General features: G+C 61.4%; 86 protein-coding genes and 3 pseudogenes (1 of these 89 cut by a window edge). 43 read left to right on the top strand and 46 right to left on the bottom strand.

The genetic code is table 11. From position 1 onward, the window contains the following. Positions 1-166 (top strand): annotated as a pseudogene (locus TU75_RS01600) (L-arabinose ABC transporter permease AraH); the annotation flags it as partial. Between the two features lie 54 nt (positions 167-220). Here the strand turns inward: TU75_RS01600 and TU75_RS01595 are convergent. Then, a complete protein-coding gene (locus tag TU75_RS01595; protein WP_060548029.1) occupies positions 221-1369 on the bottom strand; it encodes an aldose epimerase family protein in 1149 nt (382 codons plus the stop codon). A 137-nt stretch (positions 1370-1506) separates the two neighbouring features. Here TU75_RS01595 and TU75_RS01590 point away from each other — a divergent pair, with 137 nt between their 5' ends. The 3 genes from TU75_RS01590 (at position 1507) to TU75_RS01580 (ending at position 5301) form a co-directional block, all read left to right on the top strand. Continuing rightward, positions 1507-2274, top strand: coding sequence for an SDR family NAD(P)-dependent oxidoreductase (locus tag TU75_RS01590; RefSeq protein WP_003238108.1), 768 nt, complete (start codon positions 1507-1509; stop codon positions 2272-2274). Positions 2275-2364: 90 nt separating this feature from the next. Next, a complete protein-coding gene (yghU, locus tag TU75_RS01585; protein WP_060548028.1) occupies positions 2365-3198 on the top strand; it encodes a glutathione-dependent disulfide-bond oxidoreductase in 834 nt (277 codons plus the stop codon). Positions 3199-3735: 537 nt separating this feature from the next. After that, a complete protein-coding gene (locus TU75_RS01580) occupies positions 3736-5301 on the top strand; it encodes a TerC family protein (RefSeq protein WP_060548027.1) in 1566 nt (521 codons plus the stop codon). On the opposite strand, the gene TU75_RS01575 is transcribed toward TU75_RS01580, so the two are convergent. Together TU75_RS01575 and TU75_RS01570 are read right to left on the bottom strand one after the other, a co-directional pair. Next, on the bottom strand, positions 5261-5614 hold the full coding sequence (locus tag TU75_RS01575; RefSeq protein WP_003238115.1) for a thioredoxin family protein: 354 nt from the start codon (positions 5612-5614) through the stop codon (positions 5261-5263). The genes TU75_RS01580 and TU75_RS01575 overlap by 41 nt on opposite strands. 90 nt (positions 5615-5704) lie before the next feature. After that, positions 5705-5953, bottom strand: a complete 249-nt coding sequence (locus TU75_RS01570; protein WP_003238117.1) for a hypothetical protein — start codon at positions 5951-5953, stop codon at positions 5705-5707. A 320-nt stretch (positions 5954-6273) separates the two neighbouring features. Between TU75_RS01570 and TU75_RS01565 the strand changes: the two genes are divergently transcribed. From TU75_RS01565 to TU75_RS01530, 8 genes are all read left to right on the top strand, one after another. Continuing rightward, the gene (locus tag TU75_RS01565) at positions 6274-7122 is read left to right on the top strand and encodes a transporter substrate-binding protein (RefSeq protein ID WP_015372302.1); all 849 of its coding nucleotides are present in this window, start codon (positions 6274-6276) and stop codon (positions 7120-7122) included. Between the two features lie 52 nt (positions 7123-7174). Further along, complete coding sequence (locus TU75_RS01560) at positions 7175-7837, top strand: amino acid ABC transporter permease (RefSeq protein WP_015372301.1); 663 nt, start codon at positions 7175-7177, stop codon at positions 7835-7837. Positions 7838-7848: 11 nt separating this feature from the next. Beyond that, positions 7849-8511 carry an amino acid ABC transporter permease gene (locus TU75_RS01555; RefSeq protein WP_003238123.1) on the top strand — a complete coding sequence of 221 codons (663 nt, stop codon included), beginning with the start codon at positions 7849-7851 and terminating at the stop codon, positions 8509-8511. Further along, on the top strand, positions 8508-9290 hold the full coding sequence (locus tag TU75_RS01550; protein ID WP_003238125.1) for an amino acid ABC transporter ATP-binding protein: 783 nt from the start codon (positions 8508-8510) through the stop codon (positions 9288-9290). Before TU75_RS01555 ends, TU75_RS01550 begins: the two co-directional genes overlap by 4 nt. Before the next feature lie 16 nt (positions 9291-9306). Further along, positions 9307-9696, top strand: a complete 390-nt coding sequence (locus tag TU75_RS01545; protein WP_003238127.1) for a RidA family protein — start codon at positions 9307-9309, stop codon at positions 9694-9696. A 5-nt stretch (positions 9697-9701) separates the two neighbouring features. Beyond that, positions 9702-10466, top strand: coding sequence for an IclR family transcriptional regulator (locus TU75_RS01540; protein ID WP_060548026.1), 765 nt, complete (start codon positions 9702-9704; stop codon positions 10464-10466). A 10-nt stretch (positions 10467-10476) separates the two neighbouring features. After that, the gene (locus TU75_RS01535; protein ID WP_060548025.1) at positions 10477-11685 is read left to right on the top strand and encodes an amino acid deaminase; all 1209 of its coding nucleotides are present in this window, start codon (positions 10477-10479) and stop codon (positions 11683-11685) included. A 117-nt stretch (positions 11686-11802) separates the two neighbouring features. Next, positions 11803-12711, top strand: coding sequence for a sugar kinase (locus tag TU75_RS01530; RefSeq protein ID WP_060548024.1), 909 nt, complete (start codon positions 11803-11805; stop codon positions 12709-12711). Positions 12712-12819: 108 nt separating this feature from the next. Here TU75_RS01530 and TU75_RS01525 read toward each other — a convergent pair whose 3' ends face one another. Continuing rightward, positions 12820-13095 (bottom strand): peptidylprolyl isomerase, encoded by a 276-nt coding sequence (locus tag TU75_RS01525; protein ID WP_003174397.1) that lies wholly within the window; start codon positions 13093-13095, stop codon positions 12820-12822. 43 nt (positions 13096-13138) lie between these two features. After that, complete coding sequence (locus TU75_RS01520) at positions 13139-15676, bottom strand: PAS domain-containing hybrid sensor histidine kinase/response regulator (protein WP_060548023.1); 2538 nt, start codon at positions 15674-15676, stop codon at positions 13139-13141. A gap of 214 nt (positions 15677-15890) precedes the next feature. Here TU75_RS01520 and TU75_RS01515 point away from each other — a divergent pair, with 214 nt between their 5' ends. After that, positions 15891-20552 carry a hypothetical protein gene (locus tag TU75_RS01515; RefSeq protein ID WP_141719231.1) on the top strand — a complete coding sequence of 1554 codons (4662 nt, stop codon included), beginning with the start codon at positions 15891-15893 and terminating at the stop codon, positions 20550-20552. Between the two features lie 37 nt (positions 20553-20589). On the opposite strand, the gene TU75_RS01510 is transcribed toward TU75_RS01515, so the two are convergent. From TU75_RS01510 to TU75_RS01470, 9 genes are all read right to left on the bottom strand, one after another. After that, positions 20590-21363 carry a 3-hydroxybutyrate dehydrogenase gene (locus TU75_RS01510; protein WP_060548021.1) on the bottom strand — a complete coding sequence of 258 codons (774 nt, stop codon included), beginning with the start codon at positions 21361-21363 and terminating at the stop codon, positions 20590-20592. A gap of 227 nt (positions 21364-21590) precedes the next feature. After that, positions 21591-23162, bottom strand: a complete 1572-nt coding sequence (locus TU75_RS01505; protein WP_060548020.1) for an ABC transporter ATP-binding protein — start codon at positions 23160-23162, stop codon at positions 21591-21593. Between the two features lie 10 nt (positions 23163-23172). Next, a complete protein-coding gene (locus TU75_RS01500) occupies positions 23173-24195 on the bottom strand; it encodes an ABC transporter permease (RefSeq protein ID WP_060548019.1) in 1023 nt (340 codons plus the stop codon). Further along, positions 24195-25253, bottom strand: coding sequence for a microcin C ABC transporter permease YejB (locus TU75_RS01495; protein ID WP_060548018.1), 1059 nt, complete (start codon positions 25251-25253; stop codon positions 24195-24197). Before TU75_RS01495 ends, TU75_RS01500 begins: the two co-directional genes overlap by 1 nt. Next, a complete protein-coding gene (locus TU75_RS01490; protein ID WP_060548017.1) occupies positions 25253-27112 on the bottom strand; it encodes an extracellular solute-binding protein in 1860 nt (619 codons plus the stop codon). The genes TU75_RS01495 and TU75_RS01490 overlap by 1 nt, the downstream gene beginning before the upstream one ends. Positions 27113-27238: 126 nt before the next feature. Beyond that, entirely contained in the window at positions 27239-27520 is a 282-nt protein-coding gene (locus TU75_RS01485) for a peptidylprolyl isomerase (protein ID WP_003238149.1), read from the bottom strand. A gap of 160 nt (positions 27521-27680) precedes the next feature. Next, positions 27681-28529: a metal-dependent hydrolase gene (locus TU75_RS01480; RefSeq protein WP_060548016.1), complete on the bottom strand. Its 849-nt coding sequence runs from the start codon at positions 28527-28529 to the stop codon at positions 27681-27683. 15 nt (positions 28530-28544) lie between these two features. Further along, positions 28545-29435: an SDR family NAD(P)-dependent oxidoreductase gene (locus TU75_RS01475; RefSeq protein ID WP_060548015.1), complete on the bottom strand. Its 891-nt coding sequence runs from the start codon at positions 29433-29435 to the stop codon at positions 28545-28547. Continuing rightward, positions 29432-30970, bottom strand: coding sequence for a flavin-containing monooxygenase (locus TU75_RS01470; RefSeq protein WP_060548014.1), 1539 nt, complete (start codon positions 30968-30970; stop codon positions 29432-29434). Before TU75_RS01470 ends, TU75_RS01475 begins: the two co-directional genes overlap by 4 nt. Positions 30971-31170: 200 nt before the next feature. Here TU75_RS01470 and TU75_RS01465 point away from each other — a divergent pair, with 200 nt between their 5' ends. The 10 genes from TU75_RS01465 (at position 31171) to TU75_RS01420 (ending at position 44619) form a co-directional block, all read left to right on the top strand. Then, positions 31171-32211: an alpha/beta fold hydrolase gene (locus TU75_RS01465; protein ID WP_060548013.1), complete on the top strand. Its 1041-nt coding sequence runs from the start codon at positions 31171-31173 to the stop codon at positions 32209-32211. 183 nt (positions 32212-32394) lie between these two features. Continuing rightward, positions 32395-33675 (top strand): alkane 1-monooxygenase, encoded by a 1281-nt coding sequence (locus TU75_RS01460; protein WP_015372291.1) that lies wholly within the window; start codon positions 32395-32397, stop codon positions 33673-33675. 58 nt (positions 33676-33733) lie between these two features. Then, the gene (gene praA, locus TU75_RS01455; protein WP_003238160.1) at positions 33734-34228 is read left to right on the top strand and encodes an alkane oxidation protein activator PraA; all 495 of its coding nucleotides are present in this window, start codon (positions 33734-33736) and stop codon (positions 34226-34228) included. Positions 34229-34361: 133 nt separating this feature from the next. Beyond that, a complete protein-coding gene (praB, locus tag TU75_RS01450; protein ID WP_032871525.1) occupies positions 34362-34865 on the top strand; it encodes an alkane oxidation protein activator PraB in 504 nt (167 codons plus the stop codon). 123 nt (positions 34866-34988) lie between these two features. Continuing rightward, complete coding sequence (locus TU75_RS01445) at positions 34989-36398, top strand: outer membrane protein transport protein (RefSeq protein ID WP_003238166.1); 1410 nt, start codon at positions 34989-34991, stop codon at positions 36396-36398. A 154-nt stretch (positions 36399-36552) separates the two neighbouring features. Next, on the top strand, positions 36553-39105 hold the full coding sequence (locus tag TU75_RS01440) for an acyl-CoA dehydrogenase (protein WP_060548012.1): 2553 nt from the start codon (positions 36553-36555) through the stop codon (positions 39103-39105). Positions 39106-39351: 246 nt separating this feature from the next. Further along, positions 39352-40695 (top strand): 3-oxoacyl-ACP reductase, encoded by a 1344-nt coding sequence (locus TU75_RS01435; RefSeq protein WP_060548011.1) that lies wholly within the window; start codon positions 39352-39354, stop codon positions 40693-40695. A gap of 3 nt (positions 40696-40698) precedes the next feature. Next, positions 40699-41589 carry a MaoC/PaaZ C-terminal domain-containing protein gene (locus tag TU75_RS01430; protein WP_060548010.1) on the top strand — a complete coding sequence of 297 codons (891 nt, stop codon included), beginning with the start codon at positions 40699-40701 and terminating at the stop codon, positions 41587-41589. Continuing rightward, positions 41586-42884: an acetyl-CoA C-acetyltransferase gene (locus TU75_RS01425; RefSeq protein WP_060548009.1), complete on the top strand. Its 1299-nt coding sequence runs from the start codon at positions 41586-41588 to the stop codon at positions 42882-42884. Before TU75_RS01430 ends, TU75_RS01425 begins: the two co-directional genes overlap by 4 nt. Positions 42885-42915: 31 nt before the next feature. Next, positions 42916-44619: an AMP-binding protein gene (locus TU75_RS01420; protein WP_060548008.1), complete on the top strand. Its 1704-nt coding sequence runs from the start codon at positions 42916-42918 to the stop codon at positions 44617-44619. Positions 44620-45289: 670 nt separating this feature from the next. Here TU75_RS01420 and TU75_RS01415 read toward each other — a convergent pair. From TU75_RS01415 to TU75_RS01395, 5 genes are all read right to left on the bottom strand, one after another. After that, positions 45290-46267 carry a 2-hydroxyacid dehydrogenase gene (locus TU75_RS01415; RefSeq protein ID WP_060548007.1) on the bottom strand — a complete coding sequence of 326 codons (978 nt, stop codon included), beginning with the start codon at positions 46265-46267 and terminating at the stop codon, positions 45290-45292. Continuing rightward, positions 46264-47556, bottom strand: coding sequence for an MFS transporter (locus TU75_RS01410; RefSeq protein ID WP_060548006.1), 1293 nt, complete (start codon positions 47554-47556; stop codon positions 46264-46266). Before TU75_RS01410 ends, TU75_RS01415 begins: the two co-directional genes overlap by 4 nt. Positions 47557-47601: 45 nt before the next feature. Further along, entirely contained in the window at positions 47602-48543 is a 942-nt protein-coding gene (locus tag TU75_RS01405; RefSeq protein WP_060548005.1) for a sugar kinase, read from the bottom strand. Continuing rightward, a complete protein-coding gene (locus tag TU75_RS01400) occupies positions 48536-49318 on the bottom strand; it encodes a sugar phosphate isomerase/epimerase family protein (protein ID WP_060548004.1) in 783 nt (260 codons plus the stop codon). The genes TU75_RS01405 and TU75_RS01400 overlap by 8 nt, the downstream gene beginning before the upstream one ends. Before the next feature lie 88 nt (positions 49319-49406). Further along, on the bottom strand, positions 49407-50465 hold the full coding sequence (locus TU75_RS01395; protein WP_060548037.1) for a LacI family DNA-binding transcriptional regulator: 1059 nt from the start codon (positions 50463-50465) through the stop codon (positions 49407-49409). A 318-nt stretch (positions 50466-50783) separates the two neighbouring features. On the opposite strand from TU75_RS01395, the gene TU75_RS01390 reads away from it, so the two are divergent. The 3 genes from TU75_RS01390 (at position 50784) to TU75_RS01380 (ending at position 57472) form a co-directional block, all read left to right on the top strand. Continuing rightward, positions 50784-52676, top strand: a complete 1893-nt coding sequence (locus tag TU75_RS01390; RefSeq protein ID WP_231981955.1) for a hypothetical protein — start codon at positions 50784-50786, stop codon at positions 52674-52676. A 149-nt stretch (positions 52677-52825) separates the two neighbouring features. Then, positions 52826-54946 carry a hypothetical protein gene (locus tag TU75_RS01385; protein ID WP_231981956.1) on the top strand — a complete coding sequence of 707 codons (2121 nt, stop codon included), beginning with the start codon at positions 52826-52828 and terminating at the stop codon, positions 54944-54946. Between the two features lie 768 nt (positions 54947-55714). Then, positions 55715-57472 (top strand): autotransporter outer membrane beta-barrel domain-containing protein, encoded by a 1758-nt coding sequence (locus tag TU75_RS01380; RefSeq protein WP_060548002.1) that lies wholly within the window; start codon positions 55715-55717, stop codon positions 57470-57472. Positions 57473-57522: 50 nt separating this feature from the next. Here the strand turns inward: TU75_RS01380 and TU75_RS01375 are convergent, their stop codons facing one another. From TU75_RS01375 to TU75_RS01365, 3 genes are all read right to left on the bottom strand, one after another. After that, entirely contained in the window at positions 57523-58164 is a 642-nt protein-coding gene (locus TU75_RS01375) for a DUF1345 domain-containing protein (RefSeq protein ID WP_003232997.1), read from the bottom strand. Between the two features lie 88 nt (positions 58165-58252). Then, positions 58253-61351, bottom strand: coding sequence for an efflux RND transporter permease subunit (locus TU75_RS01370; RefSeq protein ID WP_060548001.1), 3099 nt, complete (start codon positions 61349-61351; stop codon positions 58253-58255). A 6-nt stretch (positions 61352-61357) separates the two neighbouring features. Continuing rightward, positions 61358-62500, bottom strand: a complete 1143-nt coding sequence (locus tag TU75_RS01365; protein WP_060548000.1) for an efflux RND transporter periplasmic adaptor subunit — start codon at positions 62498-62500, stop codon at positions 61358-61360. Positions 62501-62664: 164 nt separating this feature from the next. On the opposite strand from TU75_RS01365, the gene TU75_RS01360 reads away from it, so the two are divergent. Both TU75_RS01360 and TU75_RS01355 read left to right on the top strand, forming a co-directional pair. Beyond that, positions 62665-63366 (top strand): response regulator transcription factor, encoded by a 702-nt coding sequence (locus tag TU75_RS01360; RefSeq protein ID WP_003233001.1) that lies wholly within the window; start codon positions 62665-62667, stop codon positions 63364-63366. Between the two features lie 3 nt (positions 63367-63369). After that, on the top strand, positions 63370-64671 hold the full coding sequence (locus TU75_RS01355) for an ATP-binding protein (protein WP_060547999.1): 1302 nt from the start codon (positions 63370-63372) through the stop codon (positions 64669-64671). Here TU75_RS01355 and TU75_RS01350 read toward each other — a convergent pair whose 3' ends face one another. From TU75_RS01350 to TU75_RS01340, 3 genes are all read right to left on the bottom strand, one after another. Beyond that, complete coding sequence (locus TU75_RS01350) at positions 64672-65340, bottom strand: anti-sigma factor (RefSeq protein WP_060547998.1); 669 nt, start codon at positions 65338-65340, stop codon at positions 64672-64674. Beyond that, positions 65337-65855 carry a sigma-70 family RNA polymerase sigma factor gene (locus TU75_RS01345; RefSeq protein WP_003233004.1) on the bottom strand — a complete coding sequence of 173 codons (519 nt, stop codon included), beginning with the start codon at positions 65853-65855 and terminating at the stop codon, positions 65337-65339. Before TU75_RS01345 ends, TU75_RS01350 begins: the two co-directional genes overlap by 4 nt. Positions 65856-65950: 95 nt before the next feature. Beyond that, positions 65951-66472 (bottom strand): DUF3455 domain-containing protein, encoded by a 522-nt coding sequence (locus tag TU75_RS01340; protein ID WP_060547997.1) that lies wholly within the window; start codon positions 66470-66472, stop codon positions 65951-65953. A gap of 136 nt (positions 66473-66608) precedes the next feature. Between TU75_RS01340 and TU75_RS01335 the strand changes: the two genes are divergently transcribed. Both TU75_RS01335 and TU75_RS01330 read left to right on the top strand, forming a co-directional pair. Beyond that, a complete protein-coding gene (locus TU75_RS01335; protein ID WP_060547996.1) occupies positions 66609-67388 on the top strand; it encodes a class I SAM-dependent methyltransferase in 780 nt (259 codons plus the stop codon). 82 nt (positions 67389-67470) lie between these two features. Continuing rightward, a complete protein-coding gene (locus tag TU75_RS01330; protein WP_060547995.1) occupies positions 67471-68256 on the top strand; it encodes a sulfite exporter TauE/SafE family protein in 786 nt (261 codons plus the stop codon). A gap of 297 nt (positions 68257-68553) precedes the next feature. Here the strand turns inward: TU75_RS01330 and TU75_RS01325 are convergent, their stop codons facing one another. Next, positions 68554-69792, bottom strand: a complete 1239-nt coding sequence (locus TU75_RS01325; RefSeq protein ID WP_060547994.1) for an acyl-CoA dehydrogenase family protein — start codon at positions 69790-69792, stop codon at positions 68554-68556. A gap of 265 nt (positions 69793-70057) precedes the next feature. On the opposite strand from TU75_RS01325, the gene sfnG reads away from it, so the two are divergent. Further along, complete coding sequence (sfnG, locus tag TU75_RS01320) at positions 70058-71143, top strand: dimethylsulfone monooxygenase SfnG (protein WP_060547993.1); 1086 nt, start codon at positions 70058-70060, stop codon at positions 71141-71143. Positions 71144-71156: 13 nt separating this feature from the next. Here sfnG and map read toward each other — a convergent pair whose 3' ends face one another. Together map and TU75_RS01310 are read right to left on the bottom strand one after the other, a co-directional pair. Next, positions 71157-71912 (bottom strand): type I methionyl aminopeptidase, encoded by a 756-nt coding sequence (map, locus tag TU75_RS01315; protein WP_060547992.1) that lies wholly within the window; start codon positions 71910-71912, stop codon positions 71157-71159. Continuing rightward, complete coding sequence (locus TU75_RS01310) at positions 71912-72112, bottom strand: ParD-like family protein (RefSeq protein ID WP_003233017.1); 201 nt, start codon at positions 72110-72112, stop codon at positions 71912-71914. Before TU75_RS01310 ends, map begins: the two co-directional genes overlap by 1 nt. Before the next feature lie 272 nt (positions 72113-72384). Between TU75_RS01310 and ilvA the strand changes: the two genes are divergently transcribed. Then, a complete protein-coding gene (gene ilvA / locus TU75_RS01305) occupies positions 72385-73419 on the top strand; it encodes a threonine ammonia-lyase, biosynthetic (RefSeq protein ID WP_082630263.1) in 1035 nt (344 codons plus the stop codon). Between the two features lie 218 nt (positions 73420-73637). Further along, positions 73638-73907, top strand: coding sequence for a DUF1652 domain-containing protein (locus tag TU75_RS01300; protein WP_060547991.1), 270 nt, complete (start codon positions 73638-73640; stop codon positions 73905-73907). On the opposite strand, the gene TU75_RS01295 is transcribed toward TU75_RS01300, so the two are convergent. From TU75_RS01295 to TU75_RS01245, 12 genes and pseudogenes are all read right to left on the bottom strand, one after another. Further along, complete coding sequence (locus tag TU75_RS01295; RefSeq protein WP_060547990.1) at positions 73904-74302, bottom strand: hypothetical protein; 399 nt, start codon at positions 74300-74302, stop codon at positions 73904-73906. The two genes, TU75_RS01300 and TU75_RS01295, sit on opposite strands and share 4 nt — an antisense overlap. A gap of 79 nt (positions 74303-74381) precedes the next feature. Then, positions 74382-74462: pseudogene (locus TU75_RS27955) on the bottom strand (DUF2790 domain-containing protein); the annotation flags it as partial. A gap of 15 nt (positions 74463-74477) precedes the next feature. Further along, entirely contained in the window at positions 74478-75416 is a 939-nt protein-coding gene (locus TU75_RS01290; RefSeq protein ID WP_060547989.1) for a carbohydrate kinase family protein, read from the bottom strand. A 12-nt stretch (positions 75417-75428) separates the two neighbouring features. After that, positions 75429-76910, bottom strand: coding sequence for a xylulokinase (gene xylB, locus TU75_RS01285; protein WP_060547988.1), 1482 nt, complete (start codon positions 76908-76910; stop codon positions 75429-75431). A 141-nt stretch (positions 76911-77051) separates the two neighbouring features. Continuing rightward, positions 77052-78533: a mannitol dehydrogenase family protein gene (locus TU75_RS01280; protein WP_060547987.1), complete on the bottom strand. Its 1482-nt coding sequence runs from the start codon at positions 78531-78533 to the stop codon at positions 77052-77054. 18 nt (positions 78534-78551) lie between these two features. Then, positions 78552-79655 (bottom strand): ABC transporter ATP-binding protein, encoded by a 1104-nt coding sequence (locus TU75_RS01275; protein ID WP_003233031.1) that lies wholly within the window; start codon positions 79653-79655, stop codon positions 78552-78554. Positions 79656-79679: 24 nt separating this feature from the next. Beyond that, the gene (locus tag TU75_RS01270; protein WP_003233033.1) at positions 79680-80510 is read right to left on the bottom strand and encodes a carbohydrate ABC transporter permease; all 831 of its coding nucleotides are present in this window, start codon (positions 80508-80510) and stop codon (positions 79680-79682) included. A gap of 10 nt (positions 80511-80520) precedes the next feature. Next, a complete protein-coding gene (locus tag TU75_RS01265; protein ID WP_003233036.1) occupies positions 80521-81411 on the bottom strand; it encodes a carbohydrate ABC transporter permease in 891 nt (296 codons plus the stop codon). Positions 81412-81510: 99 nt separating this feature from the next. Next, a complete protein-coding gene (locus TU75_RS01260; RefSeq protein ID WP_370671340.1) occupies positions 81511-82794 on the bottom strand; it encodes an ABC transporter substrate-binding protein in 1284 nt (427 codons plus the stop codon). A 283-nt stretch (positions 82795-83077) separates the two neighbouring features. Next, the gene (locus TU75_RS01255; protein ID WP_231981960.1) at positions 83078-89134 is read right to left on the bottom strand and encodes a hypothetical protein; all 6057 of its coding nucleotides are present in this window, start codon (positions 89132-89134) and stop codon (positions 83078-83080) included. A 155-nt stretch (positions 89135-89289) separates the two neighbouring features. After that, positions 89290-90195: an AraC family transcriptional regulator gene (locus tag TU75_RS01250; protein ID WP_060547986.1), complete on the bottom strand. Its 906-nt coding sequence runs from the start codon at positions 90193-90195 to the stop codon at positions 89290-89292. A 71-nt stretch (positions 90196-90266) separates the two neighbouring features. Next, complete coding sequence (locus TU75_RS01245) at positions 90267-91556, bottom strand: glycosyltransferase (RefSeq protein ID WP_060548034.1); 1290 nt, start codon at positions 91554-91556, stop codon at positions 90267-90269. 158 nt (positions 91557-91714) lie between these two features. On the opposite strand from TU75_RS01245, the gene tpx reads away from it, so the two are divergent. The 5 genes from tpx to TU75_RS01220 all read left to right on the top strand — a co-directional run bounded on the left by tpx (position 91715) and on the right by TU75_RS01220 (position 101410). After that, the gene (tpx, locus tag TU75_RS01240; RefSeq protein WP_003233046.1) at positions 91715-92215 is read left to right on the top strand and encodes a thiol peroxidase; all 501 of its coding nucleotides are present in this window, start codon (positions 91715-91717) and stop codon (positions 92213-92215) included. Between the two features lie 231 nt (positions 92216-92446). After that, entirely contained in the window at positions 92447-93745 is a 1299-nt protein-coding gene (locus TU75_RS01235) for an MdtA/MuxA family multidrug efflux RND transporter periplasmic adaptor subunit (protein ID WP_060547985.1), read from the top strand. Next, the gene (locus TU75_RS01230; protein ID WP_060547984.1) at positions 93742-96843 is read left to right on the top strand and encodes an MdtB/MuxB family multidrug efflux RND transporter permease subunit; all 3102 of its coding nucleotides are present in this window, start codon (positions 93742-93744) and stop codon (positions 96841-96843) included. The genes TU75_RS01235 and TU75_RS01230 overlap by 4 nt, the downstream gene beginning before the upstream one ends. Then, positions 96840-99947 (top strand): efflux RND transporter permease subunit, encoded by a 3108-nt coding sequence (locus TU75_RS01225; protein ID WP_015372262.1) that lies wholly within the window; start codon positions 96840-96842, stop codon positions 99945-99947. The genes TU75_RS01230 and TU75_RS01225 overlap by 4 nt, the downstream gene beginning before the upstream one ends. Continuing rightward, complete coding sequence (locus TU75_RS01220; RefSeq protein ID WP_015372261.1) at positions 99944-101410, top strand: efflux transporter outer membrane subunit; 1467 nt, start codon at positions 99944-99946, stop codon at positions 101408-101410. The genes TU75_RS01225 and TU75_RS01220 overlap by 4 nt, the downstream gene beginning before the upstream one ends. Before the next feature lie 40 nt (positions 101411-101450). Here the strand turns inward: TU75_RS01220 and TU75_RS01215 are convergent, their stop codons facing one another. From TU75_RS01215 to TU75_RS01205, 3 genes are all read right to left on the bottom strand, one after another. Then, positions 101451-101840: a hypothetical protein gene (locus TU75_RS01215; protein ID WP_003233055.1), complete on the bottom strand. Its 390-nt coding sequence runs from the start codon at positions 101838-101840 to the stop codon at positions 101451-101453. Positions 101841-101872: 32 nt separating this feature from the next. Next, on the bottom strand, positions 101873-103129 hold the full coding sequence (aroA, locus tag TU75_RS01210; protein ID WP_060547983.1) for a 3-phosphoshikimate 1-carboxyvinyltransferase: 1257 nt from the start codon (positions 103127-103129) through the stop codon (positions 101873-101875). 90 nt (positions 103130-103219) lie between these two features. Beyond that, positions 103220-103774: a UPF0149 family protein gene (locus TU75_RS01205; protein ID WP_060547982.1), complete on the bottom strand. Its 555-nt coding sequence runs from the start codon at positions 103772-103774 to the stop codon at positions 103220-103222. A 204-nt stretch (positions 103775-103978) separates the two neighbouring features. Here TU75_RS01205 and TU75_RS01200 point away from each other — a divergent pair, with 204 nt between their 5' ends. After that, positions 103979-104791 (top strand): crotonase/enoyl-CoA hydratase family protein, encoded by an 813-nt coding sequence (locus TU75_RS01200; RefSeq protein WP_015372259.1) that lies wholly within the window; start codon positions 103979-103981, stop codon positions 104789-104791. Between the two features lie 5 nt (positions 104792-104796). After that, positions 104797-105630: an NAD(+) diphosphatase gene (nudC, locus tag TU75_RS01195; RefSeq protein ID WP_015372258.1), complete on the top strand. Its 834-nt coding sequence runs from the start codon at positions 104797-104799 to the stop codon at positions 105628-105630. On the opposite strand, the gene TU75_RS01190 is transcribed toward nudC, so the two are convergent. After that, positions 105598-106377 carry a TSUP family transporter gene (locus TU75_RS01190; protein WP_003233065.1) on the bottom strand — a complete coding sequence of 260 codons (780 nt, stop codon included), beginning with the start codon at positions 106375-106377 and terminating at the stop codon, positions 105598-105600. The genes nudC and TU75_RS01190 overlap by 33 nt on opposite strands. Positions 106378-106522: 145 nt before the next feature. Here TU75_RS01190 and TU75_RS01185 point away from each other — a divergent pair, with 145 nt between their 5' ends. Together TU75_RS01185 and TU75_RS01180 are read left to right on the top strand one after the other, a co-directional pair. After that, positions 106523-107185 carry an isochorismatase family protein gene (locus TU75_RS01185; RefSeq protein WP_060547981.1) on the top strand — a complete coding sequence of 221 codons (663 nt, stop codon included), beginning with the start codon at positions 106523-106525 and terminating at the stop codon, positions 107183-107185. 250 nt (positions 107186-107435) lie between these two features. After that, entirely contained in the window at positions 107436-107906 is a 471-nt protein-coding gene (locus tag TU75_RS01180; RefSeq protein WP_060547980.1) for a hypothetical protein, read from the top strand. Between the two features lie 34 nt (positions 107907-107940). On the opposite strand, the gene TU75_RS28435 is transcribed toward TU75_RS01180, so the two are convergent. Together TU75_RS28435 and TU75_RS28430 are read right to left on the bottom strand one after the other, a co-directional pair. Beyond that, complete coding sequence (locus TU75_RS28435) at positions 107941-108654, bottom strand: methyl-accepting chemotaxis protein (protein ID WP_420875626.1); 714 nt, start codon at positions 108652-108654, stop codon at positions 107941-107943. A 426-nt stretch (positions 108655-109080) separates the two neighbouring features. Continuing rightward, a pseudogene (locus TU75_RS28430) lies at positions 109081-109563 on the bottom strand (MCP four helix bundle domain-containing protein); the annotation flags it as partial. A 219-nt stretch (positions 109564-109782) separates the two neighbouring features. On the opposite strand from TU75_RS28430, the gene TU75_RS01170 reads away from it, so the two are divergent. Then, a protein-coding gene (locus TU75_RS01170) for an MATE family efflux transporter (protein ID WP_060547979.1) crosses the window boundary here: on the top strand, positions 109783-110682 show its 5' portion. 456 nt of this gene lie beyond the right edge of the window; only the first 900 of its 1356 coding nucleotides appear in the window; the start codon lies at positions 109783-109785; the stop codon falls past the right edge of the window.

Raw genomic sequence — 110682 nt, 5'->3', positions numbered from 1 at the left:
GAGCGGCGGCATCGGCATGATCCGCCATGTGATTGCCGGGGTGCTGATTTTGGCGATCATCGAAAACGCGATGAACCTGAAGAACATCGACACGTTTTACCAATACGTGATCCGCGGCTCGATCCTGTTGCTGGCGGTGGTGATAGACCGCATGAAGCAACGCTGACCTCAAGCTCTGCGAGGAATCAATGTGGGAGGGGGCAAGCCCCCTCCCACAGTTTTAGTCAGCGGAGAACTTGAAAATCGTGTTCTGGGTGTAGGTCTGCCCCGGGTTCAGGCGGGTCGAGGCAAAGTTGGGCTGGTTGGGTGCATCCGGAAAGTGCTGGGTTTCCAGGGTAAACCCGCTCCAGTGCAGATACGTCTTGCCGGCCTTGCCCTTCACCGAACCATCGAGGAAGTTGCTGGTGTAGAACTGCACTCCCGGCTCGCTGGTGTAAAGCTGCAGGCGGCGGCCCGACTCAGGGTCATGCACCTCGGCAGCGAGTTGCTTGACGTCGCCCTTGGTATCCAGCGCCCAGTTGAAGTCGAACCCGCCTTGCTTGGGTTCGGCGAACTTGAGTTGCGGATGATCGTCCTTGATGTGCTGGCCGATAGGCGTGGGTTTGAGAAAATCCATCGGCGTGCCGGCCACCGGTGCCAGTTCGCCGGTCGGAATCAGCGTGGCGTTCACCGGCGTGTAATGGCTGGCGTGCAGGGTGGCGACCTGCTTGAGGATGTCGCCATTACCGGCGCCGGCCAGGTTGAAGTAGCTGTGGTTGGTGAGGTTGAGCACCGTCGGTTTGTCGGTGGTCGCCTTGTAGTCGATGTGCAGTTCGTTTTTGTCGTTGAGGCGGTAGGTGACTTCGGTCTTCAGGTTACCGGGGAAGCCCATTTCGCCGTCTTTGGACAGGTAGGTGAGGGTGACGCCCACCGAGTCCTTGTCCTTGACCTGCGCCGCTTTCCACACGTGCTTGTCGAAGCCCTGGGCGCCGCCATGCAGCGAGTTGGGGCCATCGTTGAGCGGTACCTGGAAGCGCTTGCCGTCGAGTTCAAAGGCGCCGCCGGCCAGGCGGTTGCCGAAACGGCCGATGGTCGCGCCAAAGAACGCGGTGCCGGCCTGGTAGCCTTGCACGTCGTCAAACCCGAGCACCACATCGTCGACCTTGCCGTGCTTGTCCGGCACCTTCAGCGACTGCAACACGCCGCCGTAGGTGATAACCGTGGCTTGCATGCCGTGGCTGTTGCGCAGGATGTACTGTTCGACGGGTGTGCCGTCATTGGTCTTGCCGAACGGCTTGTGCTCACTGCTCAGGCCTGTTGCCTGGGCGCCGCCACTGGCAACCAGCATGGACAGGGCGAGGCCGGAGAGCAGGTATCGAGGGTGCTTCATGGTCGAACTTCCTTTTGTTGTTTTGAGTGGAATAGTTCTACTAATAGCGATATTTTGTCGGTGTGACAGCGAATTTATAGCCTTTAACGCCGATTTCGTAAAATAAAATAAGACTAATTGATCGAGGCAACCGTTATATGAGTATTGCGCAGGCTGTGTATCCCGACCTCAAGGGCAAAACCGTGCTGGTGTCCGGCGGTGCCTCGGGCATTGGTGAGTTCATGGTGCGTGCCTTTGCCGCGCAGGGCGCCAAGGTCGCGTTTGTGGACCGCGCGCAGAGCCAGGGCGAACGCCTGGCGGCGCTGTTGAGTTCGCAGGGGCATACCGTCGAGTTCGTGTGCTGCGACATCACCGACGAGATCGGCTATCGCGCCGCCATCGGCCGCTTCGAGCAGTCGCTGGGGCCGATCACGGTGCTGGTGAACAATGCCGCCAATGATGTACGCCACACCTTGGAGGAGGTCGATTCGCAGACCTTCGACCGCTTGATCGCGGTCAACCTCAAGCACGCCTTCTTTGCCGCCAAGGCGGTGGTGCCGGGCATGAAAGAGGCGGGCGGCGGTTCGATCATCAACCTGGGCTCCGTCGGCTGGATGATGGCGTCGGCCGGCTACCCGGTGTACGCCGCCAGCAAGGCGGCGGCCCATGGCATGACCCGTGCCCTGGCGCGTGAGCTGGGGCCCAGCCATATCCGCGTGAACACGCTGGTGCCGGGCTGGGTAATGACCGAGAAGCAACTGGCAATGTGGGTGGACGATGCGGCCAGGGACTTGATCGCGCGCAGCCAGTGCCTGCCGGGCAGCGTGCTGCCGGAGCATATCGCCAACATGGCGTTGTTCCTGGCGTCGGATGCGGCAGCGATGTGTTCGGCGCAGAACTTCATCGTCGACGGGGGCTGGGTGTAGGCACGCGGATTGGTGCTGGATGGAACGTCGGCCGGCTGGCAGTATCGAAATGTTTCCAACCTACTGTTGCAACCCAAGGGAGAACCGAGCATGACTGACTACCAGCCGCCGAAAGTCTGGACCTGGGACGCTGAAAATGGCGGCACCTTTGCCAGCACCAACCGGCCCATTGCCGGTGCCACCCATGACAAGGCGCTGCCGGTGGGCAAGCATCCGTTGCAGCTGTATTCCCTGGCCACGCCCAATGGGCAGAAGGTCACGATCCTGCTGGAAGAACTCCTGGCGCTGGGGCACAGCGGCGCCGAATACGACGCGTGGCTGATCAAGATCGGTGACGGCGACCAGTTCGGCAGCGGGTTTGTGGCGGTGAACCCGAACTCGAAGATCCCCGCGCTGATGGACCACAGCGGCCCCACGCCGATTCGCATATTTGAATCCGGCGCGATCCTGCAATACCTGGCCGAAAAGTTCGGCGCGTTGCTGCCCACCGCGCCGGCGGCGCGGGCGGAGTGCCTATCGTGGCTGTTCTGGCAGATGGGCAGTGCGCCTTACCTGGGCGGCGGCTTCGGACATTTTTATGCCTATGCGCCGAGCAAGATGGAGTACCCGATCAACCGCTTCGCCATGGAGGCCAAGCGTCAGCTGGATGTACTGGACAAGCGACTTGCCGAAAGTGAGTACATAGCCGGGGATGAGTACAGCATTGCCGATATTGCGATCTGGCCCTGGTACGGCGGGTTGGTGTTGGGACGCTTGTATGACGCGGCAACCTTTCTCTCGGTGCATGAGTACACCCACGTGATGCGCTGGGCCAAGGCGATCGATGCACGACCGGCGGTCAAGCGCGGGCGTCGGGTCAACCGGGTGTTTGGCGAGGTGTCCGAGCAACTGGCGGAGCGGCATGAGGCTGCGGACCTGGATTGATTTCATCGGCTTTGGCTACCGGGTTCGTTGTGGCGATTGGAATTATTGTGGTGAATGGATGTGTTATGGCGAGCGGGCTTGCCCCAATGCCGTTCAGTTAAGCGCAGATTCCTTGTGGCGAGCAGGCTTGTCCTGCGTTGGGCTGCGCAGCAGCCCCAAAACCAGGCGCTGAGCCGTATCAGGTACACCGCGTTTTGCTGGATTGGGGGGTGCTTCGCACCCCAACGCGGGGCAAGCCCGCTCGCCACAGAAGCCCGCTCCCTACAGCGGGCCCCGTTGCCACAGCGGTTTACAGATCTTGTAATAGTTTTGCGTTGTGGGAAATTTATGTTTCGGCTGTAGGATTCAAGTCCTTTTCCCATCGCAGGACTTGCATGAACACCCTCTCGGAGCCTCCCAGTCGTCTTTCCTCAAGACACCCACCGTCGCTGTTCCCGCTCAAACACCCCGTATTCCGACTGATAGCCTTGTCCCGGTCCACTGATCGCGCATTGCCGTGCCCGGCCTCCTGAAAACTGAACACAGAGACTTATAGAAATGGAATGGTTAGCGGACCCTACGGCCTGGCTTGGCCTGGCGACCCTGATTGTGCTGGAACTGGTGCTGGGCATCGACAACCTGGTGTTTATCGCGATCCTGGCGGACAAGCTGCCGCCGGAGCAGCGCGACCGTGCGCGGTTGATCGGCTTGTCCCTGGCGCTGCTGATGCGCCTGGGCCTGCTGGCGAGTATTTCCTGGCTGGTCACCCTCACTCAGCCGTTGTTCGAGGTGTTCGACAAGAGCTTCTCCGGCCGTGACCTGATCATGCTGTTTGGCGGTGTGTTCCTGCTGTTCAAGGCCACCATGGAGTTGCACGAGCGCCTTGAAGGCCATGTGGCCCAGCGCAGCGGCAATGTGACCTATGCGATGTTCTGGCCGATCGTGGCGCAGATCGTGGTGCTCGACGCGGTGTTCTCCCTCGACGCGGTGATTACCGCCGTGGGCATGGTCGATGAGCTGGCGGTGATGATGATCGCGGTGATCGTCTCCATCGGTCTGATGATCGTGGCCAGCAAGCCGCTGACCCGCTTCGTCAACGCACACCCCACGGTGATCATGCTATGCCTGGGCTTTTTGATGATGATCGGCTTCGCGCTGACCGCCGAAGGCCTGGGGTTCCATATTCCCAAGGGCTACCTGTACGCCGCGATTGGTTTCTCGATCCTGATCGAGGTGTTCAACCAGATCGCGCGAGCACGTCGCAAGAAGTCGGCGCAGGGCGTGTTGCCGGTGCGTGAGCGGACCGCTCATGCGGTGATGCGCCTGCTGGGTGGCCGCGGCCTGGCGGTGGAAGAGGTGGGTGATGACGTCGCCGACCTGCTGGGTGAAGCCGATGCTGCCCAGGGCCCGCTGTTCGACCGACGCGAACGGGTGATGATCAGCGGCGTGCTGCAACTGGCCGAGCGGCCGATCCGTACCCTGATGACGCCACGGGCCAAGGTCGACTGCATCGATCTGGCGGACGACGCCGAGACGATTCGTCGAACACTCATGCATTCGTCCTATTCGCGCCTGCCGCTGATCCGCAACGGCGCGGTGGATGAACCGCTGGGCTTTGTGCACAAGAAGGAACTGCTCAAGGAATACCTGGCCGGCAACGAGCCGAATCTGGAACACCTCGCACGTCGAGCGATCAACCTGCTGGACAGTTTTTCGATCCTCAATGCCCTGGAGCAGATGCGCCAGGAGTCCACTCACATCGCCTTCGTGATCAACGAGTTCGGCGATTTCATGGGGGTGTTGAGCATGACCGACATTCTCGAGTCCATTGCCGGCGAGTTGCCGGACGCCAGTGAAATCGAAGGGCCGGATATTGTCGAGGAGGGCGCGGGCTTTCGCGCCAATGGTGCGTTGAACCTGAACCAGGTGCGTCAGCGCACCGGTTTCACAGCGGCCGCGACCGAGGACTATCAGACCCTGGCCGGGCTGGTGATGAGCCTGCTCGACCGCCTGCCGGTGCTGGGCGATAGCCTGGAGCATGAGGGCTGGCACCTGACGGTGGCGGCGGTGGAAGAGCGGCGGGTCACACAGGTGTTGCTGGTGCCGTTGCAACCCACTCCTTGAATACGGCTTCGAGGATTTTTTCCTGATCCTGCGGTTCACCAATGCCCTTGAGGTTTTTGACCTCCAGGGCATTTTTGTACACCACCAGCGTTGGCGTGCCGTCCACGCCTTCGATGTACGGGGTCTGCGTCGTGTCCAGCACCATGGTCTTGGTGCCGTGGCCGTATTTTTCGGCAACCCGCTCAAAGCGTTGGCAGGCGCCCATGCAGGCCGGGCAATAGGGTGAGGTGAACAACGCGATGACTAGAGAATGTTCTTTCAGAATGCTCTCGTATTCCTTGAGGTCATTGATCACCGTATTTGCAACGCCCATGACGATCTCCTTGCGTACGCGGCCTGAAAAGCCATTGCCGGTACGCTAAATCGGCCGATCATCAACGTCTACTGTCAACCTTTACAGGTATCAAGCGTCACGGTCACGCTCTATGCGTTCGCGCGCCTTGCGCGCCTGGCCGGCGCATTTGCGGTACTCCTCATTGTCACGGGACGCCTTCGCCTCGCGGTAGCCGTGGTGGTTCTGGCTGGTGTAGTCGACGTTGAACGCCTCCTTGAGTTTCTGCAGCTCTTCCTTGCATTCGCGACGGTCGTTGCTGGCCCAGGCGCTGCCGGCTGCCAGCAGGGTGAGCAATACCAGGGTGAGACGAAGCTTCATCGGGGTGCATTCCTTGTCGTCGGAGGTGTGCCAAAGGCTAGTCCAGCGCCGGGATTTTTCCAGACGGCGCTGCGCGCGGTAACGGGGCGGTGACGCACTGGCTTGGCGCCGTCATCTCTGTATGGGGCCATGGGTAGCACTGCTACTGGCAATGCCGACGCGCTGCCGCGTTCCGTCTTCTGATTCATCTGCTTGATTAACAACAGTTTTATTCCTGTCATATTTTTCTGTTACCGCCAGTGGCACACTTTCTGCTGTTTATTCCGTTGTTACATACCAAGTTCCGTTATAGCGGACTAAACAGCCCTGGAGTGCTCGCCATGCATCACCGACCTTTCGTGTTCAAAGCGTGTGTTTTTCTTTTTGCCGCCTCGGCGTCCCTTGCCAGCCTCGCGCAAGCGGCGGACAGCAAGCTCGATGCCGTGCTCAAGCGCGGGCACCTGATCGTGGGCACCGGCAGCACCAATGCGCCGTGGCACTTCCAGGGCGCTGATGGCAAGTTGCAGGGGTTCGATATCGATATCGGCCGTATGGTCGCCAAAGGGCTGTTCAACGACCCGAGCAAGGTCGAGTTCGTGGTGCAGTCATCGGATGCGCGCATTCCCAACCTGCTCACCGACAAGGTCGACATGACGTGTCAGTTCATCACCGTCACCGCCAGCCGTGCGCAACAGGTGGCCTTCACCCTGCCGTACTACCGCGAAGGCGTGGGCCTGCTGCTGCCCAACAACAGCAAATATAAAGAGATCGAAGACCTGCAGGCCGCAGGCGACAGCGTCACTGTCGCCGTGTTGCAGAACGTGTACGCCGAAGAGTTGGTGCACCAGGCGCTGCCCAAGGCCAAAGTTGACCAGTACGACAGCGTCGACCTGATGTACCAGGCGGTGAACTCAGGGCGCGCCGATGCCGCCGCCACCGACCAGTCCTCGGTCAAGTACCTGATGGTGCAGAACCCTGGCCGTTACCGCAGCCCGACCTACGCCTGGAGCCCGCAGACCTACGCGTGCGCGGTCAAGCGTGGCGATCAGGACTGGCTGAACTTCGTCAACACCGCCCTGCATGAAGCCATGACCGGTGTGGAGTTTCCCACCTACAAGGCCTCGTTCAAGCAGTGGTTCGGCGTGGACCTGCCGGAACCCGCCATCGGCTTCCCGGTCGAGTTCAAGTAAATCGTAAACCCTGGGGTGTCGCCGACGACGCCCCGAGCAGGTGCTGCCAACCATGAACTATCAGTTGAACTTTGCCGCCGTGTGGCGCGACTTCGACACCTTGCTGGCGGGGCTCGGCCTGGGCCTGACGCTGGCGTTGATCTCGATCGCCATCGGCTGTGTGATCGGCCTGTTGATGGCCTTCGCCATGCTGTCTCGGCACCGCGCCCTGCGCATCCTCGCCTCGGTGTACGTGACGGTGGTGCGCAATACGCCGATCCTGGTGCTGATCCTGTTGATCTACTTTGCCTTGCCGAGCCTGGGCATCCGCCTGGACAAGATACCCTCGTTCATCATCACGCTGTCGCTTTACGCCGGTGCCTACCTCACCGAAGTGTTCCGCGCCGGGTTGTTGAATATCCCCAAGGGCCTGCGCGAAGCCGGGCTGGCCATCGGCCTGGGCGAGTGGCGCATTCGTGCCTACATCAGCGTGCCGGTGATGCTGCGCAACGTGCTGCCGGCGCTGTCGAACAACTTTATATCGCTGTTCAAGGACACCTCGCTGGCAGCCGCCATCGCGGTGCCTGAACTGACTTATTACGCCCGTAAGATCAATGTCGAAAGCTACCGGGTGATCGAAACCTGGCTGGTCACGACGGCGCTCTACGTGGCTGCCTGTTACCTCATCGCCATGCTGCTCCGCTACCTGGAACAGCGTCTGGCGATCCGTCGTTAGGAGCCGCCTCCATGTATCAATCCCCCAGTTGGCTGCAGGAATTGTGGATCGCCCGTGACACGCTGTGGGCCGGCTTCCAGGCCAGCGTCTACGTGTCGGCCCTGGCAATACTTTTCGGCACCCTGATCGGCATTGTCGCCGGCTTGATCCTCACCTACGGCAGGTTCTGGATGCGCGCGCCGTTTCGTCTGTATGTCGACCTGATCCGCGGCACGCCGGTGTTCGTGCTGGTGCTGGCGTGTTTCTACATGCTGCCGGCGCTCGGCTGGCAGATCAGCGCGTTCCAGGCCGGTGCGGTCGGGCTCACGCTGTTCTGCGGCTCCCATGTGGCGGAAATCGTGCGCGGCGCCTTGCAGGCCATTCCCCGTGGGCAACTGGAGGCGGGCCGGGCGATTGGTCTGACGTTCTACCAGTCTCTGGGCTATGTGCTGTTGCCCCAGGCGCTGCGCCAGATCCTGCCGACCTGGGTCAACTCGTCCACGGAAATCGTCAAGGCCTCGACGCTGCTCTCGGTGATCGGCGTGGCCGAGTTGCTGCTCAGCACCCAGCAAGTGATCGCGCGCACCTTCATGACCCTGGAGTTCTACCTGTTCGCAGGCTTTCTGTTCTTTGTCATCAACTACGCCATTGAATTATTCGGGCGCTACATTGAAAAACGGGTGGCCTTGCCATGAACCAGCCTCAAACAACCCAACCGCTGTTGGACATTCGCGGCCTGCACAAACACTACGGCGCGCTCGAAGTGCTCAAGGGCGTCGACCTGAGCCTGCAACGCGGTAACGTGGTCACGCTGATCGGCTCCAGCGGCTCGGGCAAGACCACGCTGCTGCGCTGCGTCAACCTGCTCGAAGAATTCCAGGGCGGGCAGATCACCCTGGAGGGTGAGTCCATCGGTTACAGCGAAGCCAGCGGCAAGCGCGTGCGCCACCCGGAGCGTATGATCGCCCGGCACCGCGCGATGACCGGCATGGCGTTCCAGCAGTTCAACCTGTTCCCCCATCTGACGGCGTTGCAGAACGTCACGCTGGGCCTGTTGAAAGTCAAGAAGATGCCCAGGGACGAAGCGGTGGCACTGGCCGAGAAATGGCTGGACCGCGTGGGGCTGCTGGAGCGGCGCAATCACTTTCCCGGCCAGTTGTCCGGCGGTCAGCAGCAGCGGGTGGCGATTGCCCGGGCCATTGCGATGAACCCCAGCCTGATGCTGTTCGACGAAGTCACCTCGGCCCTCGACCCGGAGCTGGTGGGCGAGGTGCTCAGTGTGATCAAGGGCCTGGCCGAGGAGGGCATGACCATGTTGCTGGTCACCCATGAGATGCGCTTTGCCTACGAAGTCTCGGACAAAATCGTGTTTATGAACCAGGGCCGCATTGAAGAGCAGGGCAGCGCGAAAGACGTGTTCGAGCGCCCGCAATCGCCGCGCCTGGCAGAATTTTTAAAGAACATTCGTTTTTAATCAGGAGCCTGTTTTTATGAGCATTACTCGTTACGGAGCCGGCAGCACCGCCGGAGGTGGTCAGCCTCGTCCTTTTGCCCGCGCCGTGGAAGCCGACGGTTGGCTCTATGTGTCGGGCCAGGTACCTGCGGTGGACGGTGAAATCATCACCGGCGGGATCATCGAGCAAACCCGGCAGACTATGCGCAATGTGGTGGCGATCCTCGAAGAGGCCGGTTACGAATTGAAAGACGTGGTACGTGTCGGCGTCTGGCTGGAAGACCCGCGCGACTTCTGGAGTTTCAACAAGGTCTTCGGCGAATACTTCACCCCGGAACACGCCCCGGCACGGGCCTGTGTGCAGGCCAGCATGATGGTGGATTGCAAGGTGGAGATCGATTGCGTGGCCTACAGGAAAAAGGGCTGACTGCCATGACCGAAGACCCCATCAAACGCCGCGCCAAGGGCCTGGATCGCGCATTCGATATCCTCGATTTTCTCAAGGAGGTCGGTCAGCCCCTGCGCCCGAATGATATTGCCAGCGGCATCGGCAGCCCCAAATCCACGGTCTACGAACTGGTCGCCTCGCTGCTGGAGCGGCGCATTCTGGAGACCGTGGGCAAGGACGGCCACGTCTATCTGGGTCGCCAGCTGTACTTCCTCGGCCAGGCGCACCTGCGCCATTTCGACCTGACCCGCGAGGCCGACCACGCCTTGCAGGCAATCGTCAGCCAGACCCGTGAAACCGCGCAGATGTGCCTGCTCAACGGGCGCAAATACACGGTGGCGCTGATGCGCGAGGGCGAGCGGCATTTCCGTATTTCCTCGGACATCGGTGAAAACGCGCCGATCCCGTGGACCGCCTCCGGGCGCCTGCTGCTCGGGCACCTGAGCGACCAGCAGATCGTCGAGCTGATCGACCCCGACGACTTCATCCTGCCAGACGGCCAGCGCCTGGCGCTGGACACCTTCCTGGCGCAGATTCGCCAGGCCACCCTCGACGGCTTCTTTTCCTTCGACAGCGTGGCCGACACCTTCACCCATTGCTTCGCCGCGCCGGTACGGGACGCCCAGGGGGTGAGCATTGCCACCCTGTGCATCGTCGCGCCACGGGCCGATGCAATCACCCACTACAACGACTACCGCCGGGTGTTGATCGACAGCGCCAACCAGTTGGCCCGGCGCATCAACGAATAGGAGTTTTTGCATGTCCGCCCTCAACGCCGTTGCAAAAGGCGCCGCCGCCGTCGGCGCCCATCTGGTCCGTGACGTCAGCCTGCCGGCCCTGGTCCTGCACCGCGATGCCCTGGAGCACAACATTCGCTGGATGCAGGATTTCGTCGGCAACAGCGGCGCCGAACTTGCGCCCCACGGCAAGACCAGCATGATGCCGGCGCTGTTTCAGCGTCAGCTCGCCGCCGGTGCCTGGGGCATCACCCTGGCCAATGCGGTGCAGACCCGCGCCGCCTACGCCGGTGGCGTGCGCCGCGTGTTGATGGCCAACCAACTGGTAGGCGCGCCGAACATGGCGCTGATCGCCGAGTTGCTGGAGGACCCGCAGTTCGACTTCCATTGCATGGTCGACCACCCGGACAACGTCGCCGACCTGGGCCTGTTCTTCGCCGCGCGCGGCCTGCGCCTGAACGTGATGATCGAATACGGCGTGGTCGGTGGCCGCTGCGGTTGCCGCAGTGAGCAGCAGGTGCGCGAGCTGGCTACCGCGATCAAGGCGCAGTCGGCCCTGGCCCTCACCGGGATCGAAGGCTACGAAGGTGTGATCCACGGCGAGCACGCCATCAGCGGTATCCGCGACTTCGCCGCGAGCCTGGTGCGGCTGGCGGTGGACCTGCAGGACAACGGCGCATTCGACCTGGCCAAGCCCATCGTCACCGCCTCGGGCTCGGCGTGGTATGACCTGATCGCCGAGTCCTTCGAACAGCAGAACGCCGCCGGGCGTTTCCTCAGCGTGTTGCGCCCCGGCAGCTACGTGGCCCATGACCATGGCATCTACAAGGACGCGCAATGCTGCGTACTCGACCGGCGCAACGACCTCGACGAAGGGCTGCGACCGGCCATGGAAGTCTGGGCCCACGTGCAGTCGCTGCCCGAGCCCGGCTTTGCGGTGATTGCCCTGGGCAAGCGCGACGTGGCTTATGACGCCGGCCTGCCGGTGCCGCTCAAGCGCTATCGGGCCGGCATCGTGCCGGCCGAGGGCGATGACGTGAGTGCGTGCCAGGTCACTGCGGTGATGGACCAGCATGCGTTCATGACCGTGGCGCCGCAGGTTGAGCTGCGCATTGGCGACATCATTTCGTTCGGCACGTCACACCCTTGCCTGACCTTCGACAAGTGGCAGGTGGGGTGCCTGGTGGATGACGAGTTGCGCGTGATCGAGTCCCTGCAGACCTGTTTCTAGACCGAGTCGCCTTCAGCGCAGACAAGCCAGCTCCCACATTTTGAATTGTGAATACCTTCAGCTGTGGGAGCTGGCTTGCCTGCGATGAGGCCTTTCGCCACACCGGAGAGCATCGCCATGACCATCCAACCGCGCATCGCCCTGATCGGCGAATGCATGATCGAACTGCAACAACGCGCCGACGGCAGCCTGCACCAGAGCTTCGGCGGTGACACCCTGAACACGGCGGTGTACCTGCGCCGCGAGCTGGGAGCGGTGGGCACGGTCGACTACGTCACCGCCCTGGGCGATGACAGTTTCAGCGATGCCATGTGCCAGCAATGGGCCGACGAGGGCTTGGGGCTGGGCAGGGTCCAGCGTCTGCCGGGGCGCCTGCCGGGTTTGTATTGCATCCAGACCGACGCCAATGGCGAACGCAAATTTCTCTACTGGCGCAACGAGGCAGCCGTGCGCGACTGTTTCACCACGCCCGCGGCCGAGCCGATCCTGGCGGCGTTGCCGGGCTATGACCTGGTGTATTTCAGCGGCATCACCCTGGCGGTATTGGGTGAGATCGGCCGCGAGCGTTTGTTGCAGGCGCTGGCCGCAACCCGGCGCAGGGGCGGCAAGGTGGTGTTCGACAACAACTACCGGCCACGCCTGTGGACCGGTGTCGAGGCGGCGCGGGAGGCGTATCGCAAGGTCATGGCCGAGGTGGACATCGCCTTGCTCACCGAAGATGACGAGCAGGCGTTGTTTGGTTATACCGACAGCGAGCAGGTGTTCGCGGCGTACCCGGCGATTACCGAGGTGGTGCTCAAGCGCGGCGCGGATGAGTGTCGGATTCGCTGCGAGGGCGTGCGCGTTGCCGTGCCGGCGTTGAAGGTCGAAAAGGTGGTGGACACGACAGCGGCGGGGGATTCGTTCAGCGCGGCGTACCTTGCCTCCCGGCTCAAGGGCGGTTCGCCGCAGGAGGCTGCGTTGGCGGGGCATCGGTTGGCGAGCCGCGTGATTCAGGTGCCGGGTGCGCTGATACCCAGAGAGTGAATGGCCGCCTGTGGCGGATCGGGAGCAAGCCCCCTCCCACCATTTGAATGGTGAACACCTTCAAGTGTGGGAGGGGCTTGCCCCCGATAGCGGTGTAAAGCCAACCCCTCAGTCGCGGTAAAACACCTGCACCAGGTGATACCCGAACTTGCTCTTGATCGGCCCGTGCACCACCTTTACGGGCTTCTTGAAGATCACCGCGTCAATCGCCCCCACCATTTGCCCAGGTCGCACTTCACCCAAATCACCGCCGCGCTTGCCCGATGGGCAGGTGGAATACTTCTTGGCCAGCACATCGAAGGCTTCGCCCTTGGCGATGCGCTGCTTGAGTTGTTCGGCTTCTTCGCTGGTTTTCACCAGAATATGACGGGCTTGGGCTTTCATCGTGTTCTACCAGGTGGGCGACGGCGCGCGATTATGCCTGAACTCAGTCGGCCACGCCGAGCATGCTGCGGATTTTGGTGGCCAGCAGGTCGATGGAAAACGGCTTGGCCACCATGTCCATACCGTCCTCCAGAAAGCCCTGGCGCTCGGCGGCTTTCTCGGCGTAACCGGTCATGAACAACACGCGCAGACCGGGGCGATGCTGGCGTGCTATTTCCGCCAGTTGCCGGCCGTTCATGCCTGGCAGGCCGACGTCGGTCACCAACAGGTCGACGCGCAAGTCCGACTCCAGCAACGGCAGCGCCGCACGGGCATCCGCCGCCTGGTGCGCGGTGTAGCCGAGTTCGTCGAGCACATTGACCACCAGCATGCGCACCGCCGCGTCGTCCTCGACCACCACCACCGCTTCACCGGCCAGGGCCACCGGCGCTTCGCTCAAGTGCGCCGGCAAACTGTTTTCCAGCGCGGTGCCGTGCAGGCGCGGCAAGTACAGGCGCACGCAGGTGCCCTGGCCCGGTTCGCTGTGGATGGTGACGTGGCCGCCGGACTGCTGGGCAAACCCGTAGATCATCGACAAACCCAGGCCGGTGCCCTGGCCGATAGGCTTGGTGGTGAAGAACGGATCGAACGCCTTGGCGAGGATTTTCGGCGCCATGCCGCTGCCGTTGTCGCTCACGCCCAGCATCACGTAGTCGCCGGCCTTGACCGGTTCGAGGGTAGTGATATCGGTGCCGTCCAGGTAGCTGTTGGCGGTTTCGATCAGCAGTTCGCCGCCATCGGGCATCGCATCGCGGGCATTGATCACCAGGTTGAGCAGGGCATTTTCCAGCTGGCTGGCGTCGGTATTGACCGGCCAGATGTCCTGGCCCAGTTGCACCTTGAGCGAGATGTGCGCGCCTTTGGTACGTTGGAAAAGATCCTCCAGCGACGCCACCAGCTGGTTGGGGTCGGTGGGCTGACGGTCGAGCGATTGGCGCCGCGAGAACGCCAGCAGCCGGTGGGTGAGGGCGGCCGCGCGGTGGGCGGAGGACACGGCAGCATCGGCAAAGCGGCCGATCTCTTCGCTGCGCCCGCCGGCGATGTAGCGCTGCATCAGGTCGAGGCTGCCGATGATGCCGGTGAGCATGTTGTTGAAGTCATGGGCGATGCCGCCGGTGAGCTGGCCCACCGCTTCCATTTTTTGCGCGTGGCGCAGTGCGTCTTCGGCGCGCTCGCGTTCGTACATCTCGTTCTGCAGGCGCTGGTTGGCCTCGGCCAGCGCCTGGGTGCGCTGGGCCACACGTTCTTCGAGGTTCTCGTTGAGGTGGCGCAGGGCTTCTTCGGTGAGCTTGCGTTCGGTCTCGTCGATCACAAAGATATAAAAGCCATTGACCGAACCGTCGTTACTGAAGCGCGGCAGGTACTTCATCAGCGCATGCCGTGGCCGCCCGTCGCGGTGGGGCGTGAGGGTCATGAAGCTGCAGGCCTTGCCGCGCAGGGCTGCGGCGATCTTGTCCTGGCGCCCGGCATACACCTCGTCGCCGAGCACTTCGCGGATGGTCTTGCCGTACAGCTCCTGGGGCGTCATGCCGTACCACTCAAGGTAGGCGCTGTTGTTCAGGCGAAACCGTTGTTCATGATCGACGTAGCCGATCAGCACCGGCATCGCGTTGATGATCAGTTGCAGCTCGGTCTGGCTTTGGCGCAGGGCTTGTTCGGTGTGCTTGCGTTCGGTGAGGTCCAGCGCGGCGCCGAGGAAGCGCGCCGGTCGGCCCTGAGGGTCCTTGTAGCAACGCCCCCGGGCGAACACCCAGCGCACTTCGCCGTCGGCCTGCATCAGGCGGTATTCCTCGGCGTATTCGGTACCGAAGGTGATGCAATGCTTGATGCTGCGCGTGACCATGCCCCGGTCTTCGGGGTGCACGCCCAGCAGGTAATCGCTGATCGGCAGCAGGCTGGCCTGATCGGGGTCGACGCCGTGCAGGAAGGCGAAATGCGCGTCGGCGATAAAGCGGTCTTCGCCGATGTCCCAGTCCCAGGTGCCCACCGCGTCGGTCGCCGCCAGTGCCAGTTGCAGACGTTGCTCGGTGTTGTGCTGGGCCTTGAGGCTGTCTTCGGAGCGCTGTTGCAGCTTGATGGCCTTGAGGCGGCGCTCGTTGGTCTCGATGGCGGTGACCAGGATGCCGGCGACCTGGCGGCTTTCATCGCGCACCGGGCTGTAAGTGAGGTCGAGCCAGATCTCGGTGTCGCGCCCTTCGCGTTGCAGCACAAAGCGCTGGTCGCTGAAGGTACGCACCTGGCCGCCGAGTACGGCGTCGTAGATCGGTGCGGTGAAGTCCTGCAGTTCCGGCCAGGTGAGGTGCGCCGGCTGCCCCAATGCGTGCGGGTGCTTGTTGCCGACCAATTGTGCGAAGCCATCGTTATACAGCTGGATGAGGTGGTGGCCCCACAGCAGGAGCATCGGCATCGGCGAGTGCACGACAATATCCACCGCTGTACGCAGGCTTTGCGGCCACTCATTGGCCTCACCGAGGGGGCTTCGTGCCCAGTCCAGCCGCGCAATCAATGCGCCGGCTTCGCTACCGGTGGATGTTCCATTCATGAAAAAAGCCCTGAGCCTGACGCTTTGAAAAATGACAACACCCATTATCGCGTGGGAAACGGCCGGGTGACTACCCACGGAAAATAGCATGCCCTGAAGATTTTTCTGCAAAACCCCGCCTTTGGGCTGAAACCTTTCATCTTCTGGCCAGTTCGACGCAGTACGCCAACCGCGATCTGATCGCAGGTCCCGGCGTGAGAAAAGTTACATACTTTTGTACTACTGGTCGGCAACCTGTTTTGGATTTTTTACCAATCAAGCGTACGTCAACTATCCGAGTACGGTTCTGATGCTGATCTCCAACACAGGTTTTTCGAATACTTATCCCGCCGACGAGCACCGATTTCCTGATGTACAGCGCCAAGGGGGCGTGGTGGCCTCAGCCTCGCGCGTCGCCCGCTCCACAACATCCGGCGCGCCACCTGCGGCGCAGTTGGCGACTTCGCTCGACGCTTCGGACCGGCAACTGGCTGCCAATTACATCCAGGCGCTGTCGTCCGCGCGATGGACCAACCAAAGCGGCTATCTAGACACTGAGCTTGCGGATATCCCGGCCAGATCAACCTTCGGCAAATGGTGGCAACAGTATCGCGATGCCATGAACAACCCCAACTTCGTGCAGTGGGCCAAGACACGCGGGCTCGACGTTTCCAGCATCCTGCTGGAGCCCCACGCCGGCTTCCTTTCGGCTTTCTTCAACGGTAAAAGAGAGTTTCTGCGACCCGAAACGGATGCGGGATGGAAAGAGGTTTCGGGCCCCATCCTCAGCGTGGCGAGAGTACTCGCGCCTTCACGCAGTGGCACTCGCGTCGTTCTTGGGCCGCCGACTGCCCCCGCGCATCTTGAAGCCATTGGTAATTTTTACGGTGAACCCAACACCGAAAATCCAACCCGGGAACAGGCTCGGGCAAGGGCCGTCCAGATGAGCGCGACCGGTGTCTTCGCGGCCATTCCTGCCAGCGATCCAGAGCGCTCGCAAACCATGCGTGGCCCGCAGGCGCTTGGGGCGCAGCAGCAAGTGCTGGCAGATATCGATGACCACTACAGCGTTGTCATGGGTGAGCCGGATAAGTCCTCTCGTGCCAAGGCAGACAAGGCATTGGCTGCTCAATACGTCGCAGCCCTGCGCAATGCTTCATGGAGCGGCCACCTCACCGAGAGCACGCGCCTGGACGACATCCCCATGCGGTCGACGCTGGGCCACTGGTGGCAACTTTACTGTGATGCCTTTAATAACCCGCAATTCCAGCATTGGGTAAAGGAGAGTGGCCTTGACCTGTCAACGATGGTCATTTCTCCGATTACCAAGGAGGTGTCCGGCGCTTTCAACGACGAGTTCGAAGTCAGAAGCCTGGACAGCGACGCGGGTTGGGCGAGGGTGGCGGCTCCGATCCTGAATGCCGCGGGTGTTGTGTTCGGTCGGCACGACAATTTGATCAAGCCACCTTCCGGCTATCCTGACAACTCGCCCCCGTTGAGGGTGGTGGGCAATTTTCTGGGTCAAGACGCCCAGAACTTCACCAAAGAACAGGCCGCTTCTGCGGCGGACCGGATCGCTGGCACGCCCAGCTTGACCCTGGGGCCCCGCCAGCGCGGCGAACGATATTCACTGGAGGCGCTCGGCACTCAGCAACTGGCATTGGCCAATGCTCGCGACCGCTACAACCTGATCCAGGGCCTTACCAGGGTTGTCACGTCACTGCCGCCTCAAGCGGCGAGCAATTTGAATGGCCTGCTCGATAGCACAACGTTTGACGTGCATCCACATTCATCATTCGGGCAGTCCCACAGCGTCCAGCCGGGTCCTACGGTCAGCCTCAGACAGTTTCTTCAGGGCAGTGGCTTGAGCGTCCCAGGCAACCGTGAGCAGGTGGCGAACCTTCTCACCGTGCTGGCTTCGCCGCTGCCCAAACCGTCAGCGCGGGATAATTATTGGCGGTTGTTAAGCCCATTTACCTTTAGCCGCGAGCCAAGAGCACTGATTCAGACCTGGAGCACTCAGGCGCTTGACTCCGCCCTGTACAAGCGGGTCTTTGAGGAAACTGACCAAACCCGTGAGCACTATCCGACTGCTCAGAGACTCAAACAGCTGGTGTCCAGCCCGCAGGCCAATGCGCTGGGCGAATCGTTGCGGGTCACGCTGCAAGGTAAAACCGATGCGACGGGCGGCGCGGAGTGGGCGGCGGCAGCAATCGTACTCAGTCTGGATCCGCTGGCCGGCACGCAACGTAACAGGGTGGCCGGCTACGATCTGGCCGGGCAGGGCAATTGGGGCAAGACGCCGGCAGCCATTGTCGACGATCTGACCAGGCATCTGGTCGTTGAAGGCAGCGTCAGCCAGTCAATGGCGCCTGTCGCGACCCGATTGCTGCTGGCCGGAACCGCCCCTGAGCTTCTGGTTGCGGATGTGCCCGCCGACCTGGTCTATGGCTCTCACACATGGGCCAGCTTCAGCATCGCCGTGGCGCGTATCGAAAAAATATTCCCTGGCGCGTCACAATCCATGACCTTCAAGCAGATCATGACGTTCGGCAGCACTCAGCCGATTTCGCCCAGTGAGCACGTCATGCAGGCTGAAGCGCAACGCAATGCGATGGTGGATTGGGGTGTCGTCAATGGAATGATTGCGAAACGCTCGGACGATACCTATTCGAACGCAGAGATCGAACTGGCGCGAAGCCGATTCAACCAACAACTCTCCCAACTGATCGCGGCCAGTAATGCCCAGCAGGCGGCCGTGCCCTCACGCAGGGATATGGCGCTGGCGCAATTGAAAGCCACGTTCGGTGACACCATCGACTACGAAAAACGGTCGATCAGGCACGCGCCCTCTCTGACCCGGCCAGAGCTGCTTGGCATCCAGATGAGCCTGATATTCCAGTTGGAGGATGTGTGGGCCGAGCATTTTTCAATCCTGGAGCTCTACATGGCGGGCGTGTTGGATAATCCAGACGCCAAGTGGGTACCCGATGATGAGAAAATTCCGTTTGATCGTATAAAAAATGCCGCCAGCACGCTGCCGGTTATCGGACAACGTTTTGATGAAAGTATGGATCGCTACAGTGAAAAGCTGAAAAGCTCTGTGGCCGTGAATATCCAGAACATGATTGCCCGTTTGCCGCTGAAGGATCGCAGAAACTTTGAATTTGGCACCCCCACGTTATATTCGGCTCGCGAAGGGTTTTTCGTTAACTCGCGCGAGGACTATGCCGATCAGGCTGCCTCACATAAAGGGCATTACGGCTTGATCATCCGTACTCGAAGAACATCACCGCCAACAGACTACGAACTGTTTCCGGGCAAGGGCATATTGCAGAAAAAAACCGGCTTGCCGGACCCGCTCCCGTTGGGCCCGAGCAACGCCAATGAGGCCCCCATGGTGTTCAGCGGCGGGGTGACGCAGGGCGAGGAAGCTGGCCAGCCTTTTGCACTTGACTTCAAGGCTTACCAGGAGGGGACAAGCCCCAGGACGCGTTCGGTATATACAAATATTATTCTTGACGAGGTTCGCGTTTCGGCCAAAGAGGACGCACAGTCGCTATCCAGTGATGAACCCGCCGATACCGACAGTGTTCCGAGAAGTTTTTTCACCCGCAACACGAAAAAACTGGCGCAAAGCGCCGCTGATTTTTTTCTTTTCAACCTTGAAACGCTCAAGAACGAAGCGAAAGGCGTCACCCACTATGAGCGCGTGGAGAAGTCTGAAAAAGACATCAAAGATACCCTCTTCAGGATGATTCCGTTCGTGGCAGCCGCGCAGGCAGCGAAAGAGGGCAACTATGTCGAGGCCTTTGCAGACGCGGGGCTCGATGTGTTCGGGTTTCTGGTCCCCGAATACAAACTCGCCGAAGAAGGTGAGGGGCTTTTAGTGAAAGCCGGCAGCAAGCTTGTCGGGTCGTTGAGTGAGGCAGGCGCCGAGACGAAAATCGCATCAAAGGTGGCGCTGATCGACAACATTGGCGAATTGTCGGCGGGTGGCTATGACATCAACCGTCAGCGTCGCTTGAGCCCTTTGCAGTTGAATGAGCTTGCACAGCGACCGGATATTGCCATGGGATCCGTGGGGGCAGGCGGTGAACCCATCTCCGTTGTCGCGCAATTCGATGACGCCTCGCAAAAATGGTATGCCTATGATGCACAGACGGCTCAGGCCTATGGCCCGCCGCTGAGTGATTTCACCCCCGAGACCTCTGCGCCACTGACCGCCGAACCCGCGCTGACGCCCGGTGCCGCCACCTTGCTGGATCGCGGTTTGGCACAGGACAACCTCATACAGATGGGAGGCGCGATGAAAGACCTGAAATTCATTGGCAGCGAAGTCCACACCTTCACCGACGTTTATAAAGGGCGTAAACGTCTTAACATCGTGGCCCACGGCACTCGACGCGATTGGGTCGACAAGCTGTTGCGCAATGGCTCCGAGGTAGTGATCGATGGAAAAGCCTATAACGCCAATCAGATGGTAGATCTGCTGAAAAACAAAGGCGTTGACCCTGCTGATTTTGACAATGTGCGGCTGTTGATCTGTCACTCGGCAGAAGGCAAGGGACACTCGTTCGCAAGCCAGTTTCAAAAAGCAATCAACCGACCGGTGAAAGCGTTCGAGGGGACGGTGGCGATTCACAACGGGTCGACGTCCATCACGTCCTCCCGTAACCAATTGCTGAGCCACTATGCCAACCAGTACCCGGGCCTGACGGACGTTGCCGCGCAACAGCTCGCTGACAGCCAGTTGAAGCGTGATTTTGTCAACAAAGTCACGCAGCACGTGGAAAAGAGGCACGGTGATTTGATCTTGATCAACACGGCGGGCGTGGGTCAGCCGCCCAAACATGCCCTGCAGAAAATCAACTACGTACCGCGTCACTTTTCATAAGGCTGACCTTGGCCCCCGCCTCTTGCAGGTCGGGGGTTCATTGCGCCAGCCAGCCACCGTCAATATTCCACGCGGCGCCGCGTACCTGGCTACCGGCGTCGCTGCACAAGAACAGCACCAGCTCACCCAACTGCGGCGGCGTGACGAACTCAAGCGACGGCTGTTTTTCGGCGAGCAAGTCATGCTGCGCCTGCTGCGGGTCGGCGCCCTTGGCGATGCGATCATCGATCTGCTTTTGTACCAGCGGGGTCAACACCCAGCCCGGGCAGATCGCATTGCAGGTGACGTTGCTGGCAGCCGTCTCCAGGCCCACCACCTTGGTCAGGCCGATCACGCCGTGCTTGGCCGCCACATACGCGGCCTTGCCCACCGAACCGACCTGACCATGCACCGACGCGATATTGACGATGCGCCCCCAGCCTTTGGCCTTCATGCCCGGCAGGCTCAGGCGCGTGGTGTGGAACACCGAGGACAGGTTGATTGCGATGATCGAATCCCAGCGCTCCACCGGGAAATCCTCCACCGCCGCCATGTGTTGGATGCCGGCATTGTTGACCAGAATATCCACCCCGCCGAATTCGCGCTCAGCGTAGGCGAACAGGTCGGCCAGTTGCGCGGGGTCACTGACGTCGGCCGGGTGATGCCCCGCCTTGCCGCCGAACGCCTGCACCTGGGCGATCACTGCGGCGGCGTCGCCGAAGCCGTTGAGAATCAAGTCGGCACCGGCCTCGGCCAGGCTCAGCGCGATCCCCAGGCCGATGCCGCTGGTGGAGCCGGTGACCAGGGCGGTCCTGCCATGCAAATTCGTCATAAAAACCTCACATAATTGCGTGGTGGCGAGCGGGCTTGTCCTACTGCCGTTGAGTTAAGCGCAGATTCCCTGTGGCGAGCAGGCTTGTCCTGCGTTGGGCTGCACAGCAGCCCCAAAACCAGGTGCTGAGCCGGATCAGGTACACCGCGTTTTGCTGGAATGGGGGCGCTTCGCACCCCAACGCGGGGCAAGCCCGCTCGCCACAAGTGGTGGGTATCCTGTCTTTCTTACTGCGCAATGTGCGCGGCGGCCAGGAGTTCACGGGTGTAAGGGTGCTGCGGCGCGTCGAACACCTGACGGCTGGGCCCGCGTTCCACCACCTTGCCGTCCTTGACCACGATCATGTCGTGGGCCATGGCGCGTACCACCGCCAGGTCATGGCTGATAAACAGATACGTCAGGCCGTATTTTTCCTGAAGCTCGCGCAGTAGCGCCACCACCTGTTTCTGCACTGTGCGGTCCAGCGCCGAGGTGGGCTCGTCCAGCAGCATCAGCGCCGGCTTGAGCACCAGCGCGCGGGCGATGGCGATGCGTTGGCGCTGGCCGCCGGAGAATTCGTGGGGGTAGCGATGCCGGCTGGCCGGGTCCAGGCCCACGTCCTTGAGCACCTGGATCACTTGCGCGTCGCGTTCGGCCAGGCTGCACGGTGCGTGCACTTCCAGCCCTTCGCTGATGATCTGCTGCACCGACAGGCGCGGGCTGAGGCTGCCATAAGGGTCCTGGAACACCACCTGCATCTGTTTGCGCCACGGGCGCATCTGCTGATGGCTGAGGGGATCGAGGGCTTCGCCCTGGAAGCGAATGCTGCCGGTGGAATCGAGCAAGCGCAGAATCGCCTGGCCCAGGGTGGATTTGCCCGATCCCGATTCGCCGACGATGCCCAGGGTCTTGCCGCGTTGCACGCTGAGGCTGATGGCGTCCACCGCCTGCAGGTACGTCTTGCGGCGAAACAGCCCTGCGCCCAAGGCAAATTTCACGCTCAGGTCGTCCACCTGCAACACGGTTTCGCGGGTGTCGCTGCCCAAGGCTTCACCCGAGGGCTCGGCGTCGAGCAGCAACCGGCTGTAAGGGTGCTGCGGCGCGGTGAACAAGGTTTCGCAGTCGGCCTGCTCGACAATCTCGCCGGCCCGCATCACGCACACGCGCTGGGCAATGCTGCGCACCAGGTTGAGGTCGTGACTGATCAGCAGCAGCGACATGCCCAGGCGCTGCTGCAGCGACTTGAGCAGCAGCAGGATCTTGCGCTGCACGGTCACGTCCAGCGCGGTGGTGGGTTCGTCGGCGATCAGCAGTTGTGGCTCGCAGGCCAGGGCCATGGCGATCATCACCCGCTGGCGCTGGCCGCCGGACAGTTGGTGCGGGTAGGCCTTGAGGCGCTCCCGGGGTTTTTGAATGCCCACCAGTTCGAGCAGTTCGAGGATGCGCGCCTGCGCCGCCTTGCCGCCCAGGCCCTTGTGCAACAGCAGGGTTTCGCCGATCTGCTTTTCGATGCTGTGCAGCGGGTTGAGCGAGGTCATCGGCTCCTGGAAGATCATTGCAATGCGGTTGCCGCGCAGTTTCTGCAAGGTGGCCGGCGCTGCGCCGATCAATTGCTGGTCACGGTATTTCACCGAGCCGGTGGTGTGGGTGCCGGCTTCGGGCAGCAGTTGCAGGATCGAGTGGGCGGTCACCGATTTGCCCGAACCCGACTCGCCCACTAGCGCCAGGCATTCGCCCTCGCGCACGTCCAGGCTGAGGTTGTGCACCACGGTCTGGCCGTTGAACGCGACGCACAGGTCGCGGATTTCGATGAGGTTCATAGGCAGTCACTCATGAGCGGGGGTCGAAGGCATCCCGTAGGGCCTCGCCGATAAACACCAGCAACGACAGGATCAGCGCCAGGGTAAAAAACGCCGTCAGGCCCAGCCACGGCGCCTGCAGGTTCTGCTTGCCCTGGGCGATCAGCTCGCCCAGCGACGCGCTGCCGGCGGGCATGCCGAAACCGAGGAAATCCAGCGCGCTCAAGGTGGAAATCGCGCCGGTGAGGATAAACGGCAGGTAGCTCAAGGTGGCGGTCATCGCATTGGGCAGAATATGCCGCCTGATGATCTTGCCGTCGCCCAGCCCCAGGGCGCGCGCGGCCTTGACGTATTCCAGGTTGCGCCCGCGCAGGAACTCGGCGCGCACCACGTCTACCAGGGCCAGCCAGGAAAACAGCGCCATGATCCCCAGCAGCCACCAGAAGTTGGGCTCCACAAACCCCGACAGGATGATCAGCAGGTACAGCACCGGCAGCCCCGACCACACTTCAAGGATGCGTTGCCCGAGCAGGTCCACCCAGCCGCCGTAGTAACCCTGCAAGGCCCCGGCGGCAATGCCGATGGCCGCGCTGATGGCGGTGAGCGCCAACGCAAACAGGATCGATACGCGCGCGCCGAAGATCACCCGCGCCAGCACATCGCGGGACTGGTCATCGGTGCCCAGCCAGTTCACCGCCGAGGGCGGGCTGGGGGCAGGGCGGGTCAGTTCGTAGTTGGGCGTGTCGTCGCTGAACGGGATCGGCGGGAACAGCATCCAGCCGTCGTTCTGCTTGATCAGTGTTTGCACGTAGTCACTGCGGTAGTCGGCCTGGAACGGCAACTGCCCGCCGAACTGCTGCTCGGTGTAACGCTTGAACACCGGAAAATACAGCTCGTTCTTGAAACTCAGCACCAGTGGTTTGTCGTTGGCGATCAGCTCGCCGCCGAGGGTGAGGATGAACAGGCCGATGAACAGCCACAGCGACCACCAGCCCCGGCGGTTTTTCTTGAAACGCTCGAAGCGCCGGCGTGCCACGGGAGACAGATTGAGCATCAGGCGTTCCTCGCGGCGAAGTCGATACGCGGGTCCACCAGGGTGTAGCAGAGGTCACCGATGAGTTTTATCAGCAGGCCGAACAGGGTGAAGATGAACAACGAGCCGAACACCACCGGGTAGTCCCGCGATACCGCCGCTTCGTAGCTCATGCGGCCCAGGCCGTCGAGGGAGAAAATCACCTCGATCAGCAGGGAACCGGCGAAGAACACGCTGATGAACGCCTGGGGAATGCCCGAAATCACCAGCAGCATCGCGTTGCGAAACACGTGGCCGTAGAGCACCCGGCGTTCGCTCAGGCCCTTGGCGCGGGCCGTCACCACGTATTGGCGGGTGAATTCATTAAGAAACGAGTTCTTGGTGAGGATAGTCAGCGTGGCGAACCCGCCGATCACCAGCGCGGTGACCGGCAGCACCAGGTGCCAGAAGTAATCGGCCACCTTGCCCACGGTGCTCAGTTCGTCGAAGTTGTCCGAAACAAGGCCGCGCACCGGGAACCAGTTCAGCGAGGTGCCGCCGGCGAACACGACGATCAGGAACATCGCGAACAGAAATGCCGGCATTGCGTAGCCGATCACGATGGCGGTGCTGCTCCACACATCGAAGCTGCTGCCGTGGCGCACCGCCTTGCGGATGCCCAGGGGAATCGACACCAGATAGGTGATCAAGGTGGCCCACAGGCCGAGGGAAAGGGTTACCGGCATCTTCTCCAGGATCAGCTCGATCACGGTTTTGCCGCGAAAGAAGCTGTTGCCGAAGTCCAGTTGGGCGTAGTTCCTGAGCATCAGCCACAGACGCTCCGGGGCGGATTTGTCGAAGCCGTACTGCTTTTCGATGTCTTTGATCAGCTTGGGGTCCAGGCCGCGGCTGGCCCGCGAGGCGCCGACGCTTTCACCGGCGCCTGCCCCCACGCCGCCGCCGCCGATCCCCTGCAGGTGGGCGATGGCTTGTTCCACCGGCCCGCCGGGCGCGGCCTGTACGATCACGAAATTCACCAGCAGGATGATCACCAGGGTCGGGATGATCAGCAGCAGGCGCCGCACGATATAGGCAAACATCAGTGGGCACCTGCGCGTTTTTTCAGTTCGGCGGTCATTTGTTCATGGGTCAGCGGCGTGGGACTGATTTCCCACCAGGTTTCCAGGGCTTCGTCATTTTTGGCCTCGATGGCCGGCCGGCCAAAGCGGTTCCACCACGCGGCGGATGTGCCGGGCGGGTAGTAATTGGGGATCCACAGGTAGTTCCATTGCAGCACCCGGTCCAGGGCGTGGGCGTAGGTGAGCATCTGCGCCTGGGTGTCGGCCTTGACCAGGCCTTTGATCAGGCTGTCGACGGCCGGGTCCTTGAGCACCATGTAGTTGTTGGCGCCGGGGTCATGGGCGGCGGCCGAGCCGAAGAAGTTGTACAGCTCCATCCCGGGCGATGTCGTGACTGGAAAACCTGTGACGATCATGTCGTAGTCCCGCGCCATCACGCGGTTGACGTACTGCGAGGAATCGATGCGGCGAATGTTCAGGGTGATGCCGATCTGCGCCAGGTTGCGCTTGTAGGGCAACAGCAGGCGTTCCATGCCGGCCTGGGTGTTGAGAAAGGTGAACTCCAGCGGTTCGCCCTGGGCGTTCACCAGCTTGTCGCCCTCGGGTTTCCAACCGGCTTCTTCCAACAGGGCCAGGGCTTGCAACTGCTTGTCGCGGATCACGCCGCTGCCGTCGGTGACCGGTGCCTTGAACACCTGGGTGAACACTTCGTCGGGCACCTGGCCGCGCAGCGGTTCGAGAATCGCCAGTTCTTCTTTGGTGGGTAACTGGGTGGCGGCCAACGGGCTGTTGGAGAAGTAGCTCTGCTGGCGAATGTAGAGGTTGTGCATCATCTGCCGGTTGGCCCACTCGAAGTCCCACAGCATCGCCAACGCTTTGCGCACGCGGCGGTCCTTGAACAGCGGATTTTGCACATTGAACACGTAGCCCTGGGCCGGTTGCGGCATCTCTTTGGCCAGGTGCGCGCGTTGCAGGCGGCCATCGTCCAGTGCCGGGCCGTTGTAGCCGATGGAATAGCCGGTGGCGGAGAACTCACGGTTGAAATCGTAGGCGCCGCCGCGCAGCACCTGGCGTGCCACTTCGGTGTCGCCGAAGTATTCCAGGCTCAGGTGATCGAAGTTGTACAGGCCACGGCTGACCGGCAGGTCCTTGCCCCACCAGTCAGGGTCGCGGGTAAAGGTGATGGTGCTGCCCGAATCGATCTTGCTGACCTTGTACGGGCCGCTGCCCAATGGCGCTTCATAGCCGCCGCCGTTGGCGAAGTCGCGGGTTTTCCACCAGTGTTCGGGCAGCACCGGCAGGGTGGCCAGATCCAGGGGCAGGGTGCGGTTTTCGTTGCTGGAAAAGTCGAAGCGCACCTGACGCTCGCCTTCGACCTCGACCTGTTTGACGTCGGCGAACAGCGTGCGAAACCGCAGGCTGCCCTGGGTCATCAGCAGGTCGTAGCTGTAGCGCACGTCTTCGGCGGTGATCGGCGTACCGTCGGCAAACCGCGCCTTGGGGTTGAGGTAGAAACGCAATGACAGGCCATCGTCGGCGCGTTCCATTTTTTCTGCGACCAGGCCATAGACCGTATAGGGCTCATCCAGCGAGCGCTGGGCCAGCGGCGAGTAGAGCCAGCCGTCGACCTGGGACACGCCGATGCCTTTGTCGATATAGGGCAGCACGTGGTCGAAGCGGCCGATCTCCAACGCCGAGCGGCGCAGCGTACCGCCCTTGGGCGCATCTGGGTTGGCGTAGTCGAAGTGGCTGAAACCGGCGGGGTACTTGGGCGTCTCGCCGTAGACCGTAAGGTAGGGCTGCGGTGCCGCGTTCACGGCGGTGCTGGTCAGCAGCAGGGCCAGGAGGGAGCCGAGCAGTGGGGTAAAAGCCAATCGCATGGTCAGCCTTGAGCGCCGGGTAAGGAATGAGGGCTGTACGTTAGCGGCTTACGGGGCGTGCGTCACCCCATGCACAACGGCCCACCAGAAGGTGGGCCGTTGTTTGGTGCATCAGCGCTGGCAGGATCAGTCCTGGCGGCTGGTGACTTCCAGCAGGTGGTAGCCGAACTGGGTTTTCACCGGGCCTTGCACGGTGTTGACCGGGGCGCTGAATACCACGCTGTCGAATTCCTTGACCATCTGGCCCGGACCGAACGAACCCAGGTCACCGCCCTGACGGCTGGATGGGCAGCTGGAGTTGGCTTTGGCGACTTCTGCGAAATCGGCGCCGCCTTCGATTTGGGATTTCAGTTCGTTGCACTTTTCTTCAGTGGAAACGAGGATGTGGCGGGCGGTAGCTTTGGCCATTTGAGATAACTCCTTGATGTAAAAAGGGTGAGCGTACTGGATTCAGGTGGTTATTTGTTGGCAAAGTTCCACGGGGTTTCCAATTGGGCGGACGAGCGCGCGCCGGCCCTGTGGCGCATCCGCTCGCCACAGGAATGTTCAACGCGGTATTTGAGGGGTTTTACAGGCTGGCGGATTCGTAGGTGTTGCGCGTCTGTTCGATCTCTTCGACCAGCCCGTCGATGCCCGCCAGGCGGGCGCGGTTGTCATGGTCCCAGGGGTGAAAGCCGGGTTTGAAGTAGTGCAGCCACGGCACCAGCATCCGCGGGAATACCCCTTTGGGGCCGTAGAGGAATTTGCACATGCGCCAGAAACCCTTCAAATGACCGCCGGCCTTGCGGTCGGCAAACAGCAGGCGCACGTGGAAGTCCAGCACTACCAGCCAGAAGAACAGGGTCGTGAACAGCATGGTGCCGGTGCGCAGCAGGTAGCGCTTGGGGCCGGGCGTGATGACGCGGTTCCAGACGTCGAATGCGACGGCCTTGTGCTCGGTTTCTTCGAGGGCGTGCCAGTACCACATCTGCTGGTAGCCCTTGAGTGAATCGCCGAAGCGCGAAGGGTCGCTGAGGAGGATTTCCGCGAGCATCGCGGTGTAGTGCTCAAGGGCGATGGTCACCGCCAGGTTGAAGGACGGCGGCAGGTGTTTTTTCTGCAGGTCGAGGATCACCTTGAGGCGGCGGTCCAGTTTATGCGCCGGCAATCCCGCCGCCTCCAGCAGGTTGTTGTAGGCCACATGTTCGCGACTGTGCATGGCCTCCTGGCCGATAAACCCCTGGATTTCCTTTTTCAGCGCGGGATCGTCGATGCGCGAGCGGTAGTGGCGCACGCTGTCCATGAAAAACAGCTCGCCCTGGGGAAACAGCAGCGACAGCGCATTGAAGAAATGCGTGACGAACGGGCCCTGTTCATGCCAGTTCTTGATGCGCTCGGCAGGCAAGGCAAAACGGATATCGCGACGGATAGGCAGCATGGTGCGTGCTCCTTTTCAGAGACGGGGCTCGTCATTGGGTTCAAATACGGGCCTGCGCGGCTTGGGCGCCATGCGTTTGCTGGCGAACACCACCAGCGCCTGGTAGGCGGCCGGCAGGCAGCGGGCGAGCAGGTCGAGGAAATACGCGTCGCGGCCGATCAGCACGCGGCGCTTGTTTTTGCGTACGCCTTGCAGGATCACCCTGGCGGCCTGGTCAGCGTCGGTGATGAAGAGTTTTTCGAAGTCGGCGCGGGCCTGTTGCTCGCTGTGGATCAGAAAGCCGGTCATGTTCGCGTCGATGCGGCTGCTGCGGCAGATGTCGGTGCGGATGCCGCCGGGGTGCACGCAGGTGGCGGACACGCCGCAGCGTTGCAGATCCAGCTCCTGACGCAGCGCTTCGGTGAAACCGCGCACGGCAAATTTGCTGGCGTTGTAGCCGCTCATGCCAGGCTGGGCGAACAGGCCGAACACGCTGGAGGTGTTGATGACATGCCCGTCGCCGCTGGCCTTGAGGTGCGGCAGGAATGCCTTGGTGCCGTGCACCACGCCCCAGAAGTTGATGCCGAGGATCCATTCCAGGTCGCTGTAGCTCACGCCTTCGACGGTGCTCGACAACGCCACGCCGGCATTGTTGAACACCAGGTTGACGGCGCCATGCTCCGCTGCGCAGCGCGCGGCCCATGCGTCCACTGCCTGGCGGTCGGACACATCCAGCACTTCAGTGGTGACCCGCACCGGCGACAGCGTCGAGGACCGGATCAGCGTCACGGTGTGTTTCAGGCCCTCGCGATTCACGTCCGCCAGCGCCAGGTGGCAACCTTCTCGCGCCAGCGCCAGGGCCAATGCGCGGCCCATGCCGGACGCCGCGCCGGTGATCGCCGCCACGCGGCCGTTGAATGACTTCATGACAGGCTGCCTTCTGCAGTGGGATGGGGCGCGGGCGTTGCGCGCGTGGACGCCGGGACGGGCGCCAGATCGATGCCATAGTCCTTGAGCGCAAAGTGCCGGGTGAGCTGCCTGAAGCGCCAGGTGGAGCCCGGCCACAACGTGGTGTTCTTGCCGGTGCGCGGGTCGAGGTACCAGCTCTGGCAGCCGCCGGTGTTCCAGATGGTGCGCTTGAGCCTGTCCTGCAACTGGCTGTTCCAGGCCTGTTCCACGGCAGGCTTGACGTCCACCGTGGCGATGCGCTCGCGCTGCATCTGGCGCAGCGCGTCGAGGATGTAGGCGACCTGGGCCTCGATCATCAGAATCATCGAGTTATGCCCCAGCCCGGTATTGGGCCCGACGATCAAAAACAGGTTCGGATAGCCCGGTACCGTGGTGCCTTTATAGGCGTGTGCGCCCTCGCGCCAGGCGTCCATCAGGTCGATGCCGTGGCGGCCGATGATGCAGTCGCGGGGCAGGGGATCGCTGGCCTGGAAACCGGTGCCGAAGATCAGGCAGTCGGCCGGGTGCTTGATGCCGTCGGCGGTGATCACGCCGTCGGCTTCGATGCGCAACACCGGGTCGGTCACCACCTCGACATTGCTGCGCGACAGCGCCGGGTAGTAGTCGTTGGAGATCAGCACGCGCTTGCAGCCGATGGTGTAGTCCGGCGTGAGGGTCTTGCGCAGGGATGGTCGCGCAACTTGCCTGCGCAAGTGACGCAGGGCGATTTTCTGCACCATTTTCATCAGACGTGGATGCAGGGCAAAGCCCACCACGCGGCCTTCTAGCGCCCAGTAAAAGGCGCTGCGCACCAGGCGCTGGGTGAAGGGCAGGTGCTTGAACAGCCAGCGTTCGGTGGGTGAGATCGGTCGGTCGGGCTTGGGCATGATCCACGGCGGGGTGCGCTGGAACAGGTCCAGGTGCGCCACCTGCGGCGCAATCTGCGGCACGAACTGGATGGCGCTGGCCCCGGTGCCGATCACCGCGACACGCTTGCCCTTCAGGGAATAGTCGTGATCCCACTGCTGGGAGTGGAAGCGCTTGCCCTTGAAGCTCTCCAGACCCGGGATGTCCGGCAGTGCCGGGCGCGACAGCCCGCCCATGCCCGACACCAGCACCCGCGCGCTCACCTGACGGCCATCGCTGAAGCTCAGTTGCCAGCGCTGCTGGTGTTCATCAAACACCGCGCGTTGCAGGCCCATGCCGAATCGCAGGTAGGGCGCCAGCGCAAAGCGCTGCGCGCACTGCTCAAGATAGGCGCGGATCTCGGCCTGCGGCGCAAATTGCCGCGACCAGTGCGGGTTGGGCGCGAACGAAAACGAGTACACGTGGGACTGCACATCGCAGGCGCAGCCGGGGTAGTGGTTGTCGCGCCAGGTGCCGCCGAGCGTCTCGGCCTGCTCGGCAACGAAAAAGTCAGTGAAGCCGGCCTGCTTGAGTTGGATAGCCATGCACAGGCCGGCAAAGCCTGAGCCGATGATGGCAATGTCGATCGATTCACGCTGGGTATTCATGGGCAGTCCCTCGTAGGCATCGGGTGTGCTCCTGTCGCTGGATGAAACACCATTGCAAAGTAATTTTGAATTACATATTTTAAAAAAGATTTTAAATAATCTACCTGAAAAATTCGCCCACGCCAGGACCTTGTTTGGTATGTGCGCCTCGTCCGACGGACGCGCACGCCATGAATGACGCCCGGCAGCAGGCAAGGACGATGGCTGAGGCCTCGATCAATACCGGTCGGGTCGCCAGCCCCAGGGAAGCGGAGGACGAAGCGATGGCTGTCGAATGGAGTGTGGCTGCGGCGGTGTTTGCCGGCGCCAGCGCGGTGTTGTGGGGCTTGAGTGCCTGGATGACGCGGCGCATAGAAGCGGCCGTGCCGCGCAACGGGCGGGTGGTGGAGGTCAATGGCGAGCGCTTTCATTACGTTGAGGAGGGCAGCGGACCGCCGCTGGTAATGATTCACGGGCTGATGGGCAGCAGTCGCAACCTCACCTACGCCTTGTCCGGCCGGTTGAGTGCGCATTTTCGCGTGATCAGCGTCGACCGCCCGGGCTCCGGCTATTCCACCCGAGGTAAAGGCACGGCGGCGAACCTGCCGGCCCAGGCGCGGCAGATCGGCGACTTTATAAACACATTGGGCCTGGATAAACCGCTGGTGCTGGGCCATTCCCTTGGCGGCGCGATTGCCCTGGCGCTGGCCCTTGACCATCCCGAGACGGTGTCCGGCCTCATTCTGGTAGCGCCGTTGACGCACCCCCAGCGCCTGTTGCCGCCGGTATTCCTGTCCCTGGCCGTGCGCCCGGCGTGGTTGCGCCGCTGGGTGTCGCACACGCTGACCCTGCCCATCGGCCTGTTGACGCAACGCTCGGTGGTCGGGGGCGTGTTCGCGCCTGATGCCGCACCGGCCGATTTCGCCACCCGAGGCGGCGGCTTGCTGGGCATGCGTGCGGACAATTTCTACGCGGCCTCCACCGAGATCAACCAGGTCAACAAGGACCTGCCGCACATGGTGGCGCGCTATGCGCAACTGACCCTGCCGATCGGGCTGATCTATGGCGCGCAGGACAAGGTGCTCGACTTGCGCAAACACGGCCAGGCCCTGGCCAGCAAGGTGCCCGGGCTCAAACTGCAGGTGGTGGAGGGGTGTGGGCACATGCTGCCGATCACGGCCAGCGAACGCGTGGCGGCATTGGTGGAGCAGGTCGCGAGACGACTCCCCGGTCACGCAAAAAGGGTTCAAGAAACTGGTTGACGACCTAACGGTTCCGCGCTATTTATTTAAAAAAATTATTTCAATGTGTAATTTGAAACAGTTTTTGCAATGCCTAAGAGCGAATAAAATAATGAAAAAAACGCCTTTTATCGCATGGCCGACCGCAGTAGATCGTCGGTGCTTCCTGAACCCGCTTGCCGCTCAGCGTGCGCGGAGGTTGCCATGAATCAGACCTTGGCAGCGCCCGGCGTGTGGACCGACGGCAAGCGCCTCCTGTGGTGGCTGGGCATCATGCCGCTGGCCACGCCCTTGCTCTCCGGTGCCCTGGCCATCGCCACCGGCGTGCAATCGTTGTGGTGGGTGGGTGTGCTGGTGATCTTCGGTCTGATCCCCCTCATCGACGGTCTGCTCGGCGAAGACATCAGCAACCCGCCCGAATCCGCCGTCAGTCACCTAGAAAGCCAAAGCTACTATCGCTGGATCGTCTACATCGGTGTGCTGTTCGTGATCGCTTCGGTGGTGGTCACCGGTTGGCTCGCGGCCGGCGGCATCGACTGGATCATCAACGGCGGCCTGCTACGGGCCACCGCGACGCTGGATCCCGCGAGCGGGTTGGCAAAAGCCGCCGCCTTTATTACCGCGCGCACCGAGTTGCACGGCGCGATCAGCTGGTTCACCTACCTGGGCATGGCGATGTCCACCGGCGCGGCCACCGGCATTGCCATCAATACGGCCCATGAGCTGGGCCACAAGCCCCGCCCGCTCGAGGTGTTTTTAGCCAAAGTGACCCTGGCGCCGACCTTCTACGGGCACTTTTACACCGAACACAACCGTGGCCATCACGTACGGGTTGCCACCCCGGAAGACCCTGCCAGTTCCCGGCTGGGCGAAAGTTTCTGGGCCTTCCTGCCGCGTTCGGTGTGGTTCAGCGCCCGCTCGGCGTGGAACCTGGAGCGTGAACGCTTGCGCAAACTCGGCCTGCCAGCCTGGCACTGGAAAAACGCCGTGTTGAGCGCGTGGATGTACAGCGTGGTGTTGTGGGGCGCGATGATTGCTTGGCTGGGGGCTGCGGTGATTCCGTTCCTGATCATTCAGGGCGTGTACGGCTTGTCGCTGCTGGAGGTGGTCAACTATGTCGAGCACTACGGCCTCAAGCGCCAGAAGTTGCCCAATGGCCGTTACGAACGTTGCTCGCCGCGCCATTCGTGGAACAGCAATCGCATCGTCACCAATATCTTTCTGTTCCAGTTGCAGCGGCATTCGGACCATCACGCCAATCCCACCCGCAGTTACCAGTCGCTGCGTCACTTCGATGAGTCGCCGCAACTGCCCTACGGCTACGCCAGCATGATCGTCTGGGCCTATGTGCCGTACCTGTGGCGCCGCCGCATGGACCACCGCGTGCTCAAGCATTACGCCGGTGATATTTCCCTGACCAATCTTCAGCCGTCACAGCGCGCGAAGTATCTGCACAAGTACGGTCGAAGCGCTGCGCCCCTGTGAGGTCGCAACAACCTTGTATGACCCGAACAACAATAATTTCAAGGGAAGGACATCCACCATGCAAACACCTGCCAGGTTCATCACCCACACCGTTCTGGCCGCGTTGGGCCTGATCGTCTATCACCAGGCGCAGGCCGCGCGCATCGAGCCCGCCGGCAGTGCCTTCACGGCCCAGGGCCCAATCAGTTTTTCCAAGGGCAAGCTGATCAGCGCCGACTGCACCATCAAGGTCGCCGGCAAGGTCGCGGCTGATGGCTCCTCCGTGAATGTCGACAAGGTCGAGTTCGACGGCGGCCTCAAGTGCAGCCGCGTCGAGGCTATCAACCTGCCGTGGGTGCTGGTCGCCAGGGACACGCAAAGCGGCGCCATGTCCAGAATCAGCGTCGACGTGCACGCCTTCGGTCTGGGCGGCAAGTGCGGCCCATCGACCGCCGAGGGCACCTGGGACAACGCCACCGGCAAGCTGGAAGCCCGCGATGTGCCGATTGGCGAAGACTGCAGGATCAAGTCCGTGTCGATCAAGATGCCGCCCACCTTCAAAGTGGTCGATTGAGTACTCCGATTTGTTAAGCGGTAAATGCATTGAAATTTGGCTGGAAAGGGAAGTTCTGCAGTTTCACCGTGACCTCTCGTTCATGGCCATTACCCCTGGCGAAATGATTCGCCATAACATGTGAGGAAAAACAATGAAAAGCTTGAAAACCCTCGTTTGTGCAACTTCGTTTGCCCTGTGCTTTAGCGCGGCGTCGATGGCGAATGCGGCAACGATCGCGCCTGCCGGTGCCGGCTTCTCGACAGCAGGCTCCATCACGGTGACGTCGCCTGCCTCGTTGAACCTGCCGGTCACGTGCAACATCACCTTCACCGGGACCGTCGCCGCCAACGGTGCGAGTGCCGCGATCACCGGCGCCTCGGTCAGTGGCTCCAACTCCCTGTGCAGTGTGCCGGTGCTGCAAGGCCTGCCCTGGACGCTGAGCGTCGCCAGCGGTGGCCCGGACGCCTTTACCGGCACGGTTGCCGGGGTGAACTTCAAGATCCTCAACGACTGCTCCTCTGCGCCAGTCACCATCAGTGTGAACTGGAGCAACTCCACCAACACCCTGAGCGTGCCGAGCGCCCAGACCGTGGGCCGCTGCAAGATCACTGCGCTGACCGCCGTGCCTAACCCTGCGTTCACCGTGACGCCCTGAGGGCCCGGAGCGCTTGACGTGATGATCACACGTTGAAACACGCAAGTGCCTCGCAAGAGGCACTTGCTGCGGCAGGCCAGGTCGGGACAGCCGAGCCTGGAGGATAAAAATAAGGAGTGGAGCATGAATAACAAGAAACGGCAGGCCCGCACATTGTTGAGCCTGGCAGTCCTCGGCGGCCTTATCGGTGCGACAGGGCAGACGCAAGCCGGCGGTTTTGCAACGCCGACCTTCGGCGCTCCCGGATGGGGGCGTGCCTTTGGTGGCGGCTCGCTGTTCCAGAACGATCCTTCGGCGGCCTATAACAACCCGGCGGCCATGGCCTTTATCGATCGTAATATTTCGCAGTTCACCGTTGATTACGCGCGCATCAACGTCAAATACAAGGGCACGGCCAAGGACTATGCCGGCAATGAGCCGGCGAGCGTCGACCCCACGGACTTCAGTTCCACGCCCCGCACCGGCGATGGTGGTCAGGGCGGTTTTACCGCGTGGCTGCCAACCGGCTTCATGGTGATGCCGATCAACGATCGCTTTGCCTTCGGCTTGAGCCAAGTGGTGCCCATGGGCGCGCGTACCACGTGGGACCAGGATTGGATCGGCCGCGACTTTGCCGTCGACACCCGCATTGAAACGGTCGGTGTCACCGGCTCCCTGTCGTTCAAGGTCAACGATCAGTTCTCGGTGGGTGGCGGCGCCATCGTCCAGCACACCAAGGGCTTCGTGAGCCAGAACCTCGACCTGTATTCGGCCGCGGCCCTGTCGCCGAACATCGGTCTGCCGTTTCCCTCCGGCGTCGGCTCCGCGTTGATGCGCGTGAAGGTGGATAACACCTCGGTGGGCTGGTTCGCCGGTGTGGTCTGGAAACCGACCGAGTTCGACACCCTGGGCCTGAATTACCACGCCAAAATCAAGAACAAGCTGGAGGGCAAATACAACATCTACGCCGACGAGGCCAACAGGACGCTGATCGAAAGCGGCCTGCCGTCGCTGGCCTATCCCGGGCTGAACCTCAATGCCAACGGCGCCAATGCCTCGGCGCAACTGGACGTACCGGCCAACGCCTCCGTCGACTGGGTCCACCAGTTCAATGACCGCCTGACATTGGGCGCCAGCGTCACCTGGACCCAGTGGTCGTCGTTCAAGGCGCTGACATTGAAGTCCGACGGCGAACAGATCGTGTCCATTCCCTACAACTACAAGGACGCCTGGATGGTGTCGCTGGGCGGTGACTACAAATTCACCGACGACTTCACCTTCCGCGCCGGCGTGGCCACCGACCAGACGCCCACGCGCAACTCCACGCGCGACCCGCGTATCCCCGACGGGGACCGGATTTTTGCGTCCCTGGGCTTTGGCTACAACATCCGCGCCATTCCCGGTTTGAGCATCGACGGTGCCTACTCGCGGCAATTCGTCGAGAAAGCCAAACTCAGGACGCAAAACCAGGATCGTCTCGGTGGGGCCACGTTGGACGGCAAGGCCGATGCGAAGGGCGAAGTGGTCAGCTTGTCGGCGACCTACGCGTTCTGATCCTGTCGCCATGGCGCGCGCAGGCGATCCATGGCGTGTCAATTGAGTGAAAGGCGGCTGACAGGGTCGGCTGCTTTTTTTGGTCCAGTCATTAAATAAAAATTTCAAAGTTTAATTTGAATTTGCTCCATCCTGAAATCGAGAGAGGTCTCCCATGGTTATCTGGTTATTGGTGGGTTTCGCCGCCGCGATTGTCCTGGCGTATCGACAAGCCGCCGCCGCGCTGTGGCTCGGCATCAGCCTGGCATGGCTGGCGATGGGTTACCTGTTCAACGTGGTGGCGGGCGTGGGCATCACCCTTGCGGTGCTGCTGGTGGTGGTGCCCGCGTTACTGCTGGCGATCAAACCCCTGCGCCGTGCGCTGTTGACCGGCAAGGCGCTGGCGCTGTTTCGCACGATCATGCCGGCCATGTCCGACACCGAGCGTGCGGCCATCGAGTCCGGCACCGTGTGGTGGGACGCCCAACTGTTCAGCGGCAAGCCCGACTGGCAACGCCTCTTGAAAGCTGCGCCGGCCAGCCTGAGTGCCGAAGAGCAGGCCTTTCTCGACAACGAAGTCGAAACCCTGTGCGACATGGCCAACGACTGGGAAACCACCCAGGTGTGGCAGGACATGTCCCCCCAAGCCTGGCAGTACACCAAGGATGCCGGGTTCCTCGGCATGATCATTCCCCGGCAGTACGGCGGCAAAGGCTTCTCGCACTATGCCCATTCGCAGGTGGTGATGAAGCTGTCCACCCGCTGCTCGGCGGCGGCGATTTCAGTGATGGTGCCTAACTCACTGGGCCCGGCCGAACTGCTGCTGCATTACGGCACCGATGCCCAGCGCAACTATTACCTGCCGCGCCTGGCGCGGGGCGAAGACATCCCGTGCTTTGCGCTGACCAGCCCGTATGCCGGCTCCGATGCCGGCGCGATTCCTGACCTGGGCATCGTCTGCAAAGGCCTGCACGAGGGCCAGGAAACCCTCGGTTTCAAAGTGACCTGGGACAAGCGCTACATCACCCTGGGCCCCATCGCCACGGTGCTTGGCCTGGCGTTTCGCGCCGAAGACCCGCAGGGCCTGCTCGGCGCGCCGGGTGCGCTGGGCATCACCTGCGCGCTGATTCCCACCTCGCACCCCGGGGTGAACAGCGGCCGTCGCCACTGGCCGTTGAACGCGGTGTTCCAGAACGGCCCCACCACCGGCAAGGATGTGTTCATTCCACTGGAATGGGTGATCGGCGGTCGCGAACAGGTCGGCAATGGCTGGCGCATGTTGATGGAGTGCCTGGCGGCGGGGCGCGCGATTTCGCTGCCATCGGCCAACGTCGGCCTGGCCAAGGTCGCGGTGCGCGGGACCACGGCGTACGCGGCGATGCGCAAGCAGTTCGGCCTGCCCATCGGCAAGTTCGAAGGGGTGCAGGCACCGCTGGCGCGCATGGCCGGGCATCTGTATGCCTGCGACGCGGTGCGCAAGGTGTCGGTGGCGTCGCTGGATGCCGGGGAGAAACCCTCGGTGATCTCGGCCATCGCCAAGTACCACGTCACCGAGCGTGCGCGGATGATCGTCAACGACGGCATGGACATCGTCGCGGGCAAGGGCATCTGCATGGGGCCCAACAATTTCCTGGCCCGTGCCTATCAGCAAAGCCCCATCGCCATCACGGTGGAAGGCGCGAATATCATGACCCGCTGCCTGATCATCTATGGCCAGGGCCTGATTCGTTGTCATCCCTACGTATTTCGCGAAATGGAAGCCGCGCGCAACCCGGACCGGCGCAAGGCACTGGAAGCGTTCGACAGCGCGATGTTTGGCCATATCAGCTTTGTGCTGGCCAACACCGTACGCGCGGCGGTGCATGGGCTGAGCGGTGGCCGGCTGATTGCCGCACCTGCGCGCACCGAGCCTGCGCTGGCGTGCTACTACCGCCAGGCCAATCGTCTGTCGGTGGTGTTGGCGCTGGTGTCGGACGTTTCCATGGGCGTGCTGGGCGGTGCCCTCAAGCGCAAGGAAAGCATCACCGGGCGCCTGGGCGATGTGTTGTCGCAGTTGTACATAGTGTCCTGTGTGCTCAAGCGTTTTGAAGACGACGGTCGGCCCCGGGCGGACTTGCCGCTGGTGCATTGGTCGGCTCGGGACGCGTTGCTGCGCGCCCACGAAGCGCTGGACGAAGTGCTCGACAACTATCCTTCCAAAGCGGCGGCAGCGGTGCTGCGTGGCTTGAGTTTTCCGTTGGGCATTCCCCGGCGCAAACCGTCCGATCGCCTGCTGGCCGAGGTCGCCGATCTGGTGCAGACGCCCTGCGAAACCCGAGAGCGTTTGCTCGCCGATTCCTATATTCCTCGCCCGGAAATCGACAAGCTGGCTTACGGCGAATTGGGGTTCCGGTTGTTGCCTCAACTGGAGTTGATCGAGGCGCGGCTCAAACCTGCGATCAAGCAGGGCCTGCTCGAACCGATGCCGATTTGCGCCACGGCCTTTACCGCCTGGCGCGTCAAGGCACGGGCGCTGGACCTGATCAGCGGCGAGGAAGACACCTTGCTCGGGCGCTATGTGGAATACGCCGACCACGCCATTCAGGTGGACGACTTCCCGCAGGACTTCGGTCTGCTGGAGGCACTGCAGCAGCGCAAACAGACGCTGGAGCCGGCCTCTGTGGCGAGCGAGCTTGCCCCGCGTTGGGCTGCGAAGCAGCCCCAAAACCAGCCCACGCGGAGTGCCTGATACCACGCATTCGTCTTGCGCGGGGCAAGCCCTAATGCCGTTCAGTTAAGGAAAGTGTGTGGGTTTATTGTGGCGAGCGGGCTTGCCCCGCGCTGGGGTGCGAAGCGCCCCCACTCCAGCAAAACGCGGTGTACCTGATACGGCTCAGCGCCTGGTTTTGGGGCTGCTGCGCAGCCCAACGCAGGGCAAGCCTGCTCGCCACAGAGTCATGTAGCCGTTTTCGAATAGTGTGCAAGGAATGTATTTATGAGTGACCGCTACCTTTCGTTCGTCAATTCCCCCTGGGGACGCCGCATGGCCCAGGCCGCCGGCCTGCCGCAACCCGTGCCTTTGCTGCGCTATCGCAGCGATGTGGCCACGTTGGTCAATCCGGTGATCGTCGCCGGGGCAGGGCGTCTGGCCGAGCCTGTGCAACGCCTTTTTGCGGCCACCGACACGGTCGCTGCCACTCCGGCGACGCTCAACGCGCCGTCCACGGTGAAGGTGCAGGGCGCCGTGTTCGACGCCACCGACGTGGCCGACGTGCAGCAGCTCGACGCGCTCTACGCGTTCTTCCACGCCAACGCCCGGCGTCTTGGGCCGCAGTCACGGGTGGTGGTGCTCGGCACTGCGCCGGAACACTGCCAGGCCCCGCCGCAGTCCATCGCCCAACGCGCCCTCGAGGGCCTGGTGCGCTCGCTGGCCAAGGAGCTGCGCCGGGCGATCACCGTGCAGTTGATCTACGTGGCGCCGGGCGCCGAAGGTGCGCTCGACAGCAGCCTGCGGTTTTTCCTGTCGCGCCGCTCAGCATATGTCTCGGGGCAAGTGGTGCGCCTGGAGAAACCGGTGGACGGCCAGGTCGCGGTCGACTGGGACGCGCCTCTCGCTGGTCGCCGCGCGCTGGTGACTGGCGCCTGCCGGGGCATCGGCCTGGCCATCGCCCAGGTACTGGCCCGGGACGGCGCCCACGTGGTGTGCGTGGATGTGCCTCAGGCCCGGGATGCACTGCAACAGGCGGCGAGCAGCGTGGGCGGTTCGGCCCTGGCGCTGGACATTACCGCCGCGGATGCCGCCGCAGCGTTGCAGGACCACATCAGCCAGCACGGCGCCTTTGATGTGGTGGTGCATAACGCTGGGATCACACGCGACAAGACCATCGCCAAAATGAGCGAGGACGCCTGGCGCAGCGTGCTCGCGGTCAACCTGCAAGCGCCGTTGCAATTGAGCCAGGCGCTGCTCGACCAGCAGGGCCTGAACCCCGGCGGGCGCATCGTCTGCGTGTCGTCGATTTCCGGCATCGCCGGCAACCTGGGGCAGAGCAATTACGCGACCTCCAAGGCCGGTGTGATCGGGCTGGTGCAGGCGTTGGCACCCCGGGCGGCGGCGCAGCAGGTGACGGTGAATGCGGTGGCGCCCGGGTTTATCGAAACCCGGATGACCGCGAAGATTCCGCTGATGATCCGCGAAGCGGGGCGGCGCATGAATTCGCTGTCCCAGGGCGGTCAACCCATCGACGTGGCCGAGACGATCGCCTGGCTGGCCCATCCTGCTTCGGGCGGGGTCAATGGCCAGGTGGTGCGGGTGTGCGGCCAAAGCCTGCTGGGAGCCTGAGCCATGGATTACGTGACGCAGATCATCGACCCGCCACCGTCGCGCAGCCGGCTGCTGCTGGACGGGGTGCGCGCCCTGCGCAAGCCGGCGCTCGACGGTGCGCCGCCGTTGCCCACTCAGCGCCTGGTGCGTTCGGCAGTGGAACTGTCGCCTGTCGGCATCGGCGCCTATGGCCGTGCCTGTGGTTTCCGACGCGAGCAGGGCGTGCCGCTGTCCTATCCCCACGTACTGGCGTTTCCCTTGCACCTGATGCTGCTGACCCGGCCGAGTTTTCCGTACCCGGCCAGCGGCATGGTGCACCTGGCCAACCGCATCCGTCAGCATCAGCGTTTGCACGAAGGCCAGGCCTTGCGCCTGGAAGTGTATTGCGAACGTTGGGTGGCCCACCCCAAGGGCCAGGCGCTGAGCATCGCCACTCGCGCCTACGGCGCAGACGCCCTGGTGTGGGAAAGCGACAGCCTTTACTTGCGCCGCGAGGTGGCAAACCCCGTCGGCGAGCCGTGGGACGACGCGCTGCCCTTGCCGGAAGAAGGCCTGTTACGCACCCAGCGCTGGGTATTGCCCGCCGATCTGGGGCGCCGTTTTGCCAGGGTGTCGGGGGACTTCAATCCGATTCATACCTCGCTGATCGGCGCGAAGCTCTTTGGTTTTCGCCGCGCCATTGCCCACGGCATGTGGACCCTGGGCCGGGCACTGGCCGCCGGGCAACCACCGGGCGGGCTGGCGGCGGCCGAGGCCCATTGCGACTTCAAGTTGCCGATCTTTCTGCCCGGCCAGGTCGCGTTATGGAGCCATCCGGCGAGCGGCCCGCGCCGGGCATTCGAAGTGCGCAACGTCGCGGGCGACAAGCCGCACATGCGCGGGCTGTTTATCTGGAAAGAGAACCTGGCATGAGTGACTACAGCTTCAACCCGGCGCCGACCCGCCGCGTGGCTATCATCGGCGGCAACCGCATCCCGTTCGCCCGCTCCAACACGGTGTATGCCTTCGAGAGCAATCAGGATTTGCTGGTGGCCGCGCTGCAAGGCCTGGTGGATCGCTACAACCTGCACGGCCAGCGCCTCGGCGAGTTTGCCGCAGGCGCGGTGATCAAGCATTCGCGGGACTTCAACCTGGCGCGCGAGTCGTTGCTGTCGACCACGCTGTCCCCTGAAACGCCTGCCTACGATGTGCAGCAGGCCTGCGGCACGGGGCTTGAAGCGGCGTTGCTGGTGGCGAATAAAATCGCCCTCGGCCAGATCGAGGTGGGCATAGCCGGCGGCGCCGACACCACCTCCGACGCGCCCATCGGCATCAACGAATCCCTGCGCCATGTGTTGCTGGCGGCCAATCGCGGCAGAGGCCTGGGCGACAAGCTGAAGGCGCTGCGCAAGGTGCGCCCGGCGATGCTGTTCAAGCCATTGCTGCCACGCAACGGCGAGCCGCGCACCGGGTTGTCCATGGGCGAGCATTGCGAAGAAATGGCCAGGCGCTGGCAGATCAAGCGCCTGGCCCAGGACGAATTGACCCTCACCAGTCATCAGCGTCTCGATGCCGCCTACGCGCGTGGTTTTTTCGACGACCTGATCAGCCCCCATCGCGGCCTGACCCGCGACAACAACCTGCGCGCCGATACCAGCCTGGAAAAGCTCGCCGGCCTGGCGCCGGCCTATGACCGCGAGCATGGCACTCTCACCGCCGGCAACTCCACGCCGCTCACCGACGGCGCCTCGGTGGTGCTGCTGGCCAGCGAAGCCTGGGCCGCCGCCAATGGCTGGCCGGTACTGGCCTACCTGCGTACCGGCGAGACCGCGGCAGTGAATTTCGTCGACGGCAGCGAAGGCCTGCTGATGGCCCCGGCCTACGCCGTACCGCGCATGCTCAAGCGTGAAGGGCTGGGCTTTACCGATTTCGACTTCTTCGAGATCCACGAAGCATTTGCCGCCCAGGTGCTGTGCACGCTCAAGGCCTGGGAAGACCCCGACTATTGCCGCGAACGACTGGGCCTGGAGGCTCCGTTGGGCGCCATCGACCGCGCGAAGATGAACGTCAACGGCGGCTCGCTGGGCTGCGGTCACCCCTTCGCCGCCACTGGAGGCCGGCAACTCGCCGCGCTGGCCAAGGCCATCGATGAACGCGGCGGCGGGCGCGGCCTGATCTCGATCTGCGCAGCGGGCGGCCTGGGTATCACCGCCATCGTTGAAAAGTAGCGCTACCCATAACAACAACAGGGAAACTGCCATGAACGCTATCAGCCTGGAACAGACCGAACGCATCTGGTTGAACGCTTACCTGCCCGGGGTTCCGGCAGACATTGAGGCCGGTATCGAGGCCTACCCGTCGTTGCGCGAAGTGTTCCTTGAACACCTGGAAAAATTCAGCGAGCGCGTGGCCTACGTCAGCATCGGCACCGAGATGACTTATGCCGACTGGCAGGCGCAGGGCATTGCGTTTGCTGCCTGGCTACAGGGCCAGGGGGTGAAAAAGGGCGACCGCGTGGCACTGATGATGCCCAATTGCTTGCAGTACCCGATCTGCCTGTTAGGCACGATCCTGGCCGGTGCGGTGGTGGTCAACGTCAACCCGTTGTACACCTCCCATGAACTCAGGCACCTGCTCAAGGACAGCGGCGCCGAGACCGTGGTGATCTTCGAAAACTTCGCCCACACCCTGGAAAAAGTCATGCAGGGCAGCAGTGTCAAACGCGTGGTGGTGGCGGCCATCGGTGATCTGCTCGGCACCTTCAAGGGCGCGGCGATGAACTTCATCCTGCGCCGTGTGCAACAGCAGGTGCCGGCGTTCAACCTGCGGGGTTCGGTGCGTTTCAACCAGGTGCTGAAACAGGGACGGGCGCTCAATCTCCTGCCGGTGCCCACGCAGCGGGATGACCTGGCCGTCCTGCAATACACCGGCGGCACCACGGGCGATGCCAAGGGCGTGATGCTCAGCCACCGCAATATCATCGCCAACCTGTTGCAGGCCAAGGCCTGGGTCGGCGATCAACTGGACCAGGAGCAGCAGCAAAGCAACGTGACCCTGTTGCCGCTGTACCACATCTTTTCGCTGACGGTGAACTGCCTGATGTTCATGTGCCTGGGCGGGCGCAATATCCTGATCGCCAATCCTCGGGACGTGAAGCGTGTGCAGATGATCCTGCGCAAGGAACGCTTCAACGGGATAGCCGGGGTGAACACGCTGTTCAACGGTTTGCTGGAAAACAAGGATTTCTGTGCGCGGGATTTTTCTGCCTTGCGCCTGGTGATCGCCGGCGGCATGGCCACTCACACAGCGGTGGCCAGGCGCTGGAAAGAAGTCACCGGGCTGCCGATCATCGAGGGGTACGGCCTCACCGAATGTTCGCCGGTGGTGAGCATCAGCCCCATCGATATTTCGCGCATGCGCGAGATGGAATTCACCGGCAGCATCGGCGTGCCGCTGCCGTCGACCTGGGTGCGGTTCGTGCGCGCAGACGGCGAGATTGCCGAGATTGGCGAGCAGGGCGAACTACAAGTGCGCGGCCCGCAGGTGATGCAGGGATACTGGAAACGGCCCAGGGAAACGGCAGAGGTACTGGACGCGCAGGGGTGGCTGTCGACCGGAGATATCGGGGTGATGGATGAGCGTGGGTATATCCGTCTGGTGGATCGCAAGAAGGACATGATTCTGGTCTCGGGTTTCAATGTGTATCCCAACGAGATCGAAGACGTGGTAGCGATGCATCCCGGGGTGGCTGAAGTGGCGGCCATTGGGGTGGAGGACGGGGTTATCGGGGAGAGGGTCAAGATTATTGTGGTGCGCAAGGATCCCAGCCTGAGCCAGGCGCAGATTCTTGCGCATTGTCGGGAGTATTTGACGGGGTACAAGGTGCCCAGGTATGTGGAGTTTCGGAGTACGGAGTTGCCCAAGACTACGGTGGGGAAGGTGTTGCGCAGGGCTTTGCGGTGAGATTTTTGGCTGGTTTTTTACGGGTACATATCCGTTATTTGAGTAGCGGCTGATTATGGTTCCGCCCTTACGGCGGGTCACTTTTGGAAGGACCCAAAAGTAACCAAAAGGTCCACGCCCCAACACTCGGAGCCTCGCCCACGTTCCAAAGCCTGCGTTCGGCCAGCGTGTTTGACGGGGCGCGCCAGATCAAGGTAGAGCCGACCGGGATTGTCTGCCGTACGCTGTAAATGTGGGAGCTGGCTTGCCTGCGAAGGCATCGATCGGGTTTTCCTGATAGATTGAGGTGTTTGCATCGCAGGCAAGCCAGCTCCCACAGAGAAGCGGATGATCGGCATATCCTGCTTTTGATCTGCTTTGCTTTGGCTTTTGATTTTGATTTTGGGCGCCCCGTCAACCACGCTGGCCGCATGCAGGCTTGAATCCGTGGGTAACCCGGCAGGACGCCGGGTTAGCCGCACTGGGCCAGGGATGGCCCAGTGCGGCGGCCCACGGATTCAAGCCTGCGTGCGGGCACACCGAGCCTAAGCGAGGTGCCGAGTGGTGGGGCAAGAGCCCTTTTGGTTACTTTTGGGGCTCTTTTCCAAAAGTGACCCGCCGTAAGGGCGGAACCATAATCAGCCGTTACCTAAATAACGGATATACACCCATAAACCCCACCCAAAAAAGCTCACCCCACAAAAGCCCCCGGATTCACCAAATTCAAAGGCTGCCGCCCCCCCAGCGCCGCCAGCAGATTATCAACCGCACACCTGGCCATCGCCTCCCGCGTCTCATGCGTCGCCGACCCAATATGCGGCGTCGCCACCACATTATTCAACCGCAACAACGGCGACGCATGCTCCAGCGGCTCGCGTTCAAACACATCCAGCCCTGCCGCGCGAATCGTGCGTTGTTGCAGCGCATCCACCAGCGCCGCCTCATCCACCACCTTGCCCCGCGAGATATTGATAAAGATCGTCTCCGGCCCCATCAGCGCAAACTCGCGCGCGCCGATCAGCTTTTCCGTTTCTGCCGTCAGCGGCAATGTAAGGCAGACGAAGTCAGCCTGTTGCAACAGGTCATCAAGGCTGCGGTACTGCGCACCAAAACGCGCGTCCACCTCGGGTTTTGGCGAATGGCTGTGATAGATCACCGGCATGCCAAAGCCGAAATGCCCGCGCTGGGCCAGGGCTTCGCCGATGCGGCCCATGCCGATGATGCCCAGGGTCTTGCCGTGCACGTCGCTGCCAAAATGCGCGGGGCCGATGTTTTTGTGCCATTGGCCGGCGCGCACCATGTCGGCCAGTTCCACCACCCGGCGGGCGGTGGCCAGGATCAGCGCAAACCCGGTGTCGGCGGTGGTTTCGGTGAGCACGTCCGGGGTATTGCTGAGCAGGATGCGGCGTCGGGTCAGGTAATCGATGTCGTAGTTATCGACGCCTACCGACACGCTGGCCACGGCCTCGAGCCTGGGAGCAAGGTCGAGCAGTTCGGCGTCCAGGCGCAGGCTGGCGCCGAGCAGGCCGTGGGCGCCGGGCAGGGCGTCGCGCAGTTTGGCCAGGCCGGCTTCGTCGAGGGCATCGATCAGGGTCACGTCTGCGTGTTCGTGCAAGCGTGCCATCAGCGGCGCGGAGAGTTTCTTGTACAGCACAACGGATTTTTTCATGAGGTCTTTACCTTCAGCTCCAGAATAGGTGAGGGCGCGCGGTCGCTGGCGCCGGGCTTGAGGAAAATGGTCAGCACCACTGACAGCATCAACGCGCCGCTCATTAGCAGGTAGGAAGTGCCGGGCGAACCGGTGCTGCTATTGAGGTAGCCCACCAGGTAGGAGCCACCGAACGAGCCGAGGGCGCCCATGCTGTTGATCAGTGCCATGGCGCCGCCGGCAACGTTGGCCGGGAGGATTTCCGGCACGATGGCAAAAAACGGTCCATAGGGCGCATACATGCAGGCCCCGGCAATCACCAGCAGGGTGTAGGACCACCAGAAATGCTCGGCGCCCAGGGCGTAGGACGCATAGAAGGCGATGGAGGCAATCAGCAGCGGCGGCCACACGAAGCGTTTGCGTTTTTGCAGTTTGTCCGAGCCCCACGACACCACCAGCATGGCGATCACCGCCGCCAGGTAAGGCAGCGCTGACAGCCAGCCGGCCTCGACCATGTCCATCTGCAGGCCTTTCTTGAGGATGGACGGCAACCACAGCACAAAGCCGTACACGCCGATGCTCCAGCAGAAGAACTGCAGCGCAAGGATGATCACTTTGGGCGAGCGAAACGCTTCGGCGTAGTTTTTAACAGCCTTGATGCCCACCTGTTCGGCGGCGAGGGCGCTTTCCAGGCTGTGTTTTTCGCTGTCGCTGAGCCATTTGGCGTCCTTGGGGCGTTCGTCGGCGAGTTTCCACCAGATAAACGCCCACAGCACCGCTGGCAGGCCTTCGATGATGAACATCCAGCGCCAGCTGAAATGCTGCACCAGGTAGCCTGACACCACTGACATCCACAGCATGGTCACCGGATTACCGAGGATCAGGAAGGTATTGGCCCGCGAGCGTTCGGCCCGGGTGAACCAGTGGCACAGGTACACCAGCATCGCCGGCATCACGGCGGCCTCGACCACGCCGAGCATGAAGCGAATCACGATCAGCATGTAGGCGTTGGACACCACACCGGTGAGGGTGGCGAGGCCGCCCCAGAGGATCAGGCTGACGAAAATCAGTTTTTTGACGCTGCGTTTCTGCGCGTAGATCGCCCCGGGCACCTGGAAGAAAAAGTAGCCAAGGAAAAACAGCGCGCCCAGCAGCGATGACATGCCCGGCGTGATCATCAGGTCTTCAGCCATCCCGGAGGCGGCGGCAAAGCCGTAGTTGGCGCGGTCCAGGTAGGCCAGGCTGTAGGTGATGAACACAATGGGCATGATGTACCACCAGCGGCGGGTGGCGAGTTTCACGGTTTCCATGAGGTTGCTCCTGAGCTTGTTGTAGTTGTGGCAACAGGGAATGGGTCAGGCGACGGATCGGGTGGTCAATTCAGCACGGGTCGGCAGGCCCTCCATGTCGCCGCGACTTTGCACGGCGCGGCTGCCGATCCAGTTGCCGCGCTGCACCGCCTCGGGGAAGCTCAGGTTTTCCAGCAGGGCGCTGATCATGCCGACCGCGAAGCCGTCGCCGGCGCCGACGGTGTCGACCACCTTGTCCACCGGGACGGCGGCGATAAATCCCTGGTCCATCTGGGTGCGAAAATAGGCGCCGTCCGCGCCGAGCTTGATGGCCACGGCTTCGGCGCCCTGATCCAGGTAAAACGCGGCGATATCGGCCGGGTCATCCAACCCGGTAAGCAGGCGCCCTTCGTTCAGGCCCGGCAGTACCCAGTGGGCGAGGGCGGCGAGGGCGTTGATTTCACGGATCATCTGTTGCTGACTGGCCCATAAGGCCGGGCGAAGGTTGGGGTCGAACGACACACTGCGTCCGGCCTTGCGCATCTGCGTCATCAACTCGAAGGACAGCGCGCGCGTACCCTCGGACAACGCCGGCACAATACCGGTGGCATGCAGGTGGCGCGCCTGCAGCAGCGCGGGGCTCAAGGCGTCGACGGACAAGTGGCTGGCCGCCGACCCCTTGCGGAAGTACTCCACCTGGGGATCGTTGCCTGTCTCTTCGCGGGACTTGAATTGAAAGCCGGTAGGGTGCAGCGGGTCGACCGCCACGTGTCGGCAGTCCAGGCCTTCGTTTTGCAAGGTGTCGACCACAAAGCGGCCAAGGGAGTCGTTGCCCACGCGACTCAGCCAGGCGACCTTGAAACCCAGGCGCGACAAGCCGATGGCGACGTTGCTGTCGGCTCCGGCAATGCGCTTGTGAAATTGCATGACCTGGGCCAGATCACCGGTCTGCTCGGCGACCAGCATCGCCATGGTTTCGCCGAACGAAAGGATATCGATCTCAGACATGGGCACTCTCCGCGCGAGGTTGGCCAAGGCAGGCGAGGGCGGCGACCTGGCGGGCGGTGACCTCGACCAAATCATCGCCCTGCAACGGAAACTCCACCGCCCGGGTAATACCTTGGTTCATGTGTTTGAGTAATTGTTCCCACAAGTGCAGGTCGGTGGCGCTGGGCGGCAGTGCGACCAGCTTGCCGTCCGCACGCCGGGCCACGGCCTTGCAATGCAGGTAATCCACGTGCCGACCCAGCAGGCGCGCGGCGGTGAGGGACGACTGGTCCTGCCAGTGCCAGTTGCCGATATCGAAGGTCATCTTCACCGGCAGCCCAAGGCGCTCGACCTCGCTGAAAAAACGCTGCATCGGCTCGATCCGTCCGCCATGCAGGGTCTGGTCGTTTTCCACCAGCAACTGCACCGGATGCCGGTTAAGCAGGGCGTGCAGGCTTTGCAGATCGTTGGTGTCGGTGAAGTAGCCGAGGGAGACTTTCAGCCAGTGCGCGCCAAAGGCCTGGGCGCGGTCCAGGGTGGCGGCGAGCTCCGGGTTCGGTTGGGCGCGGCCGGCCACCCACAGTTCCAGCGGTGAAGAAAACACCGCTTCCAGGCCATGGCTGGCAGCCGCCTGGGCCAGCTCGGCGGGTTGCTCGGTGGTCAGCAATTCTTCCCGCCACTCAATACGTTGCGCGCCAGCAGACGCCAGCAACTGGACGAAACTTAATTGGCCCTGCTGGCGAACCAGATCGGCGCCGTAGCTGGAGAGGCTGATGGAAACGGGGTACTTGTGCATTGTTGTTTACCTCTGAAACCGGTTTCATTTTTATACGCAAAAACAAATGTGGGCGCTGGCTTGCCTGCGATAGCGGGGTGTCAGTGGGCTACTGCTTCGTCTGATATACCGCTATCGCAGGCAAGCCAGCGCCCACGGGTAATTGGGTAGAGCCGCGGATGATGAGTTGTGGCAGGAAATCCAGGCGGCGGGTGGGGGCTGTATCACCGCGCAGGCGTTTGAGCAGGCAGTCGAACGCGCTGGCGCCAATCGCTTCGGTCGGTTGGGCGAGGGCGGTGATGCCGTTGCCCACCAGCGGATACCATTCCAGGTCATCCAGGGCAATCAGGCCCACGTCGTCAAACAGGGTGCAACCCAAGGCCTTGAGCGCGCTGGCGCAGGCCAATGCAGCGACGCCATTGGCGCAGAAAACTGCCTTGGGGCCGGGTTTTTCGAGAAACGTTTGTAAATGGCTGTGCAAGTCAGCGTCCAGTTCCAGCACCTTACCGGTCAATGCCGGGCGCTGTGCGATCTCGGCATGGAAACTGTCCAGGCGCTCCAGGCGTGAACTGGTGCCATCGACGGCTTCGCTCACCAGCAACACATCGCGATAACCCTGCTGTTGCAAATGCTCGACGGCCATGCGCACGGCTGCGGGGTTATCCAGTCCGACCAGGTCACTGTGCAGCGGCTCAACCTTGCGGTCGACCAGCACCAGCGGCATTTCCGCCTGCAGCTCGAGCAATTGATCAAGGTGATGGCCGAGGGTATTCACGATCAACCCTTCGATGTTGTACGAGCGCAGCGCGGCTAGGTGCAGACGCTCTTGCTCGTCACAACGGTCGGTGTTGCATACCACCAGGCTGTAGCCGTGCTGGCGGCAGGCGGTCTCGACGCCGTGCATCACGGCAATGGAATAGGGGTTACGGATATCGGCCACCAGCATGCCGATCAGCCGCGTGCGGCCGCGCTTCAAGCCGCGCGCCATCTGGTTGGGGCGGTAGCCGAGTTCGCTGATGGCCTGTTCGATGCGCTGGGCAATGGCATCGGATAGCAGGGCGCGGTCGTCACCGATAAAGCGTGACACGCTGGCTTTGGAAACGCCGGCAAGTTCGGCGACGTCGAGCATGGTCACGCGGCTGCGCTGGGCGGCGGAAAATGGGGTCACGGTAGACGGGCCTTTCTTATTGGAAGTGTGGTTGCACCGCTCGCACAGGCCGGCTGAAACCGGTTTCATAAAATGCCAGACAACCTGTTTCGTCAAGCACTATTTAGAAAACACCCGGTGTACCAGACTTGGAGAACCCGACGAATGGATAGGGCCACCTGTTAGTTATGACAGTATCCGGCCATTGGCTTTAAGCGTTTAATTTTTCCCAGGGCAGACAGGAAGCATGGCGTTCCTGATTCGCTGAAACGAAATTAACCCTGAGGCCGGAACATGACAACTACTCCAAAACCCCATTCCCGTCGTTCCGGAATAACCATGAGGTCCGCCCCGATTGCAGGTGGATTGGATCCGTTAACGGTGCCAGGGGTCAATACGGCGGACGGCAGAGGTGTAGTTGCGCAGGACTTGTTGCTGGCGCCACTGAAATTGCAGATTCCCTCCTGGCAACCCGAGCCGAGCGAGCCTACTGACAAAGAGCATACTTGCGAAATCTGGTGGGATAGCGCCGATGGCCCCAGGCTGCTCGACACTTTTTCCGTGGGGGTGCCACCACCGGCTGTGCCTCAGTTTTACGAGCGTGAAATCGCCATGTCCGACCTGCGCGACGGCTCGCGAGTCGCGCACCTTTACTACAACGTTCGCAGCGAGGGTGGCCAGAGTTTCAGCGATCCCAAAGTAACGATCACCATTGATCTTGAGCGTCCGATGCTGTTGCGGCCAAACGACCCGCTGGCGTTTCAGGTGCCTCCCGCACCGGTACTGGATGATCAATACAGGCTCGATCACCAACCTACGGTCTTTGAACTCCCGACTTATAACATCGAGGCGCCGGGTGACCGGGTCGAGATCTATCTATCCAATTCGCCACTCCCTCCCAATACCCCGGCGGATGGGGAGTCACCGGTGGATTTCAGTACTGCCCCTCGTACGGTTACGCTGGATTCCGACGCTTTTCGTCGTCTGAACGGTGGCCCTGCGTATGTGTTTTTCCGGATTTTCGACGCGACCGGCAATTACAGCGATTTGAGCGCAGGCCTGCCCTTTATCATGGGTGGAGGTTTGCCGGCTCCGAGCATTCGTCCTCCGGCCTACGACGATCAGTTGATCAAGCGTGATGATGCGCGTGCGGGCGTGTTCGTGCGTATTGACTATCCCGGTTGGTCAGCAACCGCGGGGCATCAAGTGATTGTGTACTGGGATGGTCGTCCGACCACTGTCCAGGCGGTGACACGGATGCCATTGGAGGTTGAAATTCCCTGGCTTGTCCTGCGGGGTAATAACGCGGTTTTGGCTGCACAGACCGTGCAGGTCAGTTACGAATTGATGGGCCTCAACCCTTCGCCGACGATGTCCGCGCCTCTGGCGGTCAATATCGACCTGACGATTGCCGGGCAGGACCATCTCAACGCTCCCGCGCTGCTGAATTCGACATTGGCTCCAGTGGAAGTCGAGGGGAGCACCGGCACCAACCTGCTGGTTGATAAAGACCGCGGCAATCCCATTCGAGTGCGCGTGCGGTTGTTCGCTACGCCGCAGCCAGGTGACGTGTTGCACCTGTTCTGGAATAGCCAAGGCCCGGTAGCCACTTATACGGTGAAGGCGGGTGATGCCGCTGGTACCTGGGTGAACTTTCCCGATGTGCCAGCGACAGTGCTCGATGGCGTCGCACTGACGGCCCATATGCTGCATTACATCACCAGCAACGGCGTTAACGAACAGCGTTCCCCCGTGACAACGCTCAACACCAAGTTCTTGCCGCTGCCTGCCCCGGTGATACAACACACCCTCACCAATGGTTATTTGACGTGCCGTTCGCAAACCAAACCGGTGAATGGCGTGGAGTGGTCAATGTTGGTGGATGGCGTGCGCTGGTTTATAGCGGCGAATACCAATATCCGTGTGGATGACATCGTGAAGTTCAAGTGGCAGGGGTTCAACGAGAACAACTGGGGTACTCGAAATCAGAATGTTGTCTTTGAACAGTCGCTGCCATGGGAGGCTGCCAATACAACGGCAGGGGCTACAGTGGTAATGAATGCATTCGACGCCGCATTACATCCATTGCGTCAATTCAAATCCGCTACCGGCAGTTATGAAGTATGGCGTGGTGGCGTGAAGGTGGGCGAGTCCTCGCCAGCATACGTGCGGATCGATCTGACGTATTCAACGGGTTGTTATTGCACACCGCGTGGCGTGGTGTGTAGCTGAGTGGTTCGTTATTGGTTCGTCTGTCGTTGTTTCAGTCGAAGTGGTGTGTGCGTTGCATGTAAACGTTAAAAAAAGTGATTGATAAAGGCTGTTCTATTAATCAGCGGTGTATGTCGTGATGTTCAGTCATCAACTGTCGGAGCAAAATAATGGACGCTACAAACAGAGAAATCATAGATAAGTTCAAACCAAGACTTACTACCGATTACAAACCTGAGCGATATGATGTGGGGGAGTTTGAAGATCAGGTACCTGGTTACGTGGGGTTGTTGACGCGTAGGGGCGCAAAGAGGCTGCTTACCAACTTGAATGTGCCACAGTACGAAGACGCCAGTGTAGATGTAAATAAGCCTGATAAAGTCGACGTCGAAATCGTCCCTTACATCGATCTGGACACGTTGGTAGCAGAGCCCCTCAGTACTCTCCCCAATGCCCCTTATACGCCCCAAACAGCCGAAGAACTCGAAGATGACTACTTTGCTACTTATGCTTTCAAGTTTCAACTTCGTCTGGTGAATCAGCCTGACCCTGTTCCGCTGCCGATACCACAAGGTTTTCGCTCTCCTGGGCTGTATCTGGTCAGGTACAAAGTGAGACTCGGGCAGACGGGCAACACAAACCTTTCGGTCGCGCAACTATTGGTGGTTGACCTGACGGCAGCCTACGACGGCCCCCAAGTCAAGCCTCCTGCGCCAGAGCTACCTGTGGGTATGACGGGGCCTCTGGACCGCGATTATATTGCCAACCAGCCAAACGAGACGGCGTATCTGCCGATCGAGTACGACTTAGCGAAAGGCTTGGCGCCGGGCGATACTGTTGAAATGTCCTTTGGCTCTTCCGATCAACCTTACGTATTTGATCCTCCTCCCAGCACGGAAACCAGATATCGATTGGATCCAGCCAAGCCGGCTTCCATTCCATTGCCATTGTGGGTGGTCCAGGCTGAAAAAAAGGGGAATTACAACCTCCGCTACACAATATTCGATGTTGCCGAGAATAGCTCCTTTGAGTCCCGCGCTCTGGAACTTGCAGACTTGGCGCAGGATCCTCTGCCACAAGACTTCTATGCGCCACTGATTGAGCTTGCTGTTCCCGGTGATGGTCTGATTGATATCAAGGATGTGGCAGATATCAACGGTTTGATGGTGTCGATTCCGGCCTATCTGAATGCCCTGCGCGGCACGGATGAGATTGAAATCGAACTGGAGTCGCCTGCCGGCATAATCACGAAGACCATGCCCTTGGGCAATAATAATCTTCCGCTGTCGATTAAGTTCAGTGTCGCTGAGGTGGAGCAGCTTTACGGGCCTCGAACCCCGCCAAGAGGCAGGCTGGTAGTGAAAGCGTCCTATAGCATAAAGCGTGGGACGAATACTTATCCAGCAACGAAGTTAAGCACGCCATTCGATCTGGACTTGTCTGTTGTCGGCCCTGACATCACGCCGCCCGGTACTATCAATACTCACCTCAAGCCGCCCGTGATCAATGCAATACGCGAGAATGGCCTATTCGGGCCTGACAATCACCTGGAGGTAGATGATGCTAATAAACCTGCCAGAGTACTTATTGAATTGTGGGACGTGCCTGTCTTGCCACAAGACTCGCTGCCTTTCACGATTACGTTGAATTATGGTGGTGTTTTATATCCGCAGGAGGTGAAAGTCCTTCCTCCAAGTGGGTTGGTCGAGTTCACGATTCCTTTTGCTGCTATCAGGACGGCGGGTGGCCCTGTGCAGGTGGTGTCGTATACCGTCACGTCGCCTAAGAGTGAAAATCCGCAGTATTCGCAAGAGGCAATTGTTCAGGTTGAGTCCGTTATTCTGCAAATGGCTGCGCCGATTGTTCTCAACAATAACGGTACACTCACCTGTGATAGCCTGAGACCGATTAACACCGGCAGCCTGATAATACATATTCCTGGATCCGATTATCTGGCGGGAGGGCAGATGGTCGAAGTGACGTATATGGGGTTCCAAAATAACACCAATCCTCCGTCCGCAGTGGTCAATGAAACTCGAATATTCACAGTGCCTGATGATATTGCGGCTCGTAATGGGTTTGATGTGAACTTTAATGTGGGGCCTGATCTCTTGTATAACCCGATCAACGCTAATACATCGCTGAAGGCGCTGGGTTCGGCAACCGTGACTGTCAGCACGCAGTATTTGGGCACAATGGTGCCTTCTCTCCCCGCTAATTATGCAGTCAAAGGCTTCAGAAGTGCCACTCGCAGCACCAGCTATTGTGCTGGTGGATATATGCCTGTTTAGGGTTAAGTGCCCATGAAAACACCAAAGAAGGCATCCCCTTCTTTGGTTGTTCCATTTGCAGTGTTGATGATGCCTCAGCTAGGTGAGAACGCTGCTCCCTACGTCACAGGTTGCCTATTGATGTAGTTTATTCGGAACTATCCTACAGCTTTTAGGTTTGCGCTGTTCAATTATTGCACCGCTTGATGGGTTGGGTTTCACGCATTTTAGAATCCGCCCTATCGTTTCGCGCAGGAACTAGAGGTCCATTATATGTCGGCAGTATTTAACTTCGAACGCACACCCTTGAGCATTGCGTTGACGGCCCCAGCCATTGCTTTATTGCTAATGGCTGCGCCCAATGCCCGCGCGCAAGTTGCAGTCACACTCCCTGGTACTTCGATATCGAGCGGTACGCGGCTGGATAGTTATGTGCTGAGTCCAGGTTCGAGCTTGACTGCCCATGGCGCTGCCACCAATCAGATTGTAATGAATGGTGCAGGGCTGATTGTAGAGGCAGGCAGCACGACACAGGATATCACTGCAAACCTGCAATCGACTGTCCTGATTGATGGCTCGCAGGTCACTGGCCGCCCCTTGGCTAGTCAAGCCATTATGGTGAACAGTAACAGCAGTCTATTGGTGATCAATAACAGTACGGTGACAAACTACACTGGCTGGGGTGTGTCTTCCAACCGAACCTCAGGCGGAACAGATGGTTCATCGATAACGATAAAAGACAGCACTGTCTTTGGAGTGACTCGTGGTATTTCGTCCGCAGGCTACGGTGTGGTTAACCTGGACAATGCGCGTGTCGAAGCCGTGCACGCGACGGGCGTCGGCATGGTGCTGTTCAACTCTGAAGCCACGGTAAGGAACAACACCCGTATCATTGGCGGCGTCAATGGCATCAACATGCTCAACGACGCCTCACTGACCCGCACCGGCTCCTTGATACTCGATAACTCTGTGGTCCAGGGTAAAACCGGCGCCGCCATCCTGGTGAACCCGGCCGTTGGCAATAGCACCCATGCCGATATTCAAGTGCTTAACGGCTCGAACCTGCTCAGTGGTAATGGTGACCTGCTTCAGGTAGTGAATAACGGCACCGCAAACATGAGCGTCGACAACAGCAGCCTGTTCGGTGATGTGCGCATTGGCGCAGGCAGCACGGGCACTGTGCAACTCAGCAACAATGCGTCGCTGACCGGCCAGCTGTTCAACGTCAAGCAACTGGATGTCAACAGCAATGCCCAGTGGGTGCTGGTGGGTAATAGCGAGGTCGGTGCGCTGAAAATGGGCGGCGGTAATGTGGTGTTTGGCGCCCCGGGGCAATACGTTCAGTTGAACACCAACAGCTTGACCGGTAACGGCACCTTCAAGATGCACACCAACTTCAACACCGGCGACACCGACCTGTTGAACGTCAACGGCAATGCCGAAGGTAATCACCAACTGCTGGTGGGCGCCAGCGGCTCGGAATTGGCCACCGGCGACGCGATCAAGGTGGTGCATACCGAAAGCGGTGGTGCCAGGTTTGGCCTGGTGGGCGATACCGTCGATGTCGGTGCATACGAATACGGGCTTAAGCAGGAGGGCACCGACTGGTTCCTGGACCCCGAGAAGAGGGGCACCAGTACCAGCGCCAAGGCAGTGTTGGCCCTCGCCAACGCGGCGCCGGTGGTACTGCGCGGCGAGGAGAGCATCCTGCGTACACGCATGGGTGAAGTCCGCTTCGGCGAAGGCAAGAGCCAGGGCCTGTGGATGCGCGGTTACGGTAACAAGATTGACGTGGCGGCCAACAGCAACGGCGTCGGCTACTCCCAGAATCAGGCGGGCCTGAGCCTGGGTGCGGACTGGGCGATGGATGAGCTGTGGACATTGGGTGTGATGGGCGGTTACAGCAACTCAAACCTGGGCTTGAGTCGCGGCAGCAGCGGCATGGTCAACAGCTACTACGCCGGTCTTTACGGTATTTTTCGTGATGACGAGAGCGGGGTGTATGTGGACCTGACGGCCAAGGTCAACCGACTCAACGGCCAGAGCCAGGTCAACATGAGTGACGGCCAGCGCGCCAAAGGCAAATACTCGCAGGATGCGGTCAGTGCCTCGGTTGAAGTCGGCAAACACATCAAGCTCGATGACGACGGTGTGTATCTTGAGCCGTTTGCCCAGTTGTCCGTTGCCGCCATTGGAGGTTCGAACTACACCATGGACAACGGTCTGAAGGCCAAGAGCGAGCGTGCCACTTCGGCGATCGGCAAGGTGGGCATGACCGCCGGTAAAAACATCCAGCTCGAAAGCGGCGGCATTCTGCAGCCCTACCTGCGTGCGGCGGTAGCACGTGACTTCAGCCCGGACAACAAGGTCTACATCAACGACCAGGCCTTTAAGAACAACCTGTCGGGCGCCAGTTACGAGGTCGCAGGCGGCATGGCAGTTTCTTTGTCGCCAAGCCTGAGCGTGCATGCTGAAGCCACGCACATGAAAGGCAAGGCCTATGATCAGCCGTGGGGCGCCACGGTAGGTTTGCAGTACGCCTTCTAAGGTACTCACGCACGCAAAAAGGGGAAGCTCAGGCTTCCCCTTTTTGCGTCTTAACCGAACAACCCTGCGGCAATATTGATCGAAAAACCCAGAATCGCCGTATTGAACAGAAAGCCGATCAGCGATTGCCCCAGCACCACCTTGCGCAGGCTACGCGTGGCCACGCCCACATCGGAGGTCTGCACCGCCACGCCGATGGTGAACGAAAAATACAGGAAGTCCCAGTAATTGGGCGTACGCAGCCCTTCGGCAAAGCGCAGCGCCGGCTCGTCGCCCTCCCAGGTGTAAAAGAGGCGGGCGTAATGCACGCTGAAAATCACCCCGATCAATAGCCACGAACCGATCACCGTCATCCCGGTAAAACCGTAATGCAGCAAGCGTGCGGTGCTGTCCAGATCCTTGATGCCCACCAGATTCAGGGTAATGGTGGCAAGGCTGGCAATCGCCGCGATGCACACCATGAACAGCACCAGGCCGGCGTTCTCATCTTCGATTTCGGCGATGCGTTTTACGTCGTCGGCGCGCGAGCGGCTGGTCAGCCACAGCATCAACAGCAGATAGGTCCAGACCCCAGCGTTCCAGCCGATCAGGATTTTGCTGATCAGCGTATCGGCCGGGGCCAGGATGCCGACGGCGATGCCCAGGACGGCGGCGCTGGAGAGGCGAGGGTGGGTGCGGGCAAGGAAGGCCATGGGTGCTCACAACAGGGTAGTTGAGAGCACCATAGCGTATTCGGTTGCACTTGATCATGAACTTGACAAGTGAACACTGCGGTGTCGATCAGTCGGACGTGTGCCGTTTGCGCACCAACTTCATCACCACCACAAAGAACACCGGCACGAACACCACCGCCAGTGTGGCCGTGATCATCCCGCCGATCACACCGGTACCAATCGCTTGCTGGCTTGCCGAACTGGCGCCGGAGGCAATCGCAAGCGGCACCACGCCGAGGATGAACGCCAGCGAAGTCATGATGATCGGCCGCAACCTCAGCCGCGCTGCCTTGAGGGTGGCGCTGATCAGGTCTTCGCCCTGGTCATACAGGTCCTTGGCGAACTCGATGATCAAAATCGCGTTCTTTGCCGACAGGCCGATGATGGTGATCAGGCCAACCTTGAAGAACACATCGTTGGGCATGCCGCGCAGGGTCACCGCCAGCACCGCGCCGAGCACGCCCAGCGGCACCACCAGCAGCACCGATGTGGGAATCGACCAACTTTCATACAAGGCTGCCAGGCACAGGAACACGATCAGCAGCGAAAGGCCCAGCAGGATGGGGGCCTGGGAGCCGGACAAGCGCTCCTGCAACGACAGGCCGGTCCATTCCTGGCCCAGGCCGGCGGGCAACTGGCTGACCAGGCGCTGGATCTCCGCCATCGCCTCGCCGGTGCTGTGCCCCGGTGCGGCTTCGCCGGTGATCGCGATAGCCGGGTAGCCGTTGTAGCGGGTCAACTGCGCCGGTCCCTGGGTCCATCGGGCTTCGACAAACGCCGACAACGGCACCATTTTTCCGTCCTTGTTGCGCACGTTGATTTTCATCAAGTCCGCCACCTGGCTGCGCTGATCGCCTTCGGCCTGCACCACCACCCGCTGCATGCGGCCCTGGTTGGGGAAGTCGTTGACGTAGGCCGAGCCGATGGCCGACGACAACACATTGCCCACATCGGCAAACGACACCCCCAGCGCGTTGGCCTGCTTGCGGTCCACTTCCAGCTGCACCTGCGGCGCCTCGGCCAGGGCGCTTTCACGCACGTTGGCCAGGATCGGGCTTTTTGCTGCCGCATTGAGCAAGTCGGTACGGGCCGCCATCAACGCTGCGTGGCCGACGCCGCCACGGTCCTGCAGACGAAACTCGAAGCCGCTGGAGGTGCCCAGGCCGTCAACCGGCGGCGGCAGCACGGCGTAGGCAATGGCGTCCTTGAGCCCGCCAAAAGCCGCGTTGGCACGGTTGGCAATCGACGCTGCGGAGGCGTCGGCGCCACGGTCCGACCAATCCTTGAGCGTGGTAAACGCCAACGCTGCGTTCTGCCCTGAACCGGAGAAGCTGAAACCCAGGATCATGGTGGTATCGCCCACTCCGGCCTCGGTGGCGTTATGCGCCTCGATCTGCGCGACTACCTGCTCGGTGCGGTTCTTGCTCGCGCCCGGTGGCAGCTGGATATCGGTGATGGTGTAGCCCTGGTCTTCCACCGGCAGGAACGAGGAGGGCAGGCGCGTGAACATCCAGCCCAGGCCCACCAGCAACACCAGGTAGATCAGCAGGTACCGCCCGCTGCGCTTGATTGCATAGGTCACCCAGCCTTCGTAGCGGTCGGTAAGTTGTTCAAAACGCCTGTTGAACCAGCCGAAGAAACCGCCCTTGTCATGGTGCTCGCCTTTGGCGATCGGTTTGAGCAAGGTGGCGCAGAGGGCCGGGGTCAGGGTCAGGGCCAGGAACGCCGAGAACAGAATCGAGGTGGCCATCGACAGCGAGAACTGCTGGTAAATCACCCCCACAGAGCCCTTCATGAAGGCCATCGGCAGGAACACCGCCACCAGCACCAGCGTAATGCCAATGATGGCGCCGGTGATCTGGCCCATGGCTTTTTTCGTCGCGTCCTTGGGTGACAGGCCTTCGGTGACCATGATGCGCTCGACGTTCTCCACCACCACAATCGCATCGTCCACCAGGATGCCAATCGCCAGCACCATGCCGAACATGGTCAGCACGTTGATCGAGAAGCCGAGCACCAGCATGGTGGCGAAGGTGCCCATCAAGGCAATCGGCACCACCAGGGTGGGGATCAGCGTGTAGCGCACGTTCTGCAGGAACACAAACATCACCGCAAACACCAGGGCCATGGCTTCGAGCAGGGTGTACACCACTTTGGTGATCGAGACCTTGACGAACGGCGAGGTGTCGTAAGGGATCTTGTATTCCACATTGGCCGGGAAGTAGCGTGACAGCTCGTCCATCTTCGCGCGCACCAGGGTCGCGGTGTTCAGCGAGTTGGCGCCCGGCGACAGTTGCACGCTCACGGCGGTGGACGGCTTGCCGTTCAGACGCGTGGAGAACTGATATTCCTGGCTGCCGACTTCCACCCGCGCCACGTCGCCGACACGCACGGTGGAGCCGTCCGGGTTGGCCTTGAGTACGATGTCGGCGAATTCCTGCGGTGTCGACAACTGGCCCTTGACCAGAATCGCTGCGGTGATTTCCTGGGTGTTGGTGCCCGGCAGGTCGCCGATGCTGCCAGGAGCAACCTGGGCGTTCTGCGCGGCAATCGCGGCGTTGACGTCGGCCGGCGTGAGGTTGAAGCCGATCAGTTTCTGCGGGTCGATCCAGATACGCATCGCGCGTTCCGAGCCATACAGCTGCGCCTTGCCCACGCCGTCCAGGCGCTTGAGCTCGTTCATCACGTTGCGCGCCAGGTAATCGCTGAGCGCGGTGTCATCGAGCTTGCCGTCATTGGAGGTCAGGGTCACCAGCAGCAGGAAACCGGCGGAGACTTTCTGCACCTGCAGGCCTTGCTGGGTGACGGCCTGGGGCAGGCGCGGCTCCACCGCTTTGAGGCGGTTCTGCACATCCACCTGAGCCATCTCCGGGTTAGTGCCCGGCTGAAAGGTGGCGGTAATGGTGGCCGAACCCAGGCTGCTCTGGGATTCGAAATACAGCAGGTGGTCGGTGCCGTTGAGCTCCTGCTCGATCAGGCTGACCACGCTCTGGTCCAGGGTCTGCGCCGAGGCACCCGGATACACCGCGTAGATCTCGATTTTCGGCGGCGCGACATCAGGGTACTGCGCCACCGGCAACTGCGGGATGGCCAGCGCACCGGCCAGCAGGATAAACAGGGCCACCACCCAGGCGAACACCGGGCGGTCGATAAAGAACTGCGGCATGGCGGGTTATTCCTTCACGAGCGGGCTGGCGTCCACTTCAACGGTTTCACCGGGACGCGCGTGTTGCAGGCCTTCGACGACGATACGGTCGCCCGGCTTGAGGCCGCTGCTGACGATCCAGCGATCACCGATCACCGAGCCCAGTTCCACCGGCTGCTGACTGACTTTCTGCTCGCCGTCCAGCAGCAGCACCATCGGGATACCGGCACTGTCGCGAGTAATGGCGCGTTGCGGCACGCTGATGCCCTGGCGGTCGAAGGCCTGTTCCAGGCGCACCCGCACAAAGCTGCCGGGCAACAGGTCAAGGTCCGGGTTGGGGAACTCGCTGCGCAGGATGATCTGCCCGGTACCCGGATCGACGCTGATATCGGCGAACAGCAATTTGCCCGGCAGCGGGTACAGGCTGCCATCGTCCAGGATCAAGGTGGCCCTGGCCTGGTCCTGACCGACCTGCTTGAGGCTGCCGGCACGGAAGGCACGGCGCAGGTCGTTGAGCTCGCGGGTGGACTGGGTGAGGTCGGCGTGAATCGGGTCCAGTTGCTGGATGGTCGCCAGCGGCGTGGCTTCGTTCTGGCCGACCAGCGCGCCTTCAGTGACCAGCGCACGGCCGATGCGCCCGGAAATCGGCGCGGTGACGGTGGCGTAGCTCAGGTTCAAACGGGCGCGGTCGACGGCGGCTTTCTGCGCGGCGACCTCGGCAGTGGTCTGGCGTACGGCGGCGCGGGCGTTGTCGTAGTCCTGGCCGCTGATCGCGTTGCCTTCCACCAATTGGCTGTAGCGCTGGGCTTGCAGACGCGCCTGGAAGGCGTTGGCCTCGGCCTTGCTCAGGTTGGCCTGGGCGCTGTCGAGGTCGGCCTTGAACGGCGCGGGGTCGATGCGAAACAGCACGTCGCCCTGTTTCACGTCATGGCCTTCCTTGAACACACGCTGCAGCACCACACCGGCCACTCGAGCACGCACTTCGGCAATGCGCGGCGCGGCGATGCGCCCGCTCAACTCGTTGGTGATGGACAGCGGTTTGGCCTGCAGGGTTTCTATGCGCACTTTGGCCAGAGGCATTTGCGGCGCCTTGGCCGTGGACTTGTCACACGCGCTCAGCGCCAATGTGAGTGCCAACAGGCAGAATGGCGCAAACAGATTCTTCGACATGCTCTTATCCCAATATTGACTGGCGCATCCTAAGGTCACCGGCGCCGTGGTGCTGTAAAGCTGTGTAGGTCGTGTGTGAAGAAATGTAAGGTGCAGCCCACTGTGGGCCGAGGGCGTATATCCTTGCACAATCCTGCAAAGTCGTACTATTTGGAAACATCTTGATGCCGAACATCCTGCTGGTGGAAGACGACGCCGCGCTCTCCGAGCTGATTGCCAGCTATCTGGAACGCAACGGCTATCAAGTCAGTGTGCTCTGCCGGGGCGACCAGGTGCGTGAACGCGCGCGCCTGAACCCGCCGGACCTGGTGATTCTCGACCTCATGCTGCCCGGCCTCGACGGCCTGCAAGTGTGCCGCCTGCTGCGCGCCGACTCCGCCGGCCTGCCGATCCTGATGCTCACCGCCCGCGACGATAGCCACGACCAGGTGCTGGGTCTGGAGATGGGCGCCGACGACTACGTGACCAAACCCTGCGAACCGCGCGTGCTGCTGGCGCGGGTGCGCACCCTGTTGCGGCGCAGCAGTTTATCCGAACCCCAGGCGGCCAACGACCAGATCATCATGGGCAACCTGTGCATCGACTTGTCGGAACGCACCGTTTGCTGGCGCCAACAGCCTGTGGAGCTGTCCAGCGGCGAATACAACCTGTTGGTGGTGCTGGCGCGCCATGCAGGCGAAGTGCTCAGCCGCGACCAGATCCTGCAGCGCCTGCGCGGCATCGAATTCAACGGCACCGACCGCTCGGTGGACGTGGCCATCTCCAAGCTGCGCCGCAAGTTCGACGACCATGCCGGCGAAGCTCGCAAGATCAAGACCGTGTGGGGCAAGGGCTATCTGTTCAGTCGCTCCGAGTGGGAATGCTGATCTATGTTTCGTGTTCTGCTGCGCCTCTACCTCATCACGATCGTCACCTACAGTGCGGCGATCTATCTGGTTCCCAAGCTGACGGTGCTGTTGTTCGAGCATCGCTACCTGGACTACAACATCGAACAGTCGCGCGGCCAGCAAAAGCTGATCGTCAAGCAGTACCAGCGTGCGCCCGTGGAGCGCTGGTCGCAGGTGACCGAACAACTGGATCGCGACTTTGCTCCGCAGAAAGTGCATCTGCTGCTGCGCAAGGACGCCAGCTTCACTCCGGCCGAAGAGCGGCTGCTGGAGCAAGGCAAACCGGTGGCCCGCCTGGGCGAATGGGGTTGGCTGGAGGAAATCAGTTCACCGATCAACGACCAGTTCGTGGTCAAGGTCACCATCCCCGACGACCCGCTGGACATCAACCTGCTGTACTGGTCGATAAACGTGCTGGTGGGCGGCGCGCTGCTGGCCTGCCTGCTGGTGTGGCTGCGACCGCACTGGCGTGATCTGGAACGTCTGAAAAACACCGCTGCGCAGTTGGGCATGGGCAACCTGTCTGAACGCACGCACATCCCGCCCAGCTCCAACATCGGCAGCCTGGCCGCAGTGTTCGACACCATGGCCAGCGACATCGAACGCCTGCTCAACCAGCAGCGGGACCTGCTCAATGCCGTCTCCCACGAGTTACGCACGCCCTTGACCCGGCTGGATTTCGGCCTGGCCCTGGCATTGTCCGAAGACATGCCCCAGGCCGGGCGCGAGCGCCTGCAGGGGCTGGTCGCGCATATTCGTGAGCTGGATGAGCTGGTGCTGGAATTGCTGTCCTACAGCCGCCTGCAAAGTCCGGCGCAATTGCCCGAGCGCGTGGACGTGGTGCTCGACGAATTCATCGACAGCGTGCTGGGCAGCATCGACGATGAGCTGGCAAACCCCGGCATCGTGATCGACGTGTCGCTCGACTGCGCGGTGGAGCGCTTCAGCCTCGATCCGCGCCTCACTGCGCGGGCCCTGCAGAATCTGTTGCGCAACGCTACGCGTTACTGCGATGGGCGCATCCAGGTGGGCGTCAGGGTGGACGCCCAAGGCTGCGAAATCAGCGTGGACGACGACGGCATTGGCATTCCCTTCGACCAGCGTGAACGCATCTTCGAACCCTTCTACCGCCTGGACCGCAGCCGCGACCGTGCCACCGGCGGCTTTGGCCTGGGACTGGCGATCAGCCGGCGCGCCCTGGAAGCCCAGGGCGGCAGTCTGATCGCCGAGGCATCACCGTTGGGTGGCGCGCGTTTTCGCGTGTGGTTGCCCACTGTCGGCTGATCACAGCACCTTGACCGCGCGACCGATTGCCTGAATCGGCCCGGTCGGTTTGCCGGTGGGTGAGCCACGCGAGTCCTCCAGGGTCAGTTCGAACAACTGGTTTTGCGTCAGCGGCGGCAATTGGTCCAGCGGCACCGACAGCGTTTGCCCGGGCTTGACCAGCCCCAGGGATACCGGACCCTGCCAGCCATCGCCCTTGGTCCAGAACTGCAACGCCTTGTCGGCGGGCACTTGCATTACACCCAATGGAATCAGCTGGATCTGCTGGTTATTGCTCGCCTGGATCACCCAGCCCGGCGCCTGACTTTGCGGGGCCACCAGCACCACCACAAAACTCGGCTCGGCGAGGGGCGGGCGAATCAGCAACAGCGTTGCCAGCACCACGCTTGCCGCCAGCCCTGCGGCGGCCAGGCCACGCCATACGGCCAGCAGGTTCCACCACGGCACGCGTGTTGCGGGCTCTGCAAGCGTGTGTTGAATGCGTCGCCACAGGTGCTGCGATGGCGTCACCGGTTCGGCCAGCGCCGTCAGCGGCAGCAGGCGTTGCTCCCAGGCATCCACCGCTGCGCGCAAGTCGGCGTCATGCTTGAGGCGCTGTTCGACCTCGGCGCGCTGCTCCAGCGGCAGAGTGCCCACTACGTATTCGCTGGCCAGTTCTTCAATGTTCATGTCATGCACTCCCGCAAGGCGGCGAGGCTGCGTTTGATCCACGCTTTGACGGTGCCCAGCGGCGTGCCGAGTACCTGCGCGATTTCGCTGTGGGAATAACCGTCGACATAGGCATGCAGGATGCAGCGGCGACGGGCCGGGTCGAGCCGTTCCAGGCAGGTGTGGATCTGCCCGGAGCGTGCGGGGAATTCAAAGGTGTCATCGGGTTCTGCCAGTGGCTCGTGTGCTTCGCTCAGCGGCACATCGCGAGCGGTCCTGCGCACCGCGTTCAGCGCCTGATGGCGGGTTACGCTGTACACCCAGCCCCTTGCGGAGCCGCGGCCCGGGTCAAACCCTGCGGCGCCGCGCCAGATCCGGATAAACGCGTCATGCACGGTATCTTCGGCCAGCGCCTTGTCGCGCACGATGCGCAACGCCACGCCGAGCAAGCGGCTGCTTTCCTGCTCATACAAGTGGCGCAGGGCCTGTTGATCGCCACGGGCACAGGCTCGCAGACAGGCTTCGTAATCAAACAAATGATGTCCCCAGCACAAACCTTCTGCAGGCGTGACGAACCTCACTCCTGCAGAAGGAAACGGTGATATTCCTCCGGCAGCGTAGCTGAATTTACTCAGCTGGCTGACCAGAAAAGATAGTCCGCCTGGTATTTCACCACTTCCTGCTGACCTTTATTGGCAGCGGTGCACGCGCTGCTCGGCGCAACGCCACCCTTGAGCGCGACCCGCTGGATATAACTGACGCCGCTCATGGCGCCCTTGCCCTCGGCCGGGTTGGCCTTGACCAGTTGATAAGGCAGGTTGCCGGGGCTCGACGGCGCCACGGCAACCTGCGTGCCGGTGATTTTCGAACCGTCCTTGGCCTGCCAGGTCGCTGGCGGGCCGAAATAGGCGCCGACCGGCTTGCCGCTGCGGTCATTCAGCACGGCCTTGGGGCCGACGAAGGTCCATTCGGTCTGGCCGGCAGCGTTGGCCTTGTCACGGCATTCGTAGGTGATTTCGCCGACGCCGGTGGTCTCCATCGACACTTTATGGCCAGCCGGCACCTTGATGCTGTCGGGCAGGTTGGCCTGGGCGAATGCGCCAGGGCTGGCGGCCAGCAAACCGGTCAGGCAGAGCAGGGCTTTTGCGTTCATGGTGTTTCTCCATTGAGTAGAACAGCAGGGATGCTGCAGGTACTACCCAGGCGCGTGGCGATTGGATGCAGGCATTAGAAAATAAAATCAAGCGAGCGCACACTGTGGCCCCGCTTTACCCGAAGAGAGATTGGCCATGACTGATGTTCACCCGTGCGCTCAACAAGGTTTCTCGACTCAGGCCGCGACATACGTAAAAGGCCGACCGAACTATCCCAGGCCGCTCACCGCCTGGCTCGCCGATACCTTGCGCATCGATGCGCAGTCGACGGTGATTGATCTGGGCGCCGGCACGGGCAAGTTCACGCGTTTGGTCAGCACCCTGGCGCCTGCGTTGATCGCGGTGGAACCGGTGGCGCAGATGGGCGCGCAGTTAGCCAGGCTGCTGCCCGATGTTCGGTTGGTCCACGGCACCGCCGAGAGCATGCCCCTGGCCACGGCAAGTGCCAATGCGGTGGTCTGCGCCCAGGCCTTTCACTGGTTTTCCACCCAGGCTGCGCTGGCGGAGATTCATCGTGTGCTCAAACCTGACGGATACCTGGGACTGGTGTGGAATGTGCGCGATGAATCGGTGGATTGGGTGGCCGCGATCACCGAAATCATCACGCCTTACGAGGGAGATACGCCGCGCTTTCACACCGGGCGTTGGCGCGAAGCTTTCACCGGTGAGTATTTTTCCGCACCTGATAGAACATGTTTCCCCTATCGCCATGTCGGCAGCCCGCAGGAGGTGATCATCGATCGCTTCCTGTCCGTAAGTTTTATCGCCGCGTTGCCTGCGCCGGAAAAAGACAGGATCTGCGCGCAACTGCACACACTGATCGACACCCATCCCGCATTGAAAGGTCGCGATACGGTTGCCTTTCCTTACCAAACCGAGGCATACGCATGCCGCAGGCTGGCGCAAAAGGCATAAAGTCAGATCACATTGATATAAGTGGTTATAAGAAAAATCGCTATCCTGCCGCCAGAAATTCATAAGGCCGCAGGTAGCGTTGATGGATATGGGAAATATTGGTTTTGTGGTTGCCGGCCTGATCGTGGGTTTCATCGTAGGCATGACCGGCGTGGGCGGCGGCTCGCTGATGACGCCGATCCTGTTGTGGTTCGGCATCAACCCAGCCACTGCCGTGGGTACTGACCTGTTGTATGCGGCCATCACCAAGTCCGGTGGCGTGCTGGTGCACAGCAGGAACAAAAACATCGACTGGACCATCACCGGCTGGCTCACCCTGGGCAGCGTGCCGGCGGTGTTGCTGACCCTGTGGTTCCTTGCCAGCCTGCACACCGACCCCACTGCCATGAACGCGGTGATCAAGCAAGCCCTGGGCGTTGTGCTGCTGCTCACCGCCCTGGCGATTCTGTTCAAGAAACGCTTGTTGGCCTTCGCCCAGCGCCATGCCGGCGATGACTACCACATGAGCCCGCGCAACCTGAACGGGCTGACCGTGGCCACCGGGGCGATTCTCGGCACCATGGTTGCGCTCACCTCCATCGGCGCCGGCGCCCTCGGCACGGTGGCGCTGTTTATTCTGTATCCGTTCCTCGCCACGCGCCGTCTGGTGGGCACCGAGATCGCCCATGCCGTGCCGCTGACGCTGGTCGCAGGGCTTGGCCATGCGAGCATGGGCAACATGGACTGGCACCTGCTGGGCTTTTTGCTGATGGGTTCGCTGCCAGGCATTTATCTGGGCAGCCACATGACCGGCAGAATCCCGGACGGCGTATTGCGCCCGTGCCTGGCGATCATGTTGATGGCCGTCGGCTACAAACTGGCGTTCTAACCTGTACACCCTTCAAGTGTGGGAGTGAGTAAGCCCAGGCAGCCATACCCCTAGGGTGGGCGGGCCTCTTGTGTCGAACGGGCTTGTTGTGGCGAGCGGGCTTGCCCCGCGTTGGGGGGCGAAGCGCCCCCCATCAGCAAAACGCGGTGTACCTGATACGACTCAGCGTCTGGTTTTGGGGCTGCTGCGCAGCCCAACGCAGGACAAGCCTGCTCGCCACAGGAAATCTGCGCTTAACTGAACGACATTGGGCAAGGCCGCTCGCCACAGAGGTCCAGCATTCGATCCAGTTGGGTTTCAGGCTTGTTTCGGGCCATTGCCGATTTGCCACACGAACGGCGGTTCGCTGCCGTTGATCACCCAATCGCCGACGATCCGCGCCTTGTAGATCACCGGGTTATGTGACGACACCGTGCGCGCGTTGCGCCAGTGGCGGTCCAGCGCCTTGCCCTGACGCACGTCCGAGGCCCCCAGTGCGTTGAACAGTTGGCTGGTGGCGCGCTGAATCAGCTCCGAGACCACCACCTGCGCGGTCGCCGACTCGATCTCGGCGGCCACATTGGCTTCACGCTCCACGGCATCGTCCCCGGCGAACCGCGCCAGATAGGCGCGTTGCGCCGGCAGCGCCGCTTTCAGCGCGCTGGCCTCGGCAGCATACACCGCCGCGGCGACTTCGCCCACCACCTGCTGCACCTGCGCATCCTGGCTGACATGGGCGGCATTGCCATGGCTGTAGATGCGCTTGCGGTTGTGCACGTGCCGGGCCACATCATTGAGCGCCGCTCGGCCGATGCCGGCCAGGGTTGCCAACAGCACTAACTGGTAGAACGCAGTCTGGTATTTGAAGCGAGTGGCAAAGTCGATCACGTCCTGCGCTTGCACCACCGCATCGGTAAACCGCGTGGTGCCGCTGCCGGTGGTGCGCTGGCCGAAACCGTCCCAGTCATCGCTTTGCACCACGCCGGGCTGGCGGGTGCGGGTGGCGGCGATCACGTCGCCGCCGGTGTCGCTGCGCCGGGCATACACGTCGATCCAGTCAGAGAAAATACTGCCGGTGCTGTAGAACTTCTCACCGTTGAGTTTCCACTGCTCGCCGTCCGGGCTGACTTGGGTGACCACGTCGCCAATCGCCACGGTGCCGATTTCGGTCCAGGCGCAGCCGACGATATCGCCGTCGACAAACCGTTTGAACCACAGGTCGCGCCCGGCGCTCGGTGGGGCGTTGAGGCGGTCTTCGGCAAACGCAAAATGTCCGCGCAGGGCCTGGGGCACGTTGGAGTCGGCCGCCGCCAGCTCGATCAGCAGTTCAAACAACTGCGGCAGCGAGGCGCCGCCGCCGCCGTATTCCACCGGGACGCGCACCGCGCCAAAGCCGGCCTCCTTGAGCCATTGGATCGGCTCATGGGGCAGGGTGCGGCTGAGTTCGCGCTGCACTGCGCCATCGGCAATGCGCTGGAAGATCGGCCGAAAACGCGCGGCCAGGCTGGGGTAATCGACGCCGATGGACAGCGGGTTGATGACGTGATGTTCGGTCATGGGCAAGGCTCCTGGGCAGTGGTCAATGCAGGAGGGATTGCACACTCCGTGCCGGGTGCATGGCCCAATGTTTACGGGGGATTTGCCTGGCTAACTGTTGCGCCAGCAACAGCAATCCGACAAACCGGCGCAATCCCTGACATTTGCCCGCCCGCCCGCCATGGCCTGATTCTTGGCCGCAACCCTGATGGCGTGGGCGTTTGCCCCTGGCTGGCACGCTTGCTGCTCAAGCCTGGATACATCCCTGTGTGCGAGGAACCTCAAGATGAGTCAGCAAGCCGTGAAATTTGCCTATTGGGTGCCCAACGTCAGCGGTGGGCTAGTGGTGAGCAAGATCGAACAGCGCACCCACTGGGGCATCGACTACAACCGCAAACTGGCGCAATTGGCCGAAGCTGCCGGTTTCGAATATGGCCTGACCCAGATCCGCTTCACGGCGGGTTATGGCGCCGACAACCAGCACGAGTCGGTTGCGTTCAGCCACGCCCTGCTGGCAGCCACCACCACACTCAAGGTGATTGCCGCGATCCTGCCGGGCCCCTGGCAGCCGGCGTTGGCGGCCAAGCAACTGGCGACCATCGACCAACTCACCAATGGCCGCATCGCGGTGAATATCGTCAGCGGCTGGTTCAAGGGCGAATTCCAGGCCATCGGCGAACACTGGCTGGAGCACGATGAGCGCTATCGCCGCTCCGAAGAGTTCATTCGCGCGCTCAAAGGCATCTGGTCCCAGGACAATTTCATCTTCAGAGGTGACTTCTACCGCTTCGACAATTACACCCTCAAGCCCAAGCCACTGGGCCAGCCAGAAGTCTTCCAGGGCGGCAGCTCGCGAGCCGCGCGGGACATGGCGGCGCGAGTCTCGGACTGGTACTTCACCAACGGCAACACCCCGGAAGGCATCAAGGCCCAGGTCGATGACATTCGCGCGAAGGCGGCGGCGAATAACCATTCGGTCAAGGTCGGCGTCAACGCATTTGTGATCGCCCGCGACACCGAAGAAGAAGCCCGCGCCGTGCTCGCCGAGATTATCGACAAGGCGGACCCGGAAGCGGTCAATGCCTTTGGCGATGCGGCCAGGCAGGCGGGCAAGGCGTCACCGGAAGGCGAGGGCAACTGGGCCAAGTCCAGCTTTGAAGACCTGGTGCAGTACAACGACGGCTTCAAGACCAACCTGATCGGCACCCCGCAGCAGATCGCCGAGCGCATCGTTGCGCTCAAGGCGGTGGGGGTGGATCTGGTGCTGGCGGGGTTCCTGCACTTCCAGGAAGAAGTGGAATACTTCGGCAAGCGGGTGTTGCCGCTGGTGCGCGAGCTGGAAGCCAAGCAGGAGATCAGGCAAGTGGCCTGAGCCAAGGCCAGGCTCAGGCGCCTGGCTGCAGGGTCAACACCTCATACCCGTCCGCCGTCACCGCCACGGTGTGTTCCCACTGCGCCGACAGGCTGTTGTCCTTGGTGACCACCGTCCAGCCATCCTTGAGGCTGCGTGTCTTGGCGCCGCCCTGGTTGAGCATCGGCTCGATGGTAAACACCATGCCTTCGCGCAGCTCCAGACCGGTGCCGGGGCGGCCGAAGTGCAGGATCTGCGGTTCCTCATGCATCTGCTTGCCGATGCCATGACCACAGTATTCACGCACCACGCTGTAGCCGTTGGCCTGGGCGTGGCTCTGGATCGCGTGGCCAATATCACCCAGGCGTGCGCCGGGCTTGACCTGGCGGATGCCGGCCCACATCGCTTCGAAGGTCATTTCCACCAGGCGCCTGGCCTTGGGGGCGACGGTACCGATCATGTACATCTTGCTGGAATCGGCGATGTAGCCGCCTTTTTCCAGGGTGATGTCGATATTGATGATGTCGCCGTCCTTGAGGATCTCCTTGGCGCTGGGCATGCCATGGCACACCACCTCGTTGATCGAGGTGTTGATCGAGAACGGGTAGTCGTATTGCCCCAGGCTGGCGGGGCGGGCTTTGAGGTCGTTACGGATGAACGCTTCGACGGCGGCGTCCAGTTCCAGGGTGGAGCGGCCGGCGGCGACAAAACCGTCGAGCATGCTGAACACCTGAGCCAGCAGGCGCCCGGCTTCGCGCATCACGGCCAGTTGGGCGGTGGTCTTGACCATCAGTTGCGCCCCCGGATCAGGTCGGGCTTGTCCAGCAACAATCTGTTGATCAGCTCGTTGTAGGGCAGGCTGGGGTTGAGTTCGGCGAGCAGGCCGATCTTGATCCAGAACTCGGCCTGAGCGTTGATGGAACGGTCCATCGTCGCGCTGGCCAGGCGCAGTTGTTCGTGCAGTTGGTCGGTGATCTTGACGATGCCCATGGGGTTCACTGTTTAAGTTGGATATACAAAGCGTATACGTTTCGTATATCCGGCGTAAACCCCAGAGGCTAAATGGCGCGTGGTCATTGACTTGCACGGCAACGCCTGGTTAATTTCGTGACATGACATTTCAAGCCTTCCGCAGCCAGCCAAGCATTATTACCGCCATTCCTCATTTGGCGGGATAGCACACGGCTGCACCCAAACCCGCCTTAGAGGCGGGTTTTGTTTTTCCGTCTCCAGGGCCATCCAAAAAAAGCCAGGAGACACCGATGAGCGCATCAACCCCAGACACGGCTAGCCAAGACAGCGCACTGCTTGAGCACTACGTGAAAAAGATCCTCGCCGCGCCAGTCTACGACTTGGCGGTGCGCACGCCGTTGCAGGCGGCGCCGGCGTTATCGGCGTTGCTTGGCAACACGGTGCTGCTCAAGCGCGAAGACTTGCAGCCGACGTTTTCCTTCAAGATCCGCGGCGCCTACAACAAGTTGGTGCAGCTCACCGACGAGCAGAAGGCGCGTGGCGTGGTGACGGCCTCGGCAGGCAATCACGCCCAGGGCGTGGCGTTGGCGGCGCGGGAGCTGGGGATCAAGGCGCGTATCGTGATGCCGTGCAGCACGCCGGAGTTGAAGGTCCTGGGTGTGCGCTCCCGAGGCGCCGAAGCGGTGCTGCACGGCGAGAGTTTCCCGTTCGCCCTGGCCCATGCGCTGCAACTGGCCGAGACCTCAGGCTGTACCTTCGTTTCGCCGTTCGATGACCCGGACGTGATCGCCGGCCAGGGCACCGTGGCCATGGAAATCCTGCGCCAGCAACAGGGCCCGCTGGACGCGATCTTCGTGCCGGTGGGCGGTGGCGGCCTGATCGCCGGCATCGCCGCGTACGTCAAATACCTGCGGCCCGAGGTGCGCATCATCGGGGTCGAACCGGAAGGCTCCAGCTGCCTGCTGGCCGCCTTGCGCGCCGGCGAACGCGTGATACTGCCCAGCGTCGACGGGTTTGCCGACGGCACCGCAGTGGCGCAGATCGGCGCCTACGGGTTTGAAATCTGCCGTGATTGGGTGGATGAGGTCATCACCGTGAGCAACGACCAGCTGTGCAGCGCGATCAAGCTGATCTACGACGATACCCGCTCCATCACCGAACCCTCCGGCGCGCTGGCGGTGGCGGGCATTCGCAAGTACGCCCAGGAGCATGGCGTGCGTGACCAGACCCTGGTGGCGGTGAATTCCGGGGCGAATATCAACTTTGATAGTTTGCGACATGTTGCAGAAAGAGTCGCCGCGTACGCACATGGACTGCAGGGTTAAACGTTTAATCGTGGCTGTTCGCCGATGATATAAGCGCTTTGGGCAAGACCCCGTTTAAGTTATATAAACTTGTACCGTTCTTATGAGGAATTGTTACTACACACGCGCATTTTGTTGAGTAGGCTGAGGGTATAAAGGCGTCTTCCAAGGCTGGTAAGCGCCTGTATGACACATAACAAAACACTCTGTTGGCAGTCTCAAAAAAGGAGAGGTTAGCCATGATTTCGGAACTAGAGCTACGCAGCATTATTGAAGGAAGTTTCCTGCCCAAACGGTGCGAATGCATTAAAGCCGAAGACGCTTCGCTGACGATCAAGGTCTATGACGATCGCGACCGTGACCGGGTGGATCTGGAAGTCAAAGGCATCAACGCAGACAAACTCGACAGCAGTCGGGCGATTTGCAACCTCATCACCGGGTTGCGTGAAGACCTCAAACACATCCATGCACCCGCCCTCAATAGAGCGGGAGGTCGAGCCTATTACTAGGCAGACGCCTGAGAATGAACCACTGAAGACCTGTGGGCCTGGATAAATGCCAGGCCCAGTACGGTTTCCGTTGCCACGGCCAGGAAAATCCCCGGCCCGGCATTGCCACTGAACCACTCACATACGCCCAGCACCGCCAGCACCAGGCAACCGATGGCAAAGCCACTGGTCATGGCGCGACGTGTGTCTGAGGGTGGCGCATGGCGGGCGCGGTAAAACATGATGCCAATGGCCAGGAACAGCGCGGCGCTGCGGCGGGCGACCAGGCCGGTGGCGTCGGACGACGTCACGCCCCACATGCCGAGCAGCAGATCGGGGCGCAGCCCCCAGACGAGTGCGAGGACGAAGCACAGCAGGGCGGTTGCGGTGGCGAGGGTACGAAAACTCAGCGGCATGGCGATTCCTTTCAGCCTGGGGAACGAGCCCGCGAGAATACGCTTATCTATGCGGGCTTGCTGTGTGACAGTGCAAGGCTCAATTCTGGAAGCTGCACGCGTCGGACAGCTTGCGATAGGCCACATCCTCGATTTTCCCGGCCTTGTCCACGAACTTAATCATGAAACCGGGCGTTCAGCCCAACTGCTGGCGATACGGCAAGTCCGGGCCGGTCTTGGTGCAGGTCAGGGCGGCTGCGCGAATCGCGAAGCCGAGCATGGCGTCGATCTGCGCCCGGGTGAGCTGTTGCAGGCCGTCGACCGAATCCAACTGCTGCTCGGTCAGCCAGGCAATCAACGCCGCCTGGAAGGTATCGCCGGCGCCCACGGTGTCGGCCATCACCACCTTGACCGCCGGTTGCGACCACGTGCCATGCTGGCGGCTGAACACCGTGGCACCGTCACCGCCACGGGTGAGAAACACCAACTGGCACCGGTGCTGCAACCAGCCTTGCAGCACGCTTTCGGGGGATTGGTCGGGGTAGAGCAGGTGCAGGTCTTCGTCGCTGACCTTGATCAGGTCGGCATGTTTGGCCAGCTCCGCGACGCGGTCGCGCCATAACTGGATATCCGGTTGCGGGTTGAGGCGCACGTTAGGGTCGAGGCTGATCAGGCGCCGACCGCTTTCGCGCTGGACCAGTGCCAGCAGGGTATCGCCAATCGGCTGCACTACCAGCGAGAACGAGCCGATATGCAGCCCACGCACGTCATCACTCAGCACCGGCAAGTGCGCGACTTGCAGTTGCCGGTCGGCGCAGCCTTCGCCTCGAAAACTGTACTGCGGTGAGCCATTGGCGCCCACGGCGACCATCGCCAGGGTCGTCGGCGCGGCGAACTCCACCAGAAAGTGCTGACTCACGCCTTCGTCCTGGAGCACCTGCACCAAGCGACGACCGAGGAAGTCAGTGGACACGCCGCCGAACAGCCCCGCCTCGATGCCCAGGCGGCGCAAGCCGACGGCGACGTTGAACGGCGAACCGCCGGCAATCGACTTGTAGTTGACCTTCGACGCCAGCCCGCTGGCATCCTCTTCGCTGAAGAAATCAAACAGCGCTTCACCACACACCAGATACATAGTCGTTCGCTCTTAAAGGGTTGCCACTAGCTGTTGATAACGCTCGTACGCCTGTTGATAGGCGCTGACATTGGCCGCGACCGGCAGCGTACGGCTGGCCGGGTCGACGCTCACGCATTTGTCGCACAGGCTGGCCAGGGATTCGCCGCTCTGGCACCACGCCGCCTGGATCGCCGCGCCCAGGGCGGCGGCTTCGCTTTGTTCGGTGCAGACCACTTCGGTGTTCATGATATCGGCAACCATCTGCCGCCACACCGGGCTTTTCGACCCGCCGCCGATCAGGCGGATGCTCTGGCTTTGCAGGCCGGTCTCGCGCAGCAGGTCGAGGCCGTAGCGCAGACCGAAGGTGGTGCCTTCGACCACGGCGCGGCACAGGTTGGCGCGGGTCAGGTTGGTCATGGTCAGGCCGTGCAGGCTGCCGGTGGCATGGGGCAGGGCGGGCACGCGCTCGCCGTTGAGAAACGGCAGCATGCTCACGCCTTCGGCGCCAATCGGGGCCTGTTCGACCAAGGCGTTGAAGGCCGGCAGGTCCAGCTCGAACAGCTCGCGCATCACCCCGGTGGCGTTGGTCAGGTTCATCGTGCAGATCAACGGCAGCCAGCCGCCGCTGGAGGCGCAGAAGGTCGCCACCGAGGCTTGTGGGCTCACGTTGGGTTGGTCCGAAAACGCGTAGACGGTGCCCGATGAACCCAGGCTCATGGTGATCACGCCCGGCGCGATATTACCGGTGCCGATGGCGCCCATCATATTGTCACCGCCGCCACTTGCGACGAGGGCGTTGGGGTTGATGCCCAGGCGTTCGGCGATGGCGGGGAGGATCGTGCCCACCGCTTGATCGGCTTCGATCAGCTCGGGCAAGGCCGCTACCAGGCGACCGCTGGGGTCGATGTGTTCAAGCAGCGCCACATCCCATTCACGGGTGCGCACGTTGAAATAACCGGTGCCCGACGCATCGCCGTATTCCGCCACGGCCCGGCCGGTCAGCCAGTAGTTCAGGTAGTCGTGGGGCAGCAGGATATGCGCAATGCGGCTGAACACTTGCGGGTGCTGTTCACGGGTCCACAGCAGTTTGGACACCGTGTAACCGGGCGCAATCGCCACGCCCAGGCGCTCCAGCGAACCGCGCTCGCCGCCCAGGTACTGCAGCAATCGGTCATTTTCAGGCGCGGTTTCGGTGTCGCACCACAGCTTGGCCGGGCGCAGTACCTGGCCTTCGTCGTCGAGCAGCACCAGGCCGTGTTGCTGGCCGGAAACGCCGATGCCGAGGATGTCCCGGCCATCCACGCCGGCCTGTTGCAGGGCGCGATGGGTGGCTTCGGTGAACGCATCCAGCCATTCCTGGGTGTGCTGTTCGCGGCGGCCATTGGCGCCGCTTATCAGGGTATGTGCGGCGGCGCCCAGACCCAGCACCTTGCCGGTGGACGCGTCGAGAACAATGGCCTTGGTGCCTTGAGTGCCGCAGTCGATGCCGAGGAACAGGTTTTGCTGGGTCATGATGGTGTGCTCAGCAGTATTGTTTTTTTGGATTGGCAACCCGGTTAAATGTGGGAGGGGGCTTGCCCCCGATGAGGGTGTGTCAGTTAATAAATCTATCACTGACCCACTGCTATCGGGGGCAAGCCCCCTCCCACATTGTTAAGCCGGTTTCTTCAGGAGGTTCTGTAGGGTTGCCGTGACGCCGTTGTCACGCAAGCTCACAAAACACCGCTCGAACGCTGCCACAAACTCAGGCGAGTTGGGAATAGCCGTGCCGAAAATCTCTTCAAAGCCCAGCAAGCGCTTGCTGATCAGCGCGTCATCGCTCACCAGATCCTGGCAAAACTCGGCACGTGGATCCGGGATCTTGTAGCTCACGCCATTCTCATCCAACCCCTTCAAATACAAGGCCCAGGCCGCAACCACCAACGCGGCGCGTTCGGTCTCGCGGCCATCTGCAATCAAGCGGTTGATGGTTGGCACGGTGAACTTGGGAAACTTCGACGAACCGTCCGAACACACGCGCTCCAGCTGATCGGCAATCGCCTGGTTGGAGAAGCGGTCCACCAGCGTCTGTTTGTACTCAGTCAGGTCGATGCCCGGTACTGGCGCCAGGTTCGGCGTGACGTCCAGGTCCATGTAGGCGCGCATGTATGCCACGAACACCGGGTCGTTCATGGTCTCGTGCACGAACCGGTAACCCTTGAGAAAGCCCAGGTAGGTCAGCGCCAGGTGGCTGCCGTTGAGCAGGCCGATCTTCATTTCTTCATAGGGCGTCACGTCATCGGTGAACTGCACCCCCACTTTTTCCCAGGCCGGGCGGCCGTTGACGAAGTTGTCTTCCAGCACCCATTGCACAAAGGGTTCGCACACCACTGGCCAGGCATCGTCGATGCCGTGCTCGTCGTGCAGTTGCAGGCGATGGGCGGTGCTGGTCATGGGTGTAATGCGGTCGACCATGGCATTGGGGAAACTCACGTTGGCCTTGATCCAGTCGTGCAGGTCGGCATTGTGCAGGGCGGCAAACGCCAGCAGCGCCTTGCGCGTGACGGCGCCGTTGTGCGGCAGGTTATCGCAGGACATCACGGTAAACGCCGGGGTGCCGGCGGCGCGGCGGCGGGTCAGTGCGGCGCAGATGAAACCGAACACGGTGGTCGGCGTTGTGGGGTGCGCCAGGTCATGCTGGATCTGCGGCAGGTGGGCCATGAATTCGCCGGTGCTGTCGTCGATGCAGTAGCCGCCTTCGGTGATGGTCAGCGAGACGATGCGAATCGCCGGGTCGGCCAGTTTGTCGATCAATGCCTGGGCGCCGTCCTCGGCCAGCAGCATGTCGCTGATCGAGCCGATCACGCGCACTTGGGTGTCGTCGGTGTCGCCCAGTTCATACAGGGTGAACAGATAGTCCTGGCCGGCCAGGTCGTCGCGGGCCTTGCGGTCCTCGGTACGCAGGCCGACCCCGCAAATGCTCCAGTCCAGGCCCTCGCCTGAATTCATCAAGGCATCGGTGTAGTACGCCTGATGCGCGCGATGAAAGCCGCCGACGCCGATATGGGCGATGCCCTGGCGCGTGTCAGCGAGAGCGTAGGCCGGCAGCTGCACTTCAGGAGCCAGTTGGGTAAGGTTCTGCTTATTCAGTTTCATCAGAAAATACTCGCAAAATCAGGCGGCAGCGCGCAGTGGGCGGGCCACGGCGACACCGTCGGTGTCGAACAAGTGGCAGTGCGCCGGGTTCAGGTGCAGGTGCAGGGTTTCGCCGTACTGGCTGGCCATGTCGCCCCGGATACGCAGGGTCAGCGGCTCACCGCTGGCGGTGTTGACGTGGCAAAAGGTGTCGCTGCCCAGACGCTCGCCGACGTCGGCGGTGACGGTCAGGGTAGTCTGGCCCGGTGCAGCGATTTCCAAGTGTTCCGGGCGAATACCCAGGGTCACCGCGCTGCCGACGCTCAGGGTCGGGCCACTGAGCGGCAGGTTGATCAAGGTGCCGGCGTCCAGCTGAACATCACAGCCTTGGGCGTCAACCCGCGTGACCTGGCCCTTGAGAAAGCCCATCTTCGGCGTACCGAGAAAGCCCGCCACAAACAGGTTGGCCGGCTGGTGATACAGGTCCAGCGGCGAACCGACCTGCTCGATGCGGCCACTGTTCAACACCACGACTTTGTCGGCCAGGGTCATCGCTTCGACCTGGTCGTGGGTCACGTAGATCATGGTCGCCTGCAGCTCTTTGTGCAGGCGCGCCAGTTCCAGGCGCATCTGTACGCGCAGCGCGGCGTCGAGGTTGGACAGCGGTTCGTCGAAGAGAAAGATCTTCGGGTTGCGCACAATCGCCCGGCCAATCGCCACGCGCTGGCGCTGGCCGCCGGACAGTTGCTTGGGCTTGCGCTCCAGCAACGGCCCCAGTTCCAGGATGCGCGCCGCTTCGTTGACCTTGCTCTCCACCAGCTTCTTGTCGACGCCGGCCAGGTCCAGGGCAAACGACATGTTCTTGCGCACGCTCATGTGCGGGTACAGCGCGTAGGTCTGGAACACCATCGCCAGGTCGCGCTTGGCCGGGGTCACCTCGGTGATGTCGCGTCCGTCCAGTTCGATGGTGCCTTCGCTCACTTCTTCAAGCCCTGCGATCAAACGCAGCAGGGTCGACTTGCCGCAGCCCGAGGGGCCGACGAACACCACGAATTCCTTGTCGTTCACTTCCAGGTCGATGCCTTTGATGATCGAGAAACCTTCGAAGCCTTTTTGCAGATTCTTGATTTTCAGGTTGGCCATGAGATGGGCCTCCGCTTGCAATTATTATTTGACGGCGCCGAAGGACAAGCCACGTACCAGTTGCTTCTGGCTGATCCAGCCAAAAATCAGGATCGGCGCACAGGCGAGGGTCGAAACGGCGGACAATTTGGCCCAGAACAAACCTTCGGGGCTGGAGTAGGAGGCAATCAATGCGGTCAGTGGCGCGGCACTGGAGGAGGTGAGGTTCAGCGACCAGAACGCCTCGTTCCAGCACAGGATCAGCGACAGCAGCACCGTGGAGGCAAGGCCGCCCTTGGCGATCGGCAGCAGCACGCGGACCATTTCCTGCCACAGGGTGGCGCCGTCCAGGCGGGCGGCTTCGAGGATGTCCTTGGGAATGTCCTTGAAGTAGGTGTACACCATCCACACCACGATCGGCAGGTTGATCAGGGTGTAGATGATGATCAGCGCGATGCGCGTATCCAGCAGGCCAAAGCTCTTGGCCAGCAGGTAGATCGGCATCAGTACACCCACGGGCGGCAGCATCTTGGTGGACAGCATCCACAGCAGCGTGCCTTTGGTGCGTTTGGTCTCGTAGAACGCCATGGAGTAGGCAGCGGGCACCGAGATCAGCAGGCACAGCGCGGTGGCGCTGAACGAAATCAGCACCGAGTTCCACGCATACGCGAAGTAGTTGCTGCGCTCGTTGATGTGCAGGTAGTTCTCCAGCGTCGGCGTGAAGATGAACTGCGGCGGCGTGGCGAACGCGTCGATTTCGGTCTTGAAGCTGGTCAGCACCATCCAGAAGATCGGGAAGAAAATCAGGATCGCGATGGCCCAGGCCAACGTGCCGAGCAACAGGCTTTGCAGGCGGCGGGATTGTTGAAGCGTCATGGCGCGGCCCTCAAGGCTTGTCAGTCAGGTTTTTGCCGATCATCCGCACCAGGATGATCGCCGCGATATTGGCGATGACCACAGCGATCAAGCCGCCGGCCGAGGCCATGCCCACGTCGAACTGCACCAGCGCCTGGTTGTAGATCAGGTAGGCGAGGTTGGTCGAGGCGTAACCGGGGCCGCCGTTGGTCGTGGTGAAGATTTCGGCGAACACCGAGAGCAGAAAGATGGTTTCGATCATCACCACCACCGCAATCGGCCGGGCCAGGTGCGGCAGGGTCAGGTGCCAGAAGATCGCGATGGCGCCGGCACCGTCCAGGCGGGCGGCTTCCTTTTGTTCCTGGTCCAGAGACTGCATGGCCGTCATCAGCAGCAGGATCGCGAAGGGCAGCCATTGCCACGACACAATGATGATGATCGAAAGCAGCGGGTAGTGCGCCAGCCAGTCCACCGGTTCGGCGCCAAAAAACTTCCACACGGCGGCGAGAATTCCTGACACCGGGTGAAAAATCAGGTTCTTCCAGATCAGCGCGCCAACGGTGGGCATGATGAAAAACGGCGAAATCAGCATCACCCGCACCAGGCCACGGCCAAGGAACTCACTGGCCTCGAGCAGTGCACTGATCAGCACGCCGAACACCACGCTGATCAACAGCACGCTGCCTACCAGCAACAGCGTGTTGGTGGCGCCGGGCAGGAAGCCCGAGTCGGTGACGAAATACGTGAAGTTCTCCAGCCCCACGAACGCGTTTTCACCGGGGTAAAGCAAGTTGTAACGGATCAGTGAAAAGTACAGGGTCATGCCCAGTGGCACGATCATCCACAACAGCAGCAAGGCTACCGAAGGGCTGACGAGAAACCAGCCGGGGTTGGCCAGACGGTTTTTGGGTGTCTTATTCATGGGGATCAGACCAGTCAGGTGCGTGCAGAGCAAGGATCGAAGCGCTGTCAATATGGGAGGGGGCAAGCCCCCTCCCATATTTACTGTGGTATTCCCACTTTATTTGGGATAACCCGCCCGCTTCATTTCACGCTCGGTGGTGGTCTGAGCGGCGGCCAATGCCTGGTCGACTGTCTGCTGACCGGTCAAGGCACCGGAGAAGAACTTGCCCACTTGCGTACCAATCGCCTGGAACTCGGGAATGGTCACCAACTGGATGCCGATATACGGCACCGGCTTGAGTGTCGGCTTGGTCGGGTCGGCGACTTTCAGCGATTCCAGGGTCACTTTGGCAAAGGGTGCTGCCTTCATGTACTCGTCGCTGTAGGTCGACTTGCGCGTGCCTGGCGGTACATTGGCCACGCCGTCGGTCTTGGCGACCAAAGCGCCATATTCTTTGGAGGTGGCCCAGCTGGTGAACACCTTGGCGGCGTCCTTGGCCTTGGAGCTGGTCGGAATCGCCAGGCTCCAGGAGTACAGCCAGGAGGTGCCCTTGTCGGTTTTTTCGTGAGGCGCGAAGGTGAAGCCGACATGGTCAGCCACTTTGCTCTGGGTCTTGTCGGTGACGAACGAGCCGGCCACGCTGGCATCGACCCAGATGGCGCACTTGCCGCTGTTGAACAGCGCCAGGTTCTCGTTGAAACCATTGCTGGACGCGCCCGGCGGGCCGGATTTCTTCATGTTGTCGACGTAGAAGTTCAGTGCGTCTTTCCACTCAGGGCCGTTGAACTCGGGCTGCCACTTCTCATCGAACCAGCGCGCGCCGTAGCCGTTGGCCAGGGTGGTGATCAGCGCCATGTTTTCGCCCCAACCGGCCTTGCCGCGCAGGCACAGGCCATACTGCTCTTTGGACTTGTCGGTGAGTTTGGCCGCGTATTCGCCGATCTGGCTCCAGGTCGGGTGCTCGGGCATGGTCAGCCCGGCGTCCTTGAACAGATCGGTGCGGTAGTAGGTGATCGAGCTTTCGGCGTAGAACGGCAGGGCGTACAGCGAACCCTTGACCGACAAGCCGTCACGCACCGAAGGGAATACATCATCGAGGTCGTAGGAAGCCGGCAGGTCCTTCATCGGTTCGAGCCAACCCTTGGCGCCCCACAGTGCAGCTTCGTACATGCCGATGGTGAGCACGTCGAACTGACCGCCCTGGGTGGCGATGTCGGTGGTGAGACGTTGACGCAGGACATTTTCTTCGAGCACCACCCAGTTCAGCTTGATCTCCGGGTGCTCGGTCTCGAAGGTTTTCGAGAGCTTTTGCATGCGGATCATGTCGCTGTTGTTGACGGTGGCAATGGTCAGGGTCTGCGCGCCAAGGCTGACGGCACTGAGGGTCATGCCTGCTGTCATGCAGGAAAAGGCAATTAGAGCTTTTGCTGTGAACTTCATCGCGCACTCCATTTCCGCGCCCAGGGGCTACAGAAGGACAGTTATTGTTGTTGTGTCTTCCTACATGAAACCAGGAAGAGTGTGCGTTGATTACAGCCTTGAAATGCAGTTGTGACAAATCCGTTGGTGCACGTTCGCTGATACTTTTTTGCACTGGTTCGCAATGGAGCCAGGTGTGTCAGATGAGGCTCTGGCAAAGCGCGCCGACCACCCGGCGACGGCGCGCTTGCTCCAGTATTGGGTATCAGGTGCGCATATACCCGTGAGTAAAGGGAGCTTTTGGTTTTTTTATAAGATCATTGATCCAGTCGTCGTCCAACGGGCTGATAGGCTTTCCTCCCGCCAATATCTTTATGTTTTTACGTTGCCACTGGGTCATGACGTCCTTCAATTTCTGTGTGTATTCGCGAGCGGGACAGGCAATGTCGGCCCATGGATCGACGATCCAGGCGTCTTTCCAGGCCGCCTCGGAAAAGTCGACTGTATCCGAGGCTAACGTCGAGGGGCCGCCGACTACTGTGAATACATGGGCATTCGAGGCATGCCATTCATAGGCACGACCGCCGCTCTTATTGATGATGTCCTTTGACACCAGTGCCATTTCTCCACAGTTGCCCGCGCCGGTTTTCAGCACCAGGTTGGCGCGGTTCGGCGCACTATAATGCGCAGTATGACGTAACCATCCGATAGTCTCTGTTGCGGCCTGTGCGCGCGCTTCGTCCGCCTTGGTAATCAGTTGGTTACCGGGACCCAGCCCTGTTGCTTTCATTGCACGATTGACATCGGACTTGGCTTGTTGTGCATAGAATTTGTTCTGTTGCTCAGCAGGCCATGTTGCGAAGGCAGCAGGTTTATCCAATGCGGCTACTTTTATCGGCCTTAGTGCAATGTCGGCTTTACCGAGCGCGTCGTGCCGTTGCAGTTGATAAACGACTTCACGCTGCTGTTCCGGGGTCAGATCTTTACAATAGGCTTTTAGATCATCGATGCCCTCTCTCGTATAGCCAGAACGCTCCAACGCTTGAAACGCCACATTGAGTTTCGGCAAGGCAATAAAATCGTTATCAATGGGGGCTTTGGATACGCCTTGGCGGAGGCTTAGCTCCGCCTTATAGCTCTTGATCAACGGCAGTTCTTTGGGCGTGCATTTTATAAAAGTTAGTTCGTCGCCAGGCGCTTTGTTCAGTCTCGCAAAGTAAAACTCGCCGATATCCGCTTCGATCACCAGGTATTGACTGGAACTTTTATTGATCGAGTCCTCAACCACGATACCTCGAAGCTCGCGCTTGTCATCGCACACAGTGCTTATACTGTTGAGCTTGACCACCCGGCTTTGCTGCGCCAACGCTATCTTTTCCCGCGGAGCGTGAAAGCCAAATAGTGGATCTTGTTTGATCGTACCTTTGATGGTGTCCTTGTAGGTGATACGTTTTTTATCCAGGACCGGCATCAGTTGGGGGCCCATTTCGCCTTCAACCAACTTGAAGCGGCGTCGCTCGAAAATGACGAACTGGTCCTTATTGAACAGCTTCGGTGCCGAGGGGAACAGCCGCACATGCTCAAGCGCTTGCTGTTCCTGGGTCAATTCACTGGATACGTTGTGGATGATCTTGGAGAAACAGGTGTCATTGACTCCGCGCCTGAATCGGCCAGTAAGCCCAGTCGGGGCTTGGCAAATCGCTTCGAAACCTTCGAGCGGTTTAAAGTGATCGGCCGATTCTAGGTCAGTCAATAAATCAGGTGTGTGGGTATCGTAACGGTAGACCTTGCCCTCGTTGATCAGGTCAAAGCCATTGACCCGGGGCAGGGTAAAAGCGTCGTCGGCCAGTGATTTCTGCGTTACCAGCGCTGAGGTGCCGTCTGAAAAGGTTTCTTTTTGAACGAGTGACGTTGTGTCGGAAACGAACCCTTTCAGCGCCGGCCCATAGGGTTGCGCTGTTTTGCTGTCGTAGGCGTACCACTTACCCTCTTGGAAGATTGCCGTCACTTTGGTGTGTGTGGGGGTACCGGTACTTATGACGACACCGTCCTCCATATTGGATGGCTGTACAAACTTCCCGTCGGGCAGTTCAGCCAGATGGCTTTGCTGCAGTCGATTGGTTGAGAGGAGAGTCTGCGAAGTGCTGTTGACTGTCAGGTCCTTGAGTACACTATCTTCACCTTCTTTGGCGCCGAACTTCTCAGCGAACCTGGCGGCCACCTTGGCGCGCGCCCAGGCCGCGCCCGATTTGAGCACTGACCAGACTTTGCCGAGACCTTCCGTGGCTGCATACAGCACGATGTCGACGCCCAGGTCGTACACCGCTTTCTTATAATCGCCGTTGTAGATATCCAGAATACTTGAGCCGCCGGGCACTATCTGCATGAAACCCTTGAAGACGTCAGTGGGTTCGACGGCGTTGTCCACGGGGTTGAACCCGCGTTGTTTGTTGATGAAATTGGCCTTGCTCAGGTAGGCCGTATCAACCAGCACCTCGGCCAGATGCCGGGACCTGACACTCTCGTAGTTAACGGGCGTCGTACCTGCCTGCTCTGCGAACAATAGCCGCCTGCCGCCCTTATAAACATCGGAGTCGACAAGATGGAGGGGTGTCAGGACGACGTTGGGGGTGAGTTCGGGTTTCGGCTCTGCGCCGCTTTGGAAGGCGTTCAGATCGATGGTTACGCTACCGGCTTTTCCATGGAGCACCGAACGGTCGATAGGCGGAATTTGTATTATTTTTCCAGCTCCCGGATAGACGGCGAGCGTGTATTTCTTTCCGTAGTGATCCACATCCAGCACGATGCCGCCGGTATTCCCTACTGCGTACAGGTTCATACCGCCGTTGTTCAAGGCAGTGCGAATCGGCAAAGGCAGTTTGCTGATCATGTCCTTGAGTTGCGAAATGCTGTGCGTCCTGCGTTGCGAATAGTCTTGTTCGATAGCCTGATTAAACTGCTCTTTTATGACGGGTAATTCAGCGGCGTGTCTGCGCAGTTTGTCGAAGTCCAGCGCGGGTGTTTCCGGCGCCCACTGATCACCCAGACGGCCGGCCTCATACACTGCGGCGATGCTTGCTTTTACGCCGGAGAAGACCTTGCCGACCCTCTCCCATACATACGTATTCTCGAAGTCGATAGTGGAACCAAATTTTGCCCGCAATGCTTCAAGGGCCATCGCTCGCCTGCTGGGCGCCTTGACGGTATTTAGAAAGTTGTTGGCGGCAGACACTTCAGCGTTCTGTTTATTCAGGGCTTTTTGCGCAGTTGCCATTTGTTCCAGGGTGTATTCATCTTTGTCACTCTTTATGACGTGGCCGTTGCTGATTGCCCAATCCATCACCGGATTCATCCCCGCCATGGCGCGCTGTTGTGTCTCATCAGCCGAAATGGGCTCAATCCCGATAAACCGAGTGACCTGTTCATCGCTCATGCCGGTGGCAGCACCGGGGGCGATCTGCTCTATCAGGTTTACGCCCATGTTGTAGATCGCAAACTCGGAGGAGCCCAGCGTTGCTGCCGGCGACAGGTCTTTGCGTACAAACTGTGGCGCCATACCGGACTTCAGCAAATGCGAAGCGATCGGGGCAAGTGCCGCGGGTATTTTTGCGGTGTCAATCAAGTGTTGATCGAAGCGTTCGCTGATTTCGTTGGGATGAAGTCCCCAGTTATCAGCCTGCATGAAGTCGAAGCCTGCAACGGTATTGCGCGAAGCGCCCGCCTTGGGATCGAGTTCCAGCGTCAGGGCGGTCAACAGCCACTGCTTCAGGCTGTTCGTGGTCGTGAGCCCCTCCATGTCGATTTCAAGTTTCGCGGCAAATTCTACGGCTTTATCGCTGGACAGCATCTGTTGCAATGCTTTGTCAGGTTGGGTACTGAGGCCGGTAATACCTGCGTTCAAGTAGCTCCACAGGCTGCTGTGTGGCGCGATATTGTTTTTTACAAACAGCGCCACCTTGGTTCGCTGCGCTGTACTGAGGGGGAGTTCGGTGGAGAGAAACCCCCAGAGATTGCCCAGGGGCGGCGATTCAGGGACGGGTGTCTGCAACGCTTTTAACAGGTTCTCGCCTTGCTGAGTCGACGTTAAATTATTCCAGTTGTTGTCTCGAAGAAACTGCTCAAGCGTTCTCGCCCCCTTGGGCTGATGCGACGAATCAGGGTCGACAGGGATCAATGTCGAGTCGTTGCCCGCATTGATGCGCTCAAGCTCACCCATGAGGGCGTATCGATCATTGCTGTCCCCCATGGCTGTTTTTTTTCGGATCAAATCGTTCACGATTCGGTCCGGGTCTTCAACAGGGTTCGGGAACTGTTGAGTTTGCCCCATCATCTGCGTTTGTTGTGCGAAGGCCGGACTGCTGTAGTGGGGGCTGATGCCATAGAAATTGCACACCGACTCAAACGGCGCGTCGGCGGTTAGGGGCTGCGGCAGCTTCAAGGGCGTTCCACGGGCTGCGAAGGGCGCTGCGGCATTCAACACTGGCGTGAGCACGTCAAAATAGCCCGGGTACTTTTTTGCAAAGTCGTTGGCGGTATAACGCTGATCGATACCATTGACCTTGCCGATCAGCGACCGGTCCGAGGGGTCATAGCGCAGGGACGCCAAGTCGAGTTTTTGCTCGCGAGCCCACTGGGTGAACCCGCGTCCATTCAAAGCCTTGCCAAGGTAATCCCACCATTGTCCGAAGAGGCTGTCGTGCGGTATCGAATTGATGATCTTGTTGGAGGCTTGGGTTGGATCGGCTTTCACCACGAGCATTGCCCGGTGCATGGCGATGGCCAGTGCGCTTTCGGCGCTTTCCGCGCCTGTTTCCACTGAATCAGCGTCACTGGCTTTAACCGCTTGCGCCAGGGCTTCAAGCCTGGATGGCTTGATGGCAGTACCCGAAAGCTGGTTGCTCACCGCCTGCTGACGCTTGCGCACGGCCTGGGACAACGCATCATTGGTGTTCGCGTCCACCAGTGCTTTGAACCCCTTGTTTTGGGACATCTCTGCTATTCGCTGCAGGACACTCACCAGGGGCTTTGGTGTTGAGCCTTTCAGCTCGGGGACAGGTTCGTTGTAAAACCGCATCACTTCGTTCAGTGAGGCAGAAGCGGCCGGATAGGCAACCAGTGCGTCAGGGCCTCCCCCCATTTGTTGGACGGCGCTCTTGATGCCATCCCAGATATCAGGCCAATCCGAAACATCGTTCAACGTGAAGGTTTTGTCCTTGCCGTCGACGCTGCCTGTCAGATCGCCGCTGTCTGGATGGAACCTGACGCTGGAAGCAGTGATGTTGTTCTTTTGTAGAAAGGTTGTAAAAGGGCTGCTGTTCAGCGCGTTTAAAAGATTTTTGCGAGCTTGATTAAAGGTTGAATACTCCGGAATCTCACTGAGGATAATCGCGGAGGCCGGCAGCCCCATGGAGGTGCTGCGCGGTTCCGGCAACAGCTTTATCAGCGCCTGACTGCATAGCGTCGCCAGTTCTTCGTCAGCGTGTTCCACTCTTTTTGTCGCCGTCAAAGGCGCGAACTCGGCCAGGCGCTGGTTCAGTTCCTGGGACGGCAGGTCTGCAATCGCCTGGCTGGCCTCTTTTTTTTGCTGGTTGCGCTTGGCCATGAGCTGCGCGTAATGCTTGTCGGCTTTGTCCGGCGCTGGGAAAGCAGGGCTTTTCAACAGCTTTGCGATGATATGCAGTGCATCATCATCACGCATAGTGGACCGAGGCAAATCGTAGAACGCGATCAGGTTCCTGAGGGGCGCGACATCCTTGTCAGAGAAGGTAATCAAGTCCCAGATGGGCAGCTTTTTGACTGCCGCCAGAACGTCCACCGAAGCGCATTCCCAATCATCATCCGGCCGTGAGTAGATGTCGTAGGAGGTGTCTTTCTTAAGCGCAATCAAACTCCCTGTTTTATCGATCATGACTGCGTTGGGATCAATATCATTGGCCTCGGCAAACGATTTGAACGGCTCTGCGTGCAGTGCGTTGGCAAGTGCGCTCCAGGGCTGACGGAAAGTGGAGTCAGGTGGGATTGGCAGTTGCTCGGAGTCGATACTCGCGTTTTGATCCAGCTTGATGCGGATCAGGGCATTGGCGATATCGGCGGCCAATTTGCGGTCACCGCGTTCAACCAGGGCGTCGGCGAACTGGCTGATTTTCTCTTGCCTTGAGTGGGAAGCAGGCATCGGACCTTGCAGGTCTCGGCGTGCTCGCAAGGCACGCACGTCTGCCGCGCTGTTCGGTGCGCTATTGGCGAGCGGCACTCTGGGGGCGCTGTCAGCCAGCTGGGGAAGTGGGGTGTAGAGGGGAACGAGCTTTGGTTGCGCGTTGATCATTATTGGTCTCTGCCGGTCTGTCAGAAAAATCATCACCAAGTAAAGCGTGATGGTGTGCTGAGTGGCCGGGGGAACCAATGGCGTTCCTGTAACGATGCACGAAGCAATGTAACTATGTTTGATCGTGTCTACGCAAAGCGTCAGTGCGATGGACTTCAGGCGGGGTTCTGCTCGGTCAACCGCTGCTCCGCCAGGCGACGGTAGTGAGAAGGCGTCATGCCCTTGAGCTGTTGAAAACGCCGGTTGAAGTTGGAAATGTTATTGAATCCCGACTCGAAACACACATCGGTCACCGCCTTGTCGCCGTCGGCCAGCAACTCGCACGACTTGCTGATACGCAAACGGTTAACGAACTCGACAAAGGTACGGCCGGTTGCCTGTTTGAACACCCGCGAAAAATAGGTGGGTTTCATGCCCAGGTAGTCGGCGACTTCTTCCAGCGGCAGCTCGCGGGCGTAGTGGGCAAAGATGTAATCCACCGCGCGGTTGGTACGGTCGATGCTGTGCTCGTCGGCCAATTGCGGGGTGGTGACGCCCGAGAGCAACTGATAATCCTCACAGGTGCTCAGCACCTCCATCAGGATAAAGAAGTGCCCCAGGCGCGCCATACTCTGAGCCTCTTCGATACGCTGCATCAGGTTCATCGCCTGCGCGATGGTTTTTTTGCAGCGAAATTCGATGCCGTACTGCGCGCGTTCGAGCAACGGTCCCAGGCGTTTGAGCTCGGCGAAAATGTGGCTGCCGTGTTCGAACAATTCATCGGTGAAATTCACCAGCATGTCGCGCTTGGGCACCACTTCATCTTCCCCCACCTGGCTGATCCAGTTGTGGGGCAGGTTGGGGCCGGTGAGGAACAGGCTTTCCGGGTAGAAGTTGCCGATATAGTCACCGATAAACACCTTGCCGGAGCTGGCGATGATCAGGTGCAGCTCATATTCCTTGTGGAAGTGCCAGCGCACCAGCGGGCACGGGAACCCGTGCTGGCGGTAGATGACGGACACACCGTTGTGATCGTCCATCAGTTCGTAGGAAGGGTCGGTAACGCGCGTTGCTCGGGTCATGGTGCCGTCGCTTTATTGTGGTTGCTGCACAGGATAATGCCTCCTCACGCGCGACCTCGCCAGCACCGACCTCACAGGTTGCGGTTTTTTGCCTCGATCCACTGGGACATGTACTGCGTACTTTTGTGGGCGTGGTGACGCAGCATGCTGCCGGTGAAGTTGTCCCGGCGGTGGCTGGCGAGATGGCTGCGGCAGTTTTCCAGGCATTGCACCAGCGCCGGGCCGTGGATGCGTTGGTCATAGCGGCGGGCAAGCAGTTGGCGACCCTGTTCCTGCGCCTGGGTCCAACGCTCACGGTTTTGATAAAGGGCGACGGCGGCGGCGGCGAGAGCCTGGGCGCTCTGTTTAACCACACCGGGCCAAGGGTGTTCATCGCCCATCGCTTCGGCGCCGACAGGGGTGGTGACGTTGGGTGTGCCACACAGCATCGCATCGGCCAGTTTGCCTTTTATCCCCGCGCCGAAGCGCAGCGGCGCCAGGCAGATGCGCGCGGCGCTCATCACCTGCAGCGCATCTTCGGCCCAGTTCATCACATGAAAACCCTGCGCCGGGTTGTGCAGGGCGGTGGCCTTGGGCGGGGTGTAGGCGCCGTAGACATGCAACTGGGCGGCGGGCAGTTGCTGGCGGATCAGCGGCCAGATGCTGTTCTTCATCCACAGCACGGCATCCCAGTTGGGCGCGTGGCGAAAGTTGCCGATGCTGAGAAAATGCGCGCGGTCTTCAAAAGGCGCAAAGGCAGCGGTGGGCGGCTCCATCATCAGCGGGCACCAGTGGAGCAGGGCGGCGGGCACGTTGAATTGCTCGGTGAGCAGGCGGATTTCCACGTCGGAAATCATCAGGCTGATATCGCAGCGGTAAATGGCGGCTATTTCACGTTTGGCGAGGTCCGTGTCGGCCATGCGCTGGAACTCGTCCCTCAGCGCAGGGGCGAACAGAGCAGTGAAGTCGTCACTATCGGAATGGGCTTTTGCGTGTTCCTTGAAACGCTGGTGACGTGCGTCGCGCAGGCTTTGCAGGTCCGAGGTTTCCAGCACGCGCAGGGCGTCTGGGCAGCACTTCTCCACGCGCCAGCCGAACTGTTCTTCCATCATGAAACGGTCGAACAGCACGATATCCGGAGCCAATTCGCGGACAAAGTCATCGAAGCTGCTGTTATTGAGCTCGATGGCGCATTCTTTGATACCCAGCGCCGACAATTCGGCCTTGTGTTCGCCCAGTGCGGCGGGGCTGCTGAAGGTAACGTCCCAACCTTGCGTCAGAAACGCCTCAAGAATCTGCATCATATGCCCACCCGCCGCCGAGGAACGCGGCTCCGGCCAGACGTAACCAATGACCAGAACTTTGGCACAGGGCTGATTTATCAACGGCGGGTTCCTTGCAGGGCGGGGGGAAAGCGCGCAATTAAACCACAACCCGGCGCGATGACAATTTGGCGACGGCGGTAGGTAGCGGCGGCAGTTTGTGGTTAACTTCGGCCTCTCGAATTCGATTCATCAAACCCAGCATAAGGATTCCGTTCATGGCTCAAGTCACTCTCAAAGGTAACCCTGTCCAGGTTGAAGGCGAACTGCCACAAGCCGGTTCCCAGGCGCCGGACTTCACCCTGACCGCCGGCGACCTGTCGGACGCTACCCTGGCTTCCTTCGCCGGCAAGCGCAAAGTGTTGAACATCTTCCCAAGCGTCGATACCCCGACCTGCGCCACCTCGGTGCGCAAGTTCAACGCCCAAGCCAACGAGCTGAGCAACACCGTGGTGCTGTGCATTTCCTCCGACCTGCCGTTCGCCCAGGCCCGCTTCTGCGGTTCCGAAGGCCTGGAAAACGTGAAAAGCCTGTCGGATTTCCGCAGCGCCGCTTTCTCCCAGGATTATGGCGTCGATATCACCGACGGCCCGCTGCGCAGCCTGACCGCCCGCGCGGTGGTGGTGCTGGACGAAAACGACAAAGTGCTGCACAGCGAGCTGGTTGCGGAAATTGGCCAGGAGCCAAACTACGAAGCCGCCCTGGCTGTTTTGAAGTAACTGTTTCGGCACATTACTGCGCTGTGCAGTAACACGTCGGATACATGTTTGCGGCCTGGCCTCGTCCAGGCCGTTTTTATTTGAGCGTCAGCAGCTTAGCGAACTAGCGAATGGACTAAGCTGCAAACGTTAAAACGTGTAAGCCCAAGGTAAATAGCCGGTAAAGGCGCTTTTCTTAAACTGCTCCAGTGCTTATCTTTCAGCCTCCCGAAGAAGAAGCTCTCGCGCCCAATGGTTGATCACTCCATGCAATCCTCCCCACGCAACTCCCGCCGCTGGCTGTTCGGCCTGCTTGTGCTGCTGGTTATCGCCGGCCTGTGCTGGAAATTCTGGCCCGGCAGTAGCGCCCACAAGGACGCACCGGCCGGGCACACCGGCAAGACCGGCATGGCCCGCCCGGGTTTCGGCGGGTCCACTGGCCCGGTGCCGGTGCGTGTGGCGCCAGCGGTGCTGGGGGAGTTTCCGGTGTACTACAAGGCGCTGGGCACGGTCACCGCGCTCAACACCATCAATGTGCGCAGCCGGGTCGGTGGGGAGCTGGTCAGGATCGCCTTTGAAGAGGGTCAGATGGTCAAGGCCGGTGACCTGCTGGCGGAAATTGACCCGCGCAGCTACCAGAACGCCTTGCTCCAGGCCCAGGGCACGCTCCTGCAAAACCAGGCGCAGTTGAAAAACGCCCAGGTTGACGTGCAGCGTTATCGCGACCTGTATAAACAGGACAGCATCGCCAAGCAGACTCTGGACACCGCCGAAGCGCTGGTCCTGCAATACCAGGGCACGGTCAAGGCCAACCAGGGCGCGGTCGATGACGCCAGGCTCAACCTCGAATTCACCAAAATCCGTGCACCCATTGCCGGGCGAGTCGGCCTGCGCCAGCTTGACGTCGGCAACCTCGTTGCGGCTAACGACACGACCGCCCTGGCCGTGATCACCCAGACCCAGCCGATCAGCGTGGCTTTCACCCTGCCGGAAAACACCCTGGACACCGTGCTGCCCCGCTACCACGCCGGCAACAAACTGCCAGTGGAAGCCTGGGACCGTGGCGACGTGAAGAAACAGGCGGTCGGCGTACTGCAAAGCCTGGACAACCAGATCGACGTCACCACCGGCACCCTGAAATTCAAGGCACGCTTCGATAACAAGGATCAGGCCCTGTTCCCCAACCAGTTCGTCAACGTGCACCTGCTGGCCGATACCCTGCGCGATGTGGTACTGGCACCGTCCGCCGCGATCCAGTTCGGCAACGACGGCACCTTCGTCTACGTCCTCGATGGCGACAAAAAGGTCAAGGTTCAGCCACTGGTGGTCGGCGATACCGACGGCGACAACACGGTAATCAAGGAGGGCCTCAAGGCCGGCGACCGCGTGGTCCTGGAAGGCACCGACCGGCTCAAGGATGGCAGTGAAATCGAAGTGGTCAACGACAGCGCCGATGTGCCGACCACCCCAACCGAACACCTGCAAGGCAAACCTGCGGCCAAAACCGAGAGCGGCGTTAACGCCGGCAAGGCGCCAAAGGTCGGTTCATGAACCTGTCGCGGCTGTTTATCCTTCGTCCGGTCGCCACCACGCTGAGCATGCTGGCCATCGTTCTGGCCGGCATCATCGCTTACCGGCTGTTGCCGGTATCAGCCTTGCCCCAGGTGGATTACCCGACGATCCGCGTGATGACGCTGTACCCCGGCGCCAGCCCCGACGTGATGACCAGCGCGGTCACCGCGCCGCTGGAGCGCCAGTTCGGGCAAATGCCCGGCCTTACGCAGATGGCGTCCACCAGTTCCGGCGGCGCCTCGGTGCTGACCCTGCGCTTCAACCTCGACATCAACATGGACGTCGCCGAACAACAGGTGCAGGCCGCAATCAACGCCGCCACCAACCTGTTGCCCAAGGACCTGCCGGCGCCGCCGGTGTACAACAAGGTCAACCCGGCAGACACCCCGGTGCTGACGCTCGCGATCACGTCCAAAACAATGTTGCTGCCCAAGCTCAATGACCTGGTCGACACTCGCATGGCGCAAAAAATTGCGCAGATCAGCGGCGTCGGCATGGTCAGCATCGCTGGCGGCCAGCGCCAGGCCGTGCGCATCAAGGTCAACCCCGAAGCCCTGGCGGCCAATGGCCTGAACCTGTCGGACGTGCGCACCCTGATCGCTGCGTCCAACGTCAACCAGCCCAAGGGTAACTTCGACGGTCCCACGCGGGTGTCGATGCTCGACGCCAACGATCAATTGGTGTCGCCCCAGCAATACGCCGATTTGATCCTCGCCTATAACAATGGCGCGCCGTTGCGCCTCAAGGATGTGGCACAGATCGTCGACGGCGCCGAAAACGAACGTCTTGCCGCCTGGGCCAACCAGAACCAGGCCGTGCTGCTCAATATCCAGCGCCAGCCGGGCGCCAACGTGATCGAGGTGGTTGACCGCATCAAGGCGCTGCTGCCGAGCATCACTGACAACCTGCCGGCCGGCCTCGATGTGGCTGTGCTCACCGACCGCACCCAGACCATCCGCGCGTCGGTCACCGATGTGCAACATGAATTGCTGATCGCCATTGCGCTGGTGGTGATGGTCACGTTCCTGTTCCTGCGCCGGGTCAGTGCGACCATTATTCCGTCGATTGCCGTGCCGCTGTCGCTGGTGGGCACCTTTGGCGTGATGTACCTGGCCGGCTTCTCCATCAACAACCTGACGCTGATGGCCCTGACCATCGCCACCGGCTTCGTGGTGGACGATGCCATCGTGATGCTGGAGAACATCGCGCGCTATATCGAAGAAGGGGAGACGCCCATGGCGGCGGCGCTCAAGGGCGCCCGGCAGATCGGCTTCACCCTGATTTCCCTCACCTTGTCGCTGATTGCGGTGCTGATCCCGCTGCTGTTCATGGCCGACGTGGTAGGCCGGCTGTTTCGCGAGTTCGCCATCACCCTGGCGGTGGCAATTCTGATTTCCCTGGTGGTCTCGCTCACCCTCACGCCGATGATGTGCGCGCGTCTGCTTAAGCGCGAGCCCGAGGAAGCGGAGCAAAGCCGTTTCTACAAGTCCAGCGGGGCCTGGATCGATTGGCTGATCAACGGCTACGCGCGCCTGCTGCAATGGGTGCTCAGGCACCAGCCGCTGACCCTGCTGGTGGCCATCGCCACCCTGGGCCTCACCGTGGTGCTGTACCTGGTGGTGCCCAAGGGCTTTTTCCCTGTGCAGGACACGGGGGTGATCCAGGGTATTTCCGAGGCGCCTCAGTCGATTTCATTTGCCGCCATGAGCCAGCGCCAGCAGGAACTGGCCAAAATCATTCTGGCCGACCCTTCAGTGCAGAGCCTGTCGTCCTACATTGGCGTGGACGGCGACAACGCCACGCTCAACAGCGGACGCTTGCTGATCAACCTCAAGCCCCACGCCGAGCGCGACCTGAGCGCGACCCAAGTGATCACGCGCCTGCAGCCGCAGGTCGACAAACTGGTGGGCATTCGCCTGTTCATGCAGCCGGTACAGGACCTGACCATCGAAGACCGCGTCAGCCGCACGCAGTATCAGTTCAGCATGTCGTCACCGGACGCCGAGCTGCTGGCGCTGTGGAGCGGCAAGCTGGTGCAGGCCCTCAGCCAGTTGCCGGAGCTGACCGACGTCGCCAGCGACCTGCAGGACAAGGGCCTGCAGGTGTATCTGGTGATCGACCGCGATGCGGCCTCGCGTCTGGGCGTCAGCGTGTCGACCATTACCGACGCACTGTATGACGCCTTCGGCCAGCGGCAGATCTCGACCATCTACACCCAGGCCAGCCAGTACCGTGTCGTGTTGCAGGCCCAGTCCGGCGAAACCCTTGGCCCGGAGGCGCTGAACCAGATCCACGTGAAAACCACCGATGGCGTCCAGGTACGGCTGTCGAGCCTGGCCCGGGTGGAGCAGCGCCAGGCGCAGTTGGCGATTGCGCACATCGGCCAGTTCCCGGCGGTGATGATGTCATTCAACCTGGCCCCGGGCGTCGCCTTGGGCAAAGGCGTGGAACTGATCAACCAGACGCAGAAGGACATCGGCATGCCGGTGGGCGTGCAGACCCAGTTCCAGGGCGCGGCCCAGGCGTTCGAGGCATCGCTGTCGAGTACCCTGCTGCTGATCCTGGCGGCAGTGGTCACCATGTACATCGTGCTTGGTGTGCTGTACGAGAGCTACATCCACCCGATCACCATTCTGTCGACCTTGCCTTCGGCAGCGGTGGGCGCCTTGCTCGCCTTGCTGCTCAGCGGCAATGACCTGGGCATGATCGCGATCATCGGCATCATTTTGCTGATTGGCATCGTGAAGAAGAACGCGATCATGATGATCGACTTTGCCCTTGATGCCGAACGCAACCAGGGCCTTGACCCGCAGACGGCGATCTATCAGGCGGCGCTGTTGCGTTTTCGACCGATCCTGATGACCACCCTGGCCGCGCTGTTCGGTGCGGTGCCGCTGATGCTCGCCAGCGGTTCCGGCGCCGAACTGCGTCAGCCCCTGGGGTTGGTGATGGTTGGCGGCTTGCTGGTGAGCCAGGTGTTGACGCTGTTCACCACGCCGGTGATCTACCTGTACTTCGATCGCCTTGGGCGGCGTTGGCGCAAAGAGCCGCAACGCCTGGAGCCGGTTGAGCCATGAACCTGTCCGGACCTTTCATTCGCCGGCCGGTCGCCACGCTGCTGCTGAGCCTGGCGATCATGTTGCTGGGTGGTGTCAGCTTCAACCTGCTGCCGGTGTCGCCCTTGCCGCAGATCGACTTCCCGGTGATTGTGGTGTCGGCCAGCTTGCCCGGCGCCAGCCCCGAAGTGATGGCGTCCACCGTGGCCACGCCGCTGGAGCGTTCCTTCGGCTCGATTGCCGGCATCACCACCATGAGCAGTTCGTCCAGCCAGGGTTCCACCCGGGTGATTCTGGCGTTCGACTCCGACCGCGATATCAACGGTGCGGCAAGGGAGGTGCAGGCCGCCATCAACGCCTCGCGCAACCTGTTGCCCAGCGGCATGCGCAGCATGCCCACCTACAAGAAGATCAACCCGTCCCAGGCGCCGGTCATGGTGCTGTCGCTGACCTCGGACGTGTTGCAGAAGGGCCAGCTCTACGACCTGGCCTCGACCATCCTCTCGCAAAGTCTGTCCCAGGTGCCTGGCGTGGGCGAAGTGCAGATCGGCGGCAGTTCGCTGCCGGCGGTGCGCATCGAACTCCAACCCAAGGCCCTCGACCAGTACGGCGTGGCCCTGGACGATGTGCGCAACACCATCGCCAATGCCAACCAGCGCCGACCCAAGGGCTCGCTGGAGGACAGCCAGCGCAACTGGCAGATCCAGGCCAACGACCAGTTGGAAAAAGCCAAGGACTATGAGCCGCTGCTGATTCGCTACCAGAATGGCGCGGCGCTGCGCCTGTCGGACGTGGCGAAGATCACCGACGGCGTCGAAGACCGCTACAACAGCGGTTTTTTCAACAACGATTCGGCGGTGCTGCTGGTGATCAACCGCCAGTCTGGCGCCAACATCATCGAAACGGTCAGGCAGATCAAGGCGCAGTTGCCGGCGTTGCAGGCGGTATTGCCGTCCAGCGTCAAGCTCAGCCTGGCCATGGACCGCTCGCCGGTGATCACCGCCACCCTGCATGAAGCCGAGATGACCCTGCTGATCGCGGTGGGCCTGGTGATCCTGGTGGTGTACCTGTTTCTCGGCAATTTCCGCGCATCGCTGATCCCGACCCTGGCGGTGCCGGTGTCGCTGGTGGGCACTTTCGCGGTGATGTACCTGTATGGGTTCTCGCTGAACAATTTTTCGCTGATGGCGTTGATCCTCGCCACCGGCCTGGTGGTGGACGACGCCATCGTGGTGCTGGAGAACATCTCCCGGCATATCGACGAAGGTGTGCCGCCGATGAAGGCGGCGTACCTGGGCGCGCAGGAAGTGGGCTTTACCTTGCTGTCGATGAACGTGTCGCTGGTGGCGGTGTTTCTCTCCATCCTGTTCATTGGGGGCATCGTCACCAGCCTGTTTCGTGAGTTTTCGATCACCCTGTCGGCGGCGATCATTGTGTCGCTGGTGGTCTCGCTGACCCTGACCCCGATGCTCTGCGCGCGCTGGCTCAAGCCCCACGTCAAGGGCCGCATGACCGGCCTGCAGCGCTGGAGCCAGAAGGTCAACGATCGCATGGTGGCCGGCTACGCCACCAGCCTGGACTGGGTACTGCGTCATCGGCGTCTGACCCTGCTCAGCCTGCTGCTCACCATCGGCGTGAACGTCGCGCTGTATGTGGTGGTGCCCAAGACATTCATGCCCCAGCAGGACACCGGCCAGTTGATCGGTTTTGTGCGCGGCGATGACGGCCTGTCGTTCAGCGTGATGCAGCCGAAAATGGAAACCTTCCGCAAGGCGGTACTCAAGGACCCGGCGGTGCTCAGCGTGGCCGGCTTTATCGGCGGCAACAACGGCACCAACAATGCGGTGATGCTGGTTCGCCTCAAGCCGATTGCCGAGCGCAAGGTGTCCGCCCAGGCAGTGATCGAGCGCCTGCGCAAGGACGTGCCGCTGGTGCCGGGCGGGCGCCTGTTCCTGATGGCCGACCAGGACCTGCAGTTTGGCGGCGGTCGCGACCAGACCAGCGCGCAATATTCCTACATCCTGCAAAGTGGCGATCTTGCCGCGCTGCGCCTGTGGTACCCGAAAGTGGTCGCCGCCATGCGTGCGTTGCCGGAACTGACCGCCATCGATGCCCGTGAAGGCCGGGGTGCGGCACAGGTCACGCTGATTGTCGACCGTGACCAGGCCAAACGCCTGGGCATCGACATGGACATGGTTACGGCGGTGCTCAACAACGCCTACAGCCAGCGGCAGATTTCCACCATCTATGACAGCCTCAACCAGTATCAGGTGGTGATGGAGGTCAACCCCAAATATGCCCAGGACCCGATCACCCTCAACCAGGTGCAGGTAATCACCGCCGATGGCGCACGGGTGCCGCTGTCGACCATTGCCCATTATGAAAACAGCCTGGCCAATGACCGCGTCAGCCATGAAGGCCAGTTCGCGTCGGAGAACATTGCCTTCGACATGGCGCCCGGAGTCACGGTGGAGCAGGGTACGGCCGCGATCGAGCGGGCGATTGCCAAGGTCGGCTTGCCCGAAGACGTGATCGCCAAGATGGCCGGCACCGCCGATGCCTTCGCCGCCACGCAGAAAGGCCAACCGTTCATGATCCTCGGCGCGCTGGTGGCGGTGTACCTGGTACTGGGCATTCTGTACGAGAGCTACATTCACCCGCTGACGATTCTGTCGACGCTGCCGTCGGCAGGGGTTGGCGCCATGCTCGCCATCTACCTCACAGGCGGCGAGTTCAGCCTGATCTCCCTGCTCGGGCTGTTCCTGCTGATCGGCGTGGTGAAAAAGAACGCGATCCTGATGATCGACCTGGCCTTGCAGCTGGAGCGCGACGACGGCCTGGGCCCGCTGGAGTCGATTCGCAGCGCCTGCCTGTTGCGTCTGCGGCCGATTCTGATGACCACCCTGGCGGCCATCCTCGGCGCCTTGCCTTTGTTGCTGGGCTCCGGTGACGGCGCGGAAATGCGCCACCCGCTGGGCCTGACCATCATCGGCGGCCTGGTGTTCAGCCAGGTCCTGACCCTTTACACCACCCCGGTGGTCTACCTCTATCTCGACCGCGCACGCCACCGTTTCAACGCCTGGCGTGGCGTGCGTACCGATGCTGCCCTGGACTCTGCGCTATGACCGATTCAACGTTTGCCCAATGCGCCATGTTCCGTGGGTCCCGCGTGGCGAGCCTGCTGCTGTGCGGTCTATTGCTCAGCGCTTGTGCCATTGGCCCCGATTACAAACGCCCGGAGGTCATCGAGCCGGCCCAGTTCAAGGAAGCTCAGGGCTGGCGCCAGGCCACGCCGAGCGATTCCCTGGCCCGTGGCGCCTGGTGGGAGCTGTACGGCGACCGCCAGTTGAACGACCTGGTGCTGCGCCTCAACACGTCCAACCAGACGGTGGCCCAGGCTGAAGCACGTTTCCGCCAGGCTCAGGCGCTGGTGCGCAGCGCCCGTGGCGCGTTTTACCCCAGCGTCGACCTGAGCGTCGGCAAGACGCGTGCGAGCCAGGGCACCGGCAGCAGCAGCGCAAGCCTGAGCAGTTCCAGCAGCGGTATCCGCGACACCCTGAACGCGCAGTTGGGCGTGAGCTGGGAGGCGGACGTGTGGGGCAAGTTGCGACGGGGCCTGGAAGCCAACGAAGCCAGCGCCGAAGCCAGCGCTGCGGATCTCGCCGCGATGCGCCTGAGCCAACAATCGGAACTGGTGCAGAGCTACCTGCAATTGCGCGTGATGGATGAACAGACGCGCCTGTTGCAAGCCACGCTGGATACCTATCAGCGCTCGTTGCAGATGACCGAAAACCAATACCGCGCCGGTATCTCCGGCAAGGACGCGGTCGCCCAGGCACAAACCCAGCTCAAGACCACCCAGGCCAGCCTGATCGATCTGATCTGGCAGCGCGCGCAACTGGAAAACGCCATCGCCGTGCTGATCGGCGAGGCCCCGGCCAACTTCAACCTGGCGGTGAGCAAGGACATTCCTGCGTTGCCGCAAATCCCCGTGAGCCTGCCCTCGCAACTGCTCGAACGGCGTCCGGACATCGCTTCGGCCGAACGCTCGGTGATCGCCGCCAACGCCAATATCGGCGTGGCCAAGGCCGCCTATTACCCGGACTTGAGCCTGAGCCTGGCGGGCGGGTATACCAGCAGCACCTATGCCGACTGGATCAGCTTGCCGAACCGCTTCTGGTCAGTGGGGCCCAAGCTTGCGATGACCCTGTTCGACGGCGGTCAGCGTTCGGCCGAGGTTGATCGCACCGTGGCGTCCTATGACGAGACCGTGGCCAAGTATCGCCAGACGGTGCTGGATGGTTTCCGTGAAGTGGAAAACTACATGGTGCAGCTCAAGGTGCTCGAGGACGAGGCGGTGGTCAGCAACGAGGCGCTGGACGCCGCGCGTGAGTCGTTGCGGTTGACGCAGAACCAATACAAGGCTGGGTTGATTGCGTATCTGGATGTGGTGACGGTGCAGGCGACCGCGCTGAGTAATGAGCGAACGGTATTGACGTTGCTGCAGACGCGGTTGGTGGCGAGTGTTCAGTTGATCGCGGCGCTGGGGGGGGGCTGGGACGGGGTTACTTCCGCTGGAAGCGAGTGATGGGTGTCTATCCGTTATTCAGGTAACGGATAGACACCCATCACCCTTGGCCAAACAAGTCATAAGCATCGAGCAACCGATAAGCAATTTCCGGCCGTTTCTCCAGCCCGCGACGAATCGCCGCCGGAATTGCCTGCCGCGTCTTGCGGCACATCCCCGGCAACTCGTCGATGACAATCTGAATCCCTCGCATGCTCCTGACCTCGGTATGCCCCGGCGCGACATGCACTCGAATGCCCAGCAGCTCATACATCCGCTGCTGCATGTGCTCCAGGTCCTGCAAACTCTTGAGGTCTTCCAGCCGGGCAAGCAACTTTTTTTCTTCCTGGCGCGTCAGGCCAAGCACCCGCAGGTCGGCACCCGGCGCCTGCAGCAGTTGGTCGCGTGCGCAAATGCAGGCGCCGGGCGGGCAGGGTTGGCGAATCGTCATGTGCATTCCCTCCCCATTGCGGCGCCGCCGACTTAATAGGTCAGCGCAACGCCCAGGCTGCCCAGAGCCTTCCAGTAATCAGGATAGGTCTTGGCCACGCAGTCCGGGTCCTGGATGCGCACGCCTGCGACCTTCAGCCCCGCCAGCGCAAAGCACATGGCGATGCGGTGGTCAGCGTGGGTGTCGATCAGCGCATTGCAAGAAGTGCCAGCCAGTGCCGGGTCGGCGGCCACCAGCAAGTCGTCGCCCTCAATGGTCGCCAGGCCCGGGCGGATTTCGTTGAGGCCGTCGTGCAGGGCCTGTACGCGGTCACATTCCTTCACGCGCAGGTTGGCCAGTTCAGTGAAGCGCACCGGGGTGTTATTGAAGGCGGCCAGTACCGCGAGGGTCGGGATCGCGTCCTGCATCTGCGAACCCACCACAGTGGTCGGCATGTTCGGGAACTGCGCGATTACCGCCTGGGCCTTGGCGTCTGGCTGGGTGAAATCCTGCGCAGCCACGCCGATATCGATACGGCCACCGGTTAACACTTCGGCCGCCCACAGGTAGGTGGCGGCAGACGCATCAGGCTCGATCAGGTAGTCATGGGCGCGGTAGCCGGTCGCGGCGACGCGCCAGGTGGTGTCGTCGACCACCTCGACCTGTGCGCCGAATGCGCGCATGCAGTCCAGGGTCAAGTCCACGTAGCCACGGGCGCCGATGTCCTTGCCGGTGAGTGCCACTTCAATCGGTGCTTCTCCACACGCCGCCAGCATCAGCAGCGCCGAGACGTACTGGCTGGACAAACCGCCGTCGATCTCGAAGCGCTTGGCCTGCACCTTGCCCACACCGTGTACGGTCACCGGCGGGCAGCCGGTGGGGCTGTCGACCTGGATGCCGTTCTGGCCAAGGGTGGTCAGCAGTGGGCCGATCGGACGTTTTTGCATGTAGGCGTCGCCGTCCAGCACGACGCTGCCTTGCACGGTGGCCACGGCGGCGGTGAGAAAGCGCATCGCTGTGCCGGCATTGCCGAGGAATAAAGGCTGTGCCGGCCGTTGCAGCCTGCCGGACCCGGTGACCACAAAGGTGGTGTCATCCGGCTCGTCGATGGTCACGCCCATCTCGCGCAATGCCACCGACATATGCCGGGTGTCATCGCTTTTCAGCGCGCCGGTCAGGCGACTGGTGCCGTTGGCCAGGGCGGCCAGTAGCAAGGCGCGGTTGGTGATGGATTTGGAGCCAGGGGGCGCGACCTTGCCGTTCAGGGGGGAACTGGGTGGGGTAACGGTCACGGTTTTCTGCGAACTCAAGGTGCAAGGCTCCTGATCAAGGCAAGGTGGCACGGAGTGGCCGACGGGCGGACCCGAATAATCGGCCAAAGCAGCGGTGCTTGTCGAGGCTTAGCGCAAGGCCAGCCAGTAATCGTGCAGGGCCCGCGCGGCCGGTTCGATCTCGCTGACGCGCTGCTGGTGCGCCCGTGCATCGAGGTCGACTGGCAGCTCGAAGTTGTCCTGCTCGGCGCACAGGGCAATTTTTTCCAGGTGCGCGGCTTGTTCGGGCGGCAGGTCAGGCCAGTTGGCGATGGCCGCGCCACGGATGTAGCCAAAGCACCATTCTTCGGCGAGGGTCAGGGTGTGGCCCTGATGTTCGGTGTCATCGAAACGGGCTTTGAACCCCTGCGCGTCGTTAGCCAATTGGCCTGCGAGGGTATTCATGTGGCGTACACACAGTTCCAGGAAACGCTGAGCCTCGTCCGCGCTTTCCCAGGCCGGGTTGTGCCCGCCCCAGATCGCCGGGAACCACTCGCCGACGTCCACCCGGGACGGGCTCGACACCAGCGCGGTGAAGTAACCGTCGAGTTCGGCCAGGTTGAGTACCGAGTGGTCGTCGCCGTATTTGAGCAGGGTTTCGTCGATGAAGTCGAAATCGACCAGGGCCAGGGGTTGGCTGTGCATGGGCAGGTCCTTTGAGCGTGGAGCGCCGCGAGCGAGCGGCTTGATGCGCGAAGGATGGCGGGTGCGCGGAGTTTTATCCAGCGTTTTCCAGGCGGGCCCGTGCCCATGGCGCCGATAAGTGCGCGTCCGGCTTTTGGCCGATGCGCCCTTGCGCAGCCTTGTTATAGTCTGGCCCTTATCAATCGTCAGTCAGGGATCACTGCCATGTCCGAATACCAAGCCTTCGTTGTTGAGCTCAACGGCAACGTTGCCCATGTGCAGATCAACCGCCCGGAAAAGATCAACGCGATGAACGCGGCGTTCTGGCGTGAAATCATCGAGATATTCCAATGGGTCGAAGACACCGACGCCGTGCGCGCCGTGGTACTCAGCGGTGCCGGCAAGCATTTCTCGTCGGGTATCGATTTGATGATGCTGGCCCAGGTGGCCAATGACCTGGGCAAGGATGTGGGCCGCAACGCGCGCCTGCTGCGGCGCAAGATCCTCGAGCTGCAAGCCTCGTTCAATGCGGTGGACAACTGCCGCAAGCCGGTGCTGGCGGCGATCCAGGGCTACTGCATCGGCGGTGCCATCGACCTGATCAGCGCCTGCGACATGCGTTACGCCGCCGAGGATGCGCAGTTCTCCATCAAGGAAGTCGACATTGGCATGGCCGCCGATGTCGGCACCCTGCAACGCCTGCCGCGCATCGTCGGTGACGGCATGCTGCGCGAACTGGCCTATACCGGCCGTCAGTTCGGCGCCGAAGAAGCGCGCAGCATCGGTCTGGTGAACCGCGTGTATCCCGATCATGCAAGCCTGCTGGCGGGGGTCCTGGAGATTGCCCGCGAGATCGCCGCCAAATCGCCGATTGCCGTAACCGGCACCAAGGCCATGATCAGCTACATGCGTGACCACAGCATCAATGACGGTCTGGAATACGTTGCCACCTGGAACGCGGCTATGTTGCAATCCAACGATTTGCGCGTGGCCATCGCGGCACACATGAGTAAACAGAAACCCGACTTTGTGGATTGACTGACATGACCCCAGGCTGGATTACCAACACGCTGCTGGACAACGACGCCCCCGGTGGCTGGGCTATTGCGCGCAGCCGCGAGGGCTTTTTACATGACGCCAATGGTCCGCTGTTTCCGCGTGACTGGCTCAAGCGCCAGGAGCTGTCGGTGTTCGCCGAGCATGGCATCGGTCTCCTCGACGGCGAGCCGGTGTATCTGCTGGAGCTCAACAGCGCCGCCCAGGTGCCGGGCTGCAGTTGGCAGGGCCTGCGCGGCTTCATGCTGCAGGGCGATCACACCGTGTACAAGGTGCTTGGTTACGCGGCGCAAATCGGCACGTGGGCGCGTGAGCACCGTTTCTGCGGCAGCTGCGGTCAGGCCATGGTGCAGGTGCCACGCGAGCGCGCAATGTTCTGCGAGCCCTGCGATTTGCGCAGTTACCCGCGTATTTCGCCGAGCATGATCGTGCTGGTGACGCGCGGCGATGAGATTCTGCTGGCGCGGTCACCGCGCTTTGTCACGGGGGTGTATAGCACGCTGGCGGGGTTTGCCGAGCCGGGCGAGTCGGCCGAGGAATGCCTGATCCGCGAGGTGCGTGAAGAGGTGCAGGTGGAGGTGAAGAACATTCAGTACATGGGCAGCCAATGCTGGCCGTTTCCCCACTCGATGATGCTGGGCTTTCATGCCGAATACGCCGGCGGCGAGATCGTGCCCCAGGCCGACGAGATAGAGGACGCGCAGTGGTTCAATATCCACGCATTGCCGCCGTTGCCGGCGTCGCGCTCGATTGCGCGCTATCTCATCGACCTGTACCTGGCCCGTCGCCTAGGCCACGCCGAACCAGTGCTGCCAGGCTAGGCGCACGGTCAGACCGAGCACCACGGTGATGAACACCGGGCGAATGAACCTGGCGCCGCCGCTGATTGCGCTGCGTGCCCCAAAGAACGCGCCGCACATCACCGACAGGCCCATGGCCAGGCCGACGATCCAGTCCACCGACCCATTGATGATGAACACCGTCAGCGCCGCCGCGTTGCTGACGAAGTTCATGCTGCGCGCCACGCCGCTGGCTTTTACCAGGTCGATGGGGTGCAGCAGCATCGTGCTCACGGTCCAGAACGCGCCGGTGCCGGGCCCGGCCACGCCGTCGTAAAAGCCCAGGCCGAAGCCCTGGGTGGCTTGCCATTTTTTCCTGATCGGTGCATCGGCGTCCAGCGGCGCCTTGGGCGTGCCGCCGAACAGCAGATACACACCGCAGGCGAAGACGATCACCGGGAGCATCTTGTTCAGGGTTTCGGCAGGCAGGTAGTGCGCGACCACGGCGCCGGTCAATGCACCGACCAATGTGCCGACAATGGCGTGCACCCATTGGCGCGGATGGAACAGCTTGCGCCGGTAGAAGGTGAAGCTGGCGGTGGCCGAGCCGAAGGTCGAGCTCAGCTTATTGGTGCCCAGCACCAGGTGCGGCGGCATGCCGGCCGTGAGCAGGGCAGGGGTGGTAAGCAGGCCACCACCGCCGGCGATGGCGTCGATAAAGCCGGCGATAAAGGCAACCACGGCGAGGAGGGCCAGGGTGGTGAGGTCTACACTGAGTTCGAAGGGCATGGGCAGTCGACTTGGGTTGGCGGGCACAACGGGCAGGCTGTGCCAAACGGCGCTATCTTACCTGACCGTCAGGCTTTCAATCGGCAAAACTGTGATCAAAAAACAGACCCCTGTACGCTTCTTGCCTGGCCACCGGAGAACCGCCATGCCGCTCGCAAAAATCGCCATCGCCTCATTCGACGTCGACGCCCAGAAAAGCTTCACGCCACTGTGCCCCAATGAGTTGCCAGTGGCCGGCGGTGACCAGATCGGCGCCGAGCTCAACTACATGGCCAGCCTTGCCGGTCATCGTATTGGCAGCAAGGACGCACACACTCCGCACGCACCCTGGGTAGTGTCCCGGCACAGCGACATGCTGCAACCCACGGGCCTGGCGCATGCCGATGTCACCTGGGTCAACCACTGTGTGCCTGGCACCGAGGGCTTCACCCTGCTGGATGAACTGCCCACGCCCTACGACTACGATTACTTCGTCTGGAAAGGCGTCGAGCCCGACCTGCACCCCTACGGCGCCTGCTATCACGATCTGCATGACAAACTCTCCACGGGCGTCATCGAGTACCTCAAGGCCCACAGCGTGCAGCGGGTAATCGTCGGCGGCCTGGCCCTGGACTACTGCGTGAAGACCACCGCCCTGCAACTGCTCAAGGCGGGTCTGGCGGTGGTGCTGCATCTGCCGGCCTGCCGTGCCATCACGCCGGAGGGAGGCGTCAATGCCGTTGAAGCGTTGCTCGCGGCAGGCGCCATCATCAGCCGGACCCGTGAAGAACTCGCCGCGGCGCTCGTACTTTCCGATTCCTACGATTGATCAGACGGCCAAAAAAAAGATAACGGGAAGTGCCCTCCGGCAAAAAGGAACTTCTCCTACATTCTTGTACATGATGGATTCTTTACCCTCTGCGCTCTTGTAAGGTGAGGAGTAAAGGAGTGACTTTCAGCGTATTCAGGGAGGGTTTTCCCCGCATCCATTGCCCGCGCAGACGCGTCCTGCACGGCGGTGCAACGATCACGCCGGTGTGTGTGGCTAAGCTTCACTGCGCGCAATGAATGATTCAACGGTGAGCGTTGTCATCCGCTACCTTCCTGTGTTCGTAGGCACTCTGTTCATGGCTGTCCTTTCCGGCGCCTCTGTGATTGTGCTTAATGAACCGGTGTATTTGCGCAAGCTCGATCCGGCGCTCAGAACGGAAGTGTCCAGATGGGTAGTGCTCGTGTTGACGGCTGCTGTGGTGTTTCTCAATGGGATGATTGCACGCGGGCGTAAATGGGCCGCAGGCTGGATGGCTTGCTATTTCGCCGTTTGCCTTTTGCTGGTCCTGCCGACCTTGGACGACTGTCCGCACCGCCTGGCATTTTCCCTGGGCGTTGTATTTCCGCTGCTGGGGTTACTTTTGCTCAACACGGACCGGCATCGAGAGATGCGGTACGCCTGCCGCGAAATGCGCGCTCAACGAACGCTCGTCAGAGCGCTGTACAAAAAGTTTTCAGACAACCTCAAGGCCAAAAAACGCCGGGCCAGGCAGCCGTAAAGCCCGCTGCCCAACCGTGGCAAACCTTTGGCGGTCAGCGGCTCGCCACGCTGAAAAAGGCTACCTTGGTGCTCAACCTGTCCGCCAGTTCCGCCAGTTCCTGGTTGGCGTTCGCCACTACTTCGGAGCCAGCAGCCGACTGTACGGTGGAGCTGTGGATACGCGTGACGTTCTGCGCAACTTCTTCAGCGGCGGCGCTCTGCTGCACCGAGGCGCTGGCGATCTGCGCGTTCATGGTATTGATCGCGCCGACTTCCTGGCTGATCTTGCCCAGCGACGCTTGCGAATCGCGAGTCTGGCCGACCGTGGTCTGGGCCAGGGCGCGGCTGCGCTGCATGATGTCGGCGGCGCTCTGAGTGCCGCTTTGCAGTTTGCCGATCATGTCGCGGATTTCCTGGGTGGACTCCTGAGTGCGGGTCGCGAGCGAGCGCACTTCGTCGGCGACTACCGCAAAGCCGCGGCCATGTTCCCCGGCGCGGGCGGCTTCAATGGCGGCGTTCAGGGCGAGCAGGTTGGTTTGCGCGGCAATCGCGTTGATCACCTCAATCACCGTTTCGATGCTTTCGCTGTCACTGGATACCTGATTGACGCGGGTAGTGGCCTGTTCGAGAATTTGTGCCAGTTCTTCAATCGCCACGCTCACTTCACCCACCAGACGGTGGCCGCTGTTGACTTCGGCATCGGCCTGCAGGGTGGCCCTGGCGGCTGCCGAGGCGTAGCCCGATACTTCATTGACCGATGCGGCCATTTGCGTAATGGCGGCGGCCACGTGCTGGGCTTCGCTGGTTTGCAGTGTGATCTGCTGGCGGTTTTCGCCGGACGCAGACAACAGGGTCACCGACGAATCACGCAGCGCCTGTGCCGACGCGCGCACTTCGGTGATGGTGTCGCCCAGGCGAATCAGGGCATTTTTAAGAATGCCCATGACGCTGTCGGGGTGACGGGTGTCGATGCTCTGGTTCAAGTCACCCTGGGCCAGGCGACGGATCGCTTCGGCCACTTCTTCGGGCTCGGCGCCGAGGGTGGCCTTGACCTTGCGGATGATCAGCAACGACACCAGCACGCTCAAGACAATCGCCACGGCGCTGGCCAACAGCATCAACACCGCGAAATTGCTCGCTGCGCTCTGCACCGAGTCAAGCTGGTGCCGGATCCGCGCCTCTTCAAAATCGATCAACGCATTGACGCGTTTGAGCCACTCGGAATAGAGATCTGAGCTCTGCGCCAGCAACAGCGCCTGTGCGCCAGCGATGTCATTGGCGCGGCGCAGGCTGATGACGCGCTCCGAGGATGCCAGGGTCTGTGTCTCGATGGCCTTGATATCGCTCAGCAGTCGGGCTTCCTCGGTGCTGGCGCCGCCGTTGCCGAACAGACGATCAAGCGGCACGGCGGCGTCCTGGTAGTCGCGCTTGAGCTGGTCGATCTCGGCCAGGTGCCGATTGAGCGCGGTCTCGTCGGTGACCAGTACCGCATCGCGAATGGCAATGGCGCGGTTATGCACGCTGCCGCGGAAATTAATGGCATAGCGCTGAGCCACGGCGGCTTTTTCGGCAACGTCCTTGAGCGTGCTGTCGATAAAGCCCACGCGCTGGATACCCACGGCGGTAATCAGCACCAGCAATGACAGGGTGGAAGCGAAGCCCAGGCCGATACGCATCGCCAACGAGACAGGTTTTTTCATGTGAGGCTCGATTCCAGAGGGATGGGAGGTGATGGCTAATAGCTATCCCAGGCGTGGAATCTACTCACCCGCAACCGGCGCGTCCAATCAGTAATTCGCGCACCTGTCATTGATCAAATCGATCAAGCGCGCGAATATTGGATCCACATACGGTATAACCTTGGGATGCGTTAGTTCTTCGAGGCACCGTTTTTCATGCAAAACCTTGTGCAACGCCCACTGTGGCAAACCTACCTGTTCTTCCTCGCACCGATGGTGCTGTCCAATTTCCTGCAAAGCTTTTCCGGCACGCTCAACGGCATTTATGTCGGGCAGATGCTCGGCACCCAGGCGCTGGCCGCAGTGTCGGGAATGTTTCCCATCGTGTTCTTCTTCATTGCACTGGTGATCGGCCTGGGGGCGGGCGCTTCGGTATTGATCGGCCAGGCCTGGGGGGCTGGCGAGACGGGAATGGTCAAGGTCATCACCGGTGCCACGCTGACCCTCGGCGCGCTGGTCGGGGTGATCGCGGCGGTGCTGGGCAGCCTGTTTGCACGTCCTGCGTTGCAGGCGCTGGGCACGCCGCTGGACGTGCTCGACGACGCGGTGGGTTACGCGCAGGTCATGATGTTGATCATGCCGCTGCTGCTGGTGTTCATCCTTTATACCCAGTTGCTGCGCGGGGTCAGCGATACGGTATCGCCGTTGCTGGCGCTGATGGTCTCGACCCTGACGGGCCTGCTGCTGACCCCCGCGTTGATTCGCGGCTGGATCGGCCTGCCGCCCATGGGCATCCAGAGCGCGGTGTATGCGGGGCTGGTGGGCAACACCCTGGCGATGCTGTTTCTGATCCTGCGTCTGCGCCATAAAAAACACGTGATGGCGCCGGATCGCCAATTGCTCGCGGCGTTGCGCCTGGACCGGGCGATCCTCGGCAAGGTGCTGCGCATCGGCTTGCCGACCGGGTTGCAGATGGTGGTGCTGTCGTTGTCGGAACTGGTGATTCTGGCGCTGGTCAACGGCCACGGTTCCCAAGCCACGGCGGCCTATGGCGCGGTAACGCAGATCGTCAACTACGTGCAGTTCCCGGCATTGTCGATTGCCATCACCGCCTCG

Source organism: Pseudomonas poae (assembly GCF_001439785.1).
Taxonomy (GTDB): Bacteria; Pseudomonadota; Gammaproteobacteria; order Pseudomonadales; family Pseudomonadaceae; genus Aquipseudomonas; species Aquipseudomonas poae.
Note: the sequence above shows the minus strand (reverse complement) of the source record. Positions and strands in the feature narration are given on the sequence as shown.

Coding starts and splice junctions, on each gene's coding strand:
- TU75_RS01595 (WP_060548029.1), bottom strand. CDS start 1,369: ATGAAGCACCCTCGATACCTGCTCTCCGGCCTCGCCCTGTCCATGCTG.
- TU75_RS01590 (WP_003238108.1), top strand. CDS start 1,507: ATGAGTATTGCGCAGGCTGTGTATCCCGACCTCAAGGGCAAAACCGTG.
- yghU (WP_060548028.1), top strand. CDS start 2,365: ATGACTGACTACCAGCCGCCGAAAGTCTGGACCTGGGACGCTGAAAAT.
- TU75_RS01580 (WP_060548027.1), top strand. CDS start 3,736: ATGGAATGGTTAGCGGACCCTACGGCCTGGCTTGGCCTGGCGACCCTG.
- TU75_RS01575 (WP_003238115.1), bottom strand. CDS start 5,614: ATGGGCGTTGCAAATACGGTGATCAATGACCTCAAGGAATACGAGAGC.
- TU75_RS01570 (WP_003238117.1), bottom strand. CDS start 5,953: ATGAAGCTTCGTCTCACCCTGGTATTGCTCACCCTGCTGGCAGCCGGC.
- TU75_RS01565 (WP_015372302.1), top strand. CDS start 6,274: ATGCATCACCGACCTTTCGTGTTCAAAGCGTGTGTTTTTCTTTTTGCC.
- TU75_RS01560 (WP_015372301.1), top strand. CDS start 7,175: ATGAACTATCAGTTGAACTTTGCCGCCGTGTGGCGCGACTTCGACACC.
- TU75_RS01555 (WP_003238123.1), top strand. CDS start 7,849: ATGTATCAATCCCCCAGTTGGCTGCAGGAATTGTGGATCGCCCGTGAC.
- TU75_RS01550 (WP_003238125.1), top strand. CDS start 8,508: ATGAACCAGCCTCAAACAACCCAACCGCTGTTGGACATTCGCGGCCTG.
- TU75_RS01545 (WP_003238127.1), top strand. CDS start 9,307: ATGAGCATTACTCGTTACGGAGCCGGCAGCACCGCCGGAGGTGGTCAG.
- TU75_RS01540 (WP_060548026.1), top strand. CDS start 9,702: ATGACCGAAGACCCCATCAAACGCCGCGCCAAGGGCCTGGATCGCGCA.
- TU75_RS01535 (WP_060548025.1), top strand. CDS start 10,477: ATGTCCGCCCTCAACGCCGTTGCAAAAGGCGCCGCCGCCGTCGGCGCC.
- TU75_RS01530 (WP_060548024.1), top strand. CDS start 11,803: ATGACCATCCAACCGCGCATCGCCCTGATCGGCGAATGCATGATCGAA.
- TU75_RS01525 (WP_003174397.1), bottom strand. CDS start 13,095: ATGAAAGCCCAAGCCCGTCATATTCTGGTGAAAACCAGCGAAGAAGCC.
- TU75_RS01520 (WP_060548023.1), bottom strand. CDS start 15,676: ATGAATGGAACATCCACCGGTAGCGAAGCCGGCGCATTGATTGCGCGG.
- TU75_RS01510 (WP_060548021.1), bottom strand. CDS start 21,363: ATGACGAATTTGCATGGCAGGACCGCCCTGGTCACCGGCTCCACCAGC.
- TU75_RS01505 (WP_060548020.1), bottom strand. CDS start 23,162: ATGAACCTCATCGAAATCCGCGACCTGTGCGTCGCGTTCAACGGCCAG.
- TU75_RS01500 (WP_060548019.1), bottom strand. CDS start 24,195: ATGCTCAATCTGTCTCCCGTGGCACGCCGGCGCTTCGAGCGTTTCAAG.
- TU75_RS01495 (WP_060548018.1), bottom strand. CDS start 25,253: ATGTTTGCCTATATCGTGCGGCGCCTGCTGCTGATCATCCCGACCCTG.
- TU75_RS01490 (WP_060548017.1), bottom strand. CDS start 27,112: ATGCGATTGGCTTTTACCCCACTGCTCGGCTCCCTCCTGGCCCTGCTG.
- TU75_RS01485 (WP_003238149.1), bottom strand. CDS start 27,520: ATGGCCAAAGCTACCGCCCGCCACATCCTCGTTTCCACTGAAGAAAAG.
- TU75_RS01480 (WP_060548016.1), bottom strand. CDS start 28,529: ATGCTGCCTATCCGTCGCGATATCCGTTTTGCCTTGCCTGCCGAGCGC.
- TU75_RS01475 (WP_060548015.1), bottom strand. CDS start 29,435: ATGAAGTCATTCAACGGCCGCGTGGCGGCGATCACCGGCGCGGCGTCC.
- TU75_RS01470 (WP_060548014.1), bottom strand. CDS start 30,970: ATGAATACCCAGCGTGAATCGATCGACATTGCCATCATCGGCTCAGGC.
- TU75_RS01465 (WP_060548013.1), top strand. CDS start 31,171: ATGGCTGAGGCCTCGATCAATACCGGTCGGGTCGCCAGCCCCAGGGAA.
- TU75_RS01460 (WP_015372291.1), top strand. CDS start 32,395: ATGAATCAGACCTTGGCAGCGCCCGGCGTGTGGACCGACGGCAAGCGC.
- praA (WP_003238160.1), top strand. CDS start 33,734: ATGCAAACACCTGCCAGGTTCATCACCCACACCGTTCTGGCCGCGTTG.
- praB (WP_032871525.1), top strand. CDS start 34,362: ATGAAAAGCTTGAAAACCCTCGTTTGTGCAACTTCGTTTGCCCTGTGC.
- TU75_RS01445 (WP_003238166.1), top strand. CDS start 34,989: ATGAATAACAAGAAACGGCAGGCCCGCACATTGTTGAGCCTGGCAGTC.
- TU75_RS01440 (WP_060548012.1), top strand. CDS start 36,553: ATGGTTATCTGGTTATTGGTGGGTTTCGCCGCCGCGATTGTCCTGGCG.
- TU75_RS01435 (WP_060548011.1), top strand. CDS start 39,352: ATGAGTGACCGCTACCTTTCGTTCGTCAATTCCCCCTGGGGACGCCGC.
- TU75_RS01430 (WP_060548010.1), top strand. CDS start 40,699: ATGGATTACGTGACGCAGATCATCGACCCGCCACCGTCGCGCAGCCGG.
- TU75_RS01425 (WP_060548009.1), top strand. CDS start 41,586: ATGAGTGACTACAGCTTCAACCCGGCGCCGACCCGCCGCGTGGCTATC.
- TU75_RS01420 (WP_060548008.1), top strand. CDS start 42,916: ATGAACGCTATCAGCCTGGAACAGACCGAACGCATCTGGTTGAACGCT.
- TU75_RS01415 (WP_060548007.1), bottom strand. CDS start 46,267: ATGAAAAAATCCGTTGTGCTGTACAAGAAACTCTCCGCGCCGCTGATG.
- TU75_RS01410 (WP_060548006.1), bottom strand. CDS start 47,556: ATGGAAACCGTGAAACTCGCCACCCGCCGCTGGTGGTACATCATGCCC.
- TU75_RS01405 (WP_060548005.1), bottom strand. CDS start 48,543: ATGTCTGAGATCGATATCCTTTCGTTCGGCGAAACCATGGCGATGCTG.
- TU75_RS01400 (WP_060548004.1), bottom strand. CDS start 49,318: ATGCACAAGTACCCCGTTTCCATCAGCCTCTCCAGCTACGGCGCCGAT.
- TU75_RS01390 (WP_231981955.1), top strand. CDS start 50,784: ATGAGGTCCGCCCCGATTGCAGGTGGATTGGATCCGTTAACGGTGCCA.
- TU75_RS01385 (WP_231981956.1), top strand. CDS start 52,826: ATGGACGCTACAAACAGAGAAATCATAGATAAGTTCAAACCAAGACTT.
- TU75_RS01375 (WP_003232997.1), bottom strand. CDS start 58,164: ATGGCCTTCCTTGCCCGCACCCACCCTCGCCTCTCCAGCGCCGCCGTC.
- TU75_RS01370 (WP_060548001.1), bottom strand. CDS start 61,351: ATGCCGCAGTTCTTTATCGACCGCCCGGTGTTCGCCTGGGTGGTGGCC.
- TU75_RS01365 (WP_060548000.1), bottom strand. CDS start 62,500: ATGTCGAAGAATCTGTTTGCGCCATTCTGCCTGTTGGCACTCACATTG.
- TU75_RS01360 (WP_003233001.1), top strand. CDS start 62,665: ATGCCGAACATCCTGCTGGTGGAAGACGACGCCGCGCTCTCCGAGCTG.
- TU75_RS01355 (WP_060547999.1), top strand. CDS start 63,370: ATGTTTCGTGTTCTGCTGCGCCTCTACCTCATCACGATCGTCACCTAC.
- TU75_RS01350 (WP_060547998.1), bottom strand. CDS start 65,340: ATGAACATTGAAGAACTGGCCAGCGAATACGTAGTGGGCACTCTGCCG.
- TU75_RS01340 (WP_060547997.1), bottom strand. CDS start 66,472: ATGAACGCAAAAGCCCTGCTCTGCCTGACCGGTTTGCTGGCCGCCAGC.
- TU75_RS01335 (WP_060547996.1), top strand. CDS start 66,609: ATGACTGATGTTCACCCGTGCGCTCAACAAGGTTTCTCGACTCAGGCC.
- TU75_RS01330 (WP_060547995.1), top strand. CDS start 67,471: ATGGATATGGGAAATATTGGTTTTGTGGTTGCCGGCCTGATCGTGGGT.
- TU75_RS01325 (WP_060547994.1), bottom strand. CDS start 69,792: ATGACCGAACATCACGTCATCAACCCGCTGTCCATCGGCGTCGATTAC.
- sfnG (WP_060547993.1), top strand. CDS start 70,058: ATGAGTCAGCAAGCCGTGAAATTTGCCTATTGGGTGCCCAACGTCAGC.
- map (WP_060547992.1), bottom strand. CDS start 71,912: ATGGTCAAGACCACCGCCCAACTGGCCGTGATGCGCGAAGCCGGGCGC.
- TU75_RS01310 (WP_003233017.1), bottom strand. CDS start 72,112: ATGGGCATCGTCAAGATCACCGACCAACTGCACGAACAACTGCGCCTG.
- ilvA (WP_082630263.1), top strand. CDS start 72,385: ATGAGCGCATCAACCCCAGACACGGCTAGCCAAGACAGCGCACTGCTT.
- TU75_RS01300 (WP_060547991.1), top strand. CDS start 73,638: ATGATTTCGGAACTAGAGCTACGCAGCATTATTGAAGGAAGTTTCCTG.
- TU75_RS01295 (WP_060547990.1), bottom strand. CDS start 74,302: ATGCCGCTGAGTTTTCGTACCCTCGCCACCGCAACCGCCCTGCTGTGC.
- TU75_RS01290 (WP_060547989.1), bottom strand. CDS start 75,416: ATGTATCTGGTGTGTGGTGAAGCGCTGTTTGATTTCTTCAGCGAAGAG.
- xylB (WP_060547988.1), bottom strand. CDS start 76,910: ATGACCCAGCAAAACCTGTTCCTCGGCATCGACTGCGGCACTCAAGGC.
- TU75_RS01280 (WP_060547987.1), bottom strand. CDS start 78,533: ATGAAACTGAATAAGCAGAACCTTACCCAACTGGCTCCTGAAGTGCAG.
- TU75_RS01275 (WP_003233031.1), bottom strand. CDS start 79,655: ATGGCCAACCTGAAAATCAAGAATCTGCAAAAAGGCTTCGAAGGTTTC.
- TU75_RS01270 (WP_003233033.1), bottom strand. CDS start 80,510: ATGACGCTTCAACAATCCCGCCGCCTGCAAAGCCTGTTGCTCGGCACG.
- TU75_RS01265 (WP_003233036.1), bottom strand. CDS start 81,411: ATGAATAAGACACCCAAAAACCGTCTGGCCAACCCCGGCTGGTTTCTC.
- TU75_RS01260 (WP_370671340.1), bottom strand. CDS start 82,794: ATGACAGCAGGCATGACCCTCAGTGCCGTCAGCCTTGGCGCGCAGACC.
- TU75_RS01255 (WP_231981960.1), bottom strand. CDS start 89,134: ATGATCAACGCGCAACCAAAGCTCGTTCCCCTCTACACCCCACTTCCC.
- TU75_RS01250 (WP_060547986.1), bottom strand. CDS start 90,195: ATGACCCGAGCAACGCGCGTTACCGACCCTTCCTACGAACTGATGGAC.
- tpx (WP_003233046.1), top strand. CDS start 91,715: ATGGCTCAAGTCACTCTCAAAGGTAACCCTGTCCAGGTTGAAGGCGAA.
- TU75_RS01235 (WP_060547985.1), top strand. CDS start 92,447: ATGGTTGATCACTCCATGCAATCCTCCCCACGCAACTCCCGCCGCTGG.
- TU75_RS01230 (WP_060547984.1), top strand. CDS start 93,742: ATGAACCTGTCGCGGCTGTTTATCCTTCGTCCGGTCGCCACCACGCTG.
- TU75_RS01225 (WP_015372262.1), top strand. CDS start 96,840: ATGAACCTGTCCGGACCTTTCATTCGCCGGCCGGTCGCCACGCTGCTG.
- TU75_RS01220 (WP_015372261.1), top strand. CDS start 99,944: ATGACCGATTCAACGTTTGCCCAATGCGCCATGTTCCGTGGGTCCCGC.
- TU75_RS01215 (WP_003233055.1), bottom strand. CDS start 101,840: ATGACGATTCGCCAACCCTGCCCGCCCGGCGCCTGCATTTGCGCACGC.
- TU75_RS01205 (WP_060547982.1), bottom strand. CDS start 103,774: ATGCACAGCCAACCCCTGGCCCTGGTCGATTTCGACTTCATCGACGAA.
- TU75_RS01200 (WP_015372259.1), top strand. CDS start 103,979: ATGTCCGAATACCAAGCCTTCGTTGTTGAGCTCAACGGCAACGTTGCC.
- nudC (WP_015372258.1), top strand. CDS start 104,797: ATGACCCCAGGCTGGATTACCAACACGCTGCTGGACAACGACGCCCCC.
- TU75_RS01190 (WP_003233065.1), bottom strand. CDS start 106,377: ATGCCCTTCGAACTCAGTGTAGACCTCACCACCCTGGCCCTCCTCGCC.
- TU75_RS01185 (WP_060547981.1), top strand. CDS start 106,523: ATGCCGCTCGCAAAAATCGCCATCGCCTCATTCGACGTCGACGCCCAG.
- TU75_RS28435 (WP_420875626.1), bottom strand. CDS start 108,654: ATGGCCGCATCGGTCAATGAAGTATCGGGCTACGCCTCGGCAGCCGCC.